Source organism: Paracoccus sp. J55 (genome assembly GCF_000513975.1).
GTDB lineage: Bacteria > Pseudomonadota > Alphaproteobacteria > Rhodobacterales > Rhodobacteraceae > Paracoccus.
The window spans coordinates 1-89,661 of record NZ_AZVA01000016.1 but is presented as its reverse complement, the minus strand read 5'-3'; the positions used below and the strand labels follow the sequence as shown (position 1 = coordinate 89,661).

Sequence of the window (89,661 nt, the reverse complement as noted above, 5' to 3'; positions counted from 1 at the left end):
CGGCTCATATTTGAGTTTGCATGGCGGTTATTGCTGTTGCATTGACGATATCGTTGACGGAGCATCCTCTGGAGAGGTCGTTTGCGGGTTTGGCGAGGCCCTGGAGGATGGGTCCGATGGCGATGAGGCCGCCCAGGCGCTGGGCGATCTTGTAGCCGATATTGCCCGAGGCGAGGTCGGGAAAGACGAAGACGTTCGGCCGGCCGGTCAGGCGGCTTGCCGGGGCCTTCCTCGCCCGGATCGCCTCGTCCAGCGCCGCGTCGAACTGCAGCTCGCCGTCGACCTCCAGATCCGGGGCGGCGGCGCGGATCAGCGCCAAGGCCTCGCGCAGCCGCCCCAGGCTGGGATGATCGGCCGAGCCGGCGGTCGAAAAGGACAAGAGCGCCACCCGCGGCGCCTCGGCCAGGAGCCGCCGGCAGCTCTCGGCCGCCGACAGCGCGATGGCGGCGAGCTCGGCCGCGTCGGGCTGGATCACCAGCCCGCAATCGGCAAAGATCATGCCGCCCCGGACCGGCGCCCCGGGCCCGCAGGACAGCATCAGAAAGAAGCTCGACACGATCCCGGCCCCGGGGGCCCGGCCGATGATCTGCAGGGCCGCGCGCACCGTGTCGGCGGTGGTGGCGACCGCGCCGCCCACCGTGCCGTCGGCCTGGCCCAGCCGCACCCGCATCGCCGCCTGGCGGATCGGGTCGCGCATCTCGGAAAGCGCGCGTTCCGCGGTCATGCCCTTGGCGGCGCGCAGCCGGTGCCAGTGGTCGGCCAGCTCGGCCAGGTCGGGCGCGCCCGCCGGGTCGATGCGGCCCACGCCGGGGATCTCGGGCCCGCCCAGCAGGGTGACGCGGGCCAGCCCCTCGGCCACCAGCCGGCGGGCGGCCTCGGCGACGCGCGGGTCCCCGCCCTCGGGCAGGATGATGTGGCGGTCCAGGGCCTTCGCGGCCTCGTGGATGCGCTCGAGCGGTTTCATGGCACTACCCCCAGAAATGCAGGCCGGCGACGACGAAGACGCCCAGGAACACGGTCTCGGCCACGATCAGCGCGATGGCGCCGCCCCCGACCTCGAGCATCCTGCCGAGCGAGGTCTTGATGCCGACCGCGGCGATCGAGATCAGCAGCGCCCAGCGGGACAGCTGCCCGGCAAGCGCCGAGACCGGCTGCGGGATCAGCCCGGCGCTGTTCAGCGCCGCCAGCGCCAGGAAGCCCAGCACGAAGCCCGGCAAGAGCGGCGGCGCCTTGCCGCCCCTGGCATCGGCCAGCCCGCGCGCCCGGATCGCCAGCGAGAAGCACAGCACCACCGGCGCCAGCATCGAGACGCGGATCAGCTTGACCAGCGTCGCGGTCTCGCCGGCCTCGGGGCCGATGGAAAAGCCGGCGCCGACCACCTGGGCCACGTCGTGGATGGTGCCGCCCAAAAAGACGCCGCTGTCGCGCGCCGTGAAGCCGAAGGCGTTCGACAGCATCGGGTAGAGCACCATGGCCAGGGTCGAGAGCACGGTGACCGAGAGCACGGTGAAGACCAGGTCGCGCTCGGATTTCTCGTGCCGGGGCAGGACCGCGGCGATGGCCATGGCCGCCGAGGCGCCGCAGATCGCCACCGCGCCGCCGGTCAGCAGCGCGAAGCGCCAGCCGCGGCCGACGAGGCGGGTGGCGAGGAGCGCGAAGAGGATGGTCAGCACCACCCCCGCGACCACCAGCGCGATGGCGCGCGGCCCCAGCCCGCTCAGCATCTCGACCGAGATCCGCGCGCCCAGAAGCGCCACCCCGAGCCGCAGCACGGTGCGGGCGGTGAAGGCGATGCCGGGCGCGGTGCGGGTGCCCTCCTCGGCCAGGAAGTTCAGCGCCAGGCCCAGAAGCAGCGCCAGCAGCATGGCCGGGGCGCCGTAATGGTCCGACAGGAACTGCGCCGTGGCCGCGACCAGCGCCGAGACCGCGAAGCCCGGGAAGGCCTCGCCGAGCAGGCTGCGCGAAGGGATCAGGGTGGTCATCATCGTCGTCACCGGGATGCGGGGATGGGGCCGGGGCGGGGGCCGCGCCGGGTCGTCGTCGGAAGGGCGTCATGCGCCCCGGGAGAGGGCCTCATGGGCGGATGTGTCCGGCGGTCCTGCGGTCCTTCCCGGCCGCCGAGGGGGGCGCTGCCCCCTCGCGCTTGCCCGGCCCCTCGACGGGGCCCGGCAAGCGCCCCCCGGAGTATTTGGGAAACGGTGAAAGCCGGGGGGCGCCGGCGCCCTGCGCCGCCTTTCCGCGTCAGGCCGCGCCCTTTTGCGGGCGCATGTCGGCCGGGTCGATGCCGGCCACCACCACCGGCTTCTTCATCGCGTCGCGGCGGAAGGGCTCGCCCAGCTCCTGGTTCAAGAGCACCTCGATGAAGGTGGTCTCGCCGTCCCGCATCTGCCGCTCGACCGCCTCGTGCAGGGCCGCGGTCAGCTCCTCCTGCGACTTGACCTGCACGCCGGCGAGCCCGCAGGCCCGGGCGATGCCGGCATAGGAGGTGTCGCGGTCGAGCTCGGTGCCGACGAAGTTGTTGTCGTACCACAGCGTCGTGTTGCGCTTTTCCGCGCCCCATTGGTAGTTGCGGAAGATCACCATGGTGATCGCCGGCCAGTCCGCGCGCCCGCAGGCGGTCATCTCGTTCATCGAGATGCCGAAGGCGCCGTCGCCGGCAAAGCCGATCACCGGCACCTCGGGATTGCCGATCTTGGCGCCCAGGATCGCCGGGAAGCCGTAGCCGCAGGGACCGAAGAGGCCCGGCGCCAGGTATTTGCGCCCGGCCTCGAAGCTTGGATAGGCATTGCCGATGGCGCAGTTGTTGCCGATGTCCGAGCTGACGATCGCCTCCTTCGGCACCGCCTGCATGATCGCCCGCCAGGCCTGGCGCGGGCTCATCAGCCCGGCGTCGCGGACCCGCGCCTCGGCGTTCCATTCGGTGCCCGGATCATCCTCCTCGTGGTCGAGGCTCGAAAGCTCCTGCGCCCAGCGGGACTTGGTCTGCGCGATGAGATCCTTGCGTTCCTGCCGCCCGGCATCGCCCGCCGCGGGGGCAAGCTGCGCCAGGATGCCGCGCGCCACCTTGGCCGCATCGCCCTGGATGCCCACCGTGACCTTCTTGGTCAGCCCGATGCGGTCGGCATTGATGTCGACCTGGATGATCCTGGCCTGCTTCGGCCAGTAGTCGATGCCGTAGCCCGGCAGGGTCGAGAACGGGTTCAATCGCGTCCCCAGCGCCAGCACCACATCGGCCTTCTGGATGATCTCCATCCCGGCCTTCGAGCCGTTGTAGCCCAGCGGCCCCATGGCCAGCGGGTGGCTGCCCGGGAAGCTGTCATTGTGCTGGTAATTGCTGCAGACCGGCGCATCCAGCCGCTCGGCCAGCTTCACCAGGTCCGGGATCGCCCCCGACAGCACCACCCCGGCGCCCGACAGGATGACCGGGAATTTTGCCTCGCTGAGCAGCCTTGCCGCCTCGGCCACCGCCTGCTCGCCGCCCGCGGGCCGCTCGAAGGCCACCACCTGCGGCAGTTCCACGTCGATCACCTGGGTCCAGAAGTCGCGCGGGATGTTGATCTGCGCCGGGGCCGAGTTGCGCCAGGCTTGCATGATCACCCGGTTCAGCACCTCGGGGATGCGGCTCGCGTCGCGCACCTCCTCCTGGTAGCAGACGCAATCGGCAAAGAGCCGCATCTGCTCCATCTCCTGGAAGCCGCCCTGGCCGATGGTCCGGTTCGCCGCCTGAGGCGTCACCAGCAGAAGCGGCGTGTGGTTCCAGTAGGCGGTCTTCACCGGCGTCACGAAGCCCGTCACCCCCGGCCCGTTCTGCGCGATCGCCATCGACATCTTGCCGGTCGAGCGCGTGAACCCGTCCGCCATCAGACCCGCATTCGTCTCATGCGCGCAGTCCCAGAACCTGATCCCAGCCTTCGGAAACAGATCCGACACAGGCATCATCGCAGAGCCGATGATCCCGAAAGCATGCTCGATCCCGTGAAGCTGCAATACCTTAACAAAAGATTCCTCAGTCGTCATTCGCATGGCGATGGCTCCTTATCTGCGCTCGTCGCGATAGTGGTAAAACTTGTAGAGGCCCCATTGGCCCAGCCGCCGGAACGGCGTCTTCCAGCCTTCGTGGGGCAGTTCGGAGTTGAAGATCGGCAGCGCCGGCAAGGCCTCGCCCGCGACCAGCTGCGCCATGCGCCGCCCGGCCATGGCGGAATACATCACGCCGTTGCCGCCATAGCCCAAGGCGTAGAAGGCGCCCGGCAGGTCCGGCAGGCCGGTGATGCGCGGCATCATGTCATGGCTGACATCCACCCAGCCCCACCAGCTGTAATCGAGCTCGATGCCGCGCAGCGCCGGGAACTTGCGCGCCATGCCCTCTTTCAGCGCGTTCAGATGCGCCGGGTTCGCGGCGTCGCGGCCGGTGATGGCGGCGCGCGAGCCGATCTGCAGCCGGTTATCTGGTAGCAGGCGGTAGTAATGGCGCAACGTCCGGGTGTCGGTCAGCGGCGAGAGCTTGCGGATACCGACCGCTTCCAGCTCGGCGGGCGTCAGCACGCGGGTGACGATGCTGTTCGACATGATCGGCATCAGCCGGTCCCGGAGCCGCGGGTGCAGGCCGCGCGGCGCATAGGCCGCCGTCGCCACCGCCACCCGCTTCGCCCGCACCGTGCCGCCGGGCGTGCGCACGTGATGCAGGCCATTTCGGTAGTCCCAGCCCTGCACCGGGCTGTCGACATGCACTTTCGCGCCCAGTTCGCGGGCAAGGCGCAGATAGCCGAAGGCCAGCTTCGCGGCATGGATGCCGACGCCGTCCGCCTCCCACATGGCGCCATGCGCCTCCTGGTCGCGCACCACGGTCCGGTGCAGTTCGTCGCGCGAGATCATGCGGGCGTCGTAGCCGAAGGTGTCGCGCAGCAGCGCCGTCTCCTTCTCCAGCGCCGGCATCACCCCGGCCTTGTGGGCGATGTAGTAATGCCCGCCATCCTGCGGCTCGCAGTCGATCGCATGGTCGCGGATCAGGCCGCGGAACAGCTCGAAGCCCTCGCAGACCTCGGCATGCAGGCGCTTCGCCACCTCGAGGCCCCAGCGTTCGATCCACTGGCTGCGCTTGAGCCGGCCAGAGCTGACCTGGGCCTGGCCGCCGTTGCGGGTCGAGCAGCCATAGGCGACGCCGTTCGCTTCCAGCACCGTGGCCTTGATGCCGTGCATCTTGGCCAGGTGGATGGCGCAGGACAGGCCCGTATAGCCCGAGCCGATCACCACCACGTCGGCATCCATGTCGCGCGTCACCGGGCCGTCGTCCGGCGGCGGGGTGCCGGCGGTGCCGATCCAGTAGGTCGGCGCGTAATCGCTGCGCGGACCCAGGCCGCGCGCCGTGATGGGATCATAGAACGGGTCGAAGGGGAGCGAGCCCGGACGTTTCTCGATCGCCTGCATGGCCGTCCTCATTTCCCGGCAAGGGCGGAAGCGGAGGCGGGAATGGCCGGGCGCTGCTTGCGGATCGCCTGCTTCTCGACGATCCGGCCGTCGCGGATGCGGAACAGGTCGACGCCCTGCACCTCGGTCCGGCTGCCGTCCGGGTTGGTGGCGCGGAAGGTCCATTGCGAGACGCCGCGCGTGCCGTCCTCGGACAGGAAATGCGTGTGGTCGGCCCATTCGACGTCCGGCATCGTGGTCCAGACTGCTTCGAAGGCCCTGGCGATGGCCGCCTTGCCTTCGACCTTGTTGCCGTATTCGTGCTCGCCGGCGACGGTGTAGAACACGCAGTCCTCGGCGAAATGGGTCATCACGCCGTCGATGTCATGGCGGTTGAAGGCGTCGAAGGTGGCCTTCAGGTCGTCGGCGGTCAGCTTGCGGGTCATCGGTGGATACTCCTCTCCCGGTCGGTGGCGCGCGGGCGCGCCTCCGGGACGTTTCGGGTGAATGGTGGCGGGTCAGGTCCGGGGCGGGATCAGACCTTGCCCTTCCAGGGGATCAGCGCCCGCTCGATGCGGCGGATCAGCAGGTCGAAGGCAAAGGCGAGGATGCCGATCACGATGATGCCCATGATCACGGCGTCGCTGGCGAGATACTCGGCCGAGTTCAGCACCATGAAGCCCAGGCCGCGATGGGCGGCAACCATCTCGGCCGCGACCAGCGTCGTCCAGCCCACGCCGATGCCGATGCGCATGCCGGTGAAGATCTCGGGCAGCGCGGCCTTGAGGATGACGTGGAAGATCACCTGCAGCTTGCTGGCGCCCATGGCGTAGGCGGCATGGATCTGCTCGATCGAGACCGAGCGCACGCCGGCCCGCGCCGCGATGGCCATGGGGGCGAAGATCGCCAGGAAGATCAGGAAGACCTTGGGAAACTCGCCGATGCCCAGCCAGATGATGATCAGCGGCAGATAGGCCAGCGGCGGCAGCGGCCGGTAGAATTCGATGATCGGGTCCAGAAGGCCGCGGATCACCCGGTTCACCCCCATCAGGATGCCGACCGGCACCGCGATGGCCAGCGCCAGGAAGAAGGCGCCCAGCACCCGGCCGAGGCTGGCCAGCGTGTGCTGGGCCAGGGTCGAGTTCGACACGCCCTCGGTCGCGGCCAGCACGAACTTGCCCCAGACCGCGGCCGGCGCGGGCAGGAACAGCGGCCGGACCCAGCCCATGCCGGTGACCAGGAACCACAGCGCGATCAGGGCAAGCGCGGTGACCAGGCTGATGATGGCGCTGGAGCCGTCGCCGGGGGCGCCATAGGATACGCCGGGCCGGGCCGGGCGCGCTCTCGTCAGCCGCTCAAGCATGGATCTTTTCCCGCTCGCCGGCGCGTTCGTCACCATAGATGATGCCAAGGATCTGCTCCCTCATTTCGATGAAGTCGGGACTGGACTTGATGGCGCGGGCATTGCCCTCGGCCAAAAAGCGGCGGTTGAAGTCCAGCTCGTAGGTATGGGTGATGCGGCCCGGCCGCGGCGACATGACGATCAGCCGCGAGCCGAGGAACAGCGCCTCTTCGACGCTGTGGGTGATGAAGAAATACATCTTGTCGGTCTGCTGCCAGATCTGCAGCAAGAGTTCCTGCACCGTCTCGCGGGTCAGCGCGTCCAGCGCCGCCATCGGCTCGTCCATCAGCAGCATGGCCGGGTCGCAGGTCAGGGCGCGGGCGATGCCGACGCGCTGCTGCATGCCGCCCGAGAGGTGATAGATCATGTGCTTGTGGAAGTCCTGCAGGCCGACCAGCGCCAGGTTCTTGACCGCGCGCTCGCGCCGGGTCCTGGCATCGACGCCCTGCAGCTTCAGGCCGAATTCGACATTGTCGATGACGTTCAGCCAGGGCAGCAGTGCGTGTTTCTGGAACACCACGCCGCGGTCGGCGCCGGGACCTGTGACAGGGCGGCCGCCCAGGGTGATCTGCCCGGCCGAGGGCGCCATGAACCCGGCCATCAGGTTCAGAAGCGTGGTCTTGCCGCAGCCCGAGGCACCCAGCGCCACGACGAAATCGCCGCTCTTGACCTCGAGGTTCACGCCTTTCAGCGCGGTGACCGGGGCGCCCTTGTGGTGGCCGGGGTAGATCAGGCTGACGTCGGAAACTTTCAGTGTCTGCATATCAGCGGTCTTTCCGAGAAAGGGGTTGAAGGCGAGGGATGCGGCCCCGAGGGGGGCGGTCGCCTATTGCGCCGCGGCCTGGGCGAAGCTCGCGTTCACGAAGGGGGCGTAATCCTCCAGCGCGGCGTCGATCTGCTTCTGCTCGACCAGGAACCGGGCGCTTTCGCTGAGCGCGCGGACCGCCCCGCCGGTCAGCCAGGTCTCGGATGCCTGCTCGGCCGCGTCGGGAAAGGACAGCATGTTCAGCGCCTGGACCGTGCCGGCGGCATCGCCGCCGATCATCTTGACGATGCCGGCGACCTGCGGGGAATCCTCGGTCCAGGCCGCCTTGTCGGCATTGTAATCGGCATAGGCCCCGGCCAGCGCCTTGGTGAAGGCCGCCATGAATTCCGGGTTCTCGGCCGCGAATTTCCTGTCCGCCACCAGCCCGTCGAAGGTCGGCACGCTGGCCGCGCCGATCTGCTCGCTATCGGCGATCACCGCGCCTTCCTTCATCAGCTCGGTCAGCACCGGCGGCCAGACATAGGCGGCATCGATGTCGCCGCGCTGCCAGGCGGCCAGGATCTGCGGCGGCTTCATGTTCAGGATGTTGACGCCGCGCGGGTCGATCTTCCAGACCTGATCCATGCCGACGAGCAGATGGAAATGCGCGGTCGAGACGAAGGGCACGGCGACCTTCTTGCCGGTCAGGTCCTCGGGCTTCTCGATGCCCGAGCCGTTGCGGGCGACCAGCGCCTCGGACTTGCCGATATTGTCGAGGATCCAGAACAGCTCGAACTCGACCCCCCGCGTGGCCGCGGCGGCGATGCCGGTCGAGCCGATCACCCCCACCGGGACGTTGCCCGAGGCGAGCGCGGTCGAGATGTCGCCGCCCGAGGAGAACTGCCGCCAGTCGATCTTGTAGCCCGCCTCCTTGGCGGCCGCGTCCAGCCGGCCATCGGCGATGGCGGCGATGAAGGGCCCGACGATCTGCTGGTAGCCGACCACCACCGTGGTCTCGGCATGGGCGGGGGCCAGGCCGAAGCCGGCGCCAAAGGTCATCGCGGCCAGGAAGGCTCCGGCCCGGGTCATGTCGGTCATTTCTGTGACTCCCTGTCTTTCGGTTGTTGGTCTTGCGACGCGGCCAAGCCCCTGGGCTCGGCCTCCTCTGTATTGGCCTTGCAGCTCTGCACGGCTGCTTCTTGCGACAAAATGTTGCAGGTGACGCGGCGTAACGATATGTCCAGTTGAAACCAAAGCTAGGTCCAGATGAGCGACCGGATTCCCGTCGAGATGTTCTTTCTGCGCGATGGCGAGGCAGGCACGCTGCAGGCGCGGCTGGCGGCGGCCATCGTGCGGGCCATCCTGGAGACCCGCGCACGGCCGGGCACCCGGCTGCCCTCGTCGCGGGGGCTGGCCGAAACGCTCGGCATCTCGCGCATGACGGTGACGCTGGTCTATCAGGAACTGATCAGCCAGGGCTATCTGGAAACCCGGCCGCGTTCCGGCATCATGGTGGCCGCCACCGTGCCGCATCGGCGGCTGAAGATGCAAGAGCCGCTGCCGCGCGAGACCGCGCTCGACTGGGACAGCTGGCTGCCCAAGCAGCCGCCGCGCCAGCGGGTGATCCGCAAGCCGGCGAACTGGCGCGATTTCCGCTATCCCTTCATCTATGGCCAAAGCGATCCGGCGCTGTTCGACCACAAAGCCTGGCGCGACTGCGCCCGCCGCGCCTGGGGGACGCGGGATTTCGGCGAGCTGGCCTCGGATCTCTACGGCGCCGACGATCCGATGCTGATCGACTACATCTGCTCGCATTCCCTGCCCCGGCGCGGCATCCAGGCCGATCCGGACGAGGTGCTGGTGACGCTGGGCGCGCAGAACGCGCTGTTCATCACCGTCGAGCTTCTGGCGCGCGGCGACCGGCTGGCGGTGACCGAGGACCCCGGCTATCCCGATTTCGCCGAGACGCTGCGCCGCGCCCACAGCCCGACCACCTTCCTCGACGTGGACGAGGGCGGGCTGAACCCGGAGCTGCTGCCGCAGGGCACGCGGCTGGTGATCGTCACGCCCAGCCACAACATTCCGACCGGTGCCACCATGCCCCTGGCCCGGCGCCGCGACCTTTTGGCCCGCGCCGCCGCGCATGACTTCCTGATCGTCGAGGACGATTACGATTTCGAGATGTCCTATCTGGCGCCGCCGGCCCCGGCGCTGAAATCGCTCGATCGCGCCGGGCGGGTGATCTATATCGGCAGCTTCTCGAAATCGCTGTTTCCGGGGCTGCGCATCGGCTACATGGTCGCCCCTGCCCCGCTGATCGCCCGGGCGCGCGCGCTGCGCGCCATCATGCTGCGCCACCCGCCGAACCACCTGCAGAGGATCACCGCCTATTTCCTGGCGCTGGGCCATTACGACGCGCATATCGTGCGGCTGCGCGGGGCGCTGAAACGCCGGCGCGCGCTGATGGAGGAGGCGCTGGCCGCCACGCCGCTGCGCATCGCCGGGGCGGCGCGCTCGGGCGGGTCGAGCCTGTGGATCGAGGGGCCGGAAGGCATCGACAGCAGCCTTCTCGCCACGCGGCTGCAAGCCGACAGCGTGCTGATCGAACCGGGCGAGGTGTTTTTCGAGACGCCGCCCGCGCCCTGCCGCTTCTTCCGGCTGGGCTATTCCTCGATCCGCGAGGGCGAGATCGCGCCGGGAATCGCCCTGATCGCCCGCCGCGCCATGGAACTGGCGGCCTAACGGGCGGGATGACGGGCCGGTGGAGCGGCCCCAGGGCGGCAGCGCCCGCCGGAAGCGGCGGAGGGCAACCGCGCGGGGCGGTGCGCATCCGGCGAAGGCGCCGGCGCCGCGCGGCTTTCCGAGGGGTGCCAGATGCCGCGCCGTGTCCCGGAAAAGGGGGCTTTGCCCCCGCGCGTTCCGCGCTCCCCCAGGATATTTGGACAAGAAAGAAGGCCGAAGGGACCGGCGGCGGCTTCGGATCGATATTCCTGGCGGCTTGAAGCCCGGGGAAGGCGTCGTTGGATGCGTCCAGGGACAGGTGCCTTGCTACGGGCGGTCTACGCCAAGGCCGAGGCCGGGCCGTGCATCGGCGCCTTGGCGCGCGTGGAGGGCGCGACGGCGACGGGTCCGTCGCGCCGGTTTTGCAGCGGAGGCGGCCGGATCGTGCCGCGGCATTTCCCGCTATGGCATCGGCGGGCAAGCCTGTGCAAAGACCGGGAAACCCTGTGCCCTTGCGCCTTGCCGGGGCGGAATGATAGACCGAAAGGCAAGTGTCGCGCGGGGCTCGCCCGGCGGTGGCCAGCACAGATAACGCAACGTCGGACTAAGGGGAAAACACGCGCATGACGATGACACGGACCAGCTTTGACAAGGAAGATCTGCTGGCCTGCGCCCGTGGCGAACTGTTCGGCCCCGGAAATGCCCAACTCCCCGAACCGCCGATGCTGATGATGGATCGCATCACCGACATCTCGGCCGATGCCGGGCCGCATGGCAAGGGCCATGTCACCGCCGAATTCGACATCCATCCCGACCTGTGGTTCTTTGCCTGCCATTTTCCCGGCAACCCGATCATGCCGGGCTGCCTGGGCCTCGACGGGCTCTGGCAGCTCACCGGCTTCAACCTGGGCTGGCGCGGCTGGCAGGGGCGCGGCTATGCGCTGGGGGTGGGCGAGGTCAAGCTGACCGGCATGGTCCGCCCCGACCGCAAGCTCTTGCGCTATCACGTCGATTTCACCAAGGCGGTGCAGACCCGCCGCCTGACCATGGGGGTCGCCGACGGCCGAGTCGAGGCCGATGGCGAAACCATCTACGAGGTCAAGGACATGAAAGTGGCCCTGTCGGCCGCCTGATCCATGAACAAGGAGCACGCCATGCGGCGCGTCGTCATCACCGGGCTGGGCATCGTCTCTCCCATCGGCAACAACGCCACCGAGGTCACCGAGAGCCTGCGCGCGGGCCGCTCGGGCATCGTCTTCGCCCCCGAATATGCCGAGCACGGCTTCCGCAGCCAGGTCCACGGTATGCCGGACATCGTGCTCGAGGACCATGTCGACAAGCGCAACCTGCGCTTCATGGGCGCGGGCGCGGCCTATAACTTCATCGCCATGCAGCAGGCGATCGAGGATGCGGGCCTGGCGTCCGAGGATGTCTCGAACGAGCGCACCGGCCTGGTCATGGGCTCGGGCGGACCTTCGACCGCGAACCTGTTCGAGGCGCATCGCACCGTGATCGAGAAGGGCGCGCCCAAGCGCATGGGGCCCTTCATGGTGACGCGCTGCATGTCCTCGACCAATTCGGCCTGCCTGGCCACGCCCTTCAAGATCAAGGGCGTGAACTATTCGATCACCTCGGCCTGCTCGACCTCGGCGCATTGCATCGGCAACGGCACCGAACTGATCCAGATGGGCAAGCAGGACATCGTCTTCGCCGGCGGCGGCGAAGAGCTGGACTGGACGCTCAGCTGCCTGTTCGATGCCATGGGCGCCATGTCGTCCAAGTATAACGATACGCCGCAAACCGCCTCGCGTCCCTTCGACGCCACCCGCGACGGCTTCGTCATCGCCGGCGGCGCCGGGGTGGTGGTGCTGGAGGAACTGGGCCACGCCTTGGCCCGCGGCGCCCGCATCTATGCCGAGGTCACCGGCTACGGGGCCACCAGCGACGGCTATGACATGGTCGCGCCTTCCGGGGAGGGCGGAGAACGCTCGATGCGGCTGGCGCTGTCCACGCTGCCCGAGGGGCGCCGCGTCAGCTATGTCAATGCGCATGGTACCTCGACCCCGGTGGGCGATGTGGGCGAGATCAAGGCGTTGCGCCGGGTCTTCGGCGAGGGCGCCGTGCCGCCGGTTTCCTCGACCAAATCCCTCACCGGCCATTCTCTGGGCGCGACCGGCGTGCACGAGGCGATCTATTCGCTGCTGATGATGCAGCAGGGCTTCATCGCCGCCTCGGCCAATATCGCCGCGCTGGACCCCGAGATCCGGCCCGAGGAGATCGCGCAAGCCCGCCTGGACGATGTCGATTTCGATAGCATCCTTTCCAACAGTTTCGGTTTTGGCGGCACCAACGCCACGCTGCTCCTGTCGAAATACCGCGAATAAACCAAGAAAAGGTAAAGCCATGGGCGAATTGTTGAAAGGAAAGCGCGGCCTGGTGATGGGGGTCGCGAATGACCGCTCGATCGCATGGGGAATCGCCCGGGCGCTGGCCGGCGAGGGGGCGGAGCTGGCCTTTACCTATCAGGGCGAGGCTTTCGGCAAGCGGGTCGAGCCGCTGGCCGCCGCGCTGGGGTCGGACTTCCTGATGGATGTCGATGTGCTGGACGACGAATCGCTCGACCGCGCCTTTGCCACGCTGGATTCGCGCTGGGGCGGGCTGGACTTCCTGGTTCACGCCGTCGCCTATTCGGACAAGAACGAGCTGACCGGGCGCTTCATCAACACGACCCGGGACAACTTCAAGAACTCCTTGACGATTTCCTGCTATTCGCTGATCGACCTGGCCCGGCGGGCCCAGCCCCTGATGTCGAATGGCGGCTCGATCATCACCCTGACCTATGCCGGATCGAACCGGGTCACGCCGTTCTACAACGTCATGGGGGTGGCCAAGGCCGCACTGGAATCCTCGGTCCGCTACCTGGCCAACGACCTGGGCCCCGAGGGGATTCGCGTCAACGCCATCAGCCCCGGTCCGATGAAGACGCTGGCCGGCGCGGCCATCGGCGGCGCACGCAAGACCTATCGCCATACCGAGGCGAACGCCCCCCTGCGCGCCAATGCCACGCTGGAGGCGATCGGCGGCACGGCGGTCTGGCTCTGCTCGGATTGGGGCGCCTGCACCACCGGCGAGGTCGTGCTGGTCGATGGCGGCTATCACGTGCTGGGCATGCCGCAGTCGGAAAACCTCTGATGACCCTTCGATTCTACCGGGCGGAGGATGGCGCGCGGCTGGCCTATCGCGACGCGGGCGAGGGCCTGCCGGTTCTGGCGCTGCCCGGCCTGACCCGCACGGGGCGGGATTTCGACTATGTGGCGCCGCATCTGGCCGGCCTGCGGCTGATCCGGCCGGATTATCGCGGCCGGGGCGCGTCGGACTGGACCGGCGCGGACAGCTATACCATCCCGCAGGAGGCCAGGGACGTTCTGGCGCTGCTGGACCATCTGGGGATCGACCGGGCGGCGATCCTGGGCACCTCTCGCGGCGGCCTCATCGGCATGGTTCTGGCGGCGACGGCGCCGGACCGGGTGCTGGGCCTGTGCCTCAACGACGTGGGGCCGGTCCTGCAGCGTGGCGGACTTGCGAAGATCTGCGACTATATCGGACGCAATCCCGCCGGCACCAGCCTGGCCGACCTGGCGCAGCGCCTGCCCGCCGCCATGCCCGGCTTTGCCAATGTGCCGCCCTCCCGCTGGCTGGAAGAGGCCGAGCGGCATTATGTCGAAACGCCCGAGGGTCTGCGCATCAATTACGACCCGGCGCTGCGCGATGCGTTTCTCGCGGCCTTCGGCGGGCCCGAGGTCGATCTGTGGCCGCTTTTCGACGCGGCAGCGAAGCTGCCGCTGGCCCTGATCCGCGGGGCCAATTCCGAGCTGCTCTCGCATGACACCGCGGCCGAGATGCAGCGCAGGCGGCCCGACATGATCCTGGCCGACGTGCCGGATCGCGGCCATATCCCCTATCTCGACGAGCCCGAGGCCGTGGCGGCGATCAACGCCTGGCTGGCCCGGATGGGCTGACCGCCGGCAGACGGGATGAGCGACGCCTTGGCGGCCATATTTCCGCGCAATCACCGCGACGGGTGATCGCCGCGGGTCGGCGCGGCGTCGCGCCCGGCTCTTGCGACCTGGCGCATGGTCTCGCCCTGCCCTTCGCCGGGCCGGGCAAGGCGCGGGCATCGCATGGGCTGCACGGGGCGGAGGTCACCCTGCCAGCAATGCGGCGTTGCCGCCTGCTGCGGTGGTGTCGACGCAAAGGTGGCGCTCATGGGCGACATGAGCCAGGTCGGGCATGGCGGTGACCAACTGCACGATCTCGCCCTCGCGCGCGGCCAAAGCCTCGGCATAGGCGCGGCCCTGTGCCTCGTCGCCCCACCAGAGCACGGCGGAAAGCTGCGGCAGCCGGGTCAGCGCCTCGGAGGGCAGGGTGCCGTCGGCGCCGACCGCCTGCCCGCCAAGCGCCTCGACCGCCGCCACCTGCGCCCCCACCGCCTCGACCCCGGGTCCGAGGCACAGCACCGGCGGGCGGCTATGCGCGGTCAGGCGGTTCAGCTCTCCGGTCGGGCCGGGCATCAGGCGCTCCTCGATCTTCTTCGGGGCCGCCCTGGCCAGCGCGCCGCGCAGCCGGGCCTCGTCGGCCTGGCCCTGCCATGCCCCTGCGGAAACCGAAGGCGCGGCGGGCGCGAAGAAGCGCGGCACATAGCGCGGCCCGCCGGCCTTGGGCCCGGTGCCCGACAGCCCCTCGCCGCCGAAGGGCTGGCTGCCGACCACGGCGCCGATCTGGTTGCGGTTCACATAGATATTGCCGACATGGATGGCGTCCGAGACCTCCTGCACGCGCGAGTCGATGCGGGTGTGCAGCCCGAAGGTCAGGCCGAAGCCGCGGGCGTTGATCTCGGCGATCACCTGGTCCAGCTGGTCGCCCCTGAAGGTCGCGACATGCAGGACCGGGCCGAAGATCTCGCGCTCCAGATCGGCGATGCCCGAGACCTTCAGCAGGGTCGGCGGGATGAAGAACCCCCGCGACGGCACCGCCAGCTTGTGCAGCACGCGGTTTGCATTGGCGGCGATGTAATCGGCGATTTCCTTTTGCGCGCCGGGGTCGATCACCGGGCCGACATCGGTGGTCAGATCCCAGGGGTCGCCCAGGCGCAGCTCGTCCATGGCGCCCTTGATCATCTGGATCAGATGCGGCGCCACGTCCTCCTGCACATAAAGGCAGCGCAGCGCAGAACAGCGCTGCCCGGCCGAGCGGAAGGCCGAGTTCACGATGTCGCGCACCGCCTGTTCCGGCAGCGCGGTGGAATCGACCACCATCGCGTTCAGCCCGCCGGTCTCGGCGATCAGCGGCGTGCCGGGCGCCAGGTTCGCGGCCATGGTGCGGGCGATGGTCTGCGCGGTCTCGGTCGAGCCGGTAAAGACCAGCCCCGCGACGCGCAGGTCCGAGGTCATCGCGGTGCCGACCACGCTGCCGCGGCCGGGCAGCAGTTGCAGCGCGGTTTTCGGAACGCCCGCCTGATGCAGCAGGCCGATGGCATAGGCGGCAATGATCGGCGTCGGCTCGGCAGGCTTGGCGATCACCGCATTGCCGGCCATCAGCGCCGCCGCGATCTGGCCGGTGAAGATCGCCAGCGGGAAGTTCCACGGGCTGATCGCGCCGACGATGCCGCGCGGGGCATCGGAGCAATTCTCGCCCTCGGCGGCGTAATAGCGCAGGAAGTCCACCGCCTCGCGCAGTTCGGCCACCGCATCGGCCAGCGCCTTGCCGGCCTCGCGGCCGAGAATGCCGAAGATCGGGCCGTAATGGTCTTCGTAAAGATCGGCGGCGCGGCGCAGCACCGCGGCGCGTTCCGCCGCCGGCGCGTCCCAGATGCGCGCATCGTCGATGGCGCGGGCGGCGGTCTCGGCATCGACCATCATCACCCGGGCGATCTTTTCCCCCGTCGCCGGGTTGACGACATCCTGCATCTTGCCCCTGGGCTCCGAGACGGTCAGCGGCATGGCATCCGGGATCGCCACGTCGCGGGCGGCATAGATACGGGCCAGCGTTTCCTCGTCGGTCAGGTCGAAGCCGGTCGAGTTCCGACGCGAGGCCCCGAACAGCGCCTCGGGCGCCACTAGCGACCGCGGCGGCTGGGCAGTCGCCCGCGCCTCGAACGGGTCGCGGGCGACCTCCTCGGGCGAGACCGCCTCATCCACGATCTGGTGCACGAAGCTGGAATTGGCGCCGTTCTCCAGCAGGCGCCGCACCAGATAGGCCAGCAGGTCGCGATGCGCGCCGACGGGCGCATAGATGCGGCAGCGAGCGTTGTGGTCGCGCAGCACGATGTCGTGCAGCCGCTCGCCCATGCCATGCAGGCGCTGGAACTCGAAGCGGATGTCGCCCGCCATCTCGAGGATCGCCGCGACGGTATGGGCGTTATGGGTGGCGAATTGCGGATAGATGCGGTCGGCATAGCCGATCAGCTTGCGGGCATTGGCGATATAGCTGACATCGGTGGCCACCTTGCTGGTGAACAGCGGAAAGCCAGGGAAGCCCTCGACCTGGGCGCGCTTGATCTCGGTGTCCCAATAGGCGCCCTTGACCAGCCGCACCATGATGCGCCGGTCCAGCCGCGTGGCGGTTTCATAAAGCCAGTCGATCACCTGCCCGGCGCGCTTGCCATAGGCCTGCACCACGACGCCGAACCCGTCCCAGCCGGCCAGCGAGGGATCGGCCAGCACCGCCTCGATCACCTTCAAGGACAGCACCAGCCGGTCCTGTTCCTCGGCGTCGATGTTCATGCCCATGCCGGCGGCCTTGGCCTGCCGCGCCAGCTTCAGCACCACCGGCACCAGCTCGGTCATCACCCGGGATTCCTGCGCCACCTCGTAACGCGGATGCAGCGCGGACAGCTTGATCGAGATGCCGGGATTGTCCTCGACCGAGCCCCTGGTGCAGGCTTTCGCAATCGCCGCGATGGCGTCGGAATAGGCGCGGTCGTAGCGCGCCGCATCCGCCCCGGTCATCGCCGCCTCGCCCAGCATGTCGTAGCTGTAGGTGAAGCCCTGCGCCTCGCGTTTCGCCGCGCGTTCCAGCGCCGCCTCGATGGTCTGGCCCAGCACGAATTGCCGGCCCATCTCCTTCATCGCCCGGCCGACGGCGGTGCGGATCACCGGCTCGCCCAGCCGCCGCACGGCGCGGCGCAGGGTGCCGGCAATCCCGGCCTGGTCGTCGTCCAGCACCTTGCCGGTCAGCATCAGGGCCCAGGTCGAGGCGTTGACCAGCGACGAGGACGCCTCGCCCAGATGCCTGCCCCAGTCCGAAGGCGCGATCTTGTCCTCGATCAGCGCGTCGATGGTCATCCGGTCGGGCACGCGCAGCATCGCCTCGGCCAGGCACATCAGCGCCACGCCCTCGCGCGTGGACAGCCCGTATTCGGCCAGGAAATGCTCCATCATCGTGGGCTTCGCCTCGTCACGGATGCGGCGCACCAGATCGGCGGCCCGGCGCGTGATCGCGGCCCGCTGGCCGGCGCCCAGCTCCGCCTGCGCGACCAGCCGGTTCAGCAGCTCCGCCTCGTCGGCGAATTTCGCCTGGGCGGAAAACACCTCCGAAAGCCCGATGGGGTTGACACGAGTCATGCCGATCTCCTTATTCGTTGCGACAGTATTATCAGATGCCGGCTAGGCGGTGCGCCTGAAGACGGGCCACTTTCTAGGCTGTTGGAACAAATTCGAGGCGATTTTCAGAATGGACCTGAACCTGGACGCGCAGGACCGCAAGATCCTGGCGGAACTGACCGAGAACGCCCGAATCCCGATCGCCGAGCTGGCGCGCCGGGTCGGGCTGTCCAAGACCCCGGTGGCGCAGCGCATCAAGCATCTGGAGGAGATCGGCCTGATCACCGGCTATCGCGCCATCCTGTCGCCCCTGAAACTGGGCCTGACCCATGTGACCTATGTCGAGGTCAGCATGAACGACACCCGCGAACATGCGCTGCAGCAGTTCAACGCCGCCGTCCGGGCCATCCCCGAGGTCGAGGAATGCTACATGATCGCCGGCAGCTGCGACTATCTGATGAAGGTCCGCTCGCGCGACATGGCCGATTTCCGCCGCATCCTGGCCGAGAAGATCTCGGTCCTGCCTCATGTCAGCAACACCTCCAGCCATGTCTCGATGGAGGCGGTGGTCGAGCAGAACTGGACCGCCCTCTAGCCGAGCGCAGCCAGCCCCTCGCGCTGGAAACGCTCGATCAGCGCCAGTTCCTCGGCGTTCAGCGCGATGCCCTCGGCCTCGGATCGCGCGCGGGCGGCAAGGCGGCGCTGGCCGGGCAGGCGCGCGCCCTGCCCCAGGATGGCGTCGAACAGCGCCTCGGCCCGGGCCAGCGGATCGCCCGGCCGGCCGGCGGCGAAGCGCGCGGGCGAAAAGGCCAGGATCAGTTCGCCATGTTTCGGCGCCAGGCTAAGCGTGCCCAGTTCCTCCAGCGCGCCCTGGCTGGTCAGGTCGCCGATCATCACCCCCGCCAGCAGCTCGACCATGGTCGAGAGGGCCGAACCCTTGTGCCCGCCAAAGGGCAGCATGGCGCCGGAAAGCGCCGCCTCGGCATCGGTGGTCGGCGCGCCTTCGGCATCCAGCGCCCAGCCCTCGGGCAAGGGCTCGCCGGCCCCCGCCAGCAGCTCGATCTCGCCCCGGGCGACGCAGGAGGTGGCGAAGTCGAAGACGTAAGGCGCGGCCCCCGGCCGGGGCCAGCCGAAGGCGATAGGATTGGTGCCCAGAAGCGGCTTCGCGCCGCCGGCCGGGGCAACGGCGGCGTAGCTGGGACACATGGCCAGAGCGGCAAGGCCGCGCGCCGCCAGCGCCTCGGCCTCGGGCCAGAGCGCCGAGAAATGCACGCAGTCGTTGATGACCAGCGCCGCGAGCCCCAGCTTTTCGGCCCGGCCCGCCAGCGCCGGCAGGCCCAGCTCGAAGGCGGCAGTGGAAAAGCCGCCATCCGCCGCGACGCGGATCACTGCGCTGCCCTCGTCGATCAGCTCGGGCCGGGCGCCGGGCGAAACCTTGCCGGCCGCCAGCGTGCGCAGGCAACCTTCGATGCGATAGATGCCGTGCGATTTGGCGCCGTCGCGCTCGGCGGCGGTGATGATGCGGGCGATGGCATCGGCCTGCTGGGCGTTGAAGCCCGCGCGCATGAAAAGCGACTCGACCATCCGGCCAAGTTCGGCCACCGACACCATCGTCACTTCACCCATGCGCCCATCCCTTGTCTCGTGCGGGCCAGAAAACCGGATTTTCGGGTCCGGGGCAAGCGTTCAGGGCCGGGCCCTGCCCCAGAGGCCGGCATCGCGGACCAGCATCCGCGCCCCTGCCAGCGTTGCGGTGATCGTCCCACCGCCCGGCCGCAATCGTCTGTGGCGCGTCCGCGACGCCTCGGCTAAAGCGACGGGAAAAGGGGGGCGCATGGACTTCAAGTGGCTCGAGGATTTCCTGGTGCTGGCCGAGACGCACAGCTTCTCGCGTTCGGCCGAGCTGCGCGGCGTCACGCAAAGCGCCTTCAGCCGCCGCATCCGCGCGCTCGAGGAATGGCTGGGCACCGACCTGCTGTCGCGCGACAGCTATCCGGTGACGCTGACCCCGGAAGGCGTGCTGTTCCGCGAGACGGCCGAGGAGGCGGTGCGCATGATCAACGCCCGCCGCGCCGAGTTCCGCGATCATGCCCGAAGCCGCGGCGGCGAGATCTCTTTCGTGGCGCTGCACAGCCTGACCGTGACCTTCCTGCCGGGCTGGCTGATGCGGCTGAAGGCGGCGGCGGGGCAGATGACCAGCCGCGTCAAGCCCGAGAATTTCGACCGCTGCATCGAGGCGCTGACCGAGGGCGGCTATGATTTCTTCCTGACCTACGCCCATCCGCAGGTGAACATCCCGCTGGACCCGTCGGGCTATCCGCATCTGGTGGTCGGCCATGACAGCCTGGTCGCCGTCGCCCGCCCGGGCTGGCCCGAGGAATGGCTGACCGAAGGCATGCCGATGCTGAAATATTCCCGCGGCTCGTTCCTGAACGCCATGGCGCGCATCGCGCTGGCCCAGCCCGGCGCGCCCAAGGTCTATGTCGCCCATACCGACGAAGCCAGCATGGCCGAGGCGATGAAAAGCATGGCGGTGGCCGGTCACGGCATGGTCTGGCTGCCCCGCCTGCTGGTCGAAGCCGAGATCGCCACCGGCCGGCTGGAAATCGTCGCCCCCGAGCTGCCGATGGAGATCCGGCTTTACCGCAATGCCGCCCGCCGGCGCGGCATCACCGGCCGGGTCTGGCAGGCGGCGCGCGAGCTGGGCGAAGGTTATGCAGGATCGGAATAACCCAGCGCGACTTGGCATTGGAAAATTCGCGCAAGCCTGCCTAAATCTTTGACACATGGGGCACAACCGGGCCTCGTCATCGCAACAGTTCCGACAGCATGCGCGCCGCGCGCCAGGTCCGCCGTCCCGGCGGGGCCTGCGCGCCTGCGCCCGAGGTGACCATGAAAAAGACCCGCATCGAACATGACCTGCTTGGCGACCGCGAGGTGCCCGCCGACGCCTATTGGGGCGTCCACACCCTGCGCGCCGTCGAGAATTTCCCGATCTCGGGCCGCCCGATCGGCGAAATTCCCGAACTGATCCGCGCGCTGGCCGCGATCAAGCAGGCGGCCGCGCTGGCCAATGCCGATCTGCGCCTGCTTTCGCCCGAGCGCCGCGACGCCATCGTCGCCGCCTGCGAGGAAATCCGCGCGGGCCGGCTGCACGACCAGTTCGTCGTCGACCAGATCCAGGGCGGCGCCGGCACCTCGACCAACATGAATGCCAACGAGGTGATCGCCAACCGGGCGCTGGAGCTCATGGGCCATGCCAAGGGCGAATACCAATACCTGCACCCGAACGAGCATGTGAACATGAGCCAGTCGACCAACGACGTCTATCCGACGGCGCTGCGCCTGGCCTCGTGGAAGGGGCTGCAGAAGCTGATCGGCGCGCTGGCCTCGCTGCGCGGCGCCTTCGCCGAGAAGGCGGTCGAGTTCGCCGACATCCTGAAGATGGGCCGCACCCAGCTGCAGGAAGCGGTGCCGATGACCCTGGGCCAGGAATTCAACACCTATGCCATCATGATCGGCGAGGACGAGGCGCGGCTGGCCGAGGTCTCGCAACTGGTCTGCGAGATCAACCTGGGCGCCACCGCCATCGGCACCGGCATCACCGCGCATCCCGAATATGCCGAACGGGTGCGGGCGCGGCTGGCCGAGATCACCGTGATCCCGGTGGTCACCGCTGCCGACCTGGTCGAGGCGACGCAGGATTGCGGCTGCTTCGTGCAGGTCTCGGGCGTGCTGAAGCGGGTGGCGGTCAAGCTCAGCAAGACCTGCAACGACCTGCGGCTGCTGTCCTCGGGCCCGCGCGCCGGCTTCAACGAGATCAACTTGCCGGCGAAACAGGCCGGCTCCTCGATCATGCCGGGCAAGGTCAACCCGGTGATCCCCGAGGTGATGAACCAGGTCTGCTTCGAGGTGATCGGCAACGACATGACCATCACCATGGCGGCCGAGGGCGGCCAGCTGCAGCTGAACGCCTTCGAGCCGGTGATCGCCTACAGCCTGTTCCGCTCGGTCGATCACCTGGTCGCCGGCTGCGCCACGCTGCAGGAGAATTGCGTCAAGGGCATCACCGCCAACCGCGACGTGCTGAAGGAATCCGTGCGCCGGTCCATCGGCATCGTCACGGCGCTGAACCCCTATATCGGCTATGCCGCCGCCACCGAGGTCGCGACCGAGGCGCATCTGACCGGCCGCGGCGTCTACGAGTTGGTGCTGGAAAAGGGCCTGCTGCCCAAGGAGCGGCTGGATGCCATCCTGCGCCCGGAAAGCCTGACCCGCCCGCAGCTTTTCGTCGCCTGAGATACAACCGTCGGCCGACTCGGCCCTGGCCCCGACCTGACCCCTTTCAGGCCGGGGCCTTGGCATTTTCTTGTTGCAACGCACGGATTTCCGGAAAACCGCGCCGTCAATTCCGTTGCGTCAAGCCCCGAGTTTTGCTAGCGTTCACGCAATAGGTATTTCCTTCTTGAGAATCCAGCACGGGGCTGCCCTCCCCGTTGCCAAGTCGATCGGCGCAAGGTCGTATCCTCCCCGGATGTGCATGTGCAGGCGGGATGGTCCGGCCGAACAGGTCTGACATCGTTCGCAACGCATCCCGCCGCCATCCGCGCCGGGTCATTCAGCGAGGGCTCCCCCATGCTCGACACTCCCGGCGTCTATGTCCAGGAAATCCCCAGCGGTAGCGCGCCGATCGCCGGCGTGGCGACCTCGAATACCGCCTTCATCGGCGTTCTCGGGCAAGGCCCGGTCGGCCGTGCCACCCGCGTCACCTCATGGGGCGAATTCGAGCGGGTCTTCGGCGGCCTGCATCCGCTATGCGAGACCAGCTATGCGGTGCGCAACTATTTCCTGAACGGCGGCAACATCGCCTTCATCGTGCGCGCATCGAACGGCGCCACCCCCGCCTCGGTGCTGCTGCCGCCGAACAATGCCGGGCTGACGCTGGCGGCCTCGTCCCCCGGCGCCTGGGGCAACAGCCTGCGTATCGGCGTGGCGCGGGCCGGCGGGGCGGGCGTCACCAGCTTCGACCTGCTGGTGCGGCTTTACCGCGGCAATGACGTGATCCGCGAGGAATCCTATAGCGGCCTGTCGGTGAACAGCGCCCATCCGCGCTATGTGACGCGGGTGCTGGCCGCGGAAAGCCAGCTGGTCAGCGTCTCTGCCCATGCCAATGGCAACCTGCCCAATGCCACGCAATCGGGCGGCAGCGACGTGACCACGCTGGACGGGTTGCGCCAGCTTGGCGCGGCGGCGCTGGCGGCCATGACCACGCAGGGCGCCGACGGCACCCTGCCCGGCGATACCGACGCCTGGCAGAACCTGGCGGTGAACGCGCTGGGGGCCGGCATCGACGCGCTGGACGCCATCGTGCCGGACGTGTTCAACCTGATGTGCCTGCCCGACCTGTCGGTGCTGGGCCATGCCCGCCGCGCGGTGGCGGCGCAGGTCTACCAGCGTGCCTATGCCTATTGCGAGCGGCATTTCGCCTTCCTGATCGTCGATCCGCTGGAGGGCACCACCCGCGCCAACATCCTGGAATGGACCGGCGCGCTGGGGGGCACGATCCGGCGCAACGCGGCGCTGTATTTCCCCAAGCTGACGGCGCCCGACCCGCTGAACCCGACGCAGAACCGCAATTTCGCCCCCTCGGGTCCGGCGGCGGGCATCATCGCCCGCACCGATGCGACGCGCGGGGTCTGGAAAGCGCCGGCCGGCACCGCGGCGGGCGTCGCCGGCGGCCGGCCGGTCGATGTGATGACCGACCCGCAGCAGGGACCGCTGAACGTGCAGGGCATCAACGTGATCCGTACCTTCCCGGTCTACAACACCGTGGTCTGGGGCGCGCGCACGCTGGACGGGGCGGATGCGCTGGCCTCGGAATGGAAATACGTCCCGGTGCGCCGGCTGGCGCTCTATATCGAGAACAGCCTGCTGCGCGGGTTGCAATGGGTGGTGTTCGAGCCGAATGACGAGCCGCTCTGGGCCTCGGTGCGGCTGAACGTCACCGGCTTCATGTCGCAGCTGCACCGGCAGGGCGCCTTCCAGGGTGCCTCGGCCCGCGACGCCTTCCTGGTGAAATGCGACGGCGAGACCACCACCCAGGCCGACATCAACCTGGGCATCCTGAACATCTATGTCGGCTTCGCCCCGGTCCGCCCGGCCGAATTCGTCATGCTGCGCATCCAGCAGCGCCTGCAAACCACGAACTAAGGGGGTCCGACCATGGCACAGTTCAGCATCAACGCCACCCGCTTCGACCCCTACAAGAACTTCAAGTTCCGGGTGAAATGGGACGGCCGCTATGTCGCCGGCATCTCGAAGGTCTCGGCCTTGAAACGCACCACCGAGGTGGTCGAGCATCGCGAGGGCGGCGATCCGTCCGTCTCGCGCCGCAGCCCCGGCCGCACCAGCTTCGAGGCGATCACGCTGGAGCGCGGCGTCACCCATGACGTCGAGTTCGAGCAATGGGCGAACAAGGTCTGGAACTACGGCTCGGGCCTGGGCGCCGAGGTTTCCCTGCGCGATTTCCGCAAGGACCTGGTGATCGACCTTTACAACGAGGCCGGGCAGCTGGCGCTCTCCTATCGCGTGTTCCGGGCCTGGGTGTCGGAATACCAGGCGCTGCCGGAACTCGACGCCAATGCCAATGCCGTCGCCATCCAGTCGATCAAGCTGGAGAACGAGGGCTGGGAACGCGACTACGACGTGGCCGAACCCAGCGAGATTTCCTTCCTGGAGCCGGCGGTCTGACGCCATGATCGGGGAAGCATCATGCTGGACGGCGACGCGCTCCTTGACCTCTACCAGCGCGGCCGGGCGGGCGATGCGCTAGGCCGCGCCGCGCTGCTCGGCCGCGCCGCCGCCGGGGCAGGCGCCGAGACGCTGCCCTTGGGCGAGCTCGACCGCCGCATCTGGGCGCTGCGCACGCGGCTTCTCGCGGACATGGCCAGGCCGGCAGCCGACGAGGCGGTCTGCACCTGCCCCGCCTGCGGCGCGCGGCTGGAATTCACCCTGCCCGCCGATTTCGTTCCGCCCCCGGCGGTTGCCCAGACCGTCGCGGTGGAGTGGCGGGGGAAAACCCATATGCTGCGCCTGCCCTGCCTTGCCGATTTCGGCCCGCAGGGTTTGCGGCTTCAGGCGCTGGGGACGGCGCCCTGGCACGATCCCGGCTTTGCGGCGCTGGCGGCCGAGGCATTGCAAGCCGCCGATCCGGCGCTTGGCCTGACGCTGGCCATGGACTGCCCGGAATGCGGCGCGGCGCTGGACGAGGGCTTCGATCCCGCCGCCTGGCTCTGGGCCGAGATCGAGGACATGGCCCGCGGGTTGCTCGACGAGGTGGTGCGGCTGGCCCGCGCCTTCGGCTGGTCCGAGCGCGAGATCCTCGCCATGCCGCCGGCGCGTCGCGCGCTTTATCTCGCCGAGGTGGCGCCATGACCCTGTTCGACACCCTCAGCCGCCGCTTCCTGCAGCCGCCGGCGATCCTGCCCCGCCCGCGCCAGCGTTTCGAGGGGGATGCCCCGGATGCGGGCTTCTCCGAGGAGACGGCGGAACGCCTCGCCGCCCCGCCACGCCCGCCGCTGCCGCGGACCGAGCCGCCGCGCCCGCCGACACCGGCCCCGGCGCCGAGACCGGCAGCGCCGGTTGCCGAGGCTTTGCCGCAACGGCTCGCCCCGGCGCCGCAAGCCCAGCCGCACCCCGCGCCGGCCCATGCGCCCGCCCCGGTCGCCCGGGATGCACCGCAGGCGCCGGGCATCACGATCGAGCCAGTTCCGCGCCCCGGCGATGCGCCGACGCCCCCTGCCGCGGAAGCCCCTGCGCCCCAGCCGACGCAGGGGCCGCCCGAACCCCGCACCAGAGCCGCGCCGGAGGAACCGCGCCGGCCGGCCGAACCGCGCCAGCCCCGCGCGCCGCAGACCGTCGAGCCGCCTGCCCCGCCCCGGATGCGCGTCAGCCCGGCCGCATCCGAGCCCGCCAGCGCGACCGAAGCCGCGCCGCCCGCGCCGGTCCCGCAAGCCCCCCCGAAAGTCGAGATCCATATCGGCCGGATCGAGGTCGCCGCCGCGAAACCGCCGCCCGCCCCGCCCCCGCAAGCCGCAAGGCCCGGCCCCGCCCCGCGCCCCGCGACGCCGGCCCGGCCTGGCCTGACCGACTATCTCGGATGGAAGCGATAGGATGTCGAACGCGCTCGCCATAGCCGCCGTGACCGCGATCCTGAGGGACCGGCTGAATGACGGGCTGCTCAATGCCAACCTGGATTCCATCGGCCAGTTCAGCGTCACTTCCTCGCCCCCCGACCGGCTTGAGGATGACGCCGAGCCGACCAACCGGCTGAACATCTACCTGTGGAACGTCACCCGCAACGCCGCCTGGTCCAGCCAGCGCCTGCCGGCCCGCAGCGCCTCGGGGGCGCGCATCGATAATCCCTGGCTGGCGCTGGACCTGCATTACATCCTGACCGCCACCGGCGCCGAGGACCTGAATGCCGAGATATTGCTGGGCTACGGCATGCAGGTGCTGCACGAGACCCCCGTGCTGACCCGCGCCGACATCCGCGCCTCGCTGGGCGGCGCCGATCCGGCGGTGGATGCGAGCCTCTTGCCGGCGCCGCTGCGGCTGCTGGTCGCCGCGGATCTCGCCGAACAGTTCGAGCAGATCCGCGTGACGCAAGCCGTGCCGGAAAGCCGCGACCTCGGCCAGATCGAGACGCTGAGCAACATCTGGTCGGCCTTTTCCGCGCCGCTGCGGGCCTCGGCGCTGTATCAGGTGGCCTGCGTGCTGATCGAAAGCCGCCGCCCGGCGCGCTCGGCCCTGCCGGTGCTGACCATCGGCGGCCGCACCGCGCCCCTGCAGGCACCGCGCATCCTGCGGGTGGCGGCGCTGCCCGGCGGCGCGGGGACGCTTCCCGACCCGATGGCCGCGATCCTGCCCGGCGGCTGGGTGGCGGCCGAGGGCACGGCGCTGGCCGCCGAGCGGATGCGGGTCATGCTGGGCGGGCGGCCGATCACGGTAGCGGCGGCGAATGTCGACGCGCGGCGCATCGACCTGCAGCTGCCCGCCGACCAGCCGGCCGGCATCGCCCGGCTGATGGTCGATCACCTGTTCGAGCCTGCGCCCGGCCAGGCAGAGCGGCTTTGGGAAAGCTCGAACGCGCTGCCGTTTGCCATCGCGCCGGTGGTGACGGCGGTGGCGCGGGCCGGCACGGTGACCGCCGGCCGCTTCACGGGCAGCGTGACGCTGACCCTGGGCCATCCGGTGGGCGAGCGGCAGACGGCGGCGCTGCTTTTCAACCCGCTGCCCGGGGGGTCGGCGCCGGCCTTCTCGGTCCCGGCGCGGCTGGTCGAGGGCAGCACCGACCGCATCCGCGCCGATCTGGCCGGCGTGGTCGCAGCCGATTATGTCGTGCGGGCCGAGATCGACGGCGCCGCCAGCCTGCCCACGCTGGGGCCGCAGGGCTTCGACGGGCCGGTCGCGGATCTGGACCCATGACCCGGCACCAGACCATATCCGCCGCCGCGCGGCAGGCACGGGCGCTGGAGCTGGCCGGCCGCCACGCCATGGCGCTGCTGCAAGGCGAACCGGCCGGGCCGCTGCTGGCGCAGATCGAAGACCTCTCGGCCCTAGGGCCGGTGGCGCTCTTGCAGATCGCCCGGCGCTTCGGCCTGTCGGCGCTGGATCTCGACCTGTTCTGCCTGATCGCCGCTCCCGAGCTGGGCATCGAACCCGCCGCCGCCCTGGCCGCGCACCCGCTGGCCCAGCATGGCCGCGCCACCCCGGCGCTGTGCGGCATGGTGCTGGGACCCGAGGCCGGCCCGGCGCTCTCTGCCGCCGCGCTGCTGCGCCAGGGGGCACTGGTCGAGGCGCTGCCGGGCCATGGGTTTGCGCAGCGGCTGCTGGCGGTGCCCGAGGCGGTGGCCTCGGCCCTGATCGGCGCGCCGGTCCCCGATCCGGCGCTGGCCCCGGCGCTCTCGCCCTGCATGGCCGCGCCCCATCCGCAGGCGGGCGCGCTGGCCGAGGCGCTGCTGAAGGCGCGCGCGGAAAACCCGGCGCCGATCCTGCACCTGGCCACCGCCGACCCGGCCGAGGCCGGCGCGCTGGCCGCCGAGGCCGCGGCCGGGCTGGGCCTGCACCTGGCGGCGCTGGAGCCGCGGCTGCTGCCGCAGGACCTCGACCCGGCCCGCGCGGCGCAACTGCTCAACCGCGACGTGGTGCTGACCGAAACGGCCATGCTGATCCCCGCCACGCCCGAGGGCTGCCTGATCGCCGACCGGCTGCTGGGACCTTGCCTGCTCTGGGGCATCGACCCGCATCGCACGCAGCGGCCCCGCGCCAGCCTTATCCCGGCCCGCGCCGCCCCGCTGCCCGGCAGCGAAATGGCGGATGCGCGGGCCAGCCACGCCACCGGCCTGGCCCCCGACCTGCCGGCGCTGATCCGCGCCCGCGCCGCGCAGGGGCTTGAGGGGCTGGCGCAGCGGATCAAGCCGCAGGCGCGCTGGGACGACCTGGTCCTGCCGCCCGCCCAGCTTCAGCAATTGCGCCAGCTTGCCGCCTGCCGCCGCCACGGGCCGCTTGTGCTGGACGATTGGGGCTTTCGTGCCAAGTCGGCGCGCGGGCTGGCGCTGACCGCGCTCTTCAGCGGTCCCTCGGGCACCGGCAAGACCATGGCGGCCGAGATCCTGGCCCGCGAATTGTGCGAGGACGGTGGCGCGCTGGCGCTCTACCGCGTCGATCTGGCGGCGCTGACCTCGAAATATATCGGCGAGACGCAGAAGAACATCGGCCGCATCTTCGACGCCGCCGAAGATGCCGGGGCGGTGCTGCTTTTCGACGAGGGCGAGGCGATCTTCGCCCGCCGCTCGCCCGAGGTGAAGGACAGCCACGACCGCCACGCCAATTCCGAGACCTCCTATCTGCTGCAGCGGCTGGAAAGCTATGCCGGCATCGCCATCGTGACCACGAACCTGCGCGCGGCGGTGGACGACGCCTTCCTGCGCCGCTTCCGCGCGGTGATCGACTTCCCCTTTCCCGACGCCGCGCAGCGGGCGCTGATCTGGCGCGCGGTGCTGCCCGAGGCGCTGCCACGCGACGCCATCGACTTCGACGCGCTGGCCCGGCTGGCCGTGACCGGCGGCTTCATCCGCTCGATCGCGCTGACCGCCGCCTGGCTCGCGGCCGAAAGCGGCGGGCGGCTGGGCATGGCGCATCTGGAGCGCGCGGCGCGGCAGGAATACATGAAGCTCGGCAAGCCGCTTTCCGAGGCGGAACTGCGGGGCTTCCGATGAGCGGCGCGGTCACCCTGCATATCGGCGCGCTGTCCCTGCCCGGCCTGTCCGAGGCCGAGGCCGCCCGCGCCGCCCGCGCCTTCGAGGCCGAGCTGGCGGCGCTTCTGGAACGCCACGGCCTGCCGCCCGGCACCCGCCCCGCCGACCTGGAGCGCGTCGACCTGGGCCGGCTGCCCGTCGGCGCCGGCACGCCCGAGGCGATGGGCCGCGAACTGGCCCGGGCGCTGCTGCGGAGGCTGGGGCCATGAGCGCGCTGCGCAAGCCTGCCGCGCCCGAACCGGCGCCGCGCGAGCCGGCCCGCGCCAGGCCGCGCTGGAAGGTGGTGGTGGCACCGCCCCGGACTGAGGCGGCCGAGGCCCCGGACCATATCCCTCTGGAGCGGCTGCGCCAGGCCGCGGCGCCGGGGCTGCATCGCGCCGACCTGCCCTTCCGCCCGGCGCTGGAGGCGATGTTCGGCCCGCTGCCGCCGGTCCAGGTGCTGACCGGCGCCCCGGTCGAGGCGGCGCTGGACCGCAAGGGCGCCGAGGCGGCGGCGCAGGACGGCGTGCTGTTCCTGCGCCGCGACGCGGCCCTGCCGGTCGTCGCGCATGAGCTGGCGCATGTGCTGCAATCCCGCGCCCCGCGGCAGGACGCCAAGACAAGCCCCGAGGCCGAGGCGCAGCGGGTCGAGCTGCAGGCGCGGCTCGGCGCCCCCCCGCCGCCGGTCGCGGCGCGGCTGGCCCCCGGCACCATCGCCTTCCGCATGCAGGGCGCGCAGGACCCGGTCCCTCAGCCCGATCCGCCCGTCGCCGTGCCGCCCCAGCCGGCACCCGAACAGCCGGCCCCGCCGCTGGCGGAGCATGTCCCGCCAAGCACGCAGCCCGCAGCCGATGCGCCGGAGGCAGTCGCGCCGGAACAGCTCGGCCCGGCGCCCGAACCCGACCTCGGCGCCGAGACCGAGGCCGCCGCGGCCGAGGCGGAAGCGGCCAGCGCGGCGCTGGAGGCGGCGCAGGACGCCGATGCAGTGATGGCGGCCTTTGCCGCCGCCCCGCCCTCGGTCAAGGCGCGCGAGGCGGCGGGGCTGGGCGCGCGGATCGAAGCCGCCTCGGCCCGCGCCCGCGCCGCCGAGGATGCCGCCCTGCCGGAATTGCGGGCCGAGATGGCGCCGGGCGAGCCCCTGCCCGCCGCCCCGCCGGTCACAACCCCCGCCGCCACGGCCGGGGCGCTGGAGGCCCAGACGCCGCCGCCCGCGCCGCTGCCCGATCTGGCGCCGACCCCGGACCCCGGCCAGGCGGCCGCCAATGCCAGCCTCGGCCCGCTCTTCGAGCGCGATTTCACCGCCGGCGACCCGCAATCGCTGGAGCGCAGCTTCGACCGGGTCCAGACCCGCGACGGGCAGGTGGCGACCTCGGCCGGGGCGCGCCCCGACGTGCCGCTGGCCGGCGAAACCGATCCGGCCCGCGTCGCGGACCAGGAGGCCGCCGCCGGCACGCAGGCAACCGAAGCCGGCACCGCCGCCGCCCGCGCTGTGATCGACGGCCCCGGCCCCGAGCAGGCGCAGCTGCGCGAGATGTCCGAGAGCTCCGCCCTGCCGCCGCGCCCGGCGCCCGAACCCGCGCCGGCCCTGCCCCCGGTCGAGGGCGCCGCCGCCTTCGCCGCCCAGCCGCTGGACGCGACCACGGTGGCGCTGTTCGACCGCGCGCATGGCCCGGCGATGCAGGAATCGCTCGGCCAGGCGCAGGCCGATCTGGACGCCGCCGCCCAGAGCCGCGAGGCCGGGCGCGAGGCGGAGCTGGCCCATGCCGAGGCGGAGCAGGCGCGGCTGAACGCCGAGGCCGATCATGCGCAGCGCGACGAGGTGATCGCCCGGCGCGCCGACATCCAGTCCGCCCGGCAGGACGCGCTGGACCAGCAGGCCGGCCATGTCTCGGACCTGCGCGACGAGGCGGCCTCGGCCCGCAGCGAGGCCCGGGGCGAGGTGGATGCCGAGGTCGGCCGCGTTGAAACCCGCATCGACGCCGATTTCGTCCAGGCCGAGCGCGAGGCCGAGGCCGAGGTGGCGCAGGGCGAAACCCGCGCGCAAGCGAGCCGCGACGAGGCCGAGCGCGAATCCGAGAACCAGAGCTGGTGGGACCGCGCCGTCAACTGGGTCAAGGCGCAGCTCGAACGGCTGACCGCCGCGATCAATGCGATCTTCGACGCGGTGCGCACCGCCGTGCGCGACATCATCAAGGCGGTGAAATCGGCGGCGCTGGGGCTGATCGACGCCGCCGCCGGGCTGATCAAGGGCATCATCGAGGCTTTCGGGGCGCTGCTGAAGACCCTGGTGAACCGGCTGCTGGCCGAATATTTCCCCGCCATCGCCGCGGCGCTGAACGCCGCCATCGACGCGGCGGTGACGGCGGCGACCGCGGCCATCGACCGCATCGCCAATGCGCTGAAGGCCGGCATCGAATTCCTGATGAACGCGCTGGCCGCGGGGCTGGACGCGCTGCTCGCGGCCTGGCAGGCGGCGGTCAACGCGGCGCTGGCTCTGGCCCAGGCGGCGCTGTCGGGCGACTGGGCGGCGCTGGCCCGGCTGATCCTGTCGCCGATCCTGATGGCGCTGGGGATCCAGCCCGACGCCTTCTTCCAGCTTTTCGCCCGCGCCGCGCAGGCCATCGACCTGATCGTCGCCAATCCCGGCGGCTTCGTGCAGAACCTGCTGGAGGCGGTCAAGGGCGGCATCCAGCGCTTTGCCGACAATTTCCGCCGCCACCTGATCGCCGGCATCATCCTGTGGCTGACCGGCCCGCTCGGCCGCGGCATCACCATGCCGGCGGAATTCGACCTCTGGGGCCTTCTGGACGTGGCGCGCCAGGCGCTCGGCCTGACCTTGGAGACCGTGCGCCGCGTCGCCGTGCGCGTGCTGGGCGAAAGCGCCGTGCAGAAGATCGAATACGTGCTGAACTATGTGCGGGCGCTGATCACCGGCGGCTGGCAGGGGCTGTGGGAGCAGCTGACCAGCGACCTTGCGATGCTGCGCGACATGGTGCTGGACCAGCTCAAGACCTTCCTGCTGGAAAAGGTGGTGCTGGCCTCGATCATGTGGCTGGCCGGCATGTTCAACCCGGTCGGGGCGCTGGTGAAGCTGGTGATGACGATCTGGAACTTCATCCAGTTCCTGCGCACCCAGCTCGCCCGCATCTTCGCCGTGGTGCAGACCGTGATCAACACCATCTGGGAGATCGCCACCGGCGCGCTGGAGCCGCCGATGCGCGGGGTCGAGCAGGTGCTGGCGCGGCTGCTGCCGGTGGTGCTGGACCTGCTGGCGCGGCTGATCGGCGTCTCGGGCATCCCCGAGAAGGTGCAGGAGGTGCTGCGCGCCGTGCGGCTGAAGATCGAGACGGCGCTGGAAAACCTGATGCGCCGGGTGCTGGCCGCCTTCGGCATAGAGGGCAGACAGGCCGAGACCCCCGCCGCCGGCCAGATCATGGCGCCGATCCATTTCCGCGCCGGTTCCGAAGCCCACACCCTGCTGATCGAGGACGAGGGCGAGACGGTGCGCCCCGTCATCCGTTCGGATCCGACGCCCTTGGTGCAATGGCTGGACGGCCGGCTGGGCCAGCCCTTCACCGATTACGCGGCGCAGAAGAACTGGCGCGGCGTGGTGCTGGCGAACAAGCGCGCCGAGCTCGAGGCGCTGGTCGCCGCCGCCAAGGCCGAGGAGGCGCAGCTGGACGCCCAGGCCGAGCTGACCGAGGACGCGGTGAACGCGGCCCAGGCCGAGGGCGCCTCGGAGGCCGTCAAGGCCGAGGCCGCCGCCAAGGCGCAGGAGACGCAGGCCAAGGGCGAGCAGACGAAAAGCGCCGTGGCGCGGGTGCTGGAATTCTTCGGCATCAGCATCGTGCCGCTGGACCAGAAATTCGCCCCCGAGCTTGAGGCGATGGCCCCCTCGCTGTCCGAGAACCTGCGCCGCTACGTGCTGCCCAATCTGGACGTGGCGCGCTATACGCCGCTGGACTGGCGCGGCTTCGCCACCATGCTGGCCGGCGACGGCAGCGCGACCGAGCCCTGGCGGCGGCCGGCCAATGCCACGGGCGCCGCCCGGCGCTTCACCGGTGGCGGTTTCGACGCGTCCGTCTCGGCCGAGGCGCGGCGGCTGGCCAAGGCGCTGAGCCTGCCGAATGCCGATACCTTCCTCGGCACCGAACCGGCATTCGACCCGGCGCGGGTCGGCCAGCTTTTCGGCGACCATCTGACGCGGCGGCTGAACGAGGGCGGCGCGACGCTGGCAATCACCGACCAGCTTCTGGCCGGCGGCGGGCCGGATTATCCGGCGCTGATGACGGCGCTGGCCACGCCGCTCTCCGAGGCGGTGACCGCCATGTGCAGCGCCGGCACCGACAGCCACGACCACGCCTTCGAGCGGGTGACGGGCAGCTATTTCCGGACGGTGATCGTCGATCAGTTCGACAGCGTGATGACGCAGGGCGGCTGGGGCACCTATTACCAGGACGACGCCATGAACGCCGCCGGCAGCGGCGAGGGCGGGGTGACGAAGCCGCTGGGCCATTTCGTGCGCCCCGACCCGACCGGCAAGGCCGGCTCGAAACGCGCGGCGCGGAACGGCCAGCGGCTGGCCGACGCGGTCAGGGGCGCCGATCCCGGCCAGCACGAATGGATCGCCTCGCGCTTCGCGGCGCAGATCATCCGCAATGCCGCCGACGATGTCGAGCGCGGCGAGACCGAGCGGCTGCGCGGGCTGTGCGAGCTGATCCAGTTCCAGCACCGGGTCCGCACGCCCACCAGGCAGCTGATCTTCGCGCCCCAAGGCCCCTATCCGGCGCAGAAGGTGGTCATCAGCTATCAGGCCTATGGCCACCGCATGGATCCGGAATGGAAGGACACGCCCGAGGACCGCCTGCCCGAGGCGCGGCGCGCGGAATGGTATCCGCCGGGCAGCCCGCATCAGGGCGCGCGCATCGGCATCATGCAGGGCCATCCCGGCGCCATCTATGCCCGCGTCAGCGGCGGCGTCCCCAGCCCCGAGATCAAGCAGCAGACCGCCGGTCACGGCACCTGGGACCAGGCGCTGGAGGGGATCGTGGCCCGCGACCTCTCGGACGGCACGGTCTATTTCAGCGAGATGCACCAGATGGCCGAGAACATCGTCCGCTTCTTCCGGCTGACGGTCTGGAACGGCGAGACGCTGCCCGAGGGCGGCTCGGCCTACGGCGAATATTTCAACTCTGGCCAGCAGGCCGAAAGCCTGTCGGCGCTGGCCGCCGAGTATCGCGGCTATTTCCCGAATTTCGAGGCCACGCTGCAGGCCCAGATCGACCAGGTGAGGAGCGCCTAGATGTCCGGCTATTCCCGCTCGCCCCGCTTGCTGAAAGGCGCCATCGTCGCCTTCCGCCCGCCGGTGCCGCTGCCCGAGGTGATCCCCTTCCAGATCAACCCGGAAAGCCTGCAACGGACCATCGAGGCCAATGCCGCCGAAAGCGAGGGCGGCGCCGACAGCTTCCGCCTGGCCGGCGCCCCGAAAGAGGTCATCAAGGTCGAGGCGGTGCTGGACGCCAGCGACGACCTGGAAAAGGGCGAGGCCGAGGAACTTGGCCTGCATCCGCGCCTGGCGCAGTTGGAGACGCTGCTTTACCCCGCCGCCTCGACCGTCATCGCCAATGCGGTGCTGCTGCGCCTGGGCACGGTCGAGATCCTGCCCGCCAGCGGCACCTTCACCCTGTTCATCTGGGGCAAGACCCGCATCCTGCCGGTGCGGCTGAAATCCCTGTCGATCACCGAGGAAGCCTATGACCCCCGGCTGAACCCGATCCGGGCCAAGGTGTCGATGGATCTGGCGGTGCTCAGCTATTCGGACCTGGAAAGCAGCCATCCCGGCTATGCCATGTTTCTCAGCCACCAGCTGGTCAAGGAAACCATGGCCATGGTCGGGCGCATCAACTCGCTGGGCTCGGTTCTGGGCTCGGACGTGAAGATAATGTGAGGGCGCCATGATCGACCGCGACTCCCGCTATGCCAAATCCGCCGTCCTGCACCTGACCGATGCGCAGGGGCGCGACATCGCCTATCTGGACCGCCGCATCATCCCCGACGCGCCGCGCATCGCCGCGCGCATCGCGGTCGCGGATGGCGACCGGCTGGACCTGGTGGCGCATCGCGCCTATGGCGACGCGCGCCAGTCCTGGCGGGTGATGGACGCCAATCCCGACCCCGAGCCGCTGGCCCTGGCCGACATCCCCGGCCGCCGCCTGAACCTGACCCAGCCGGGGGAGGCGTGACATGCTGCAGGAACTGATCGGGGTCCGCCTGACGCTGCTGGCCGGAACGGGCCTGCCCCGGCCGCTGCCGGCCGAGCTGATGGAGCGCTTCGTCTCGGCCGAGGTGGCGATCTCGGACCGCGAGGTCTCGGGCTTCGAGCTGGTTTTCGACGCCATCCGCGCCCCGGCGCTGGCGGGGGTGTTCCCGATCATGGCCGAGCCGGCGCTGAAGGCGGGCGCGCGTATCGTGCTGACGGCGGTGATGGGCCTGATGCCGGTGGTGCTGATCGACGGCATCGTCGAGACGGCCGAGTTCAAGCCGGCGCAATCGGCCGGCCCGGCGCGGCTGCAGCTGCGCGGCAAGGACCTGAGCTTCGTCATGGACCGCGAGGAGCGCGAGACCACCCACCCCGCCCAGGGCCCGGGCGAGATCGCCAGCATGATCCTGCTGCGCTACATGCAATATGGCATCGTGCCGATGGTCATCCCGCCGATGACGGTGGACCGGCCGAACCCGACCGAGCGGGTGCCGATGCAGCGCGGCACCGATTTCGCCTATCTCAAGGACCTGGCGGCGGCGCATGACCGCATCTTCACCATCATCCCCGGCCCGGTGCCGCTGACCTCGACCGGCTATTGGGGGCCGCCGCCGCGCATCGGCCTGCCGCAGCGCGCCATCACCGCCGACATGGGGCCGGACAGCAACGTCTCGGGGCTGAGCTTCGAGAACGCGGCGGGCGAGGCGGCCGAGGTCCAGGGCCAGGTGCAGGACCCGGCCACCGGCCAGACCATGCCGGTGCGCTCGACCATGGCGCTGCGGCCGCCGCTGGCCGCGCAGCCCTCGATCTCCAATCGCGCCACGGTCCGGACCAACCTGTTCCAGACCGGCGGCGCGCCATCCGCCGCGCAGGCCATGGGCGAGGCGCAGGCGCAATCCGACGCCACCACCGACACGGTCAAGGTGACGGGCGATCTGGATACCGCGCGCTATGGCGCGATCCTGTCGCCGCGCGGGCTGGTCGGGCTGCGCGGCGCGGGGCTGGACAATGACGGGCTTTATTACGTGCAAAGCGTGATTCACAAGATCTCGCGCGGCGCGTGGACGCAATCCTTCACCCTGAACCGGGAGGGCACGGGAACCACCGTGCCCATGGTGCTGCCATGAACGAACAGACGACGCGCGCCGGCTATTTCGGCAAGTATCGCGGCACGGTGTCGAACAACACCGACCCGCTGCAAAAGGGCCGGCTGCAGGTGCAGGTGCCGGCCGTCTACGGCACCAACACGCTGAACTGGGCCATGCCCTCGGTGCCCTTCGCCGGCTCGGGCGTCGGCTTCTACCTGATCCCGCCGGTGGGCGCCAATATCTGGGTCGAGTTCGAGGGCGGCAATATCGACGCCCCCATCTGGTCCGGCTGCTTCTGGGGCGAGGGCGAATGCCCCGGCCAGACGCCGATGGTCAAGATCATCAAGACCCAGGCCGCCACGATCACCCTGGACGAGGTGAATTCCTCGGCCCCGCTGGTGATCGAGACCACCGCCGGCAACCGCATCACCATCACTGCGCAGGGCATCACGCTGGAAAGCTCGGGCGGCGCCAAGGTCGAGCTTTCGGGGCCCAAGGTCACGGTGAACTCGGGCGCATTGGAGGTGACGTGATGACCAACCTTCTGCACATGGGCGCGACGATCCTGTGCCCGCATGGCGGACAGGCGCAGCCCGGCTCCAGCTCGACCCGCGTGCAGCTGGGCGGCCAGCCGGCGGTGACGGTGGCGCATATGATGACCATTGCGGGCTGCTCGTTCTCGACGCCGGACGGGCCGAAGCCCTGCACGCAGGTGCAATGGACCACGCCCGCGACCCGCGTGACGATCGAGGGCAGCCCGGCGCTGCTGTCTTCCTCGGGCGGCATCTGCATCGGCGCGGCCGGGCCCGCCGGCCCGCCGCAGGTCGTGGCGCAGCAGGTCAGGGTGACAGGACAATGACCGATCTTTCCGCCCCCTTCCGCATCGACGGCACCGGCCGTACCGCCACCACCGGCGACGCCCGCCGCCATGCCCGCGACCTGATCGAGGCGGTCTTGTTCACCGCCCCGGGCGAGCGGGTGAACCGGCCCGATTTCGGCTCGGGCCTGCTTGAGATGCTGTTCGACACCAACAACCAGGCGCTGGAGACCGCCGCCGATTTCCTGATCCAGTCGGCGATCCAGAAACACCTGTCCGAGATCCTGACCGTCTCGGAACTGCGCCTGCGCCGCGACGAGGGGCTGCTGGAGATCACCCTCTCCTATGTCCTGCGCGACACCGGCGAGACGGTCAGCGACACCTTCACGCGCGAGGTCTAGGCCATGGCACGCTCGGAAAGCTTCCTGGACGAAAGGCGCGAAAGGCTCGCCGCTTCGGCCGCGCGGGTGAACGGCATCGCCGGGATCGAGGTCGATGCCGGCGACATGACCCGGCTGGTGCTGCGCTTCGTCCATCCGCTGCCCGGCCAGCCGAACGGACGGCCGACCGCGCCGGCGCTGCGGCCCTCGGACCTGCTGGTCGAGGGCGGCGACCGCATCCGCGGCGTCAGTGTCATCAGTGCCGAGGCGTCGGGGCGCGAGCTGCGGCTGCGGGTGAACCGGGCGGGCGATTTCTCGACCTACCGGCTGCGCATCCGCGACGGGCTGCCGGGCTGGGACCCGATCCTGCGCGAGATCCGCTTCGCCTTCCGGCTGCATTGCGACACCGGCGATTGCGCCGCGCCGCCCCCCGCCCCCGAGCGGCCGGCCGAGCCGCCGCAGATCGATTACCTGGCGCGCGACTACGACAGTTATCGCCGGCTGATGCTGGACCGCATGGCGGTCAGCGTGCCGGACTGGACCGAGCGCAACCCGGCCGACCTGGGCGTGGCGCTGGTCGAATGGCTGGCCTTTATCGGCGACGCGCTCAGCTACCGGCTGGACCATGTCGGCACCGAATACGCGCTGCAGACGGCGCGGCTGCGGGTCTCGGCCGCGCGCCATGCCCGGCTGGTCGGCTACCGGATGCATAACGGCGCCAGTGCGCGGGTGCTGGCGCAACTGCGGCTGGCGCCGGGGGTGACGGATTTCACCCTGCCCGACCAGGGCGTGGCCTTCCTGACCCGCTCGGACAGCGACGGCGAGGCGGTGATCCCGCTGGCCGCAGCGCAGGCGGCGGTCGAGACCGGCGCCGTGGCCTTCGAGCCGCTGGCGCCCGCCGCCCTGCGCGCCGCCCATCACCGCATCGCCCTGCATCACTGGGGCGATGCCCAGGCGGTGCTGGCGCGGGGCGCCACCTTCTGCGACCTGCGCGACCCGGACCAGGCGCTGCAGCTGGCCGAGGGCGACCTGCTGGTGCTGGTGCAGAACCGCGACCCGGTGACGCGGCGGCTGTCCGACGCCGATCCCGGCGCGCGTCAGGCGGTGCGGCTGACCGCCCCGCCCGAGATGCTGGCCGATCCGCTGGAACTGCTGCCGCCCCCCGGCGGCGGTGCCGCACAGCCGCTGCGGGTCTGGCGCATTCGCTGGGGGCCCGCGGACGCGCTGCGCTTCGACCTGGACCACGGCGCAACCGAAGGCGAGCCGATGGCGCTGGCGCTTGGCAATATCGTGCTGGCCGATCACGGCCTGACCCTGCCGGACCCGGCGACCGACCAGCCGCTGGCCGAGCCGCTGGGCCTTGCCCCCGACCTGACCGACCCCGAAGAGCCGCCCGCCCCCGGCCAGCCCGACGAGCCGAAGCCGCTGGCGGCGCTGGACCGGCCGCGGCCCTTCCATCCGCGCCTTGCCCGCCGCGACCTGAGCTTCGCGGTGCCGCCGGACGGCGGCGCGGCCCCGGCGGCCGAGCTGCTGCGGGTCGATCCGGCACGGGCGGTGGCGCAGATCACCCTGCGCTCGACGCACGAGAGCGACCGCTGGTTGCCGGTGCCGGACCTGCTGGGCCAGCCCCCCGATGCGCTGGTCTTCGACCCCGAGGTCGAGGCCGACGGCACCACCCGGCTGCGCTTCGGCCAGCCGCAGGGCGCCTCGCCCAGCCTGAACGGCAAGACGCCGCGGCCCGGCGACGGCTTCACCGCCAGCTATCGCGTCGGCCATGGCCGCGCAGGCAATATCGGCGCCGGGGCGCTGGCGCGGGTCGCGGCCTCGGGCGCGGTGGCGGCCAATGTCGCGGGCGTGACAAACCCGCTGCCCGCCGCCGGCGGCGCGGAACGCGAGACCGTGGCGGAAGTGCGTCAGCGCGCGCCGGTCGGCTTCCACCTGCAAAGGCGGGCGGTGACGCTGGCCGATTACGAGGCGCTGCTGGACGCCCATCCCGAGGTGCAGCGCGCCACCGCCCGCAAGCGCTGGCTGGGCGGCTGGCCGGCGATCTTCCTGACCGTGGACCGGGTGGCGGGCCTGCCGGTGGATCAGCCCTTCCGGCAGATGCTGCTCGACTATCTCGAGCCCTACCGGATGATGGGCCACGACCTGACCGTGGACGCGCCGATCCTGGTGCCGCTGACCATCGCCATCCGCGCCTGCGCCGAAGCCGACGCCTTTGCCGACAAGGTGGCCGAGGCGCTGGCCGCGCGTTTTTCCGCCGGGCTGGCCGAGGACGGGCGGCCGGGCTTCTTCCATCCCGACAACGTGACCTTCGGCAGCCGCATCTATCTGAGCCATATCTACCGCGCCGGGCTCGATGTGCCGGGGGTGGCCGACCTGCGCGTCACCGCCTTCGGCCGCTCGGGCCAGCCCGATGCCAGCGCCGAGGGCGTGCTGGATTTCGGCCCGCGCGAGATCCCGGTGCTGTCGAACGACCCGAACCGCCCCGGCGAGGGACGGCTGACCATCGAGACGAGGGGGGGCAGATGAGCAGCGTCAAACCCACGCCGGAACCGATCGCCAACCGCGCCGGCCTGCCGGCGCTGCGCGCCCGCGCCGGCAGGCATCCGACCTTCCTGGCCGCGCTGCGCCGCGGGCTGGCGGACGGCAACCGCCCCGGCCTGTCCGAGCTGCGCAGCCGCGACCGGGACGACCTCACCCTGGGCCTGCTGGACGCCTGGGCGGCCACGCTGGACACGCTGACCTTCTATGCCGAGCGGCAGGCGAACGAGGCCTATCTGCGCACCGCGACCCGGCGCGAAAGCGTCCGCGCCCATGCCAGGCTGATCGGCTACGAGCTTGCCCCGGCCAAGGCGGCCTCGTGCCATCTGGTCTTCGAGGCCGAGCCCCATGACGCGCCCGAGGCGGTGCTGGACTATCCGCCGGGCCTGCAGGTGCGCTCGATCCCGCGCGACGGCGAGCTGCCGCAGCTGTTCGAGACCGTCGAGCCGCTGCTGGCGCGCGCCGAATGGAACGCCATGCGGCCGCTGATGGCCTGGCCGCAGGTCCTGGCCGCGGGCGCCGAGGAGATCCAGCTGGCGCCGGACGCGCCGCGCCTGGCGCTTGGCGATCCGCTGCTGCTGATGCAGGGCGAGGTGCCGGTGGCCACCGGGTCGGGCGATCAGGCCGGGTTCCTGCGCCGGGTCTCGGGCCTGCGCGACGGCATCGGCGGGCGGCGCATCCTGGCGCTGCGCAGCGATCCCGCCAGCCAGCCGCCCTACAGCTTCCAGCCGATCCTGCAGGCCATCTGGATGCCGGGGCTGGCCTTCTCGACCAGCAGCATGGTGGCGCTGCTGGCCGGGCACAGCTGGTCGGTGGCGACGCTGGCCAGCGCCAGCAATTTCCACAGCCTGACCCCGCGCGAGATGCGGCAGGCGGTGCAGGCCTCGGATTTCCGGGCCGAAGGGCCGATCCGCCCGGCAATGCTGCGCATCCGCGCCGGGTTCTTCGGCAATACCGCCGCGGTCAAGCTGCTGCCGGCGAATTCCGGGATCGGCGCGCCGGGGGCGGTCACCGCCACCGCAGGCCAGGTGGGCGACACGCCGCCGGGCAACCGCGCCTATCTCTATCTCGACCGCGATTATCCCGAGATCACCACCGGCCAGGGCCTGCTAATCCGCAATGCCGCGAACGAGGCCTGGCTGCGCATCCATGCCGCCGAGACCCAGGGCGTCGAGGCCTACGGCCTTGCGGCCAAGGTCACGCGGCTGGAGGTCGACGACAAGGGGCTGGCGCCGGACGGCGCGCTGATCGCGCTGTCGGGCTTCACCACCCGCGGCAGCATTGCCCATGCCCTGCCCGAGCCGCTGCCGCTGGCCGACCTGCCGATCACCGATCCGGTCGGGCAGGCCGCGGGCGCGCTCGGCGCCGATCAGGTCGAGATCGCGACGCCCGAGCTGCAGCTGATGCCCGGCAAGGTGCTGGCCATCACCGGCGAGCGCGCCGATCTGGCCGGCGTCGCGGCGGCCGAGATCCGGGTGCTGGCGCAGAACCTGATCGTCGGGGACCATTCGCTGCTGACCTTTACCCAGCCGCTGGCGCATCGCTATGTCCGCGCCACGGTGCGCCTCTCGGCCAATGTGGCGCTGGCCACGCATGGCGAGACGGTGGCCGAGATGCTGGGCGACGGCGACGCCACCCGGACCTTCCAGCGCTTCAAGCTGAAATCCGGGCCGCTGACCCATGTCTCGGCCCGCAACGCGCGCGGCATGGTCCCGGCGATCGAGGTGCGGGTCAACCGCATCCGCTGGGACCTGGTGGAGGATTTCCGCGCCGCCGGGCCGCAGGACCGGGTCTGGCTGCTGCGCATCGAGGAGGACGGCAGCGCCTATGTCGTTTTCGGCGATGGGCTGCGCGGCGCCCGCCTGCCCACCGGACAGGGCAATGTCGAAGCGGTCTATCGGCGCGGTGCCGGGCTGTCCGGCCATCTGGAGGCCGGGCAGCTGGCGCTGCTGGCGACCAAGCCCGCCGGGCTGAAGGCGGTGACGAACCCCCTGCCCCCCGCCGGCGGCGCCGATGCCGAGCGGCTGGAGGATGCGCGCCGCAACGCGCCCATGGGCGTCCTGACGCTGGGCCGCGCCGTGTCCTTGCGGGATTACGAGGATTTCGCCCGCAGCTTCGCCGCCGTGGCCAAGGCGCGGGCCGACTGGACCTTCGACGGCTTCGCCCGCCCGATCCTGGTCACTGTCGCCGGACAGGGCGGCGCCATCCTGCCCGAGGCCGGCGACGACATGCAGAACCTGCGCGCCGCGCTGCTGGCGGCGGGCGAATCCGACCTGCGCGTCGGCCTGCGCAATTATCGCCCGGTCGGCTTCGGCCTAGCGGCGCGGCTCTTCGCCGATCCCGGCCACATGCCCGAGGACGTGATCGAGGCCGCGCGCCGGACGGTGCTGGCGGCGTTTTCCTTCGACGCGCGCGAGCTGGGGCAAGGCGTCAGCCAGGCCCAGGTCATCGCCGCGCTGCAATCGGCGCCGGGCGTGGTCGGGGTCGATCTGGACGCGCTCTATACCGGCGACACACCGCAATTGCGCCCGCGCCTGACCGCCGCGCTCGGCCGGCCCGACCTTGCCGGAGCGCTGCCGGTCGCGGCGGAACTGCTGACGTTGGATCCCACCCGGCTGCATCTGGAGGTGGCGGCATGAAACTGACGACCGAGGACATCTTCGCCCTGCTGCCCGCCTATATGCGGCTGCGCGACGCGGCCGAGGGCGCGGCGGTCAAGGGCCGGCTCGACCCGACCGACGTGCGCGAGGCGCAGGATTTCGGCCCGCTGCGCACGCTTGCCTCGCTGATCGCGCGCGAGGCGCAGGTGATGGACGAGCAGATCGCCCGGCTTTACGACGATGCCTTCATCGAGACCTGCGCGCCCTGGGTGGTGCCCTATCTGGGCGATCTGCTGGGCGTGCGGGGCCTGGGCGAAATCCCCGAGGGGCTGGACCTGCGCGCCCGCGTCGCCGATGCGCTGGCCCTGCGCGCACGCAAGGGCACGCTGCGGGCGCTGGAACACGCGGCCTCGGAAAGCGCCAACCTGCCGGTGCTGGCGGTGGAATACGGCCGCAAGCTGGTGCATGCGCAATCGATGCGCCTGACGCATCCCGCCATGGGCGCGGCGGTGGATTTCCGCGACAAGCCAGGGCTGGCGCGGATCGGCGCGGCCTATGAGCGCGCCTCGCGCGGGGTTGAGGTCCGGCGCATCGACACGCGTGGCGGGCGCTGGAACCTGGGCAATGTCGGGCTGCATGTCTGGCGGCTGCGGCCCTGGCCGATCAGCAACCATCAGCTCAACCCGGTGGTGGCGGGCCGGCGCGCCTTCCGCTTCCATCCGCTGGGCTGCGACGCGCAGCTTTTCGACCGCGCCCAGGCCCGGCCGCCCATCGAGCAGCCGATGCGCGAATCCGCCCTGCCGATCCCGATCAGCCGCGCGCTGATGGCCGAGGATCCCGGCCGCTTCTATGGCGAGGGCCGGGCGATCCGGGTCTTCGTCGGCAATGCCGAGGTGCCGCTGGCCGAGATCCGCGCCGCCCATCTGGGCGACCGCGCCGGCGGCGGCACCGAGCCGTGGAACCGCGCCCCCCTGCCCGACCGCACCCTGATCGATCCGGAACTGGGCCGGCTGGTGGTCGGCGCGAACCGCCCCGGCCCGGTGCGTGTGACCTGCCGTTTCGCCCGCCCCTATGAGATCGGCGGCGGCGAACATGACCGATCGGCCTCGATCGGCTCGGTCGAGGATGCGGTGGCGATCCCGCCCTCGGTGGTCATCGCCACCCGCATCGCCGAGAACGGCAGCATTGGCACCTTCCTGCTGGAACAGAGCACGCATTACCGCTCGGGCGGCAGCATCGCAGTGCCGGATGGCGGCGTGCTGCGGCTGATCGCCGCCGAGGGACGCTTCCCGACCCTGCGGCTTTCCGCGCCCCTCACCATCACCCTGGGCCGCGCTGCGCGGGTCGAGCTGAACGGCCTGCGGATGCATGGCGGCATGCTGCGCATCCGCGGCAATGCCAATGCGCCCGGCACGCTGGTCCTGCGCGACTGCACGCTGGTGCCGGGGCTGGGGCTAGACCGGCTGGGCAACCCGGTCTCGCCCGGCGAGGTCTCGCTGCTGATCGAGGCGACGGGCATGGCGCTGAGCTGCGAGCGGGTGGTGACCGGTCCGGTGCGGCTGGCCTCGGATGTCGAGGCGGGCTTCGCCGATTGCATCATCGACGCCGGCAGCGGCGCGGCCCGGGCGGTCTTCGCGGCGCCGAACGCGCTGCGCCACGTCCTCAGCCTGACCCGCTGCACGCTGCGCGGCCGGGTCGAGACCGACGGCTTCACCGGCGGCCTGACCGCCGAGGAAGAGACCGCCGAGAGTCTGCCCGCCACCACCGACACGCTGTTTCTGGGCAGCGCCCCGGCGGTGACGGCAGCGCCTCGGCAGGTCGGCTGCATCCGCTTTTCGCTGGTTCCCGAGGGGTCGCTGGTGCCGCGGCTTTATCGCTGCATCCGCGGCCCGGCCCCGGTCTTCGCCAGCCTGCGCTATGCGGATCCCGGCTATTTCCTGCTGGCCCCCGGCACGCCCGACGCATTGCGCCGCGGGGCCGAGAATGGCGGCGAGATCGGCGCCTATAACCGCGCCGCCCTGACCGTCCGCGACGACAACATCGCCCGCAGCATCGAGGATTTCCTGCGCTTCGGCCATGCCGCGGGGATCTTCCATGAAAGCTGACGCGCCCAGAACGAGGAGGTTGACATGACCGGAGATTTTTCACGCTGGCGCGGCCCGAACGCGAAGCATCGCGGCTATTCGGGCGTGCTGATGCAGCAGGGCCGGCTTTACACCGACTCGGACTGGAACGAAAACACGGCCATCCAGACCGAGCGCATGGAAAGCGCGCTTGCCCGCGTCATCGGGCCGGGCGGCACGCCCAAGACCGCGCCGGGCTTCGCCATCACCGCCGGCGCGGGCGGCTTCGGCATCGGCGCCGGCAGCTATTGGGTGGATGGCGTCCGGGTCGAGAACCCGGCGCCCGTCTCCTATGCCGACCAGGGCGGCGGGCTGAACCTGGAGCCGCTGGCCGAGATCGTGCAGGACGGCGCCGAGATGCTGATCCATCTGGAGCTGCGCAAGGATGAGGTCTCGGCGCTGCAGGACGGGCTGCTGGCCGATCCGGCGCTGTCGGGCGTCGATACCGCGGTGCGCGAGCGCGCGCATTGGCGCGTCGCCATCCGCCCGGTGACGCTGACCGATGCCGAGCGCGCCGAGATCGTCGCGCGCGCCGGCTGCGGCCATGCCCCGGACTTTCCCGACTGGCGGCCCGGCACCGGCCGGATGAGCGCCGGCACCGCCCCCGCCGCCGACCTGCCCGACAACAGCGACTGCCTGATCCCGCCCGATGCCGGCTATCTGAGCCAGGAGAACCAGCTTTACCGCGTCCAGATCGTCCGGGGCGGTACGCGGGCGCAGGCGCGCTTCGTCTGGTCGCGCGAGAACGGCGCGGTCGCCGCGCGGCTCGGCCGCAACGAGGGCGGCGAGTTCATCCTGCTGGGCGCGCGCGAGGACGAGGCGCTGGGTTTCCCCTCGGGCGGCTGGGTCGAGGTGCAGGACGACCGCGACGCGGCGCTTGGCCGGCCAGGCACCTTCACCCGCATGACCCTGACCGAGGGCGTGGCGACCTTCTCGCCCGGCATCGGCAATTTCGACCAGATGGTGAACCCGCGCATCCGGCGCTGGGACCATGGCGGCGCCTCGGCGCTCGGCCTGCCGCTGACGGGCGCGCCGACCCTGCTGGAGCGCGGCGTGCAGGTCGCCTTCACCGATGGCAGCTATGTCGCGGGCGACGCCTGGATGTTCGAGGCCCGCGCCGCCACCGGCGCGGTGGTCTGGCCGCCCTATCCCGGCGCGGCGGACGAAGCGGTGCCGCCGATGACCTGGGGCGTGCGGCGGGTGCCGCTGGCGCTGGCGCGGCGCGCGGGCGACGGCATCGCCCAGATCACCGACCTGCGCGCCACCTTCCCGGCGCTGACCTGCCTGCAGGCCGAGGATGTCGGCTATGACGACAGCGCCACCGGGCTGGGCGCCGAGACCGTGCAGGAGGCGATCGAGGCGCTGGCCGGCCGCTCGGGCCAAGGGCTCTGCACGGCGCTGGTGCGCAACCGCGACGAGCTGCGCGCCGCCGTCGAGGCGCTGCGCCCCGGCCAGAGCATCCGGCTGTGCCTGACCGGCGGGAATTTCCAGCTGCAGCAGACGCTGCGCCTTGAGCGGCTGGGCCATGTGATCGTGCAGGGGACCGGGCCGCAGACCGTGGTCTCGGTCGCCGAGGGCGAGGCGGCGCTGCTGTTCCGGGGCTGCGCCTCGGTGCGGGTCGCGGACCTGTCGGTGAATGGCGGGCCCAACGGCGATGGCGGGCGGCGCGGCGGCCGCCATGGCGCGCTGACCATGCTGGGCTGCGGCGACATCAGCGTCGCGCGGGTGCGGGCGCGCTGCCGGCCGGGGCCGGACCGCGCCTCGGCCTGCATCGCCAGCATCGGCGCGCTGGGACGGCGGCAGGAGGTGCGGGTGCGCGACTGCGCCTTCAAGGTCGGCCAGGCGCAGATCGGCCTGCTGATCGTCGGCGCCTGGCGTGCGGTCGTGCAGGACAACAGCTTCGTCCCGCTGCCCGGCCGCGAAGGCAGCGCGGCGCTGCGGCTGGCGACCGACCGTCGCATTCTGGCGCGGATCCGCCGGGGCCTGCTGCGCTTCGGCAGCCTTGACGTGCAGCCCGACCTGACGGCCTATCAGACCGACGGGCGACAGCTGCAGGGCCGGCCGATCTCGCTGCCCGAGCTGATCTTCGGCGGCTCGCTGGGCGAGGTGCCGCTTTACCGCCGCGGCACGGTGATCCTGCGCGGCGATCCCGAGGTGCTGCGGCTGCTGGCGACGCTGGCCCCGGGCGGCGCGCGCGGCCGCATCACCGACCCGGCCGAGATGCGGCGGCGCATCTCGAACCTGATCACCGAGGCGGCGGCGAACCAGGGCCGGGTCGTCTTCAACGGCCGGCCGCTGCGGCTGCTGCGCCCCGAGATCTTTCGCACCGCGGCAGGCGCCTATATCGGCGAAGCCATCTGCATCGCCGGCCCCGCCGTCGAAGAGGCGCAGGTCAGCGGCAACCGCATCGAGGGCGCCGATTGCGGCATCCGCATCGCCGCCTCCTCGGCGCGGGACGAGGTGCCGCCGCGCTGGCGCGACCACCGGCCGGGCAATGCCATCCGCCATGCGCTTGTCAACGGCAACACCATCCTGCTGCGCCCGGCCAGCACCGCCACCCCGGCCTTCGGCCTGTTCATGGGCCATGGCGACCGGCTGCTGGCCAGCCAGAACAGCGTGCTGGGCGAGGACCAGCCGCTTCGGGGCGGCCTGCCTTCCCCGCATTTCGGCTTTTGCCAGTTCGGCTGGCACGGCGATCAGCTGGTCTGGTCCGAAAACCGCGCCGCACAGCTGACCAACGGCTTCGCGGTGATCCCCGCCCTGCGCGAGGCCCGGGCCGGGATCTGGCGGCTGCGCGACAATGCCGCGCCCGACACGCTGCGCGCCTATGTCGTGGCCGCCGGCGTGGCGATCAGCTAGAAAACGCTTTGGCAACAGCCGGCTGCATGCTAGGATCTTTCCGTCGAAGGCGGTCTTTGATCGTCACAGGTAGCCAAGCGCGAGATATGCGTCGCGAGTCGCTGTTCAGTCTCAAGTCGTAAGGTGCTGTTCGAATCATCCGGAGACATGGACGAGGCGGGACATACCCGCCTCTACCCATTTTCAGGACTGCATCTTCAGCGCAGCCCCTCGCAGAACCCCTTGATCCGCGCGCAGGCGTCCGTCAGCACCGCGTCCGAGGTGGCGTAGGAGATGCGGAAATGCGGCGCAAGCCCGAAGGCCGCGCCGAAGACCACCGCCACCCCGGTCTCGTCCAGCAGCGCGGTGGCGAAGGTCTCGTCATCGGCGATGACCGTGCCGCCGGCCGAGGTCTTGCCGATCAGCGCCGAAATCGAGGGATAGACGTAGAATGCCCCCTCCGGCACCGGGCAGACGATGCCGGGGCAGGCGTTCAGCCCCGCGACCACCAGGTCGCGCCGGCGCTGGAAGACGGCACGGCTTTCCGCGATGTAATCCTGCGGCCCCTGCAGCGCGGCCAGCGCCGCATATTGGCTGATCGAGCAGGGATTCGAGGTCGATTGCGATTGCAGCTTGGCCATGGCGCGGATCAGTTCCTCGGGCCCGGCCCCATAGCCGATGCGCCAGCCGGTCATGGCATAGGCCTTGCTGACGCCGTTCATGGTCAGGGTACGGGATTTCAGCCCCGGCTCGACCTGCGCCGGGGTGACGAAGCGGAAATCGTCGAAGACCAGATGCTCATAGATGTCGTCCGACAGCACCCAGACCTGCGGGTGGCGCATCAGCACCTCGGTCAGCCCGCGCAGGTGCTCTTCGCCATAGCCCGCCCCGGTCGGGTTCGAGGGCGAGTTCAGGATCAGCCATTTCGTCCGCGGCGTGATCGCCGCTTCCAGCTGTTCTGGGGTGATGCGATAGCCGTTCTGCATGGCGCCCTCGATCACCACCGGCGTGCCGCCGGCCAGCAGCACCATGTCGGGATAGCTGACCCAATAGGGCGCGGGGATGATCACCTCGTCGCCCGGGTTCAGCGTCGCCATCAGCGCATTGTAGAGGATCTGCTTGCCGCCGGTGCCGACCGTCACCTGAGCGGGCGCATAGTCCAGCCCGTTTTCCCGCGCGAACTTGTCGCAGATGGCGCGCTTGAGTTCCGGGATGCCGTCCACCGCGGTATAGCGGGTATGGCCGGCGTCGATGGCGGCCTTGGCGGCCTCGCGGATATGCGCGGGGGTGTCGAAATCCGGCTCGCCGGCGGACAGGCTGATGATGTCCCTGCCCTCGGCGGCCAGGTCGCGGGCGCGGCCGGTGATGGCGATGGTGGGCGAGGGTTTGACGCGGGCGAGCGTCTGCGACAAAAAGCTCATCGAATTCATCCTGCGGCTGGGTCGCCTCGTCATAGGCGCCCCCCCGCGGACAGGCAAGCCGGGGACGAGCATGGACGAGCATGAGGCAAGGCTGAAACGGTTGCGGATGCGCAGCTGGCGGCGGGGCACCAAGGAGATGGACCTGATCCTGGGCCCCTTCGCCGACAGCGAACTGGCCGGGCTGGGCCCCGAGGAGCTGGACCTCTACGAGGCCGTGCTGGCCGAGAACGACCAGGACCTTTATCCCTGGATCACCGCGCGGCTGGGCGATGCCCGGCCGGGACCCGCGCCGCTTCTGCCCATGCTGGACCGGGTGGCGGCCTTTGCCCATGCCCGGCTGACCCGGAAATAGCCGCAATTTTAGCGAACCGCGCCGGGATTAACCGAAGATTGGGAAATATGCGGCATGGTGGCGGAAACGAGGCCATCAACGGAACCCGCATATGCAACAGCGCAGCTCTGCCCAAACGGTGCCCGCCCTGCGGCCCATGCCGCGGACCGGCCGGACCGAGGCTTATCTGGAAAGCCTGCAGATGCTTGAGCGTCTGCACCGGCTTCTGCTGGATCTGGTCAAGGACGAATTCGAGCGGCTGGGCCGGTCCGAGCTGACGCCGGTGCAGGCGCTGCTGATCTACAATCTCGGCACCTCCGAGGTGACGGCGGGCGAGTTGCGCTCGCGCGGGATGTATCAGGGCTCGAACGTGTCCTACAATCTCAAGAAGCTGGTCGAGCTGGGCTATGTCCATCACGAGCGCTGCGAGATGGACCGCCGCTCGGTCCGGGTGCGGCTGACCCCCGCCGGGCAGGAGGTGCGCGATTGCGTGGCGCGGCTGTTCATGCGCCATGCCGAAGGGCTGGACCTGTCCGGCGTGCTCGACGATCCGCCCATCGAGACGGTGAACCTGCAATGGCGGCGGGTCGAACGCTTCTGGGCGGAACAGATCCGCTACATCTACTGAAAGCGCCGCTGCCGAACGCGCCGCCGGGATGCATGGCCCGGCCGCGCCATCATGCCCGGCCCGACGCGAATCGGCCAAGGGGGCCTCTTCCCGCCGGCCGGTCCTGGGGGCGTCGGGCCGGGCATGATCCTGGCGGCACAGCTGCCGCGCGAAAAGGCGGGCCGCCGCGGGAAAGAGCGGCCGCCAGGCGACAGGGCCGCGCCATCCGCGCGGCGCTTTGCGCTTGCGGGCCGGCGCCTACCAGTGGCCGGTATTCTCCATGCTGGCCCAGGGTTCCTGCGGCGGCAGATGTTCGCCTTCCTGCAGCAATTCAATCGAGATGTTGTCGGGGCTGCGCACGAAGGCCATGTGCCCGTCGCGCGGCGGCCGGTTGATGGTCACGCCCGCATCCATCAGCTTCTGGCACATCTCGTAGATGTTCTCGACCCGATAGGCGAGATGGCCGAAATGCCGGCTGTCCGAGGGCAGGCCCTCGTCCCCGTCCCAGTTCCAGGTCAGTTCGACCGGGCATTCCGGCTGGCCGGGCGGCGCCATGAAGACCAGGGTGAAGCGCCCCTTCTCATTGTCGATGCGCCGCGTCTCCTCAAGCCCGAGCAGGCGGAAGAACGCCATCGTCTTTTCAAGATCGAGCACGCGGACCATGGTGTGCAGATAGCGGACCTTCATCGTCATCCCTTTCCCTTTCGTCGCCGCCAGACTGGCATGCCGGCGGCCTGACCGCAATGTGGGACGATTGGCTGCACCCGCCGCGCCCACACTGCCGGTTGATTGAATCACCCGTCGGTGCCACAAGATATGCCCAACAGCACGAAGGATTCCGCCATGCCCCTGACCCCCGAACAACAGGCCGAGATCGACGAGTTGCGCGCCCACCCGCGCCCCACCCTGCGCGCCGTCTCCGAGGGGATGGAGCGTCATCTCTACAAGGCGCATCCGGTGCTGGACCACGGGCTGGTGCGGGTCATCGACTACATGGGCGACGACGGCGCGATCACCCAGGCCGCGCGCGTGAGCTATGGCCGCGGCACCAAGTCGGTCAGCAATGACGAGGGGTTGATCCGCTATCTGATGCGGCACTGGCACTCGACCCCCTTCGAGATGTGCGAGGTCAAGTTCCACGTCAAGCTGCCGGTTTTCGTCGCCCGGCAATGGATCCGCCACCGCACCGCCAACGTGAACGAATATTCGGCGCGCTACTCGATCCTGGACCGCGAATTCTACATTCCGGCGCCCGAGCACCTCGCCGCGCAATCGACGGTGAACAACCAGGGCCGCGGCCAGGTGCTGGAGGGCGACGAGGCCGCCCGCGTCCTGGACCTGCTGCGCGAGGACGCGATGCGCAGCTATGACCATTACGAGGCGATGCTGAGCCAGGAAGGCCAGCAGGGTCTGGCACGCGAGCTGGCACGGATGAACCTGCCGGCGAATGTCTATACGCAATGGTATTGGAAGGTGGACCTGCACAATCTGTTCCACTTCCTGCGCCTGCGCGCCGATGCCCATGCGCAATACGAGATCCGCGCCTATGCCGAGGCCATCTGCGGCATCGTCCGGGACTGGGTGCCCTTCGCCTATGCCGCCTTCGAGGATTACCGGCTGGGCGGGGCGCAGCTTTCCGCCAGGGGCGTCGAGGTCTTGCGCCGCCGGCTGGCGGGCGAAGAGGTCACGCAGGAGAACAGCGGCATGAGCAAGGGCGAGTGGCGCGAGTTCGAGGCAGTCTGGGGGTGAACCGCGTTGCGACGATTTTCAATATTTCGTTGCGACAACCTCAAATTCCTGTGCGTTGACGCGACGTCATCCAAGACTTCCCCTGTCGGAACCCGAAGCCGATAAAGGACAGCGAACAGGATGAATACGACAATTCGGCTGGCTTTGGCCGCCTCGCTTCTGGCGAGCGGCGCCAGCCACGCCCGTGACGGCACGCTTTCGATCGCCATGCTCATTCCGGACAAGATCGACGATAACGGTTTCATGGAGGCCGGCTATAACGGCCTTCTGAAGATCGAGAAGCAGTTCGGCGCACAGATCGCCTATATCGATCAGGTGCAGCCGGAACAGGACCAGCTGGAACAGGCGCTGCGCACCCTGGCCCGGAAAACCCCCGACATGGTCATCGCCCATGGCGGCCAGAACAACGAGGCCGCCAGGGCCGTCGCTGCCGAGTTCCCGGAGATTCCCTTCGTCGTGGTCCAGGGCGGCGTCACCGGACCGAACCTGTCGAGCTACGAAGTGCTGCAGGAGCACAGCGCCTGGCTCGGCGGCGCGGCCGCGGGGCTGTTGACGCAGTCCGGCGTGGTCGGCCACATCTCGGGCATCCGGGTGACGCCGGGGCTGAAGGGGCGCGGCGGCTTTTACAACGGGCTGATGCATACCAGGCCCGACGCGAAATTCCTGACGATCTTTGCCGGCAACCAGGACGATACCAAACTGGCCGCGCGGGTGGCCAAGGCCCAGACCGACCAAGGCGCCGACATCATCTTCACCATGCTGAACGCCGGCCGCCAGGGCGCCACCGACGCCATGCGCGCAGCCGGCGCGAAGCAGATCGGCAATGTCATCGACTGGACCAAAGTCGAGCCCGATGTCTTCATCGCCTCGGCCATCGCCGATGTCAGCATTCCCAGCGTGCAGGCGGTGCAGGATCTGATGGACGGCACATGGAAGCCCGAAACCGTCAAGCATATGGGGCTGGAAAACCCCGAGGCGGTCTCGCTGACTCTGTCCGATGCCGTCCCGGCCGAGATCCGCAGCCAGATCGACACCCTGCGCGAGCAGATCGTAAAGGGAGAGATCGCGGTCTCGACCGAATATTCCGGGCCGGAACTGGAGATGTGACCAGCGGGTCGGGGCGGCGCCTAGAGCGCCGTCCACCCCCCGTCGACCGAAATCGTCGTACCGGTGATCTGCTCGGCCGCCGGCGAGCACAGGAAGACCGCCGTGCCGCCCATCTGCTCGACCGTGGCGAACTGCCCCGAGGGCTGGCGCTGCAGCATGACCTTGGCGATCACCTCCTCGCGGCTCATGTTATGGGTCTTCATCTGGTCGGGGATCTGCTTTTCCACGATGGGGGTCAGCACATAGCCGGGACAGATGGCGTTGCAGGTGATCGGCTCCTTCGCGGTCTCCAGCGCTGTCACCTTGGTCAGGCCGACAATGCCGTGCTTGGCCGCGACATAGGCCGACTTGTATTCGCTGGCCGTCAGACCGTGCGCCGAGGCGATGTTGATCACCCTGCCCCAGCCGGCCTGGCGCATCAGCGGCAGCGCCGCCGCCGTGGTGTGAAAGGCGGAGCTCAGGTTGATGGCGATGATCGCGTCCCATTTCTCGGCCGGGAAGTCCGGGATCGGCGCGACATGCTGGATGCCGGCATTGTTCACCAGGATATCGCAGGCGCCGGCCTTCTCGATCAGGGCGCGGCAGTCGGCGCCCTTGGACATGTCGGCCTGGATATAGCGCACCTTGACGCCATGCTCGGCGGCAAGGCTATCGGCCAGCGCGTGATCCTCGGCCGCGTCGGTGAAGCTGTTCAGCACGAGATCCGCGCCCGCCCGCGCCAGCTCATGCGCGATGCCAAGCCCGATCCCAGAATTGGAGCCCGTCACCACCGCCGTCTTGCCGCCAAGGAATTTCTCGAACATCGCCGCCTCCACGTCCGCGTTGCTGTTGCGGCCGCAGCATGGGGAAAAAGCCGGCGCCGCACAAGCTTGGACGCCAGGGGCCCGCGGGGCGCAGGAATCCGGCAAGACCGCACATTCCGTTCACTTTTTCGCGTGATCGATTCCCCCGGCCGGGGCGGACCCGTCCGGGACGGCGAACGGCCGGGAAAAGCCGCAAAATCCCCAAGAAAAAAGCGCCCGCACGAGGCGGGCGCAAGTCATGAGGCAGGTTTCATACAGGCAAGAAACCTATCGAGCAGTGCCTTATCTATACGCTTTTCCCCCCATGAGTCCAAGGCGTAAGTTTGCCTCATGGTGAACGGGCGGCTAATCTGCGCGCGGACAGGATCAACGACCCGGAAATCAGGGCAATCGAGCATGCGATTCTTCAAATTTACTAACGAATCCGCGATCTGGCGGCGAATCGCGCTGTGCCTGTGTGTTGCATCCATGCCGCTGGCAAGCCCTGCCGAACCCATGCATGCCATTGCAATGTATGGAGAACCTGCGCTGCCGCCCGGCTTCACCCACCTGCCCTATGCCAATCCCGAGGCGCCCAAGGGCGGCACGATTCGCCTGGCCGAGACGGGCAGCTTCGATTCGCTCAATCCGTGGATCCTGATGGGCAATCCGGTCTGGCCGATCTTCACCCAGCCGGGGCTGCTGGCCGAGTCGCTGATGACCCGCTCGATCGACGAGCCCTTCACGCTTTACGGCCTCCTGGCCGAAAGCGTCGAGACCGATGCCGAGCGCAGCTGGGTCGAATTCACCCTGCGGCCCGAGGCCCGGTTCTCGGACGGCACGCCGGTGACCATCGAGGACGTGCTGTGGTCCTATGAGGTGCTGGGGACCAAGGGGCATCCACGCTATACCGCCGTCTGGTCCAAGGTCGAGACCATGGAACAGACCGGCCCGCGCTCGGTCCGCTTCAGCTTCAACACCCCCGACCGCGAGCTGTCGATGCTGATGGGCATGCGGCCGATCCTGAAGAAGGCGCAATGGGAAGGGCGCGATTTCAGCCAGTCCAGCCTGATGGTCCCCATCGGCTCGGGTCCCTATGTCATCGACAAGGTGGATCCCGGCCGCGCGATCACCTTCCGCCGCAATCCGGACTATTGGGGGCGCAATCTGGCCGTCAGCCGGGGCCTGCATAATTTCGACGTGATCCGCTACGACTATTTCGGCGATGCCTCGGCCATGTTCGAGGCCTTCAAGGCCGGCGAGATCGATGTCTGGCGCGAGCTGGTCGCGGCGCGCTGGGACCGCGACTTCGATTTCCCCGCCATGCGCGACGGCCGGATGGTGAAATCCGAGATCCCGCACAGCCGCCCCTCGGGGATCATGGGGCTGGTGATGAACACCCGCAATCCGCTCTTCGCGGACTGGCGGGTGCGGCAGGCGATGATCGAGGCCTTCAACCACCGCTTCATCAACATGACGCTGACCGGCGGCAAGGACCCGCGCATCACCAGCTATTTCGCCAATTCCGAACTGGCGATGCAGCCCGGCCCGGCCAGCGGACGCGAGGCCGAGCTGCTCGCCCCCTTCGCGGACCAGCTGCCGCCCGGCACCGTTGACGGCTACGCCCTGCCCGAGGGCGGCGAGCGCGCCATCGACCGCAAGGGCATCCGCGCCGCGCTGGACCTGCTCGGCGAGGCGGGCTGGACCGTCCAGCAGGGCGAGCTGCGCGACGCCCAGGGCCGCCCCTTCAGCTTCGAGATACTGCTGAACCAGTCCGGCAGCGCCATGCGCACCAGCGCCGAGATGCGGCAGATCGTCGACATCTTCGTGCAATCGCTGCGCAACCTGGGCATCCGTCCCAAGGTGACGCTGCTCGATTCGGCGCAATATGTGGAACGCACCAACAACTACCAGTTCGACATGACCTGGTACGAGCGCGGGCTGTCGCTCTCGCCCGGCAACGAGCAGCGGCTTTACTGGGGTCGCGAGGGCGTGACCAAGCCGGGCAGCCGCAACTGGATGGGCATGGACAGCCCCGCCGCCGAGGCGATGATCGCCGAGATGGGCCAGGCCCGCACGCATGAGGGTTATGTCGCCGCGGTCAGGGCCCTTGACCGGATCTTAACCGCCGGACGCTATGTCATCCCGGTCAGCTATTCACGGATTTCCCGCTTGGCCCATCGCGCCGACCTGGATTATCCTGAAAACACGCCGCTTTACGGTGACTGGCCCGGCTTCATGCCAGAAACCTGGTGGCAGGAGGAAAGAGAATGAAATTCAGTCGGATCGCAACCGTCCTGATCGTCCTGGCGCTTGCCGCGTGCAATACCGTGGCCGGCGTCGGCGAGGACATCACCGGCGCCTCGCGCCTGGTTCAGGGCGGGCTTGGCGGAGGAGGCTACTGATGAAATGGGTGCACGTCCGCGACAACTGGCCCGCCTTCTTCGAGGCCATCGTCGAGAAATGGCCCACGGCCGATGAAAGCGACCTGGAGGAGATCGACGGCGACCAGCGCGCCTTCATCGCCTATATCGCCGAGGTCACGGGGCAGGAGATCGACGAGACCAAGGACGAGATCCGCGAATGGCTGGCGGGCGAGATCCCCTCGGACATCGTCATGGACCCGATCCACGACAATCATTCGATCAAGCTTTCCTCGAAATATGTCGGCGAGGGCGAGGACGAATATGACGACGACGCCCGGTTCGGCGATGACGACGAGGTCCCGGACGACGGCGACTGAGCACAGCCTTCGGCCGGCCCCGACGGGCCTGCCGCGCCGCGGGGCCCGGCCGCGATGATCCGGGGCGCGCGGACGGCTGGTCCCCCTCCTGACGGCTGGCCCCGTCCTGACGCGATCCGCCTTCCCATCGCCGCAGCGGCGAAAGCCGGGGCCGCACCGGCTCCGGAAGGCGGGAACCGCACCCGACCGCCAGCCGGGCCGAGCGTTCCTCGGCCAGCCCCATGCCCGGCGAGGCCGGCGGACCAGCGAGTCCACTCCTCCGGCGTTGCCCGGAATGCCCGCCCGGCTCCCGTTCTCCCAATACTCTCGGGGAGTACGGGGGCGAAGCGCCCCGGCTGCTCCAGGACCGTCAGGCGTCGAGGTCGATCCAGACCGGGACGTGATCGCTGGGCTTCTCCTTGGCGCGCTCGTCGCGGTCGATACCCAGGTCGATCAGCAGATCGGCGGCTTGCGGCGACAGCAGCACATGATCGATGCGGATGCCGTTGTCTCTCTGCCAGGCGCCCGCCTGGTAGTCCCAGAAGGTGAAGGGGCCGCGCGTGCCGTCCGGATGGCGCAGGCGCACCGCATCCGCCCAGCCGTCGAAGACGATCCGGCGCAGCGCGGCACGGCTTTCGGGCTGGAACAGCGCGTCGTCCCGCCATTTCTCGGGAAAGGCGGCGTCGCGCGGCTCGGGGATGACGTTGTAGTCGCCCAGCATCACCGCCGGCATCTCGGTCGCCAGCAGCGCCTTGGCCCGGGCGCGCAGCCGCTCCATCCAGGCCAGCTTGTAGTCGAATTTCGGCCCCGGCTGCGGGTTGCCGTTCGGCAGGTAGAGCCCGGCGACGCGCAGGGCGCGGTGGCCCACCACCGTCGCCTCGATATAGCGGGCCTGCTCGTCGCCGTCGTCGCCCGGCAGGCCGCGGCTCACATCCTCAAGCGGCTGCTTCGACAGGATGGCGACGCCGTTGAAGCCCTTCTGGCCATGCGTCTCGATGTTGTAGCCCAGATCGGCGATCGGCTCGCGCGGGAAGCCCTCGTCCTGGCACTTGATCTCCTGCAGCACGACCACGTCGGGCTGCGCCTCGGAAAGCCAGCCGGTCAGGGTTTCGATGCGGGCGCGGACGCCGTTGATGTTGAATGTCGCGATCTTCATGCGTGCGAGACTAGCGGGCCGCGCCGGTTCGCGCCAGATCAGATCGGGGCCGGATCAGATCGAGAAGGAGGTGCCGCAGCCGCAGGACGAACTGGCATTCGGGTTGTCGATGGTGAAGCGGGCGCCGATCAGCTCGTCCGCGAAGTCGATGACCGCGCCGGCCAGGAAGGGCAGCGAGACCGGATCGACCACCACGCTCTGGCCGCCGCCCTGCAGCACCAGATCGTCCTCGGCCGGGTCGTCCAGCCGGATGTCGTATTGAAAGCCCGAGCAGCCGCCGCCCGCCACCGCGACCCGCAAGGGCCGGGCGGGGCCGTCGCCATTGATCTCGGCCAGGCGCGCAAAGGCGCGCTCGGTGACCCTGGGGGGCAGGTTCAGACCTGTGTTCATGGGGCGTTCCCGTTTCCGTCGTCCGGCATGGAATATAGGGTTCGCCGCGAAGCCCCGCAAGGAAGCGACGAGATGATGGCACCCTATGCCTGCCAGCCCGAAGAAAGCCGCGGCCGCCGCTGGCCCGAGCGCATGTCCACCTTCCGCAGCCCCTGGCAGCGCGACCGCGACCGCATCATCCATTCCAGCGCCTTTCGCCGGCTGAAGCACAAGACCCAGGTCTTCGTCGAGCACGAGGGCGACTATTACCGCACCCGCCTGACCCATACGATCGAGGTGGCGCAGGTCGCCCGCACCATCGCCGGCACGCTGGGGCTGAACACCGACCTGGCCGAGACCGTGGCGCTCGCCCATGACCTGGGCCACCCGCCCTTCGGCCATACCGGCGAGGATGCTCTGGCGGCGCTGATGGCGCCCTATGGCGGCTTCGACCACAATGCCCAGGCGCTGCGCATCGTGACCCGGCTGGAACGGCATTACGCGGATTTCGACGGGCTGAACCTGACCTGGGAAAGCCTCGAGGGCATCGCCAAGCACAACGGGCCGGTGACGGGCGATCTGCCCTATGCGCTGGCCGAGGTGAACGCCGAATGGGACCTGGAGCTGCACAGCAATGCCAGCGCCGAGGCCCAGGTCGCGGCGGTGGCCGACGACGTGGCCTATAACCACCACGACCTGCATGACGGGCTGCGCGCCGGGCTGTTCACCGAGGAGGATCTGGCGCAGCTGCCGGTGGTGGGCGAGGCCCTTGCCGAGGTCGACGCGCTGCATCCCGGGCTCGAGCCGATGCGGCGGCGGCACGAGGCGCTGCGCCGGGTCTTCGGCATCATGGTCGAGGACGTGATCGCCGTGGCGCAGAACCGCCTGGCCAGCCTGCAGCCGCAGAGCGTGCAGGAGATCCGCGACATGGAGGGGCCGATCATCCGCTTCTCCAAGCCGCTCTACCAGAATCTCAAGGCGATCAAGCTGTTCCTGTTCCAGCGCATGTATCGCGCCCCCTCGGTGGTGATCGAGAGGAAGCGCGTGACCGAGATGCTGAACGGGCTGTTTCCGCTGTTCCTGAACGACCCCTCGAAGATGCCCGAGCATTGGTTCACGGCCGCCGAGGCCGCCGGGGACGAGACCGGCCGGGCGCGGGTAGTGCTGGATTACGTCGCCGGCATGACCGACCGCTTCGCCATCCAGGAGGCGCAGCGCCTGCTGGGCTGAGGGAAGGGGGGGCTTTGCCCCCCGCCGGCCCTGCCCCTCGCCGGGGGCCGGGCCGGCTCCCCCCAGGATATTTGGGCAAGAAAGAAGGGCGTGCTATTCGGCCGTGTCGTGTTCCTGCAGCCATTGCCGCATCATCTCGATCTCGGCCTGCTGAGCGTTGATGACCTCTTCGGCCAGCTTGCGGACCTGCGGGTCCTGGCCGTGTTCCAGCGCGACCCGGGCCATGTCTATGGCGCCCTGGTGATGCGGGATCATGCCGCGCATGAAATCGACGTCGGCATTGCCGCTGTAGTCGATCATCATGTCCTGATGCATCCGCTCCATCGCCTGCCGGTAGCCGGCGGTCGAGGGGCTGTCGTCATGCCCGGCGTGATCCCCGGCCGAATGGTCCTGGGCGACGGCGGGCAGGGCGATCAGCGCGGCAAGGGTGAAGGTGGCGAGGCGCATGGCTTTCTCCTGTCGTGGCAACGCGCCAGAGAGAAGCGCGGCAGGGCGCCGGGGGCAAATGACAAACCCGTCAGCGCAGGAAGATCAGCGCCATGCCCAGCACCGCCAGCAGCGCCCCGGCCCAGGAGGTCGCCGAGGGCCGCGCCCCGATCATCGCCCAGAGCACCGGCAGGATCAGCACCGGCGACAGCGCCGAGAGCGTCGAGACGATGCCGACCTTGCCGCCCTGCAGCGCAAACATCAGCAGCGTCATGCCGATCACCATGGCGATCAGGCCCGACAGCGCGGTCAGCAGCAGCACGCGCGGCGTCGGGGCCGCGCGCGGCTGCACCGCGCGGATCGGCAGGGCCATCAGTAGGGCCAGGCAGGCGACCGCCACGCCCACCCGCACCAGCGAGGCGACATAGGGATCGAATCCCGTCGCCATCACCGGCCGCGCGATCAGCGATCCCAGCGCCTGCCCCGCCGCCGCCATGAGCCCGAAGCCCGCCGCGACCCAGACCGAGCCCTGCACCGCCTCGAACCGGTGCCCGCCCGAGCGGCCGGGCCGGCCCAGCACCGCCATGGCCACGCCGAGGGTGGACAGCATTACCCCCAGAACCGCCGGCAGCGACAATTGCTCGCCCAGGGCCAGCCAGCCCATCAGCGCCGCCATCGGAGCGTTCAGGGCGAAGAGCGCCCCCGAGCGCCTTGGTCCCAGCCGGATCAGCGCGACGTAAAGCAGCGTATCGCCCAGGAAGATGCCGATCACGCCCGAGAGCGACAGCCGCCAAAGGTCCTCGGCCGAAATGCCCTGCCAGCGCCCGGTGGCGACCACGATCGCCGCCAGCATGGCCGCGACCATGGCCTGGCGCAGCCGGTTGAAGCCGAAGGCCCCCAGCGCCTGCGCCGCCGATTGCGACAGGATGCCGGTGATGGCCCAGCAGGCCGCCGCGCCCAACGCCGCAAGTTCATGCACCGGCATGCGGTTTTTTCTCCCCCTCGTTCTGCACGGGATAGGCCGGCGATTGAACCCGCGCAAGGGATCGCGCGTTCAGCCGGCAGGTCACGGCAGAAAAGGAGAACGGCGATGATCGTGAATTCCGGTTCGGCGAAATGGGAGGGCGGGCTCAAGGACGGCAAGGGGGCGCTGTCCACCAAGTCCGGGGCGCTGAGCAACCAGCCCTATGGCTTCAACACCCGCTTCGAGGGGCTGCCCGGCACCAACCCCGAGGAACTGATCGGCGCGGCCCATGCCGCCTGCTTCAGCATGGCGCTGTCGATGATCCTGCAGGAGGCGGGGATCGGCAATGTGAAGATCGAGACCACCTCGGAGATCGGGCTGGCCAAGGAGGGCGACGGTTTCGCCATCAAGACCGCGCATCTGAACACCCGGATCTGGGGCGACGGCGACAAGGCGGTGATCGAGGACTGCGCCCGCAAGGCCGAAAAGGGCTGCCCGGTCAGCAAGGTGCTGAATGCCGAGGTGACCATGGACGTGACGGTGGGCTAGGGCCGGGAGGCCGGAACGCAATCCCGCGAGGGTGCGCGGCGCGAGTCGCGTCCCCGCCCCGTGGGTGATTCCGCCATCCGGCAACTGCCGCGGCATATGGCAGCTGGACGGCCATGCCTCCTGCAACTGCGGCGCCAGGACGGCGGCAATGCCGGCTGGCGGACGGCCAGGGGCGGGGCGAGCTTCACCCGGCCGGGCCGCTTGCCGTCGTCACCACCGCTGTCGAGAATCTGCCCGGTTTTCGAAGCTCGGACGGGCGGGACGATCCACCCGGAGCGGGAGCCAGCTACGGCGCGACCTCGGGCGGCAGGCAGCGTCGACCTTGCCGCGGGTCTCGCCGGCCGAAGCGTCGCGCGCATTCGGAAACCCTCGGCGGCTGCGCCGGGCTGGACAGGAATCGCCTTCGAGGGCGGGCCGCGGCCATGCCCCGGCGGCTCGGGGCGACGACGGGCATCGAGCCCGCGGCCGGGCGCTGTCCCGACAGCACGGAAAGATGACCGATTTGATACAATTGCGCAGTCGCGCAGGGCGGCCGCGCGCGCTACAAGCGCGCGAAGCGGCGCCCGGCGCCCGGTGCGTCTTCATCCTTGTCGCCCGGCGCGCAGGCGGTCCGGCCGACTGTCATGGAGCATCGCATGCGCAAGCCTGTCGCCCTTGTCCTGATCCTTGCGGCCCTGGCCGCGGTTCTGGCCGTTCTCGCCGGCCTGGCCGAAGGAAAATCCGCAACTCCGAATTATCTGAGCGCCCGGGTCAGCCGCGGCGATGTCGAGGTTTCGGTCCTGGCCGAGGGGCGGCTGAAGCCGCAGAACCTCGTCGCCGTGGGGGCGCAGGTCTCGGGGCGGATCACGGAACTGGCGGTGGGGCTGGGCCAGCGGGTGGAGCAGGGCGACCTGATCGCCCAGATCGACTCGGTCCAGCAGGCGAACGAATTGCGCACCGCCAAGGCCGCCCTGGCCAATCTCAGGGCGCAGATGGCCGAGCGCCAGGCCGTGCTGACGCTGGCGGAAAAGACCATGGAGCGCCAACAGAGCCTGATCCGCTCGGCCGCCGCCGCGCGCAGCAGCTTCGAGAGCGCCGAGCAGGAGGTCGAGGTCGCCCGCGCCCAGATCGCCGCGCTTGAAGCGCAGATCGCCCAGGCCGAGGTCGCCATCGAGATCGCGCAGACCAATCTCGACTATGCCCGCATCACCGCGCCCATCGACGGCACCGTGCTGGCGATCGTCAGCCAGGCCGGGCAGACGGTGAACGCGGTGCAATCCTCGCCCACCATCGTGGTGCTGGGGCAACTGGATCGCATGGACGTGCATGCCGAGATCTCGGAGGCGGATATCGGCAAGGTGCAGGCCGGCCAGAAGGTGCGCTTCGTCCTGCTCGACGACAGCGGCAGCAGCTACGAGGGCGTGCTGGCCTCGATCGCGCCGGCGCCGCAGAGCATCGTCAACGACGGCGCCATCCAGGGCGGCAGCACCGACAGCAGCAGCACCGCGATCTATTACACCGGCATCATCCCGGTGGCCAATCCCGACGGCCGGCTGCGCAGCTACATGACCGCGCAGGTCAGCATCATCCTGGGCGCGGCGCAGGACGTGCTGACCATCCCCGCCAATGCGCTTGGCCGGCGCAACCCGGACGGCAGCCACGAGGTCCGGGTGCTGGCCGAAGGCGGCGGGATCGAGACCCGGAATGTCCGGATCGGCCTGAACGACAAGGTGGTGGCCGAGGTGGTCTCGGGCCTTGACGAGGGCGAGCGGGTGATCACCGGCGAGCCGGGGGCCGGCCCGGCAACAGGCGCGGGCTCGGGCGGCGGCGCCGGCCGCAGCGGCCGGGGGCGCATGATGGGTCCGCTGGGTGGCTGAGATGGGCGCCCCGCTGATCCGGCTGCGCGGCATCGGCCGCGCCTACCCTTCGGGCGAGGGCAGGCTGCAGGTGCTGCAGGACATCGATCTCGACATCGCGCGGGGCGAGTTCGTGGCCATCATGGGCGCATCGGGCTCGGGGAAATCGACGCTGATGAACATCCTGGGCTGCCTCGACCGGCCCAGTTCGGGCAGCTACCTCTTGGACGGGCGCGAGGTGGCGCAGCGCGATTCCGGCGCGCTGGCCGCGCTGCGCCGCGAGTTCTTCGGCTTCATCTTCCAGCGCTACCACCTGCTGGCCGAGATGACGGCGCTGGGCAATGTCGAGGTGCCGGCGATCTATCGCGGCCTGCCCGCCGAATCGCGCCGCGCCAAGGCCCGCGCCCTGCTGGACCGGCTGGGCCTGGGCGACCGGCTGGGCCACAAGCCGGGCCAGCTGTCGGGCGGCCAGCAGCAGCGGGTCTCGATCGCCCGGGCGCTGATCAACGACGCGCGGGTGATCCTGGCGGACGAGCCGACCGGGGCGCTGGACAGCCGCAGCGGCGACGAGGTGCTGGGCATTCTCGAACAGCTGAACGCCGAGGGCCGCACCGTGGTCATCGTCACCCACGACCCGAAGGTCGCGGCGCGGGCGCATCGCGTGGTCGAGATCGCCGACGGCCGCATCATCGCCGACCGCCGGCCCCCGCGCACCGCGCCCGCACCCGCCACCCCGCCGTCCCCCGGGGAAGCCGGCGGGGCCGGCCGCGCCGCCGCCCCGGTGCTGGGCCGGCTGGCCGAGGCGCTGCGCATGGCGGTGCTGGCCATGCGCGCCCACAAGCTGCGCAGCTTCCTGACCATGCTGGGCATCATCATCGGCATCGCCTCGGTGGTCTCGGTGGTGGCGCTTGGCGAGGGGTCGCGCCGGCAGGTGCTGCAAAACATCGCCGGGCTGGGCACGAACACGCTGCAGATCATGCCGGGGCGGGATTTCGGCGACATGCGCTCGGGGCGGGTGACGACGCTGGTCATGGCGGACGGCGCGGCGCTGGCGCGCCAGCCCTGGGTCGCCTCGGTCAGCCCGACGGTCAGCACCAGCCAGACCCTGCGCCACGGCGCCACCGAGGCCAGCGCCCAGATCAGCGGCGTGGGCGAGCAGTATTTCGACGTGGCCGGCATCAGGCTGACCGAGGGCCGCGCCTTCGACGCCGGCGACGTGGCCGCGATGACCCAGAACGTGGTCATCGACCAGAACACCCGCCAGAGCCTGTTCGGCGACGGCCAGGCGCTGGGGCGGACCTTCATGGCGGGCAAGGTGCCCTTGCGGGTGATCGGCGTGGCCGAGGTGCAGAACCGCGGCCCCGGCGGCAGCACCAGCCTGGGGGTCTATGCGCCCTATACCACGGTGCAGGCGCGCTATCTGGGCACCACCAGCGTCAGCGGCCTGACGCTGCGGGTGGCCGACGAGGTGGACATGGCGCTGGCCGAGCAGTCGGTGACCGAGATCCTGATCCAGCGCCACGGCAGCAAGGATTTCTTCATCGTCAACAACGACCAGATCCGCGAGGCCATCACCTCGACCACGCAGACGCTGGCGCTGCTGATCGCGGCGATCGCGGTGATCTCGCTTCTGGTCGGCGGCATCGGGGTGATGAACATCATGCTGGTCTCGGTCACCGAGCGCATCGGCGAGATCGGACTGCGCATGGCGGTCGGCGCCCGGCGCGGCGACATCCGCGCGCAGTTCCTGATCGAGGCGGTGCTGGTCTGCGTCATCGGCGGCGCGGCGGGCATCCTGGCCGCGCTCGGCTTCGGCCTGGCCTTCGAGCGGCTGAGCAGCGATTTCACCCTGGTCCATTCGCCGCTGGCGATGGCGGCGGCGCTGGCCAGTTCCTGCGGCATCGGGCTCGTCTTCGGCTACCTCCCCGCCGTGAACGCCGCCAAGCTCGACCCCGTCGCGGCGCTGGCCAAGGGGTAGGATCGGCGCCCCGGTCGCCGGCCGCGCCCGTGCCCGCATGGCAACAGCGGCGACGCTATCGAAGGCATGGCGGCTCCGTTCGGCCGGCCTGCGCCATGCGGATCGGGGCCGCGCGACCGCCCGACCGGCCGCGCCGGGCCAAGCCGCCGGAACAGACCGCCCCCCTGCCCGGTTAAGGCCGGTAAACTCCTGACAAGGAAAGGGCCTGCCATGGCGGAAGACATCCCGTTCTCTCTGGGCATCGAAGAGGAATACCTGCTGGTCGATGCCCGGACCGGCGAGGTGCGCGAGGCCCCCGACGCGCTGGTCGCGGCCTGCAAGGCCGAGCTGGCCGATCAGGTCAGCCAGGAATTCCTGCGCTGCCAGATCGAGATCGGCACGCCCGTTTCCGCCGATGTGGCCGAGGCGCGCGCGCATCTGGCCCGGCTGCGCGGCAGCATCGCGCGGCAAGCCGCCGAATTCGGCCTGGCGCCGATCTCGGTCGCCTGCCATCCGGTCGCCGACTGGCGCGACCAGGACCATACCGACAAGGACCGCTACAACCGGATCTCGCAAGAGATGGGCGGTGTGGCGCGGCGCATGCTGATCTGCGGCATGCATGTCCATGTCGGCATTCCCGACCAAGCCATGCGCATCGACCTGATGAACCAGCTGTCCTGGTTCCTGCCGCATCTGCTGGCGCTTTCCGCCTCCAGCCCGTTCTGGCAGGGCGAGGATACGCTGCTGGCCTCGTATCGCACCACGGTCTTTGCCGGCTATCCCCGCACCGGCCTGCCGCCGCGCCTGGGCAGCTGGGACGAGTTCGAGCGTTCGGTCAAGGCGCTGACCGAGGTCGGCATCATCGAGGACGGCAGCAAGATCTGGTGGGACCTGCGGCCCTCGTCGCGCTTTCCCACGCTTGAGACCCGGATCTGCGACGCCTGCCCGCGGCTGGACGACACGATGACCCTGGTGGCGCTGGTGCAGGCGACGGTGCGCATGTTGTGGCGGCTGTCGCGGAAGAACCTGCGCTGGCGGCAATACGACAATTTCCTGCTGGGCGAGAACCGCTGGCGCGCGATCCGCTACGGGCTGACCGAGGGGCTGATCGATTTCGGCACCCGGCGCATCATCCCCTTCGACCAGACCGCCGAGGACTGGCTGGCCGCGATCTCCGAGGATGCCGATGCGCTGGACTGCCAGCCGGCCGTGGCCGGGATGCGCGACATGATCGCGCGCGGCTCGGCCGCCGAACAGCAGCGGGCCGTCTTCGCCGCCGCACTGGCCGCCGGCGCCACGCGCGAGGAAGCCTTTCGCGAGGTCGTTCTGTGGCTGATCGAGGCGTTTCGCAGCGACCTGTAAAGCCGGGCATGCCGCGGCGGCGGGGGCGGCGATTTCCCCGCCGCCGGGAACAAAGCCGGCAGGCGCGGGTTGCCTCGGCGACATCGACTGGACAGGAGGACGCGATGAAACGATCCCTGATGCTGCTTGGCCTTGCCCTGCTGCCGGCCGCGGCGCAGGCGCAGGACGCCACGGCGAAATTCCTCGACGCCCAGGGTCAGGAGGCCGGATCGGCGACCTTGACCGCGACCCCGAACGGCGTGCTGATCGAGGCCGAGGTGACCGGCCTGCCGCCCAGCAGCTGGCTTGCCTTCCACATCCACGAAACCGGGACATGCGACCACAGCACCGGCCACGAATCCGCCGGCGGGCATTTCAACCCTTCCGGGACGCCGCATGGCGTGCTGGCCGAAGGCGGCCCGCATGCCGGCGACATGCCCAATATCTGGTCCGATGCCGAGGGCACGGCGCGCGTCCAGGTCTTCAACCCCCTGGTCACCCTGGCCGAGGGCGAGAATGCCGTCCAGGGCCGGGCGCTGATGGTCCATGCCGGCCCCGACGACCACCAGACCCAGCCCAGCGGCGGCGCCGGCGACCGGCTGGCCTGCGCGGTGATCGAATAGGCCGGCATCGCGCGGCGCAGCGCGAGCTGCGGCGCGCGCCCTCTCCTTTCCGCCCCCCCCGCCGGGGTTCCCGGACCGGCCGAAGCGCGGGCCGCCGCAGCGACCGCCACGGGCCAGGGCGACGGTTTCCGCCGCCGCGAGGCCCGACGATGGCCCCCCGAAACGGCGGGCGCCCGCGTGCGGCAAGCCTCGCGCCGAGGGCCTTGCTTCTGGCGCCATGCCCTGAAATCGCGGTCCTCGCCAGGCGCGGCCGCACCCCAGCGGCGCGCGAGGAACCGAGGTGCTTCCCCTTGCCCTCCGAATATGTCACGGACGGGGTTGCAGCGCCGTCATCGCCATGCGCCGGTCCGCGGGCCGGCGCCTGGGCGACGGGCTCTGCCGGCCGGGCGCGAGCCGCGGCCCGGGCCGATGCGGGCGCTGCGCCGCGCGGATGCGGTCCGGCCGTCTTCCGTGCCTGACGAAGGGATATGAAGGGACTGCCATGCTGCGCGCATTCTTCGCCTATTATCGCCCCTGGATGGGGCTCTTCTGGCTGGATTTCGGCTGCGCGGTGCTGTCTGGCCTGTTGGAGCTGGCCTTTCCGCTGGCCGTCACCGCCTTCATCGACCACCTGCTGCCCAGGGGCGATTGGGGGCTGACCATGCTGGCGGCGGCGGGGCTGCTGGGGCTTTACGCGCTGAATGCCGGGCTGATGGCGATCGTCACCTATTGGGGCCACAAGCTGGGCATCAATATCGAGACCGAGATGCGCGCCCGCGCCTTCGACCACCTGACCCGGCTGTCCTGGCGCTGGTATGACCGCGCCCGCACCGGCAAGCTGGTCGCCCGCGTCACCCGCGACCTCGAGGAGATCGGCGAGGTCGCCCATCACGGCCCCGAGGATGCCTTCATCGCCATCATGACCTTCTTCGGCGCCTTCGCGCTGATGTTCGCGATCAACCCGCAACTGGCGCTGATCGTGGCGCTGGTGGTGCCGGCGATGCTGGCGCTGGTCATCGTCTATGGCGGCCGCATGACCCGGACCTGGCAGGCGATCTATTCCCGCGTCGGCGATTTCAACGTCCGCCTGGAAGAGGCGCTCGGCGGCGTCCGCGTCGTGCAGGCCTTCGGCAACGAGGCGCATGAATCCGGGCTTTTCGCCACCGACAACCAGCGTTACCGCGCCGCCAAGCTCGACGCCTATCGCATCATGGCCGGCTCGCTGGCGCTGCAATACATGGGGCTGCGGCTGGTGCAGGTCGTGGTCATGGTGGCGGGCGCCGGCTTCGTGCTGGCGGGCGAGCTGACCACCGGCGGCTTCGTCGGCTTCCTGCTGCTGGTCGGCGTCTTCTACCGGCCGCTGGAAAAGATCGCCGCGGTGATCGAGACCTATCCGCGCGGCATCGCCGGCTTCCGCCGCTATCAGGAGCTGCTGGCGACCGAGCCCGAGATCCGCGACGCCCCGGACGCCGTCCCCGCCCCGGCGCTGAAGGGCGACATCCGCTTCGAGGGCGTCAGCTTCGCCTATGACGGCGACCGCCCGATCCTGCGCGATATCGACCTGACCATCCGCGCCGGCGAGACGGTGGCCTTCGTCGGCCCTTCGGGGGCCGGCAAGACCACGCTGCTGGCGCTGCTGCCGCGCTTCTACCAGCCGACGCGGGGCCGCATCAGCGTGGACGGCATTGCGCTGGACCAGATGCAGCTGCACAGCCTGCGCCGCCAGATCGGGCTGGTCAGCCAGGACGTGTTCCTGTTCGGCGGTACGCTGCGCGAGAACATCGCCTATGGCCGCCTGGGCGCCTCGGACGCCGAGATCCTCGATGCGGCGCGGCAGGCCCAGCTTGGCCCGCTGATCGAAAGCCTGCCCGAGGGGCTGGGCACCGTGGTCGGCGAGCGCGGCGTGATGCTGTCGGGCGGGCAGAAGCAGCGCGTGGCCATCGCCCGGGCCTTCCTGAAGAACCCGCCGATCCTGATCCTGGACGAGGCGACCTCGGCGCTGGACAGCCAGACCGAGCGCGAGATCCAGTCGGCGCTGGACGCGCTGGCCGTGGGGCGCACCACCCTGGTCATCGCGCATCGGCTGGGCACCATCCGCCATGCCGACCGCATCGTCGTCATGCAGGAGGGCCGCATCGTCGAGGCAGGCGAGCACGGCGCGCTGATCGCCAAGGGCGGTGTCTACGCCCGGCTTGCGGGGTGATCGCGCAGCGGAAGCGTCGCGGCGGAGTATTTGAAAAACGGTGAAGACCGGGCGCCGGAAAGGCGGCCGGCCTTGCGGGCCGGTCGCCATGCCCCCGGTGCCGGCAGGGCGGATCAGAAGCTGCGCGAGACCGACAGCTTGACATTCCGCCCCGGCGCCGGGCCGCTGAGCCAGGAGGCCGGCGTGTAGTCGCGGTCGGCGATGTTGTCGATGCCCATATGCACCTCGATCCCGGCCGCGGCCCCGGATTGCGGCGCCCAGGTGGCAAAAACGTCATGCACGCCATAGCCGGCGCGATGCGTGCCATCCGCCTTGTCGCGACCCCTGGCCAGCGTGCTGCGCAGCCCCAGCCGCCAGGCATCGCCGGCCTGCCAGATCGCCTGCAGCGTCACCCGGTCGTTGGGCAGCGTGTCGAGCACCGTGCCGTCCTGATCCTCGCCCTCGACCACCGAGACCGCGGCGCCGAACTCCCAGGCGTCGCGCGTATAGCTGGCCTCCAGCTCGCCGCCCCGCAGATAGGCGCGGTCGATATTGGTGAAATGGGCCGCCGGTCCCGCGCCCGAGCGGGCGATCATGTCGGTGATGTGATTGCGGAACAGCGTAAGCTTCATCACCGCCTCGTCGCCCTCGGCAAACAGCCCATTGCCGCGATAGGAGATCCCGGCTTCGAGGTTCTTGCCCTTCTCGTCCTTCAGGTTCGGGTTCGGCGCCGTCGCCATCGAGCCGTCGTAGAGCTCGTCCACCGTCGGCATCCGGTTCACGAAGGCGACGGAGCCGAAGACCGACCACTGCCCGTCCAGTCTGTAGATCGCCGCGACCTGCGGCTCGACCGCCTCGAAGCTGCGCTCTTCGGCGGCGAAGCCGACGGTGTCCTTGGGCTCGGTGCGCTGCCTTTCGTAGCGCAGGCCCGAATTGACCCTCAGCCTGTCCCAGGTCACTTCCGAGAGGGCATAGACCCCCCAGGCGCGGGTGAAGCCCTCGGGATGCGAGGCCGAGGGCACGCTGGACGACCGATCCTGCTTGAGCAGCTCGAAGCCGGTGGTCAGGGCGTGATCATGGCCGGCGCCCGACAGGTCGGCCACGTTGGCCAGCTTGAACTTCCACAGGCGATAGTCGCGCCGCCCCAGCAGCGAGGGCATGATCGGCTCGTCCGGGTCGTCGCCCTGCCGCACGTCCTTCATGGTGTTGGTATAGGACAGCGTGGCCGTCACATCGACATAGCGGTTGTCGTCCGGGTTCCAGCCCCAGATCAGCCGCGCGGTCTGGTCGCGGGTGGTGATGTCGCCGACGCCCCAGCCGGAGAAGCCCGGGAACAGCCCCACCTGCGCCCCTTCCAGCTGGTTGAAGTCCTGGTTCTCGCCCTTGGCCTCCAGATGCTGGTAGGAAAAGGCGACATGGTGATCCCCGAAGGTCTTCCTCGCCTTCAGCAGCAGGTTCGGCGTCCTGGAGTTCGAGCGGATGCTGGTATTGCCCTCTGCATCCTTGGTATCGCCCAGCTTGCGCCAGGCAAAGGCGGCGAGCGCCTCGAAATCCTCGGCCGGGCGCCAGCCGAGCGCGACGCTGCCCAAGGCCGTGTCGGGGTTGCTGGCATAGCCCAGCTTGGCCTTGCCGCCGAAGCTCTGGCCCTCGGCGATCAGGTCGCCGGCCTCGATCGTCTCCATGGCGATCACCCCGCCGAGGGCGCCCGAGCCGTAAAGCGTGGATGAGCCGGGGCCGCGCAGCACCTCGACCTGGCGCAGGAAGTCCGGCTCGACGAAGAGCGCGCCCTGGCGGTAGGATTCGAAATATTTCTCCTCGCCGTCGATCAGCTGGACGATCCCGGATTCCGAGGCCGCGGCGCCCGAGGAACCGAAGCCGCGGATGTTGAAGCCCTGGCCGAAGAAGCTGCCCGACCCGACGCCGGCAACCCCCGGCACCGTCGCCAGAACCTCGCCGATATGCACCGGCTCGATATCCGCAAGCTGCTGGCCGTCCACGACCGAGACCGATTGCGGCACCTCGGACGCCACCTTGGGCTTGCCGGCGCGCAGCACGATCTGGTCCAGCACATAGGCGGGCCGCGCGGCCTCGGCACGTTCCTGCGCCTGCAGCGGAAGGGTCAGGCTCAAGGCGGTCAGGCAGGTGGTTCCGGCCAGAAACGCGCCGCGAATTCTGTGGCGTGACATGTGATCCCCGTCGTCATCTCGTGAAACTGTTCGCTGGCCACGGGGCTGGCATCTTGCGCGGGGTAAAATAATCTTAGTAAAACTGTCAATGATTCCTTGCGCATCGCCCCGGGTCGAACCGGGCGTGCAGCAGCAGCGAAAGGCACCGCGATGACCAAGCATTCCCCGGCGGATCTGCGCCGCATCCAGGCCGAGGACAGCGGCCGCTCCTATGACCTGGCCGAACGGCTGGGCGTCCCCGAGGCCGCGCTGGTCGCGGCGCGGGTCGGCCATGGCGCGACCCGCATCAACCCCCTGCCCGGCCGGCTGATCCCGCAGGTGCAGGCCCTGGGCGAGGTGATGGCCCTGACCCGCAACCGGTCCTGCGTGATCGAGAAGCTCGGCACCTACAACGATTTCCACGATGGCGAACATGCCGCCATGACCCTGGACCCCGAGATCGACCTGCGCATCTTTCCGCGCCACTGGCTGCATGCCTTCGCCGTCGAATCCGAGGTCGGGACCGCCAGCCGCCGGTCGATCCAGGTCTTCGACGCGGCGGGCGACGCGGTCCACAAGATCCACCTGCGCGAGGGCTCGGACCTGACCGCCTGGGAAACGCTGCGTCGCGACCTGGCGCTGCCGGACCAGTCGGACGCGGGCCGCTTCGAGCCGCGGGCGCCGGTCGAGCCGCCGAAGGCCAGCGCCGAGCGCGCCGAGGCGCTGCGCCGGGAATGGGCGGCGATGACCGACACGCATCAGTTCAACATCCTGATCCGCCGGCTCAAGATGAACCGGCTGGGCGCCTATCGCCTCGCCGGGGCGCCGCTGGTGCGGCCGCTGGCGGTCGGGGCCGTCCCCGCCCTGCTGGAGCGCGTCCATGCCGGGGGCCTGGGAGTGATGTTCTTCGTCGGCAACATGGGCTGCATCGAGATCCATTCCGGACCCATCCATTCGCTGAAGCCCATGGGGCCATGGCTGAACGTCATGGACCCGCGCTTCAACCTGCACCTGCGCGGCGATCACGTCGCCGAGGTCTGGGCGGTGGACAAGCCCACCAAGCGCGGACCGGCGATCTCGGTCGAGGCCTTCGACGCCGAGGGGGCGCTGATCTTCCAATGCTTCGGATTGCGCCCGGAAAAGGGCGGCGATGCCGAAGAATGGGCGGCGCTGGTCGCCGACCTGCCGGCGCTGGCCGAGGCCGCGGCATGAAACGGCTGGCGCTGGCGCTGATCCTGCTGGCCGGCCCGGCCTTGGCGGACAGCCATCCCGAGGCGCGGCGCGTGCTGTCCCTGGGCGGCTCGGTGACCGAGATCGTCTATGCGCTTGGCGAGGAATCGCGGCTGATCGGCCGCGACACCACCTCGAACTGGCCGCCCGAGGCCAATGCCCTGCCCGATGTCGGCTATGTGCGCGCGCTGTCGCCCGAAGGCGTGCTGTCGGTCGGGCCCGACCTTATCGTCGCCGAGGACGGCGCCGGGCCGCCCGAGGCGGTCGCGGTGCTGAAATCGGCCGGGGTGGCCTTCGTCAGCGTCGAGGAACGCTATGATGCCGAGGGCGTGCTGGACAAGGTCGATGCGGTCGCCGAGGCGCTCGGCGTGCCCGACAAGGGCCGCGTGCTGCACGAGAAGCTGGCGGCGGACCTGCGGGCGGCCCTGGGCCGGGCGCAGGCGGTGACGGGCGAGCCGAAAAAGGTGCTGTTCGTGCTGTCCCTGCAGGGCGGGCGGGTCATGGCCGGCGGCGCCGACACGGCGGCGGACGGCATCATCCGGCTGGCCGGGGCGCGCAACGCCATGCCGGGCGTCCAAGGCTACAAGCCCGTCACCGACGAGGCGGTGATCGAGGCCGCGCCCGACGTGATCCTGATGATGCGGCGCGGCGACGCGCAGGCGGACGCGGATGCCAATGGCGGCAGCAGCCATACGGCGGCGAAACAGGCGGTGCTGGCCGTGCCGGCGCTGGCCCAGACCCCGGCGGGACGCGACGGGGCGGTGGTGATGATGGACGGGCTGAAACTGCTGGGCTTCGGCCCGCGCACCGGCGAGGCCGCGGTCGAGCTGCACGACCTGATCTATGCGGGGTCGTGATGGCGGCCCTGTCGCCCGAACTGCGCCCCCAGCGGCTGGACGGAGACCGCAGCCACCGCGCCCGCCGGCTGGGGCTGTTCCTGGCGCTGCTTCTGGCCGTGGTGGCGGTGGTCTCGCTGGGCTGGGGCGCCTCGGGGACCTCGCTCATGCGGGCGGTCTCGGACCTGCTGGCGGGGCGCGAGCTTGCGATGCAGGACCGGGTGGTGCTGCTGGACATCCGCCTGCCGCGCGTGGTGATGGGCATCTTCGTCGGCGCCTCGCTGGCGGTCTCGGGCGCGGTGATGCAGGGGCTGTTCCGCAACCCGCTGGCCGATCCGGGCATCGTCGGCGTCAGCTCGGGCGCCTCGCTGGGCGCGATCCTCGCCATCGTGCTGGGCGGCGCGCTCCCGGGCTGGGTCGCGGCGTTCTTCGGCTGGTATCTGGTGCCCGTCGCCGCCTTCATCGGCGGCTGGCTGACCACCATGGCGCTTTACCGCATCGCCACCCGGCGCGGGCGCACCTCGGTCGCGACCATGCTGCTGGCCGGAATCGCGCTGGGGGCGATCATGGCGGCGCTGTCGGGGCTGGTGATCCTGCGCGCCAATGATCGCGAGCTGCGCGACCTGACCTTCTGGGGGCTGGGCTCGCTGGCCGGGGCGAACTGGCCCAAGCTCTTGGCCGGGGCGCCGATCATGGCGCTGGCGCTGATCTCCGCCCCTTGGCTCGCGCGCGGCCTGAACGCGCTGGCGCTGGGAGAGGCGGCGGCCGGCCATGTCGGCATCCGCGTGCAGAAGGTCAAGAACCGCGCCATCCTGACCGTGGCGGGGGCCACCGGCGCCGCCGTCGCCGTCTCGGGCGGCATCGGCTTCGTCGGCATCGTCGTGCCGCATCTGCTGCGGCTGGCCAGCGGACCGGACCACCGCTGGCTGCTGGTCAACTCGGCGCTTCTGGGCGCGGTGACGCTGCTTCTGGCCGACATGGTCAGCCGCACCGTCATCGCCCCGGCCGAACTGCCCATCGGCATCGTCACCGCCATCATGGGCGGGCCGTTCTTCCTGTGGATCCTGCTGCGCAACCGCGGAGTGCTGGACCTGTGAGCCTGATCGCCGCCGACATCCATGTCAGCCTTGGCCGCAAGCCGATCCTGCACGGCGTCTCGATCACGGCGCGGGCGGGCGAGATCACCGCCATCGTCGGGCCGAACGGCTCGGGCAAGACCACGCTGCTGCGCAGCCTGACCGGAGAGCTGCCTTGCCGGGGCCGCATCACCCTGAACGGGCAGGACATGGCCCGCATGACGCCCGAGGAGCTGGCGCGCCGGCGGGGCGTGCTGCCGCAGGCGGCGGCGCTGTCCTTTCCCTTCACCGTGGCCGAGGTTGTGCGCATCGGCATCGAGGCGCGCGGCGAGCACGCCGATGCGCTGGTGCCTCGGGCACTGGCGGCGGTCGATCTGGCGGGCTTCTCCGGCCGGCTTTATCAGGAGCTTTCGGGCGGCGAGCAGCAGCGGGTGCAGCTGGCGCGCGTGCTGGCGCAGGTTTGGCAGCCGCTGGAGGCCGACGGCCCGCGCTGGCTGATGCTGGACGAACCGGTCAGCAGCCTCGACATCGCGCATCAGCTGACGGTGATGCGGCTTGCCGCCGGCTACGCGCAGGCGGGCGGCGGCGTGGTGGCGGTCATGCACGACCTGAACCTGACCGCGCTTTTCGCCCAGAAGCTGGTGCTGATGAAAGGCGGCCGCGTGCTGTGCCAGGGCCGCCCCGAGGAGGTGCTGACCGACGAGGCGCTGTCGCATGCCTATGGCTGTTCGTTGCGGGTCAATGCCGTCCCCGAGGCCGGTGTCTGGGTTTTGCCGCATGCGGCGGCCTGAAAGCCCGGGATCTGGCACCTGTCGGGAATGGTATTGATGCGGAACAGCATGGTCAGCAGCGGCGACGAGGCCTCGGAAGGGAAATGGGCGCGATAGATGCGCTCGACGGTCCGGTCGGCGAACATGCTGTAGATGGCCCAGTTCATCTGGCGCGGAAACTCGGCATGATTGTGCGACGACATGATCAGCGCATAGGGCTCGTAACTGGCCGCGCCCTTGGCCGCCTGGCTGTCGCAGGTGGTGTCGGCCGGCTTTTCCGCCGCTTCCGCCGCCTTTTCCTGTTGGTTCTTCTGGTTCGCCACCTGCCCTGACGAGCTCGGGGCGTCAGAACCTGTCTTCGGGGCCGCGCCGCCCGCCGCCTTCTCCGCCTGCCGGGCGATCATCGCGCGCACGATCTCGGCATCGCCGTAATAGCGGTCCAGCTTGCCCTCGCAGAAAGCGGCGGCCGCCAACTGGTGCGAATCAAACTCTTCGGAACGCACCTTGACGTCCTGGCGCAGCATCGTCTCGGGCAGTTCCTGCTGGAGCACCGCCTCGATGGTCGCGCCCCGGACGAAACCCCAGACCTCCTCGCGCACCGGCGGCGCGGCATCCGCCGCCTTGCTGTCCTTGGGCGCATAGAGCAGCATCCGGAAAGTCTCGCCCAGCCAGTTGGGAGTGACGGGTTCCTTGGGAGGCTCTTCCGGGGGCTTCGCGGCGCGGCGTCCGCGCAGCTTTTCGCCCGGCTCGAAATAGGTGCCGTTGGCGATGAAGATGATCGGCGAGAAGGACAGCGATTCCACCAAGGATTTCTCCGTGATGTCCTTCGTTGGTTTCTCCCGGGCTTCCTTCTTGAGAGATGGCACCGTGTGGTAAATACGGTCCAGGGTGATGGTCGTGGGATCGCACAGCAGGTCAATGGTCTTGGAACCCAGGTCCAGGAACTGCGTGCGCCCGTCGGCATTCAGCTGCTCGGTCACGAAATGATAGCCGGCCCGCGTGACGGCCGCGATGCAAAGATCCCACAGGAAGCCGACATAGGTGTTGTCACGGGCGTTGCGGGACACGAAGGGCGGCACGTCGTCGCGCACGCCGATGACGATCACCTCTCGCGCCAGCGCCGCGGGACAGATCAGCAGCGCCTGGAGGGCCAGCAGCGCGGCAAGGCGGGCGATCCTAGGCATCGTGCGGCTCTCCGTCCGGATGGGTGCGGGACCCGGCCGATGCCGTCCCTGCAATCTGCGGGGGCCGCGGCGACCGCCGCACCAGCGCCGCAGCCAGGCAGAACATCACCGCCAGCCCGATCAGGCCCGAGAACAGCACGGAATAGAAGATCAGCCCCCGGTCCACCGAGTCGATCGCCGTGCGCGTGCTGTAGGACAGCGCGATCAGCGCCGTGAAATAGCGCGAGAACCCCCCCGTCGCCGCCATGATCAGCCCCCCGACGATGCCCCATTCCCAGGCAAAGCGCAGGCGGCTGTGCTGCGGCTCCAGCCGGTGACGGGTGTCGTCCATCAGCCAGAGCACCATCAGCGCCAGAACCACCCCGCGCAAGGCGCGCGGCGCCTGATAGTCGAAATCCACCTTGAACGCGGCCAGCTGGACCCAGAGATCGCCCTTCGTCCAGCCGGTTTCGTTGCGCAGCGCCGCGATCCAGGAATTGGTGCCGATGACGAACATGGTCGAGACGAACCAGGCCAGCACCGCGATCAGCAGAATCTGGGGCAGCCTGTCGGTCCAGTCCGAGCGCGCCAGGTCGTGCCAGGTGCCGCGCGGGCGCCGGGTGTCGCGCACCGCCAGCGCCACGACCAGGGGAATCAGATAGGTGTTGAACGAGGTGGCCAGCAATTCGAAGCTGCGGCCATAGAAGCTGATCTGCTGGATGCCGCGTTTTCCCCAGTTTTCCAGCTCGCGCTCATAGACGTTCAATGTCCCGGCCCAGAGCAGGCAGGCCACGACCACGATGCCGAAAGTCCAGACCAGCGCCTTTTGCGTGGCCTGCCGGCGCAGCTCGGGCAGGTTGTCGCTGAGGATCGGCCGCAGGAATTCTTCCAGCACCTGCTCGGCCTCGGCCTGCTGGAGGCCGCGCGCGCCGAGGGCGGACGAAGCATGTCCGAATTGCAGCATGTCGTGTTCGACGTAAAGCGCCAGCAGGGTGCAGAAATCCTCGGCCAGTTCCTCGGTCTGGCGGGTCAGGGCACGCCAGCCGCCCGGCGCCACGATCTCGTTGCCGGGCTTGTCGGTCTCTTCGCCCTCGCGGGCGGCGGCGCCGTTCTGCGCCGCCTTCTCGTCCAGCCGCACCCGTTCGTCCAGCGCCAGCACCAGCCGCCCGGTGCGGATCTTCAGATCCTCCTCTAGCCGCCTGAACATCTCGCGGTCATGCGCACGCAGCACCGGCAGCCGCCGTTCAAGCAGCCAGGCGTCGCAGGCGAAGATGATGCGCAGGTCGTTTTCGAAGGTCTCGGGATCGGGCAGCAGGCCGCGCGCCTGCGACACGGCGAAATAGCGCCCGAGCCGCAGCCAGTCCTCTTGCGGCAGCAGAAACCCGCCCTTGGACCGATCCGCAGCCGTGTCCCGGGCGGGTGCCGTCGCAGCCGTGACCTCTGCCGGCGGCGGCTGGCGGAAGCCGAAATAACGCCCCAGCCCCAGCCGGTCCCGCCGGCTCGGCAAGCCGCCGCCCGGCCGGTCCTCGGACGGGTCCGCGGGCTGATCGCGGACGGGCGCCGCGGGCGGGGACGGCAGGCGGAAATTGCCCTGGCGCAGCTTTTCGCTGGCGACGGCGACCTGGGTCGGAATGCCGGCCAGCCGGTGGGCCGCGTGGCGCATCCAGTCCTCGACGCGGTTGAGCAACTGGAAGCGCGGCAGCACCCCGACCATGATCAGCGCCACGGACAGCGATATCTGCGGCGAGATGCCGTTTCTGATCGCGGCCCCTCCGGCCGGGCCGAGCTGCTGCATGGCGAGGCCGGCGGCATCCGAGCCGGTGATCTGGCTCAGCGCCTTGGGCAGGTCCGTGGCGCCGATCCCGGGATCGAGCGGGATGCCGCCCAGCACCGGCAGCACCTCGGCATAGGCGCAAAGGAAGAAATAGATCGCCAGCAGCGAGACCGCATAAATCAGATATGCCTGCAGGACGACCTGCCGGGCGCGCAGATGATCGGCCGACAGAAGGTTGACCAGACGCTCCAGCTGCCCGGAATTCTCGAATGAGACCCGATTGAAACGCTCATAAGAAAACACGGCCACGATCGCTGCCCCGAAAAGCAGCGCAACCACTTCCTGCATGTTACGGCCTCAAGAAAATGAGGTCTGTCCTAACGGCATTGCTCGACGGCGGGGCGGCAGGCGCTTTGCGCCGATACCTGGGCCGTGACACCGGCAAGAACAACCAGAGCGAGAACCAAGCTTTTCATAACCCACTTCCTTTTATAAAGGAAACTGCGTGGATTATGCGCGTTTTCTTCAAGAATTTCAACTGGACTCCTGCGGGCTGCGTTCCGACCGCCGCCGGCTTTCGCAAAATCCGATAGCTGAATCTTTCTATTTCCAATCAAATGGTTTCAATTCGTTCCTGCGAAAAATACGCTTCCGCCAAGAAAAACCGCGTCGCGCAAGCTGGAAAGCCGGGGCATGGGCGGCGACTCGGATGGGGTCCGCCGTCCGCCGGGCCGGAAAAGGCGGTGCATTCATCCGGGACGGGCGCCCGATGCCCGGGTTCGGGACGAATATCGCCGATTGTCCAAAGCGATTGACGAAATTCCAAGTCGGATCAACTATTACGCAATAAGCCTTTTGCGACTCACCGATAATCCTTCCCCGACTCGGCTTCACAAGGAGGCTGACATGACATTGATTGACCAATCGGGACTGATCGGAAAAACGCGCGACCGACCCATCTGCAAGGAGCTGGAGACCGTCTTGCGCGGCGCCGGCCTGGCGGCGGGGATCGAGAGGATCCTGATCACCTCGGGCGGCCAGCCCGGCAGCGGCGGGCGGCGCACCGGCTCGACCCGCCACGACGGCGGGCGCGCCGCGGACCTGCAGCTGATCGCCGGCGGCCGCACGCTGAGCTTTTCGGACAGCCAGCCCGACCCGGCGCTGCGCAAGTTCGTCATCGCCGCCGCCGCGCAGGGTGCCACCGGCATCGGCGCGGGGACGGGCTACATGGGTGCGCATACGCTGCATGTGGGCTTCGGCACCACGCCCTCGGATCCGCGGCGCATCGTCTGGGGCGCCGGCGGCCGCGCGGTCAATGCCCCGCAATGGCTGCGCGACGCGGCGAATGACGGCTGGCACAGGCCGCCCGCCTGGGCCATGGTCTCGGACCAGCCCGAGGACCTGCCCGAAGACAGCGATACGCTGCTGGACGCCGCGGCCGAGGACGATGCCGATGCCGCCGCGCCCGCCGGCGACCTGCCGGCCCTGCCCGCTTTACCGCCGCGCTTCGGCATCGAGGTGATCCGCGCCGCCCAGGCCTCGCAACGGCGCTGGGGCGTGCCGGCCTCGGTCACGCTGGCGCAATGGGCGCTGGAAAGCGATTACGGCGCCCGCATGCCGGCGCGGTCGAACAACCCCTTCGGGATCAAGGCGGTCGGCAACCAGCCCAGCGTCGCCTCGTGGACGGTCGAGTTCCAGAACGGCACGCCCGGCCGCCGGCGCGAGCCCTTCCGGGTCTTTGCCAGCCTGGAGGACGCCTTTGCCGAACATGGCCGGTTGCTGGCCCAGTCGCGCCATTACACCCGCGCCCGCCAGTTCCTGAACGATCCCGACCGTTTCGCGGATGCCCTGACCGGCGTCTACGCGACCGACCCGCAATATGGCGCCAAGCTGCGCTCGATCATGCGCAAGAACGACCTTTACGCCTTCGACATCCCCGGCGACCTGCCGGCCGTCCGCGAACCCGCGCCGCCCTTGCGCACGGGCGACGACGACCCGATGCGGGTCAGGCTGCTGCAAGAACGGCTGACCGCGCTCGGCTACAAGCTGGGGCGGATCGACGGCATCTTCGGCTCGCTGACCGCGGCGGCGCTGCTGGCCTTTCAGCACGACAACGGCCTGCCGACCACCGGCGTGCTGGACGCGGCCACCGAGGAGCGGTTGCAGACCGCCCGGCCCAGGCCGCTGGACGAACGCCGCCTGACCGCCACCGAAAAGCAGCTGGCCGAGGACGGTTCGGTCATCACCCGCGACGCCCGGCGCGGCCGCGTGCTCAGCTGGGCGACGGCGATCCTGGGCGCCTTCGGCATCGGCAACCGCGCCGTGGTCAACGCGGCCGGCGGCGCCGAGGGCGCGGTCCTGCCCACCGCCCTGCCCGCCACCGCCCTGCCCGACGGGCTGGCGCCCTTCCTGGCCGAGATCCAGGCACTGGACAGCGGCAATGCCGCCGCCCAGGCCGCGCGGCTTTCGGCCGAGGCTGCGCGGCTGAACGAGCAGCTGCGCAGCCTGCCGGCGGGCGCGGTCCCGCGCGAGCTGACCGATATCCTGGCCGCGCTGCGCCCCGAGGCGCTTGGCGACCCGGCGCTGACCCGCACGCTCGGCCGGCTGGTCGAGCAGGGCGGCGCCGGCAGCGGGCTGCGCACCGTGCTGGACCTGCTGCCGGGCTTCTTCCAGGACGGTTCGGTGCTGCAGACCGCCATGCGGGGCGTGGCGACGTTCGGCGACAGCCTGCTGCCGAATTTTGCCGGCTCGGCCCTGCTGCTGGGCATCGGCCTGTTCGGCCGCCACCTGGCCAACGGCATCGCGGCGGCGCGGGTCAGGGACCACCGGACGGCCGGCAACCTCAACCCGCTGCGCGGCTGACGGCGCCCCTTTTTGCCGCGATCCCGGACCGCGACTTAAGGCCGCGCCCATTTACAAGCGCGGCCCATCATCCGCATATTGGACATGACCCGGAGGATGGGAGACGCCCGGATGCATGCCATGGTGCTGGAACGGATCGGCACGCCGCTGGTCTGGACCGAGCTTCCCGACCGCGACCCCGGCCCCGGCCAGATCCGGGTCCGCGTGCTGGCCTGCGGCGTCTGCCGCACCGACCTGCATGTCGTCGACGGCGAATTGCCCGATCCGGTGCTGCCGATCATTCCCGGCCACGAGATCGTCGGCCGGATCGAGGCGCTCGGCCCCGGGGTGGACGGCCTGCGGGTGGGCCAGCGGGTCGGCATTCCCTGGCTGGGCCACAGCTGCGGCTGCTGCCGCTATTGCCGGGACGGGCAGGAAAACCTTTGCGATGCGCCGGGCTTCACCGGCTATACCCGCGATGGCGGCTATGCGACCGCGGCGATCGCCGATGCGCGCTTCGCCTTTCCCCTGGGCGAGGCTGGCGACGAGGTGGCGCTGGCGCCGCTGCTCTGCGCCGGGCTGATCGGCTGGCGCGCGCTGGTGATCGCGGGCAAGGCCGAGCGGCTGGGACTATACGGTTTCGGCGCGGCGGCGCATATCGTCGCCCAGGTGGCACGATGGCAGGGCCGCGCGGTGCATGCCTTCACCCGGCCGGGCGACCTGCGCGCGCAGGATTTCGCGCGCAGGCTGGGTGCGGTCTGGGCCGGCGGCTCGGATCAGGCGCCGCCCGAGGCGCTGGACGCCGCGATCATCTTCGCGCCGGTGGGCGCTCTGGTCCCCGCCGCGCTGCGGGCGGTGCGCAAGGGCGGCCGCGTGGTCTGCGCCGGCATCCATATGAGCGACATTCCCGCCTTTCCCTATGCGCTGCTCTGGCATGAACGCCAGATCGCCTCGGTCGCCAATCTGACGCGGCAGGACGGGCTGGATTTCCTGGGCCTCGCGCCCCGCATCGGCATCGTGACCGAAACCAAGACCTACCCGCTGCGCGAGGCCAATCGCGCGCTGGACGACCTGCGCGCCGGCCGTTTCGACGGCGCGGCGGTGCTCGTGCCGTAAACCGCCGGGCGCGGCTGCGCCCGGCCAGACCCATATCCGACCGGGAGCCGCAGCGATGAACGACATGAAACCTCCGCCCCCCGCCGCCCCCGAGCGGCCTGCCAGGCCGGACAGGCCCGGCGCCGAAAGCTATCGCACCCTGGACCGCCTGCGCGAGGCGGCCACCGCCGGCTTCAGCACCGGGCTGTCGCCGGTGGCGCTCGGCATGGCGCTTTTCGACTGGTCGGCGCATCTGGCCGCCGCGCCAGGCAAGCGGCTGGAACTGGCCGACAAGGCCCGGCGCGACGCGGCCGGGCTGCTGGCCCAGGCCGCCGCCCTTGCCGCCGATCCGGAAGCCGAGCCGATGATCCGCCCGCCGCCGCAGGACCGGCGCTTCCAGTCCGAGGCCTGGCGCCAGCCGCCCTTCAGCCTCTGGGCGCAGGGGTTCCTTCTGACGCAGCAATGGTGGCGCGACGCCACCCATGGCGTCCCCGGCGTCAGCCCGCATCACGAGAACCTGCTCTCGGCCCTGGCGCAGCAATGGCTCGACATGGTCTCGCCGGCGAACCTGCCCTTCACCAATCCCGAGATCATCGCCCACAGCATCCGCAGCGGCGGGCTGAACCATCTGGCCGGGCTGCGCAACTGGGCCGAGGACATGGCGCGGCTGGCGGCCGGCAAGCCGCCGGTCGGGGCCGAGCGGTTCCGCGTCGGCCATGAGGTCGCGGCGACGCCCGGCACGGTGGTGTTCCGCAATCATCTGGTCGAATTGATCCAATACGCCCCCGCGACCGGAACCGTGCTGGCCGAGCCGGTGCTGCTGGTCCCGGCCTGGATCATGAAATACTACATCCTGGACCTGTCGCCGGAAAACTCGCTGGTCCGGCATCTGGTCCGGGCGGGGCATACGGTGTTCTGCCTGTCCTGGCGCAACCCGACGGCCGAGGACCGCGACCTGACGCTGGACGATTATCGCAGCCTCGGGGTGATGGCGGCGGTGGATGCGGTCTCGGCCATCCTGCCCGGGCGGCGCATCCATGCGGCGGGCTATTGCCTGGGCGGCACGCTGCTGGCCATCGCGGCAGCGGCCATGGCCGGGGCGCGGGACGACCGGCTGGCCTCGGTCTCGCTGCTGGCGGCGCAGACGGATTTCACCGAGCCGGGCGACCTGGGGCTGTTCATCGACCACGACCAGCTGCATGTGCTGGAAAGCCTGATGTGGCAGCGCGGCTATCTGACGGCCGAGCAGATGCTGGGCGCCTTCCGCTTCCTGCGCTCGGACGAGCTGATCTGGTCGCGCATGGTGCGCATGCTATCTGATGGGCGAGCGCGATCCGATGACCGACATGGCCGCCTGGGCCACGGATTCGACCCGCATGCCCTGCCGCATGCAGGGCGAATACCTGCGCCGGTTCTATCTGGAAAACGCGCTGGCCACCGACCGGCTGACGGCAGAGGGCCGCCCGGTGGCGCTGCGCAACCTGCGCGCGCCGATCTTCGCCGTGGGCACCGAGGACGATTACGTCGCGCCCTGGCAATCGGTCTATCGGCTGCATTACCTCAGCGATGCCGAGCTGACCTTCGTGCTGGCGGGCGAAGGGCACAATACCGGCATCATCTTCGACCCCGCCCGGCCCGGCAGCCATTACCGCATCGCCAGCCGCGAGCGCGACGGCGCCTGCCTCTGCCCCGAGGACTGGGCGCGCGCTGCGGCGATGCGCCAGGGCTCGTGGTGGCCGGCCTGGAGCGACTGGCTGGCGCAGCATTCCAGCGCCGGGCGCGTGGCCCCGCCGGCCATGGGCGCGGCCGAGGCGGGCTATCCGCCGCTGGAAGAGGCGCCGGGCAGCTATGTCCGGCAGCGGTGACGCCGCCCTGCCCTGCGCCGGCGCGGCGCGGGGTCAAAGCAGCAGGGCGGCCTCCATCGCCATCATCCGCTCTTCGTTGGCGGGGATGACCATGCTGGTGAATTTGCCCAGCGGCGCCATGTGCCGCAGGATCGCCTCGCGCACCGGGGTGGCGTTCTCGCCGATGCCGCCGGTGAAGATCATCGCGTCGATCCCGCCCAGCGAGACCGCCATGGCCGCCGCCGCCTGCGCGCATTTCAGCGCGAAGAAATCCAGCGCGAAGCGCGATTGCGGCTTGCCGTCCTTCAGCAGCGCCGCGACGTCGTTCGACCGGCCCGACATGCCCAGCAGGCCCGAGCGGTTGTAGATCAGGTCCTCGATCTCTTCCGGCGCCATGCCGAAGCTGCGCTGCATGAGCAGGATGGCCCCGGGATCGACGGCGCCCGAGCGGGTGCCCATCGGGATGCCGTCCACCGCCGTCATGCCCATGGTGGTGTCGATGCTGCGCCCCTCGCGCATGGCGCAGAGGCTGGCGCCATTGCCCAGATGCGCCGCGACGACCCGGCCGCGATGCAGCCAGGGCAGGTTCTCGGCCAGCACATGCGCGATCCACTGATAGGAGAGGCCGTGAAAGCCATAGCGGCGGATGCCCTGCTCGAACATCGGCTCGGGCAGGGCGAAATGGGTGAACAGGGGATCGCGGCCGGCATGGAAGGCGGTGTCGAAGCAGGCCAGGTTCGGCACCCCCTCGCCGAACAGCCGGCGGGCGGCGGCGATGGCCGCCAGCCCGTGCGGCTGGTGCAGCGGCGCCAGCGGGACCAGTTCCTGCAGGTCCTGCAGCACCTGCGGCGTGACCGGGGTCGAACGGGTATAGGCCGTCCCCCCATGCACGATGCGATGCGCCACCGCCTCGATGCGCCAGCCCTCGTCATGCGCATCCAGGAAATCCAGCACCGCCTGCAGCGCGGCGGCATGGTCGCCGCCGGCGGCGAGGGGGATGCGGCGCTCCGGCTCGCCGGTCAGCGCCGCGGTCAGTTCGGCATCGGCGCCGATGCGGCTGACCGCGCCCCGCGCCATGAGCGACAGCCCGTCGCGGGCGAAGACGCGGAACTTCAGGCTGGACGAGCCGGCATTGAGGGTCAGGATCGCCGGGATCATTTCACCAGCCCCCGCCGGCGCGCATCCGCCATCAGCACGGCCAGCGCGGTGGAGAGCATGCGGGCGCGCACGGAATCGGCGCGGCTGGTCAGGACCACCGGCACCCGCGCGCCCAGCACGATCCCCGCAGCGTCGGCGCCGCCCATGAAGACCAGCTGCTTGGCCAGCATGTTGCCCGATTCGATATCGGGGACCAGCAGGATGTCGGCCTGCCCCGCCACCGGCGAGACGATGCCCTTTTCCCGGGCCGCCGCCGGGCTGATCGCATTGTCGAAGGCCAGCGGCCCGTCCAGTTCGGCATCCTCGATCTGGCCGCGATCGGCCATCTTGCACAGCGCCGCCGCGTCCAGCGTAGCCTGCATCTTGGGATTGACCGTCTCGACCGCGGCGAGGATCGCGACCTTGGGCCGGGCCGGGCCCCACAGCACGCGCCAAAGGACGATGGCATTGTGCAGGATGTCTGCCTTGACCATCAGGTCGGGCTCGATGTTGACCGCCGCGTCGGTGATGATGAAGGGGCGCGGATAATCCTCGGTCAGCATCAGGAAGGCATGGCTGATGCGCCGCTCGGTGCGCAGCCCGCATTGCGGATGGATCACCGCGCCCAGCAGCTCGTCGGAATGCAGCGAGCCCTTCACGATGGCGCCGACCTGGCCCGCCGCGGCCATCTGTGCGGCACGGGCGGCGGCGGCGTGGCTGTGTTCGGTATCGACGATCTCATAGGCGTCGGGGGCCTGGCCGGCCTCGATCAGCGCGGCGGCAATGCGGGCGGCGGGGCCGATCAGCACCGGCTCGATCAGCCCGGCGGCCACCGCATCGCCCACCGCCTCGAAGACGGAATGCTGCACCGGATGGACCACGGCGGTGCGCAGGGGCGGCAGTCCGGCACAGCGGTCGATGATGGCTTGATAGGCGTCGGTCATGGCTGTCCTTCCGTGCTGGCGCACTCCGCTGGCGCTTCAGTCTGCCCCCGGATCGCGTTCCGGGACAAGCCATGGAAAGACCGATATGTCTGTGTCTGGCAAGCAAAAAACGCCGTTCGCCTGCGTCTTTGCAGTGCGGCGACTGGCCGCGGGCGCGCTCGGGCGGTCCCGAGGGGGCGCGCCATCCCGGCCCGCGGGTCCGATCACCGGCCGCAGCGAGCCTCGGGCAGGGCCGGATCGGCCCCGGATCGCCGCAAGGGTCCGGCAGGTCGGGCGGCATGATGTCCGGCAACGCAAGCCCGGGATGGCCTCCGAACCCGGCGCGGGGCGCCGGGCGTCGCGCCGGCCACAGGGGCGGACACCGTCCCTGACCGGTCCGGGTCCGGGACGGCAAGACGGCCCGCCCCGAAGGGCGGGCCGGCGTTTCAGTGCGACGAGGCCTCTGCCGCGCCGATCCCGGTTTCCGAGCGCACCTGCTGGGCCAGGAAGCCCGCCCGGTCGATCCGCGCCCGCGTGCCGTTGTCCATCTTGGACACCAGCCAGATGCCCAGGAAGGCCAGCGTCATCGAGAACAGCGCCGGAGAGGTGTAGGGGAAGGGCGCCGAACCGGCCGGGTTGCCCAGCGTCGCCTCCCAGACCGAGGGCGACAGAACCGTCAGCACCACCGAGGAGATCAGCCCCAGGAAGCCGCCGACCACCGCGCCGCGGGTCGTGCAATCCTTCCACAGCACCGACATGAACAGCACCGGGAAGTTGGCCGATGCGGCCACCGCGAAGGCCAGCGACACCATGAAGGCGATGTTCTGGTTCTTGAAGGCGATGCCCAGCACGACCGCGACCAGGCCCAGCACCAGCGTGGTGATGCGCGAGACGCGCAGCTCGCTGCCCGGCGCGGGATTGCCGTTCTTGATCACGGTCGCATAGAGGTCGTGGCTGACCGCCGAGGCGCCGGAAAGCGTCAGGCCGGCGACCACCGCCAGGATGGTGGCGAAGGCCACGGCCGAGATGAAGCCCAGGAAGACGTTGCCGCCCACCGCCTGCGCCAGATGCACCGCCGCCATGTTCGAGCCGCCGACCAGTGCGCCGGAGCCGTCCAGGAATTCTGGATTGGTCAGCACGAAGGTGATGGCGCCGAAGCCGATGATGAAGGTCAAGAGGTAGAAATAGCCGATCCAGCCGGTCGCCCACATCACCGACTTGCGCGCTTCCTTGGCGCTGGGAACGGTGAAGAAGCGCATCAGGATATGCGGCAGGCCGGCGGTGCCGAACATCAGCGCCATGCCGAAGCTGATGGCCGAGATTGGATCCTTGATGAAGGTGCCCGGACCCATGATCGACTGGCCGGCCGTTGCCGCATCCTCGGCGCTGGCGCCGCCGCTGGCGGCAAGCTCGGCCTTGACGCGCACGGCGTCGGCGAACATCGCCTCGGGGCTGAAGCCGTAATGCCACATGACCATGAAGGACATGAAGGACGCGCCGCCCAGCAGCAGGCAGGCCTTGATGATCTGCACCCAGGTCGTCGCGGTCATGCCGCCGAACAGCACATAGATCATCATCAGCGCGCCGACGATCACCACCGCGATCCAGTAGTCCAGCCCGAACAGCAGCTGGATCAGCGAACCCGCGCCCACCATCTGCGCGATCAGGTAGAAGGCCACCACGACCAGCGTGCCCGAGGCGGCGAAGATGCGCACCGGGGTCTGGGCAAAGCGGAAGGCCGCCACGTCGGCAAAGGTGAAGCGGCCCAGGTTGCGCAGCCGCTCGGCCATCAGGAAGGTCAGGATCGGCCAGCCGACCAGGAAGCCGATCGAATAGATCAGCCCGTCATAGCCCGAGATCATCACCGCGGCCGAGATCCCCAGGAAGGATGCCGCCGACATGTAGTCCCCGGCGATGGCGAGCCCGTTCTGGAAGCCGGTGATACCGCCGCCGGCGGTATAGAAATCCGCCGCCGACTTGGTCTTAGACGCCGCCCATTTGGTGATGTAGAGCGTGCCCAGCACGAAGACCGCGAACATGACGATGGCGGTCCAGTTCGTCGCCTGCTTCTCGGCGCCCTGGATCACGTCGGCGGCCATGGCCGCGCCGGGCGCGGCCAGAAGCGCGGCCGCCAGGCCGCAGCGCAGGATATTGCGATTCATTTCAGCGCCTCCTGCCGGACCTTCTCGCTGAGCTCGTCGAACTCGCTGTTGGCGCGGCGCACATAGATGCCGGTGATGATGATGGTGAAGACGATCACGCCGAAGCCCAGGGGAATGCCCCAGGTCATGACGCCGTCGCCGATCCGCGCGGCGAGCAGTTCCTTGTCGAAGGCAATCAGCAGGATATAGCCGTAATAGACAACGAGCATCGCGATCGTCAGAATCCAGCCGTAGCGGGATCGCTTCGCTTTCAGCAATTGATAATTCGGATCTGCGGCGATCCGTTCGACCAGGTCTTCTTGCATCGGGGTCGTGCTCCTCCACTGCCACGATCTGGGCTTTCTCGGCCGCGCCGGCGGAATTGCCGGCGAGACGAATTTTCGGTAGCCGGCCGACTGCGGACCTCTCGGGCCAAGCCGGGGCCGGTCGCGGGCGACGCTGGCGCCCGCGCTAGCCGGTATTGCCTGCAGGCGCTTCCGGCGCCCGCCCCTTTTCCTCAGTGCCGGTTCATTCTGTTTTCGATGAGTTCGTCGACGACGGCGGGGTCTGCGAGGGTGGAGATGTCGCCGAGGGCGGCGAAATCGTCCTCGGCGATCTTGCGCAGGATGCGGCGCATGATCTTGCCCGAACGCGTCTTCGGAAGACCCGGCGCCCATTGGATCAGGTCCGGCTTGGCGATCGGCCCGATCTCGGTGCGCACCCATTTCTCCAGGTCGGCGCGCAGCTCGTCGCTGGGCTCCACCCCGTTCATCAGCGTCACATAGGCATAGATGCCCTGGCCCTTCAGCGGATGCGGATAGCCCACAACCGCCGCCTCGGCCACCTTCTCATGCGCCACCAGCGCCGATTCCACCTCGGCCGTCCCCATCCGGTGGCCCGAGACGTTGATCACGTCGTCCACCCGCCCGGTGATCCAGTAATAGCCGTCCTCGTCCCGCCGGCAGCCGTCGCCGGTGAAGTAATAGCCCGGATATTGCTGGAAATAGGTCTCCATGAAACGCTGGTGGTCGCCCCAGACCGTGCGCATCTGACCCGGCCAGCTGTCGGCGATGCACAGCACCCCCTCGGCCGGGTCGCCCTCCTGCACCGCCCCGCTCGCGGCATCCAGAACCACCGGCCGGACCCCGAAGAAGGGCAGCGTCGCCGAACCCGGCTTGGTCTCGATGGCGCCCGGCAGCGAGGTGATCATGTGGCCCCCCGTCTCGGTCTGCCACCAGGTGTCCACGATCGGGCAGCGCCCCTTGCCGACATGCCGGTCGTACCAGACCCAGGCCTCGGGGTTGATCGGCTCNCCCACCGTGCCCAGCACCCGCAGGCTGGACAGGTCGTATTTCTCGACCCATTCCGGCCCCTGCCCCATCAGCGCCCGGATCGCGGTCGGCGCGGTGTAGAACTGGTTGACCTTGTGCTTCTCGCAGACCGCCCAGAAGCGGCCAGCATCGGGCCAGGTCGGCACCCCCTCGAACATCAGCGTCGTGGCACCGTTGGCCAGCG

General features: G+C 69.9%; 72 protein-coding genes and 1 pseudogene. 48 read left to right on the top strand and 25 right to left on the bottom strand.

From position 1 onward, the window contains the following. Positions 1–4 precede the first annotated feature (4 nt). From pta to tauA, 8 genes are all read right to left on the bottom strand, one after another. On the bottom strand, positions 5–964 hold the full coding sequence (pta, locus tag PARJ55_RS0114575) for a phosphate acetyltransferase (RefSeq protein ID WP_028712790.1): 960 nt from the start codon (positions 962–964) through the stop codon (positions 5–7). Between the two features lie 4 nt (positions 965–968). Continuing rightward, positions 969–1,985: a YeiH family protein gene (locus tag PARJ55_RS0114570; protein ID WP_028712789.1), complete on the bottom strand. Its 1,017-nt coding sequence runs from the start codon at positions 1,983–1,985 to the stop codon at positions 969–971. A gap of 256 nt (positions 1,986–2,241) precedes the next feature. Next, positions 2,242–4,023, bottom strand: coding sequence for a sulfoacetaldehyde acetyltransferase (gene xsc / locus PARJ55_RS0114565; RefSeq protein WP_028712788.1), 1,782 nt, complete (start codon positions 4,021–4,023; stop codon positions 2,242–2,244). Between the two features lie 12 nt (positions 4,024–4,035). Continuing rightward, on the bottom strand, positions 4,036–5,427 hold the full coding sequence (locus PARJ55_RS0114560) for an FAD-binding oxidoreductase (protein ID WP_028713703.1): 1,392 nt from the start codon (positions 5,425–5,427) through the stop codon (positions 4,036–4,038). An 8-nt stretch (positions 5,428–5,435) separates the two neighbouring features. Further along, on the bottom strand, positions 5,436–5,852 hold the full coding sequence (locus PARJ55_RS0114555; RefSeq protein ID WP_028713702.1) for a nuclear transport factor 2 family protein: 417 nt from the start codon (positions 5,850–5,852) through the stop codon (positions 5,436–5,438). Between the two features lie 89 nt (positions 5,853–5,941). Then, the gene (locus tag PARJ55_RS0114550) at positions 5,942–6,769 is read right to left on the bottom strand and encodes an ABC transporter permease subunit (protein WP_028713701.1); all 828 of its coding nucleotides are present in this window, start codon (positions 6,767–6,769) and stop codon (positions 5,942–5,944) included. Further along, positions 6,762–7,571 (bottom strand): taurine ABC transporter ATP-binding protein, encoded by an 810-nt coding sequence (locus PARJ55_RS0114545; RefSeq protein ID WP_024845520.1) that lies wholly within the window; start codon positions 7,569–7,571, stop codon positions 6,762–6,764. The genes PARJ55_RS0114550 and PARJ55_RS0114545 overlap by 8 nt, the downstream gene beginning before the upstream one ends. 63 nt (positions 7,572–7,634) lie before the next feature. Next, the gene (gene tauA, locus PARJ55_RS0114540) at positions 7,635–8,651 is read right to left on the bottom strand and encodes a taurine ABC transporter substrate-binding protein (RefSeq protein ID WP_028713700.1); all 1,017 of its coding nucleotides are present in this window, start codon (positions 8,649–8,651) and stop codon (positions 7,635–7,637) included. A gap of 168 nt (positions 8,652–8,819) precedes the next feature. On the opposite strand from tauA, the gene PARJ55_RS0114535 reads away from it, so the two are divergent. The 5 genes from PARJ55_RS0114535 (at position 8,820) to PARJ55_RS0114515 (ending at position 14,293) form a co-directional block, all read left to right on the top strand. Then, positions 8,820–10,295 carry a PLP-dependent aminotransferase family protein gene (locus tag PARJ55_RS0114535; protein WP_028713699.1) on the top strand — a complete coding sequence of 492 codons (1,476 nt, stop codon included), beginning with the start codon at positions 8,820–8,822 and terminating at the stop codon, positions 10,293–10,295. A gap of 602 nt (positions 10,296–10,897) precedes the next feature. Then, positions 10,898–11,407, top strand: coding sequence for a bifunctional 3-hydroxydecanoyl-ACP dehydratase/trans-2-decenoyl-ACP isomerase (gene fabA / locus PARJ55_RS0114530; protein ID WP_028713698.1), 510 nt, complete (start codon positions 10,898–10,900; stop codon positions 11,405–11,407). A gap of 21 nt (positions 11,408–11,428) precedes the next feature. After that, on the top strand, positions 11,429–12,658 hold the full coding sequence (gene fabB / locus PARJ55_RS0114525) for a beta-ketoacyl-ACP synthase I (RefSeq protein ID WP_028713697.1): 1,230 nt from the start codon (positions 11,429–11,431) through the stop codon (positions 12,656–12,658). 19 nt (positions 12,659–12,677) lie between these two features. Further along, complete coding sequence (locus PARJ55_RS0114520; protein WP_028713696.1) at positions 12,678–13,466, top strand: enoyl-ACP reductase; 789 nt, start codon at positions 12,678–12,680, stop codon at positions 13,464–13,466. Next, a complete protein-coding gene (locus PARJ55_RS0114515; protein WP_028713695.1) occupies positions 13,466–14,293 on the top strand; it encodes an alpha/beta fold hydrolase in 828 nt (275 codons plus the stop codon). Before PARJ55_RS0114520 ends, PARJ55_RS0114515 begins: the two co-directional genes overlap by 1 nt. A gap of 183 nt (positions 14,294–14,476) precedes the next feature. Here the strand turns inward: PARJ55_RS0114515 and putA are convergent, their stop codons facing one another. Continuing rightward, positions 14,477–17,896 carry a bifunctional proline dehydrogenase/L-glutamate gamma-semialdehyde dehydrogenase PutA gene (gene putA, locus PARJ55_RS0114510; RefSeq protein ID WP_028713694.1) on the bottom strand — a complete coding sequence of 1,140 codons (3,420 nt, stop codon included), beginning with the start codon at positions 17,894–17,896 and terminating at the stop codon, positions 14,477–14,479. Positions 17,897–18,005: 109 nt separating this feature from the next. On the opposite strand from putA, the gene PARJ55_RS0114505 reads away from it, so the two are divergent. Beyond that, entirely contained in the window at positions 18,006–18,470 is a 465-nt protein-coding gene (locus PARJ55_RS0114505; protein WP_028713693.1) for an Lrp/AsnC family transcriptional regulator, read from the top strand. On the opposite strand, the gene PARJ55_RS0114500 is transcribed toward PARJ55_RS0114505, so the two are convergent. Beyond that, positions 18,467–19,501: an Ldh family oxidoreductase gene (locus PARJ55_RS0114500; RefSeq protein ID WP_028713692.1), complete on the bottom strand. Its 1,035-nt coding sequence runs from the start codon at positions 19,499–19,501 to the stop codon at positions 18,467–18,469. The two genes, PARJ55_RS0114505 and PARJ55_RS0114500, sit on opposite strands and share 4 nt — an antisense overlap. A 208-nt stretch (positions 19,502–19,709) precedes the next feature. On the opposite strand from PARJ55_RS0114500, the gene PARJ55_RS0114495 reads away from it, so the two are divergent. From PARJ55_RS0114495 to PARJ55_RS0114400, 20 genes are all read left to right on the top strand, one after another. Continuing rightward, a complete protein-coding gene (locus PARJ55_RS0114495) occupies positions 19,710–20,606 on the top strand; it encodes a LysR family transcriptional regulator (RefSeq protein WP_028713691.1) in 897 nt (298 codons plus the stop codon). A 161-nt stretch (positions 20,607–20,767) separates the two neighbouring features. Further along, positions 20,768–22,174, top strand: a complete 1,407-nt coding sequence (aspA, locus tag PARJ55_RS0114490) for an aspartate ammonia-lyase (protein WP_036698625.1) — start codon at positions 20,768–20,770, stop codon at positions 22,172–22,174. Positions 22,175–22,510: 336 nt separating this feature from the next. Further along, on the top strand, positions 22,511–24,085 hold the full coding sequence (locus tag PARJ55_RS0114485; protein ID WP_028713689.1) for a phage tail sheath C-terminal domain-containing protein: 1,575 nt from the start codon (positions 22,511–22,513) through the stop codon (positions 24,083–24,085). A gap of 12 nt (positions 24,086–24,097) precedes the next feature. Beyond that, positions 24,098–24,625, top strand: a complete 528-nt coding sequence (locus PARJ55_RS0114480; RefSeq protein WP_028713688.1) for a phage tail protein — start codon at positions 24,098–24,100, stop codon at positions 24,623–24,625. Between the two features lie 21 nt (positions 24,626–24,646). Continuing rightward, complete coding sequence (locus PARJ55_RS23020; RefSeq protein WP_051416286.1) at positions 24,647–25,309, top strand: hypothetical protein; 663 nt, start codon at positions 24,647–24,649, stop codon at positions 25,307–25,309. Beyond that, the gene (locus PARJ55_RS0114470; RefSeq protein ID WP_028713687.1) at positions 25,306–26,046 is read left to right on the top strand and encodes a hypothetical protein; all 741 of its coding nucleotides are present in this window, start codon (positions 25,306–25,308) and stop codon (positions 26,044–26,046) included. Before PARJ55_RS23020 ends, PARJ55_RS0114470 begins: the two co-directional genes overlap by 4 nt. Before the next feature lies 1 nt (position 26,047). Then, positions 26,048–27,361 carry a DUF4255 domain-containing protein gene (locus PARJ55_RS22210; protein ID WP_051416285.1) on the top strand — a complete coding sequence of 438 codons (1,314 nt, stop codon included), beginning with the start codon at positions 26,048–26,050 and terminating at the stop codon, positions 27,359–27,361. Beyond that, on the top strand, positions 27,358–29,154 hold the full coding sequence (locus tag PARJ55_RS22205; protein ID WP_051416284.1) for an AAA family ATPase: 1,797 nt from the start codon (positions 27,358–27,360) through the stop codon (positions 29,152–29,154). The genes PARJ55_RS22210 and PARJ55_RS22205 overlap by 4 nt, the downstream gene beginning before the upstream one ends. Beyond that, complete coding sequence (locus tag PARJ55_RS0114455; protein ID WP_036698595.1) at positions 29,151–29,402, top strand: hypothetical protein; 252 nt, start codon at positions 29,151–29,153, stop codon at positions 29,400–29,402. The genes PARJ55_RS22205 and PARJ55_RS0114455 overlap by 4 nt, the downstream gene beginning before the upstream one ends. Then, positions 29,399–34,474 (top strand): hypothetical protein, encoded by a 5,076-nt coding sequence (locus PARJ55_RS23015; protein WP_051416283.1) that lies wholly within the window; start codon positions 29,399–29,401, stop codon positions 34,472–34,474. The genes PARJ55_RS0114455 and PARJ55_RS23015 overlap by 4 nt, the downstream gene beginning before the upstream one ends. Beyond that, a complete protein-coding gene (locus PARJ55_RS0114445) occupies positions 34,475–35,119 on the top strand; it encodes a hypothetical protein (protein ID WP_028713686.1) in 645 nt (214 codons plus the stop codon). Between the two features lie 7 nt (positions 35,120–35,126). Further along, on the top strand, positions 35,127–35,414 hold the full coding sequence (locus tag PARJ55_RS22195) for a tail protein X (protein ID WP_051416282.1): 288 nt from the start codon (positions 35,127–35,129) through the stop codon (positions 35,412–35,414). Between the two features lies 1 nt (position 35,415). After that, positions 35,416–36,558 carry a hypothetical protein gene (locus PARJ55_RS0114435; protein ID WP_028713685.1) on the top strand — a complete coding sequence of 381 codons (1,143 nt, stop codon included), beginning with the start codon at positions 35,416–35,418 and terminating at the stop codon, positions 36,556–36,558. Next, complete coding sequence (locus tag PARJ55_RS0114430) at positions 36,555–37,052, top strand: phage baseplate assembly protein V (protein ID WP_028713684.1); 498 nt, start codon at positions 36,555–36,557, stop codon at positions 37,050–37,052. The genes PARJ55_RS0114435 and PARJ55_RS0114430 overlap by 4 nt, the downstream gene beginning before the upstream one ends. Then, positions 37,052–37,378 (top strand): hypothetical protein, encoded by a 327-nt coding sequence (locus PARJ55_RS0114425; protein WP_036698593.1) that lies wholly within the window; start codon positions 37,052–37,054, stop codon positions 37,376–37,378. Before PARJ55_RS0114430 ends, PARJ55_RS0114425 begins: the two co-directional genes overlap by 1 nt. Then, a complete protein-coding gene (locus PARJ55_RS0114420; RefSeq protein WP_028713682.1) occupies positions 37,375–37,737 on the top strand; it encodes a GPW/gp25 family protein in 363 nt (120 codons plus the stop codon). The genes PARJ55_RS0114425 and PARJ55_RS0114420 overlap by 4 nt, the downstream gene beginning before the upstream one ends. 3 nt (positions 37,738–37,740) lie before the next feature. Then, entirely contained in the window at positions 37,741–40,248 is a 2,508-nt protein-coding gene (locus tag PARJ55_RS0114415; protein ID WP_028713681.1) for a putative baseplate assembly protein, read from the top strand. Continuing rightward, entirely contained in the window at positions 40,245–42,899 is a 2,655-nt protein-coding gene (locus PARJ55_RS22190; protein WP_036698590.1) for a putative baseplate assembly protein, read from the top strand. Before PARJ55_RS0114415 ends, PARJ55_RS22190 begins: the two co-directional genes overlap by 4 nt. Continuing rightward, on the top strand, positions 42,896–44,965 hold the full coding sequence (locus tag PARJ55_RS24030; RefSeq protein WP_028713680.1) for a hypothetical protein: 2,070 nt from the start codon (positions 42,896–42,898) through the stop codon (positions 44,963–44,965). Before PARJ55_RS22190 ends, PARJ55_RS24030 begins: the two co-directional genes overlap by 4 nt. A 24-nt stretch (positions 44,966–44,989) precedes the next feature. Continuing rightward, positions 44,990–47,842 (top strand): DUF6519 domain-containing protein, encoded by a 2,853-nt coding sequence (locus tag PARJ55_RS0114400; protein ID WP_028713679.1) that lies wholly within the window; start codon positions 44,990–44,992, stop codon positions 47,840–47,842. Between the two features lie 197 nt (positions 47,843–48,039). Here PARJ55_RS0114400 and PARJ55_RS0114395 read toward each other — a convergent pair whose 3' ends face one another. After that, positions 48,040–49,242: a pyridoxal phosphate-dependent aminotransferase gene (locus PARJ55_RS0114395; protein WP_028713678.1), complete on the bottom strand. Its 1,203-nt coding sequence runs from the start codon at positions 49,240–49,242 to the stop codon at positions 48,040–48,042. A gap of 70 nt (positions 49,243–49,312) precedes the next feature. Here PARJ55_RS0114395 and PARJ55_RS0114390 point away from each other — a divergent pair, with 70 nt between their 5' ends. Beyond that, complete coding sequence (locus PARJ55_RS0114390; protein WP_028713677.1) at positions 49,313–49,594, top strand: succinate dehydrogenase assembly factor 2; 282 nt, start codon at positions 49,313–49,315, stop codon at positions 49,592–49,594. A gap of 91 nt (positions 49,595–49,685) precedes the next feature. Further along, positions 49,686–50,201 (top strand): MarR family winged helix-turn-helix transcriptional regulator, encoded by a 516-nt coding sequence (locus PARJ55_RS0114385; protein ID WP_371255997.1) that lies wholly within the window; start codon positions 49,686–49,688, stop codon positions 50,199–50,201. Positions 50,202–50,438: 237 nt separating this feature from the next. Here PARJ55_RS0114385 and PARJ55_RS0114380 read toward each other — a convergent pair whose 3' ends face one another. Further along, entirely contained in the window at positions 50,439–50,867 is a 429-nt protein-coding gene (locus PARJ55_RS0114380; protein ID WP_028713675.1) for a VOC family protein, read from the bottom strand. Between the two features lie 156 nt (positions 50,868–51,023). Between PARJ55_RS0114380 and thyX the strand changes: the two genes are divergently transcribed. Both thyX and PARJ55_RS0114370 read left to right on the top strand, forming a co-directional pair. Continuing rightward, complete coding sequence (gene thyX, locus PARJ55_RS0114375; RefSeq protein WP_028713674.1) at positions 51,024–51,929, top strand: FAD-dependent thymidylate synthase; 906 nt, start codon at positions 51,024–51,026, stop codon at positions 51,927–51,929. Between the two features lie 120 nt (positions 51,930–52,049). Next, positions 52,050–53,036: a BMP family protein gene (locus PARJ55_RS0114370; RefSeq protein ID WP_028713673.1), complete on the top strand. Its 987-nt coding sequence runs from the start codon at positions 52,050–52,052 to the stop codon at positions 53,034–53,036. Positions 53,037–53,056: 20 nt separating this feature from the next. Here the strand turns inward: PARJ55_RS0114370 and PARJ55_RS0114365 are convergent, their stop codons facing one another. Continuing rightward, entirely contained in the window at positions 53,057–53,839 is a 783-nt protein-coding gene (locus PARJ55_RS0114365) for a 3-hydroxybutyrate dehydrogenase (RefSeq protein ID WP_028713672.1), read from the bottom strand. A 396-nt stretch (positions 53,840–54,235) separates the two neighbouring features. On the opposite strand from PARJ55_RS0114365, the gene PARJ55_RS0114360 reads away from it, so the two are divergent. The 3 genes from PARJ55_RS0114360 to PARJ55_RS0114350 are packed head-to-tail and all read left to right on the top strand — an operon-like array spanning position 54,236 to position 56,561. After that, positions 54,236–56,092, top strand: a complete 1,857-nt coding sequence (locus PARJ55_RS0114360; protein WP_028713671.1) for an extracellular solute-binding protein — start codon at positions 54,236–54,238, stop codon at positions 56,090–56,092. Continuing rightward, complete coding sequence (locus tag PARJ55_RS24780) at positions 56,089–56,223, top strand: hypothetical protein (protein WP_256380445.1); 135 nt, start codon at positions 56,089–56,091, stop codon at positions 56,221–56,223. The genes PARJ55_RS0114360 and PARJ55_RS24780 overlap by 4 nt, the downstream gene beginning before the upstream one ends. Further along, positions 56,223–56,561 (top strand): hypothetical protein, encoded by a 339-nt coding sequence (locus tag PARJ55_RS0114350; RefSeq protein WP_028713670.1) that lies wholly within the window; start codon positions 56,223–56,225, stop codon positions 56,559–56,561. Before PARJ55_RS24780 ends, PARJ55_RS0114350 begins: the two co-directional genes overlap by 1 nt. A 349-nt stretch (positions 56,562–56,910) precedes the next feature. Here the strand turns inward: PARJ55_RS0114350 and xth are convergent, their stop codons facing one another. Both xth and PARJ55_RS0114340 read right to left on the bottom strand, forming a co-directional pair. After that, positions 56,911–57,696 carry an exodeoxyribonuclease III gene (gene xth, locus PARJ55_RS0114345; protein ID WP_028713669.1) on the bottom strand — a complete coding sequence of 262 codons (786 nt, stop codon included), beginning with the start codon at positions 57,694–57,696 and terminating at the stop codon, positions 56,911–56,913. Between the two features lie 54 nt (positions 57,697–57,750). After that, positions 57,751–58,086, bottom strand: a complete 336-nt coding sequence (locus PARJ55_RS0114340) for an iron-sulfur cluster assembly accessory protein (protein WP_028713668.1) — start codon at positions 58,084–58,086, stop codon at positions 57,751–57,753. Positions 58,087–58,158: 72 nt separating this feature from the next. On the opposite strand from PARJ55_RS0114340, the gene PARJ55_RS0114335 reads away from it, so the two are divergent. Next, on the top strand, positions 58,159–59,295 hold the full coding sequence (locus tag PARJ55_RS0114335) for a deoxyguanosinetriphosphate triphosphohydrolase (protein WP_028713667.1): 1,137 nt from the start codon (positions 58,159–58,161) through the stop codon (positions 59,293–59,295). Between the two features lie 93 nt (positions 59,296–59,388). On the opposite strand, the gene PARJ55_RS0114330 is transcribed toward PARJ55_RS0114335, so the two are convergent. Then, a complete protein-coding gene (locus tag PARJ55_RS0114330; RefSeq protein ID WP_028713666.1) occupies positions 59,389–59,742 on the bottom strand; it encodes a DUF305 domain-containing protein in 354 nt (117 codons plus the stop codon). A gap of 70 nt (positions 59,743–59,812) precedes the next feature. After that, complete coding sequence (locus PARJ55_RS0114325; RefSeq protein WP_028713665.1) at positions 59,813–60,706, bottom strand: DMT family transporter; 894 nt, start codon at positions 60,704–60,706, stop codon at positions 59,813–59,815. 105 nt (positions 60,707–60,811) lie between these two features. On the opposite strand from PARJ55_RS0114325, the gene PARJ55_RS0114320 reads away from it, so the two are divergent. The 6 genes from PARJ55_RS0114320 to PARJ55_RS0114295 all read left to right on the top strand — a co-directional run bounded on the left by PARJ55_RS0114320 (position 60,812) and on the right by PARJ55_RS0114295 (position 69,172). After that, a complete protein-coding gene (locus tag PARJ55_RS0114320) occupies positions 60,812–61,234 on the top strand; it encodes an OsmC family protein (protein WP_028713664.1) in 423 nt (140 codons plus the stop codon). A gap of 635 nt (positions 61,235–61,869) precedes the next feature. Continuing rightward, positions 61,870–63,090 carry an efflux RND transporter periplasmic adaptor subunit gene (locus tag PARJ55_RS22185; protein WP_036698605.1) on the top strand — a complete coding sequence of 407 codons (1,221 nt, stop codon included), beginning with the start codon at positions 61,870–61,872 and terminating at the stop codon, positions 63,088–63,090. Between the two features lies 1 nt (position 63,091). Continuing rightward, positions 63,092–65,047, top strand: coding sequence for a MacB family efflux pump subunit (locus PARJ55_RS0114310; protein ID WP_028713663.1), 1,956 nt, complete (start codon positions 63,092–63,094; stop codon positions 65,045–65,047). A gap of 210 nt (positions 65,048–65,257) precedes the next feature. Next, positions 65,258–66,388: a carboxylate-amine ligase gene (locus PARJ55_RS0114305; protein ID WP_028713662.1), complete on the top strand. Its 1,131-nt coding sequence runs from the start codon at positions 65,258–65,260 to the stop codon at positions 66,386–66,388. A 104-nt stretch (positions 66,389–66,492) separates the two neighbouring features. Then, the gene (locus tag PARJ55_RS0114300; RefSeq protein ID WP_028713661.1) at positions 66,493–66,990 is read left to right on the top strand and encodes a superoxide dismutase family protein; all 498 of its coding nucleotides are present in this window, start codon (positions 66,493–66,495) and stop codon (positions 66,988–66,990) included. Between the two features lie 481 nt (positions 66,991–67,471). Next, on the top strand, positions 67,472–69,172 hold the full coding sequence (locus tag PARJ55_RS0114295; protein ID WP_028713660.1) for an ABC transporter ATP-binding protein: 1,701 nt from the start codon (positions 67,472–67,474) through the stop codon (positions 69,170–69,172). A 113-nt stretch (positions 69,173–69,285) separates the two neighbouring features. Here PARJ55_RS0114295 and PARJ55_RS0114290 read toward each other — a convergent pair whose 3' ends face one another. After that, positions 69,286–71,337: a TonB-dependent receptor domain-containing protein gene (locus tag PARJ55_RS0114290; protein WP_028713659.1), complete on the bottom strand. Its 2,052-nt coding sequence runs from the start codon at positions 71,335–71,337 to the stop codon at positions 69,286–69,288. Between the two features lie 150 nt (positions 71,338–71,487). On the opposite strand from PARJ55_RS0114290, the gene PARJ55_RS0114285 reads away from it, so the two are divergent. From PARJ55_RS0114285 to PARJ55_RS0114270, 4 genes are read left to right on the top strand one after another with little or no spacing between them, the layout of a single operon-like run. After that, positions 71,488–72,528 carry a hemin-degrading factor gene (locus tag PARJ55_RS0114285; protein ID WP_028713658.1) on the top strand — a complete coding sequence of 347 codons (1,041 nt, stop codon included), beginning with the start codon at positions 71,488–71,490 and terminating at the stop codon, positions 72,526–72,528. Further along, positions 72,525–73,403, top strand: coding sequence for a hemin ABC transporter substrate-binding protein (locus PARJ55_RS0114280; protein ID WP_028713657.1), 879 nt, complete (start codon positions 72,525–72,527; stop codon positions 73,401–73,403). The genes PARJ55_RS0114285 and PARJ55_RS0114280 overlap by 4 nt, the downstream gene beginning before the upstream one ends. Further along, positions 73,403–74,479: an iron ABC transporter permease gene (locus PARJ55_RS0114275; protein ID WP_028713656.1), complete on the top strand. Its 1,077-nt coding sequence runs from the start codon at positions 73,403–73,405 to the stop codon at positions 74,477–74,479. The genes PARJ55_RS0114280 and PARJ55_RS0114275 overlap by 1 nt, the downstream gene beginning before the upstream one ends. Continuing rightward, positions 74,476–75,249 (top strand): heme ABC transporter ATP-binding protein, encoded by a 774-nt coding sequence (locus PARJ55_RS0114270; protein ID WP_084637870.1) that lies wholly within the window; start codon positions 74,476–74,478, stop codon positions 75,247–75,249. The genes PARJ55_RS0114275 and PARJ55_RS0114270 overlap by 4 nt, the downstream gene beginning before the upstream one ends. Here the strand turns inward: PARJ55_RS0114270 and PARJ55_RS0114265 are convergent. Both PARJ55_RS0114265 and PARJ55_RS22180 read right to left on the bottom strand, forming a co-directional pair. After that, on the bottom strand, positions 75,177–76,334 hold the full coding sequence (locus PARJ55_RS0114265) for an ABC transporter substrate-binding protein (protein ID WP_198019365.1): 1,158 nt from the start codon (positions 76,332–76,334) through the stop codon (positions 75,177–75,179). The two genes, PARJ55_RS0114270 and PARJ55_RS0114265, sit on opposite strands and share 73 nt — an antisense overlap. Before the next feature lie 70 nt (positions 76,335–76,404). Further along, positions 76,405–78,513 (bottom strand): hypothetical protein, encoded by a 2,109-nt coding sequence (locus PARJ55_RS22180; RefSeq protein WP_036714244.1) that lies wholly within the window; start codon positions 78,511–78,513, stop codon positions 76,405–76,407. Positions 78,514–78,670: 157 nt separating this feature from the next. Between PARJ55_RS22180 and PARJ55_RS24025 the strand changes: the two genes are divergently transcribed. The 4 genes and pseudogenes from PARJ55_RS24025 (at position 78,671) to PARJ55_RS22165 (ending at position 83,966) form a co-directional block, all read left to right on the top strand. Next, the gene (locus PARJ55_RS24025) at positions 78,671–79,015 is read left to right on the top strand and encodes a hypothetical protein (RefSeq protein ID WP_156929494.1); all 345 of its coding nucleotides are present in this window, start codon (positions 78,671–78,673) and stop codon (positions 79,013–79,015) included. 56 nt (positions 79,016–79,071) lie between these two features. Beyond that, the gene (locus PARJ55_RS23010; protein WP_051416280.1) at positions 79,072–81,027 is read left to right on the top strand and encodes a glucosaminidase domain-containing protein; all 1,956 of its coding nucleotides are present in this window, start codon (positions 79,072–79,074) and stop codon (positions 81,025–81,027) included. Between the two features lie 96 nt (positions 81,028–81,123). Further along, positions 81,124–82,122, top strand: coding sequence for a zinc-dependent alcohol dehydrogenase family protein (locus PARJ55_RS0114250; RefSeq protein WP_232215718.1), 999 nt, complete (start codon positions 81,124–81,126; stop codon positions 82,120–82,122). 64 nt (positions 82,123–82,186) lie between these two features. Further along, positions 82,187–83,966 (top strand): annotated as a pseudogene (locus PARJ55_RS22165) (PHA/PHB synthase family protein). 33 nt (positions 83,967–83,999) lie between these two features. Here PARJ55_RS22165 and PARJ55_RS0114235 read toward each other — a convergent pair. The 5 genes from PARJ55_RS0114235 to PARJ55_RS0114215 form a co-directional block, all read right to left on the bottom strand. Continuing rightward, entirely contained in the window at positions 84,000–85,103 is a 1,104-nt protein-coding gene (locus PARJ55_RS0114235; protein ID WP_028713651.1) for an acetate/propionate family kinase, read from the bottom strand. After that, positions 85,100–86,026 (bottom strand): bifunctional enoyl-CoA hydratase/phosphate acetyltransferase, encoded by a 927-nt coding sequence (locus PARJ55_RS0114230; protein WP_028713650.1) that lies wholly within the window; start codon positions 86,024–86,026, stop codon positions 85,100–85,102. Before PARJ55_RS0114230 ends, PARJ55_RS0114235 begins: the two co-directional genes overlap by 4 nt. Before the next feature lie 425 nt (positions 86,027–86,451). Then, positions 86,452–88,167, bottom strand: a complete 1,716-nt coding sequence (locus PARJ55_RS0114225) for a cation acetate symporter (RefSeq protein ID WP_028713649.1) — start codon at positions 88,165–88,167, stop codon at positions 86,452–86,454. Continuing rightward, positions 88,164–88,472 (bottom strand): DUF485 domain-containing protein, encoded by a 309-nt coding sequence (locus tag PARJ55_RS0114220; protein ID WP_028713648.1) that lies wholly within the window; start codon positions 88,470–88,472, stop codon positions 88,164–88,166. The genes PARJ55_RS0114225 and PARJ55_RS0114220 overlap by 4 nt, the downstream gene beginning before the upstream one ends. 191 nt (positions 88,473–88,663) lie before the next feature. Continuing rightward, positions 88,664–89,661 (bottom strand): AMP-binding protein (locus tag PARJ55_RS0114215; RefSeq protein WP_028713647.1); only part of this gene is annotated, 998 nt, incomplete at its 5' end.

Bases quoted from the DNA above. Each gene is read 5' to 3' on its own strand.
- pta (WP_028712790.1), bottom strand. From the start codon at position 964: ATGAAACCGCTCGAGCGCATCCACGAGGCCGCGAAGGCCCTGGACCGC.
- PARJ55_RS0114570 (WP_028712789.1), bottom strand. From the start codon at position 1,985: ATGATGACCACCCTGATCCCTTCGCGCAGCCTGCTCGGCGAGGCCTTC.
- xsc (WP_028712788.1), bottom strand. From the start codon at position 4,023: ATGCGAATGACGACTGAGGAATCTTTTGTTAAGGTATTGCAGCTTCAC.
- PARJ55_RS0114560 (WP_028713703.1), bottom strand. From the start codon at position 5,427: ATGCAGGCGATCGAGAAACGTCCGGGCTCGCTCCCCTTCGACCCGTTC.
- PARJ55_RS0114555 (WP_028713702.1), bottom strand. From the start codon at position 5,852: ATGACCCGCAAGCTGACCGCCGACGACCTGAAGGCCACCTTCGACGCC.
- PARJ55_RS0114550 (WP_028713701.1), bottom strand. From the start codon at position 6,769: ATGCTTGAGCGGCTGACGAGAGCGCGCCCGGCCCGGCCCGGCGTATCC.
- PARJ55_RS0114545 (WP_024845520.1), bottom strand. From the start codon at position 7,571: ATGCAGACACTGAAAGTTTCCGACGTCAGCCTGATCTACCCCGGCCAC.
- tauA (WP_028713700.1), bottom strand. From the start codon at position 8,651: ATGACCGACATGACCCGGGCCGGAGCCTTCCTGGCCGCGATGACCTTT.
- PARJ55_RS0114535 (WP_028713699.1), top strand. From the start codon at position 8,820: ATGAGCGACCGGATTCCCGTCGAGATGTTCTTTCTGCGCGATGGCGAG.
- fabA (WP_028713698.1), top strand. From the start codon at position 10,898: ATGACGATGACACGGACCAGCTTTGACAAGGAAGATCTGCTGGCCTGC.
- fabB (WP_028713697.1), top strand. From the start codon at position 11,429: ATGCGGCGCGTCGTCATCACCGGGCTGGGCATCGTCTCTCCCATCGGC.
- PARJ55_RS0114520 (WP_028713696.1), top strand. From the start codon at position 12,678: ATGGGCGAATTGTTGAAAGGAAAGCGCGGCCTGGTGATGGGGGTCGCG.
- PARJ55_RS0114515 (WP_028713695.1), top strand. From the start codon at position 13,466: ATGACCCTTCGATTCTACCGGGCGGAGGATGGCGCGCGGCTGGCCTAT.
- putA (WP_028713694.1), bottom strand. From the start codon at position 17,896: ATGACTCGTGTCAACCCCATCGGGCTTTCGGAGGTGTTTTCCGCCCAG.
- PARJ55_RS0114505 (WP_028713693.1), top strand. From the start codon at position 18,006: ATGGACCTGAACCTGGACGCGCAGGACCGCAAGATCCTGGCGGAACTG.
- PARJ55_RS0114500 (WP_028713692.1), bottom strand. From the start codon at position 19,501: ATGGGTGAAGTGACGATGGTGTCGGTGGCCGAACTTGGCCGGATGGTC.
- PARJ55_RS0114495 (WP_028713691.1), top strand. From the start codon at position 19,710: ATGGACTTCAAGTGGCTCGAGGATTTCCTGGTGCTGGCCGAGACGCAC.
- aspA (WP_036698625.1), top strand. From the start codon at position 20,768: ATGAAAAAGACCCGCATCGAACATGACCTGCTTGGCGACCGCGAGGTG.
- PARJ55_RS0114485 (WP_028713689.1), top strand. From the start codon at position 22,511: ATGCTCGACACTCCCGGCGTCTATGTCCAGGAAATCCCCAGCGGTAGC.
- PARJ55_RS0114480 (WP_028713688.1), top strand. From the start codon at position 24,098: ATGGCACAGTTCAGCATCAACGCCACCCGCTTCGACCCCTACAAGAAC.
- PARJ55_RS23020 (WP_051416286.1), top strand. From the start codon at position 24,647: ATGCTGGACGGCGACGCGCTCCTTGACCTCTACCAGCGCGGCCGGGCG.
- PARJ55_RS0114470 (WP_028713687.1), top strand. From the start codon at position 25,306: ATGACCCTGTTCGACACCCTCAGCCGCCGCTTCCTGCAGCCGCCGGCG.
- PARJ55_RS22210 (WP_051416285.1), top strand. From the start codon at position 26,048: ATGTCGAACGCGCTCGCCATAGCCGCCGTGACCGCGATCCTGAGGGAC.
- PARJ55_RS22205 (WP_051416284.1), top strand. From the start codon at position 27,358: ATGACCCGGCACCAGACCATATCCGCCGCCGCGCGGCAGGCACGGGCG.
- PARJ55_RS0114455 (WP_036698595.1), top strand. From the start codon at position 29,151: ATGAGCGGCGCGGTCACCCTGCATATCGGCGCGCTGTCCCTGCCCGGC.
- PARJ55_RS23015 (WP_051416283.1), top strand. From the start codon at position 29,399: ATGAGCGCGCTGCGCAAGCCTGCCGCGCCCGAACCGGCGCCGCGCGAG.
- PARJ55_RS0114445 (WP_028713686.1), top strand. From the start codon at position 34,475: ATGTCCGGCTATTCCCGCTCGCCCCGCTTGCTGAAAGGCGCCATCGTC.
- PARJ55_RS22195 (WP_051416282.1), top strand. From the start codon at position 35,127: ATGATCGACCGCGACTCCCGCTATGCCAAATCCGCCGTCCTGCACCTG.
- PARJ55_RS0114435 (WP_028713685.1), top strand. From the start codon at position 35,416: ATGCTGCAGGAACTGATCGGGGTCCGCCTGACGCTGCTGGCCGGAACG.
- PARJ55_RS0114430 (WP_028713684.1), top strand. From the start codon at position 36,555: ATGAACGAACAGACGACGCGCGCCGGCTATTTCGGCAAGTATCGCGGC.
- PARJ55_RS0114425 (WP_036698593.1), top strand. From the start codon at position 37,052: ATGACCAACCTTCTGCACATGGGCGCGACGATCCTGTGCCCGCATGGC.
- PARJ55_RS0114420 (WP_028713682.1), top strand. From the start codon at position 37,375: ATGACCGATCTTTCCGCCCCCTTCCGCATCGACGGCACCGGCCGTACC.
- PARJ55_RS0114415 (WP_028713681.1), top strand. From the start codon at position 37,741: ATGGCACGCTCGGAAAGCTTCCTGGACGAAAGGCGCGAAAGGCTCGCC.
- PARJ55_RS22190 (WP_036698590.1), top strand. From the start codon at position 40,245: ATGAGCAGCGTCAAACCCACGCCGGAACCGATCGCCAACCGCGCCGGC.
- PARJ55_RS24030 (WP_028713680.1), top strand. From the start codon at position 42,896: ATGAAACTGACGACCGAGGACATCTTCGCCCTGCTGCCCGCCTATATG.
- PARJ55_RS0114400 (WP_028713679.1), top strand. From the start codon at position 44,990: ATGACCGGAGATTTTTCACGCTGGCGCGGCCCGAACGCGAAGCATCGC.
- PARJ55_RS0114395 (WP_028713678.1), bottom strand. From the start codon at position 49,242: ATGAGCTTTTTGTCGCAGACGCTCGCCCGCGTCAAACCCTCGCCCACC.
- PARJ55_RS0114390 (WP_028713677.1), top strand. From the start codon at position 49,313: ATGGACGAGCATGAGGCAAGGCTGAAACGGTTGCGGATGCGCAGCTGG.
- PARJ55_RS0114385 (WP_371255997.1), top strand. From the start codon at position 49,686: ATGCAACAGCGCAGCTCTGCCCAAACGGTGCCCGCCCTGCGGCCCATG.
- PARJ55_RS0114380 (WP_028713675.1), bottom strand. From the start codon at position 50,867: ATGAAGGTCCGCTATCTGCACACCATGGTCCGCGTGCTCGATCTTGAA.
- thyX (WP_028713674.1), top strand. From the start codon at position 51,024: ATGCCCCTGACCCCCGAACAACAGGCCGAGATCGACGAGTTGCGCGCC.
- PARJ55_RS0114370 (WP_028713673.1), top strand. From the start codon at position 52,050: ATGAATACGACAATTCGGCTGGCTTTGGCCGCCTCGCTTCTGGCGAGC.
- PARJ55_RS0114365 (WP_028713672.1), bottom strand. From the start codon at position 53,839: ATGTTCGAGAAATTCCTTGGCGGCAAGACGGCGGTGGTGACGGGCTCC.
- PARJ55_RS0114360 (WP_028713671.1), top strand. From the start codon at position 54,236: ATGCGATTCTTCAAATTTACTAACGAATCCGCGATCTGGCGGCGAATC.
- PARJ55_RS24780 (WP_256380445.1), top strand. From the start codon at position 56,089: ATGAAATTCAGTCGGATCGCAACCGTCCTGATCGTCCTGGCGCTTGCC.
- PARJ55_RS0114350 (WP_028713670.1), top strand. From the start codon at position 56,223: ATGAAATGGGTGCACGTCCGCGACAACTGGCCCGCCTTCTTCGAGGCC.
- xth (WP_028713669.1), bottom strand. From the start codon at position 57,696: ATGAAGATCGCGACATTCAACATCAACGGCGTCCGCGCCCGCATCGAA.
- PARJ55_RS0114340 (WP_028713668.1), bottom strand. From the start codon at position 58,086: ATGAACACAGGTCTGAACCTGCCCCCCAGGGTCACCGAGCGCGCCTTT.
- PARJ55_RS0114335 (WP_028713667.1), top strand. From the start codon at position 58,159: ATGATGGCACCCTATGCCTGCCAGCCCGAAGAAAGCCGCGGCCGCCGC.
- PARJ55_RS0114330 (WP_028713666.1), bottom strand. From the start codon at position 59,742: ATGCGCCTCGCCACCTTCACCCTTGCCGCGCTGATCGCCCTGCCCGCC.
- PARJ55_RS0114325 (WP_028713665.1), bottom strand. From the start codon at position 60,706: ATGCCGGTGCATGAACTTGCGGCGTTGGGCGCGGCGGCCTGCTGGGCC.
- PARJ55_RS0114320 (WP_028713664.1), top strand. From the start codon at position 60,812: ATGATCGTGAATTCCGGTTCGGCGAAATGGGAGGGCGGGCTCAAGGAC.
- PARJ55_RS22185 (WP_036698605.1), top strand. From the start codon at position 61,870: ATGCGCAAGCCTGTCGCCCTTGTCCTGATCCTTGCGGCCCTGGCCGCG.
- PARJ55_RS0114310 (WP_028713663.1), top strand. From the start codon at position 63,092: ATGGGCGCCCCGCTGATCCGGCTGCGCGGCATCGGCCGCGCCTACCCT.
- PARJ55_RS0114305 (WP_028713662.1), top strand. From the start codon at position 65,258: ATGGCGGAAGACATCCCGTTCTCTCTGGGCATCGAAGAGGAATACCTG.
- PARJ55_RS0114300 (WP_028713661.1), top strand. From the start codon at position 66,493: ATGAAACGATCCCTGATGCTGCTTGGCCTTGCCCTGCTGCCGGCCGCG.
- PARJ55_RS0114295 (WP_028713660.1), top strand. From the start codon at position 67,472: ATGCTGCGCGCATTCTTCGCCTATTATCGCCCCTGGATGGGGCTCTTC.
- PARJ55_RS0114290 (WP_028713659.1), bottom strand. From the start codon at position 71,337: ATGTCACGCCACAGAATTCGCGGCGCGTTTCTGGCCGGAACCACCTGC.
- PARJ55_RS0114285 (WP_028713658.1), top strand. From the start codon at position 71,488: ATGACCAAGCATTCCCCGGCGGATCTGCGCCGCATCCAGGCCGAGGAC.
- PARJ55_RS0114280 (WP_028713657.1), top strand. From the start codon at position 72,525: ATGAAACGGCTGGCGCTGGCGCTGATCCTGCTGGCCGGCCCGGCCTTG.
- PARJ55_RS0114275 (WP_028713656.1), top strand. From the start codon at position 73,403: ATGGCGGCCCTGTCGCCCGAACTGCGCCCCCAGCGGCTGGACGGAGAC.
- PARJ55_RS22180 (WP_036714244.1), bottom strand. From the start codon at position 78,513: ATGCAGGAAGTGGTTGCGCTGCTTTTCGGGGCAGCGATCGTGGCCGTG.
- PARJ55_RS23010 (WP_051416280.1), top strand. From the start codon at position 79,072: ATGACATTGATTGACCAATCGGGACTGATCGGAAAAACGCGCGACCGA.
- PARJ55_RS0114250 (WP_232215718.1), top strand. From the start codon at position 81,124: ATGGGAGACGCCCGGATGCATGCCATGGTGCTGGAACGGATCGGCACG.
- PARJ55_RS0114235 (WP_028713651.1), bottom strand. From the start codon at position 85,103: ATGATCCCGGCGATCCTGACCCTCAATGCCGGCTCGTCCAGCCTGAAG.
- PARJ55_RS0114230 (WP_028713650.1), bottom strand. From the start codon at position 86,026: ATGACCGACGCCTATCAAGCCATCATCGACCGCTGTGCCGGACTGCCG.
- PARJ55_RS0114225 (WP_028713649.1), bottom strand. From the start codon at position 88,167: ATGAATCGCAATATCCTGCGCTGCGGCCTGGCGGCCGCGCTTCTGGCC.
- PARJ55_RS0114220 (WP_028713648.1), bottom strand. From the start codon at position 88,472: ATGCAAGAAGACCTGGTCGAACGGATCGCCGCAGATCCGAATTATCAA.